Origin of the sequence: Asticcacaulis sp. AC460 (assembly GCF_000495795.1) — a bacterium.
Classification (GTDB): Bacteria; Pseudomonadota; Alphaproteobacteria; order Caulobacterales; family Caulobacteraceae; genus Asticcacaulis.
This window is the reverse complement of the sequence record NZ_AWGD01000015.1, coordinates 1-113825: the sequence shown is the minus strand read 5'-3', so window position 1 is coordinate 113825 and position 113825 is coordinate 1. Positions and strand designations below refer to the sequence as shown.

General features: G+C 61.8%; 108 protein-coding genes and 1 tRNA gene (1 of these 109 running past the window's edge). 60 read left to right on the top strand and 49 right to left on the bottom strand.

Annotated elements, in window-relative coordinates:
• The 14 genes from addA to aroA form a co-directional block, all read right to left on the bottom strand.
• Positions 1-2634, bottom strand: the 5' portion of a protein-coding gene (addA, locus tag ABAC460_RS33275; RefSeq protein WP_023452988.1) for a double-strand break repair helicase AddA. 867 nt of this gene lie to the left of the window's left edge; 2634 of the gene's 3501 nt are visible here — the first part of the coding sequence; the start codon lies at positions 2632-2634; the stop codon falls past the left edge of the window.
• On the bottom strand, positions 2631-5618 hold the full coding sequence (gene addB / locus ABAC460_RS33270) for a double-strand break repair protein AddB (protein WP_031236639.1): 2988 nt from the start codon (positions 5616-5618) through the stop codon (positions 2631-2633). The genes addA and addB overlap by 4 nt, the downstream gene beginning before the upstream one ends.
• Before the next feature lie 187 nt (positions 5619-5805).
• On the bottom strand, positions 5806-6219 hold the full coding sequence (mscL, locus tag ABAC460_RS33265) for a large-conductance mechanosensitive channel protein MscL (protein WP_023452986.1): 414 nt from the start codon (positions 6217-6219) through the stop codon (positions 5806-5808).
• A gap of 20 nt (positions 6220-6239) precedes the next feature.
• Positions 6240-6539, bottom strand: coding sequence for an integration host factor subunit beta (locus tag ABAC460_RS33260; RefSeq protein WP_006270967.1), 300 nt, complete (start codon positions 6537-6539; stop codon positions 6240-6242).
• 292 nt (positions 6540-6831) lie between these two features.
• Positions 6832-7431: a hypothetical protein gene (locus tag ABAC460_RS33255; RefSeq protein ID WP_023452985.1), complete on the bottom strand. Its 600-nt coding sequence runs from the start codon at positions 7429-7431 to the stop codon at positions 6832-6834.
• Positions 7432-7493: 62 nt separating this feature from the next.
• Positions 7494-7907: a VOC family protein gene (locus ABAC460_RS33250; RefSeq protein WP_023452984.1), complete on the bottom strand. Its 414-nt coding sequence runs from the start codon at positions 7905-7907 to the stop codon at positions 7494-7496.
• Between the two features lie 57 nt (positions 7908-7964).
• Positions 7965-9239: an RNA polymerase sigma factor gene (locus ABAC460_RS33245; protein WP_023452983.1), complete on the bottom strand. Its 1275-nt coding sequence runs from the start codon at positions 9237-9239 to the stop codon at positions 7965-7967.
• Complete coding sequence (locus tag ABAC460_RS33240) at positions 9236-9607, bottom strand: YciI family protein (protein ID WP_023452982.1); 372 nt, start codon at positions 9605-9607, stop codon at positions 9236-9238. Before ABAC460_RS33240 ends, ABAC460_RS33245 begins: the two co-directional genes overlap by 4 nt.
• Before the next feature lie 166 nt (positions 9608-9773).
• A complete protein-coding gene (rpsA, locus tag ABAC460_RS33235; RefSeq protein ID WP_023452981.1) occupies positions 9774-11462 on the bottom strand; it encodes a 30S ribosomal protein S1 in 1689 nt (562 codons plus the stop codon).
• A 222-nt stretch (positions 11463-11684) separates the two neighbouring features.
• Positions 11685-12308 (bottom strand): (d)CMP kinase, encoded by a 624-nt coding sequence (cmk, locus tag ABAC460_RS33230; RefSeq protein ID WP_023452980.1) that lies wholly within the window; start codon positions 12306-12308, stop codon positions 11685-11687.
• Positions 12309-12350: 42 nt separating this feature from the next.
• The gene (locus ABAC460_RS33225; protein ID WP_023452979.1) at positions 12351-12767 is read right to left on the bottom strand and encodes a type II toxin-antitoxin system VapC family toxin; all 417 of its coding nucleotides are present in this window, start codon (positions 12765-12767) and stop codon (positions 12351-12353) included.
• On the bottom strand, positions 12764-13003 hold the full coding sequence (locus tag ABAC460_RS33220; protein WP_235075787.1) for a type II toxin-antitoxin system Phd/YefM family antitoxin: 240 nt from the start codon (positions 13001-13003) through the stop codon (positions 12764-12766). Before ABAC460_RS33220 ends, ABAC460_RS33225 begins: the two co-directional genes overlap by 4 nt.
• Positions 13004-13058: 55 nt before the next feature.
• Positions 13059-13421, bottom strand: a complete 363-nt coding sequence (locus ABAC460_RS33215) for a VOC family protein (RefSeq protein WP_023452977.1) — start codon at positions 13419-13421, stop codon at positions 13059-13061.
• A 44-nt stretch (positions 13422-13465) separates the two neighbouring features.
• A complete protein-coding gene (gene aroA / locus ABAC460_RS33210; protein ID WP_023452976.1) occupies positions 13466-14731 on the bottom strand; it encodes a 3-phosphoshikimate 1-carboxyvinyltransferase in 1266 nt (421 codons plus the stop codon).
• A gap of 153 nt (positions 14732-14884) precedes the next feature.
• Between aroA and ABAC460_RS33205 the strand changes: the two genes are divergently transcribed.
• Positions 14885-15376, top strand: coding sequence for a TIGR02300 family protein (locus ABAC460_RS33205; RefSeq protein ID WP_023452975.1), 492 nt, complete (start codon positions 14885-14887; stop codon positions 15374-15376).
• Between the two features lie 35 nt (positions 15377-15411).
• Here the strand turns inward: ABAC460_RS33205 and ABAC460_RS33200 are convergent, their stop codons facing one another.
• Positions 15412-16179, bottom strand: coding sequence for an arylamine N-acetyltransferase family protein (locus tag ABAC460_RS33200; RefSeq protein ID WP_023452974.1), 768 nt, complete (start codon positions 16177-16179; stop codon positions 15412-15414).
• 156 nt (positions 16180-16335) lie between these two features.
• Between ABAC460_RS33200 and ABAC460_RS33195 the strand changes: the two genes are divergently transcribed.
• Positions 16336-16411 (top strand) — tRNA-Ala (locus ABAC460_RS33195).
• Between the two features lie 53 nt (positions 16412-16464).
• On the opposite strand, the gene ABAC460_RS33190 is transcribed toward ABAC460_RS33195, so the two are convergent.
• Genes ABAC460_RS33190 through ABAC460_RS0124390 form a run of 3 tightly spaced genes read right to left on the bottom strand, consistent with a single transcriptional unit; the run spans position 16465 to position 17944 of the window.
• On the bottom strand, positions 16465-17346 hold the full coding sequence (locus tag ABAC460_RS33190; protein ID WP_023452973.1) for an alpha/beta fold hydrolase: 882 nt from the start codon (positions 17344-17346) through the stop codon (positions 16465-16467).
• Complete coding sequence (locus tag ABAC460_RS33185; protein WP_023452972.1) at positions 17343-17555, bottom strand: helix-turn-helix transcriptional regulator; 213 nt, start codon at positions 17553-17555, stop codon at positions 17343-17345. Before ABAC460_RS33185 ends, ABAC460_RS33190 begins: the two co-directional genes overlap by 4 nt.
• On the bottom strand, positions 17552-17944 hold the full coding sequence (locus ABAC460_RS0124390; RefSeq protein ID WP_023452971.1) for a hypothetical protein: 393 nt from the start codon (positions 17942-17944) through the stop codon (positions 17552-17554). Before ABAC460_RS0124390 ends, ABAC460_RS33185 begins: the two co-directional genes overlap by 4 nt.
• Before the next feature lie 175 nt (positions 17945-18119).
• Between ABAC460_RS0124390 and ABAC460_RS33180 the strand changes: the two genes are divergently transcribed.
• The 12 genes from ABAC460_RS33180 to ptsN all read left to right on the top strand — a co-directional run bounded on the left by ABAC460_RS33180 (position 18120) and on the right by ptsN (position 30268).
• The gene (locus tag ABAC460_RS33180; protein WP_023452970.1) at positions 18120-19736 is read left to right on the top strand and encodes a tetratricopeptide repeat-containing sulfotransferase family protein; all 1617 of its coding nucleotides are present in this window, start codon (positions 18120-18122) and stop codon (positions 19734-19736) included.
• 147 nt (positions 19737-19883) lie between these two features.
• Complete coding sequence (locus tag ABAC460_RS33175) at positions 19884-22328, top strand: TonB-dependent receptor (protein WP_023452969.1); 2445 nt, start codon at positions 19884-19886, stop codon at positions 22326-22328.
• Between the two features lie 186 nt (positions 22329-22514).
• Positions 22515-22655, top strand: a complete 141-nt coding sequence (locus tag ABAC460_RS50100; protein ID WP_162150305.1) for a hypothetical protein — start codon at positions 22515-22517, stop codon at positions 22653-22655.
• A 44-nt stretch (positions 22656-22699) separates the two neighbouring features.
• Positions 22700-23278, top strand: a complete 579-nt coding sequence (locus tag ABAC460_RS33170) for an HD domain-containing protein (protein ID WP_023452967.1) — start codon at positions 22700-22702, stop codon at positions 23276-23278.
• Positions 23279-23484: 206 nt separating this feature from the next.
• Positions 23485-24147: a dienelactone hydrolase family protein gene (locus ABAC460_RS33165; protein WP_023452966.1), complete on the top strand. Its 663-nt coding sequence runs from the start codon at positions 23485-23487 to the stop codon at positions 24145-24147.
• Between the two features lie 77 nt (positions 24148-24224).
• Entirely contained in the window at positions 24225-24845 is a 621-nt protein-coding gene (locus tag ABAC460_RS33160; RefSeq protein WP_023452965.1) for a ribonuclease D, read from the top strand.
• Between the two features lie 20 nt (positions 24846-24865).
• Positions 24866-25534: an LPS export ABC transporter periplasmic protein LptC gene (lptC, locus tag ABAC460_RS33155; RefSeq protein WP_023452964.1), complete on the top strand. Its 669-nt coding sequence runs from the start codon at positions 24866-24868 to the stop codon at positions 25532-25534.
• 12 nt (positions 25535-25546) lie between these two features.
• Positions 25547-26092, top strand: coding sequence for an LptA/OstA family protein (locus tag ABAC460_RS33150; RefSeq protein WP_023452963.1), 546 nt, complete (start codon positions 25547-25549; stop codon positions 26090-26092).
• Positions 26093-26096: 4 nt separating this feature from the next.
• Positions 26097-26864 (top strand): LPS export ABC transporter ATP-binding protein, encoded by a 768-nt coding sequence (gene lptB / locus ABAC460_RS33145; RefSeq protein WP_023452962.1) that lies wholly within the window; start codon positions 26097-26099, stop codon positions 26862-26864.
• Positions 26865-27409: 545 nt separating this feature from the next.
• Entirely contained in the window at positions 27410-28924 is a 1515-nt protein-coding gene (gene rpoN / locus ABAC460_RS33140; RefSeq protein WP_031236633.1) for an RNA polymerase factor sigma-54, read from the top strand.
• Positions 28925-29076: 152 nt separating this feature from the next.
• On the top strand, positions 29077-29694 hold the full coding sequence (hpf, locus tag ABAC460_RS33135) for a ribosome hibernation-promoting factor, HPF/YfiA family (RefSeq protein WP_023452960.1): 618 nt from the start codon (positions 29077-29079) through the stop codon (positions 29692-29694).
• Between the two features lie 109 nt (positions 29695-29803).
• Entirely contained in the window at positions 29804-30268 is a 465-nt protein-coding gene (gene ptsN / locus ABAC460_RS33130; RefSeq protein WP_023452959.1) for a PTS IIA-like nitrogen regulatory protein PtsN, read from the top strand.
• A 242-nt stretch (positions 30269-30510) separates the two neighbouring features.
• On the opposite strand, the gene ABAC460_RS33125 is transcribed toward ptsN, so the two are convergent.
• The 4 genes from ABAC460_RS33125 to rimO form a co-directional block, all read right to left on the bottom strand.
• Positions 30511-30924 carry an Hsp20 family protein gene (locus ABAC460_RS33125; RefSeq protein ID WP_023452958.1) on the bottom strand — a complete coding sequence of 138 codons (414 nt, stop codon included), beginning with the start codon at positions 30922-30924 and terminating at the stop codon, positions 30511-30513.
• Positions 30925-30956: 32 nt separating this feature from the next.
• Positions 30957-31928 (bottom strand): alpha/beta fold hydrolase, encoded by a 972-nt coding sequence (locus tag ABAC460_RS33120; protein ID WP_235075786.1) that lies wholly within the window; start codon positions 31926-31928, stop codon positions 30957-30959.
• A 127-nt stretch (positions 31929-32055) separates the two neighbouring features.
• The gene (locus ABAC460_RS33115; RefSeq protein WP_023452956.1) at positions 32056-33261 is read right to left on the bottom strand and encodes an SGNH/GDSL hydrolase family protein; all 1206 of its coding nucleotides are present in this window, start codon (positions 33259-33261) and stop codon (positions 32056-32058) included.
• Positions 33258-34676: a 30S ribosomal protein S12 methylthiotransferase RimO gene (rimO, locus tag ABAC460_RS33110; protein WP_052012734.1), complete on the bottom strand. Its 1419-nt coding sequence runs from the start codon at positions 34674-34676 to the stop codon at positions 33258-33260. Before rimO ends, ABAC460_RS33115 begins: the two co-directional genes overlap by 4 nt.
• Before the next feature lie 101 nt (positions 34677-34777).
• Here rimO and fsa point away from each other — a divergent pair, with 101 nt between their 5' ends.
• Both fsa and ABAC460_RS33100 read left to right on the top strand, forming a co-directional pair.
• Positions 34778-35431 carry a fructose-6-phosphate aldolase gene (gene fsa, locus ABAC460_RS33105; protein ID WP_023452954.1) on the top strand — a complete coding sequence of 218 codons (654 nt, stop codon included), beginning with the start codon at positions 34778-34780 and terminating at the stop codon, positions 35429-35431.
• A 267-nt stretch (positions 35432-35698) separates the two neighbouring features.
• On the top strand, positions 35699-36859 hold the full coding sequence (locus ABAC460_RS33100; RefSeq protein WP_023452953.1) for a DUF1624 domain-containing protein: 1161 nt from the start codon (positions 35699-35701) through the stop codon (positions 36857-36859).
• 1 nt (position 36860) lies between these two features.
• On the opposite strand, the gene ABAC460_RS33095 is transcribed toward ABAC460_RS33100, so the two are convergent.
• Together ABAC460_RS33095 and glmM are read right to left on the bottom strand one after the other, a co-directional pair.
• On the bottom strand, positions 36861-37106 hold the full coding sequence (locus tag ABAC460_RS33095) for a hypothetical protein (RefSeq protein WP_023452952.1): 246 nt from the start codon (positions 37104-37106) through the stop codon (positions 36861-36863).
• On the bottom strand, positions 37103-38446 hold the full coding sequence (glmM, locus tag ABAC460_RS33090) for a phosphoglucosamine mutase (RefSeq protein ID WP_023452951.1): 1344 nt from the start codon (positions 38444-38446) through the stop codon (positions 37103-37105). Before glmM ends, ABAC460_RS33095 begins: the two co-directional genes overlap by 4 nt.
• Before the next feature lie 227 nt (positions 38447-38673).
• Between glmM and glmS the strand changes: the two genes are divergently transcribed.
• Entirely contained in the window at positions 38674-40509 is a 1836-nt protein-coding gene (gene glmS / locus ABAC460_RS33085; protein ID WP_031236629.1) for a glutamine--fructose-6-phosphate transaminase (isomerizing), read from the top strand.
• A gap of 23 nt (positions 40510-40532) precedes the next feature.
• Entirely contained in the window at positions 40533-41378 is an 846-nt protein-coding gene (locus tag ABAC460_RS33080) for a hypothetical protein (protein WP_155914610.1), read from the top strand.
• A gap of 16 nt (positions 41379-41394) precedes the next feature.
• On the opposite strand, the gene ABAC460_RS33075 is transcribed toward ABAC460_RS33080, so the two are convergent.
• Together ABAC460_RS33075 and ABAC460_RS33070 are read right to left on the bottom strand one after the other, a co-directional pair.
• The gene (locus ABAC460_RS33075) at positions 41395-41865 is read right to left on the bottom strand and encodes a CYTH domain-containing protein (protein ID WP_023452948.1); all 471 of its coding nucleotides are present in this window, start codon (positions 41863-41865) and stop codon (positions 41395-41397) included.
• 4 nt (positions 41866-41869) lie between these two features.
• Entirely contained in the window at positions 41870-42280 is a 411-nt protein-coding gene (locus ABAC460_RS33070; protein ID WP_023452947.1) for a PaaI family thioesterase, read from the bottom strand.
• Between the two features lie 397 nt (positions 42281-42677).
• On the opposite strand from ABAC460_RS33070, the gene ABAC460_RS33065 reads away from it, so the two are divergent.
• The 4 genes from ABAC460_RS33065 to ABAC460_RS33050 all read left to right on the top strand — a co-directional run bounded on the left by ABAC460_RS33065 (position 42678) and on the right by ABAC460_RS33050 (position 48128).
• A complete protein-coding gene (locus ABAC460_RS33065; protein ID WP_031236628.1) occupies positions 42678-43211 on the top strand; it encodes a hypothetical protein in 534 nt (177 codons plus the stop codon).
• A 26-nt stretch (positions 43212-43237) separates the two neighbouring features.
• Positions 43238-45223 carry a TonB-dependent receptor plug domain-containing protein gene (locus ABAC460_RS33060; RefSeq protein ID WP_081716498.1) on the top strand — a complete coding sequence of 662 codons (1986 nt, stop codon included), beginning with the start codon at positions 43238-43240 and terminating at the stop codon, positions 45221-45223.
• Positions 45224-45289: 66 nt separating this feature from the next.
• Positions 45290-47026: a methyl-accepting chemotaxis protein gene (locus ABAC460_RS33055; protein ID WP_023452944.1), complete on the top strand. Its 1737-nt coding sequence runs from the start codon at positions 45290-45292 to the stop codon at positions 47024-47026.
• A gap of 58 nt (positions 47027-47084) precedes the next feature.
• A complete protein-coding gene (locus tag ABAC460_RS33050) occupies positions 47085-48128 on the top strand; it encodes a glycosyltransferase family 61 protein (RefSeq protein WP_023452943.1) in 1044 nt (347 codons plus the stop codon).
• On the opposite strand, the gene ABAC460_RS33045 is transcribed toward ABAC460_RS33050, so the two are convergent.
• Positions 48125-49033, bottom strand: coding sequence for a metallophosphoesterase (locus ABAC460_RS33045; protein ID WP_023452942.1), 909 nt, complete (start codon positions 49031-49033; stop codon positions 48125-48127). The two genes, ABAC460_RS33050 and ABAC460_RS33045, sit on opposite strands and share 4 nt — an antisense overlap.
• An 83-nt stretch (positions 49034-49116) precedes the next feature.
• Here ABAC460_RS33045 and ABAC460_RS33040 point away from each other — a divergent pair, with 83 nt between their 5' ends.
• From ABAC460_RS33040 to ABAC460_RS33020, 5 genes are all read left to right on the top strand, one after another.
• Positions 49117-49605 (top strand): SRPBCC family protein, encoded by a 489-nt coding sequence (locus ABAC460_RS33040; RefSeq protein WP_023452941.1) that lies wholly within the window; start codon positions 49117-49119, stop codon positions 49603-49605.
• Positions 49595-49906, top strand: a complete 312-nt coding sequence (locus ABAC460_RS33035; RefSeq protein WP_023452940.1) for an ArsR/SmtB family transcription factor — start codon at positions 49595-49597, stop codon at positions 49904-49906. Before ABAC460_RS33040 ends, ABAC460_RS33035 begins: the two co-directional genes overlap by 11 nt.
• Positions 49907-50223: 317 nt before the next feature.
• Positions 50224-51441, top strand: a complete 1218-nt coding sequence (locus tag ABAC460_RS33030; RefSeq protein ID WP_023452939.1) for an LL-diaminopimelate aminotransferase — start codon at positions 50224-50226, stop codon at positions 51439-51441.
• A 264-nt stretch (positions 51442-51705) separates the two neighbouring features.
• The gene (locus ABAC460_RS33025; protein WP_023452938.1) at positions 51706-51912 is read left to right on the top strand and encodes a hypothetical protein; all 207 of its coding nucleotides are present in this window, start codon (positions 51706-51708) and stop codon (positions 51910-51912) included.
• A 59-nt stretch (positions 51913-51971) separates the two neighbouring features.
• A complete protein-coding gene (locus tag ABAC460_RS33020) occupies positions 51972-53234 on the top strand; it encodes a glycosyltransferase (RefSeq protein WP_023452937.1) in 1263 nt (420 codons plus the stop codon).
• Between the two features lie 157 nt (positions 53235-53391).
• On the opposite strand, the gene ABAC460_RS33015 is transcribed toward ABAC460_RS33020, so the two are convergent.
• Positions 53392-55245, bottom strand: a complete 1854-nt coding sequence (locus ABAC460_RS33015) for a methyl-accepting chemotaxis protein (RefSeq protein WP_023452936.1) — start codon at positions 55243-55245, stop codon at positions 53392-53394.
• Between the two features lie 282 nt (positions 55246-55527).
• Between ABAC460_RS33015 and ffh the strand changes: the two genes are divergently transcribed.
• The 3 genes from ffh to rimM all read left to right on the top strand — a co-directional run bounded on the left by ffh (position 55528) and on the right by rimM (position 58130).
• Positions 55528-57090: a signal recognition particle protein gene (ffh, locus tag ABAC460_RS33010; RefSeq protein WP_023452935.1), complete on the top strand. Its 1563-nt coding sequence runs from the start codon at positions 55528-55530 to the stop codon at positions 57088-57090.
• 23 nt (positions 57091-57113) lie between these two features.
• The gene (gene rpsP, locus ABAC460_RS33005) at positions 57114-57563 is read left to right on the top strand and encodes a 30S ribosomal protein S16 (protein WP_023452934.1); all 450 of its coding nucleotides are present in this window, start codon (positions 57114-57116) and stop codon (positions 57561-57563) included.
• A gap of 66 nt (positions 57564-57629) precedes the next feature.
• The gene (gene rimM / locus ABAC460_RS33000) at positions 57630-58130 is read left to right on the top strand and encodes a ribosome maturation factor RimM (RefSeq protein WP_023452933.1); all 501 of its coding nucleotides are present in this window, start codon (positions 57630-57632) and stop codon (positions 58128-58130) included.
• Positions 58131-58241: 111 nt separating this feature from the next.
• Here rimM and ABAC460_RS32995 read toward each other — a convergent pair whose 3' ends face one another.
• Positions 58242-58994 carry an SDR family NAD(P)-dependent oxidoreductase gene (locus tag ABAC460_RS32995; protein ID WP_023452932.1) on the bottom strand — a complete coding sequence of 251 codons (753 nt, stop codon included), beginning with the start codon at positions 58992-58994 and terminating at the stop codon, positions 58242-58244.
• A gap of 92 nt (positions 58995-59086) precedes the next feature.
• Here ABAC460_RS32995 and ABAC460_RS32990 point away from each other — a divergent pair, with 92 nt between their 5' ends.
• From ABAC460_RS32990 to ABAC460_RS32975, 5 genes are all read left to right on the top strand, one after another.
• Positions 59087-59992 carry a LysR family transcriptional regulator gene (locus tag ABAC460_RS32990; RefSeq protein ID WP_023452931.1) on the top strand — a complete coding sequence of 302 codons (906 nt, stop codon included), beginning with the start codon at positions 59087-59089 and terminating at the stop codon, positions 59990-59992.
• A gap of 30 nt (positions 59993-60022) precedes the next feature.
• Positions 60023-61048, top strand: coding sequence for a LacI family DNA-binding transcriptional regulator (locus ABAC460_RS32985; protein WP_031236626.1), 1026 nt, complete (start codon positions 60023-60025; stop codon positions 61046-61048).
• Between the two features lie 274 nt (positions 61049-61322).
• Entirely contained in the window at positions 61323-62501 is a 1179-nt protein-coding gene (locus tag ABAC460_RS32980) for a serine hydrolase domain-containing protein (RefSeq protein WP_023452929.1), read from the top strand.
• On the top strand, positions 62488-63558 hold the full coding sequence (locus tag ABAC460_RS48215) for a sensor histidine kinase (RefSeq protein ID WP_023452928.1): 1071 nt from the start codon (positions 62488-62490) through the stop codon (positions 63556-63558). Before ABAC460_RS32980 ends, ABAC460_RS48215 begins: the two co-directional genes overlap by 14 nt.
• Positions 63555-64154 carry a response regulator transcription factor gene (locus ABAC460_RS32975; RefSeq protein WP_023452927.1) on the top strand — a complete coding sequence of 200 codons (600 nt, stop codon included), beginning with the start codon at positions 63555-63557 and terminating at the stop codon, positions 64152-64154. The genes ABAC460_RS48215 and ABAC460_RS32975 overlap by 4 nt, the downstream gene beginning before the upstream one ends.
• Positions 64155-64241: 87 nt before the next feature.
• On the opposite strand, the gene ABAC460_RS32970 is transcribed toward ABAC460_RS32975, so the two are convergent.
• Entirely contained in the window at positions 64242-66701 is a 2460-nt protein-coding gene (locus ABAC460_RS32970) for a glucan 1,4-alpha-glucosidase (protein WP_023452926.1), read from the bottom strand.
• 811 nt (positions 66702-67512) lie between these two features.
• Between ABAC460_RS32970 and ABAC460_RS32965 the strand changes: the two genes are divergently transcribed.
• The 4 genes from ABAC460_RS32965 (at position 67513) to ABAC460_RS32950 (ending at position 74448) form a co-directional block, all read left to right on the top strand.
• Complete coding sequence (locus ABAC460_RS32965; RefSeq protein ID WP_023452925.1) at positions 67513-68415, top strand: alpha/beta hydrolase; 903 nt, start codon at positions 67513-67515, stop codon at positions 68413-68415.
• 85 nt (positions 68416-68500) lie between these two features.
• Positions 68501-69520, top strand: a complete 1020-nt coding sequence (locus tag ABAC460_RS32960) for a LacI family DNA-binding transcriptional regulator (RefSeq protein ID WP_023452924.1) — start codon at positions 68501-68503, stop codon at positions 69518-69520.
• A 482-nt stretch (positions 69521-70002) separates the two neighbouring features.
• The gene (locus tag ABAC460_RS32955) at positions 70003-72774 is read left to right on the top strand and encodes a TonB-dependent receptor (RefSeq protein WP_023452923.1); all 2772 of its coding nucleotides are present in this window, start codon (positions 70003-70005) and stop codon (positions 72772-72774) included.
• Between the two features lie 168 nt (positions 72775-72942).
• Complete coding sequence (locus tag ABAC460_RS32950; RefSeq protein WP_023452922.1) at positions 72943-74448, top strand: tryptophan halogenase family protein; 1506 nt, start codon at positions 72943-72945, stop codon at positions 74446-74448.
• A 129-nt stretch (positions 74449-74577) separates the two neighbouring features.
• Here ABAC460_RS32950 and ABAC460_RS32945 read toward each other — a convergent pair whose 3' ends face one another.
• The 3 genes from ABAC460_RS32945 to ABAC460_RS32935 all read right to left on the bottom strand — a co-directional run bounded on the left by ABAC460_RS32945 (position 74578) and on the right by ABAC460_RS32935 (position 77587).
• Positions 74578-74928: a DUF1428 domain-containing protein gene (locus tag ABAC460_RS32945; protein WP_023452921.1), complete on the bottom strand. Its 351-nt coding sequence runs from the start codon at positions 74926-74928 to the stop codon at positions 74578-74580.
• Between the two features lie 95 nt (positions 74929-75023).
• The gene (locus ABAC460_RS32940; RefSeq protein WP_023452920.1) at positions 75024-76295 is read right to left on the bottom strand and encodes a type III PLP-dependent enzyme; all 1272 of its coding nucleotides are present in this window, start codon (positions 76293-76295) and stop codon (positions 75024-75026) included.
• Positions 76296-76549: 254 nt separating this feature from the next.
• A complete protein-coding gene (locus ABAC460_RS32935; protein ID WP_023452919.1) occupies positions 76550-77587 on the bottom strand; it encodes a glycoside hydrolase family 43 protein in 1038 nt (345 codons plus the stop codon).
• Between the two features lie 82 nt (positions 77588-77669).
• Between ABAC460_RS32935 and ABAC460_RS32930 the strand changes: the two genes are divergently transcribed.
• From ABAC460_RS32930 to phnE, 4 genes are all read left to right on the top strand, one after another.
• Complete coding sequence (locus ABAC460_RS32930) at positions 77670-78791, top strand: cellulase family glycosylhydrolase (RefSeq protein WP_023452918.1); 1122 nt, start codon at positions 77670-77672, stop codon at positions 78789-78791.
• 328 nt (positions 78792-79119) lie between these two features.
• Positions 79120-79941, top strand: a complete 822-nt coding sequence (locus tag ABAC460_RS32925; RefSeq protein WP_023452917.1) for a phosphonate ABC transporter ATP-binding protein — start codon at positions 79120-79122, stop codon at positions 79939-79941.
• Complete coding sequence (gene phnD, locus ABAC460_RS32920) at positions 79938-80981, top strand: phosphate/phosphite/phosphonate ABC transporter substrate-binding protein (RefSeq protein WP_023452916.1); 1044 nt, start codon at positions 79938-79940, stop codon at positions 80979-80981. Before ABAC460_RS32925 ends, phnD begins: the two co-directional genes overlap by 4 nt.
• Positions 80978-81784: a phosphonate ABC transporter, permease protein PhnE gene (phnE, locus tag ABAC460_RS32915; RefSeq protein WP_023452915.1), complete on the top strand. Its 807-nt coding sequence runs from the start codon at positions 80978-80980 to the stop codon at positions 81782-81784. Before phnD ends, phnE begins: the two co-directional genes overlap by 4 nt.
• A 170-nt stretch (positions 81785-81954) precedes the next feature.
• On the opposite strand, the gene ABAC460_RS32910 is transcribed toward phnE, so the two are convergent.
• A complete protein-coding gene (locus ABAC460_RS32910) occupies positions 81955-83025 on the bottom strand; it encodes a glycosyltransferase family 4 protein (RefSeq protein ID WP_023452914.1) in 1071 nt (356 codons plus the stop codon).
• Positions 83026-83259: 234 nt separating this feature from the next.
• Between ABAC460_RS32910 and ABAC460_RS32905 the strand changes: the two genes are divergently transcribed.
• The 8 genes from ABAC460_RS32905 (at position 83260) to ABAC460_RS32870 (ending at position 90716) form a co-directional block, all read left to right on the top strand.
• Positions 83260-83928 carry a TetR/AcrR family transcriptional regulator gene (locus ABAC460_RS32905; RefSeq protein ID WP_023452913.1) on the top strand — a complete coding sequence of 223 codons (669 nt, stop codon included), beginning with the start codon at positions 83260-83262 and terminating at the stop codon, positions 83926-83928.
• A 105-nt stretch (positions 83929-84033) separates the two neighbouring features.
• The gene (locus tag ABAC460_RS32900; protein ID WP_023452912.1) at positions 84034-84342 is read left to right on the top strand and encodes a DUF883 family protein; all 309 of its coding nucleotides are present in this window, start codon (positions 84034-84036) and stop codon (positions 84340-84342) included.
• Positions 84343-84352: 10 nt separating this feature from the next.
• Positions 84353-84865: a GxxExxY protein gene (locus tag ABAC460_RS32895; protein ID WP_235075785.1), complete on the top strand. Its 513-nt coding sequence runs from the start codon at positions 84353-84355 to the stop codon at positions 84863-84865.
• A gap of 88 nt (positions 84866-84953) precedes the next feature.
• Positions 84954-85322, top strand: a complete 369-nt coding sequence (gene panD / locus ABAC460_RS32890; RefSeq protein ID WP_023452910.1) for an aspartate 1-decarboxylase — start codon at positions 84954-84956, stop codon at positions 85320-85322.
• Between the two features lie 298 nt (positions 85323-85620).
• Positions 85621-87438, top strand: coding sequence for a ribonucleoside-diphosphate reductase subunit alpha (locus tag ABAC460_RS32885; protein ID WP_023452909.1), 1818 nt, complete (start codon positions 85621-85623; stop codon positions 87436-87438).
• 286 nt (positions 87439-87724) lie between these two features.
• Positions 87725-88903, top strand: coding sequence for a Gfo/Idh/MocA family protein (locus tag ABAC460_RS32880; RefSeq protein ID WP_023452908.1), 1179 nt, complete (start codon positions 87725-87727; stop codon positions 88901-88903).
• An 11-nt stretch (positions 88904-88914) separates the two neighbouring features.
• On the top strand, positions 88915-90279 hold the full coding sequence (locus tag ABAC460_RS32875; RefSeq protein ID WP_023452907.1) for a Gfo/Idh/MocA family protein: 1365 nt from the start codon (positions 88915-88917) through the stop codon (positions 90277-90279).
• Positions 90280-90287: 8 nt separating this feature from the next.
• On the top strand, positions 90288-90716 hold the full coding sequence (locus ABAC460_RS32870) for a cupin domain-containing protein (RefSeq protein WP_023452906.1): 429 nt from the start codon (positions 90288-90290) through the stop codon (positions 90714-90716).
• A 181-nt stretch (positions 90717-90897) separates the two neighbouring features.
• Here the strand turns inward: ABAC460_RS32870 and ABAC460_RS32865 are convergent, their stop codons facing one another.
• The 10 genes from ABAC460_RS32865 to ABAC460_RS32820 form a co-directional block, all read right to left on the bottom strand.
• Positions 90898-91929, bottom strand: coding sequence for a type II secretion system F family protein (locus tag ABAC460_RS32865; protein ID WP_023452905.1), 1032 nt, complete (start codon positions 91927-91929; stop codon positions 90898-90900).
• A gap of 16 nt (positions 91930-91945) precedes the next feature.
• On the bottom strand, positions 91946-92956 hold the full coding sequence (locus tag ABAC460_RS32860; protein WP_023452904.1) for a type II secretion system F family protein: 1011 nt from the start codon (positions 92954-92956) through the stop codon (positions 91946-91948).
• Between the two features lie 9 nt (positions 92957-92965).
• A complete protein-coding gene (locus ABAC460_RS32855) occupies positions 92966-94600 on the bottom strand; it encodes a CpaF family protein (protein ID WP_031236619.1) in 1635 nt (544 codons plus the stop codon).
• A 10-nt stretch (positions 94601-94610) separates the two neighbouring features.
• Positions 94611-96104 carry a pilus assembly protein CpaE gene (locus tag ABAC460_RS32850; RefSeq protein WP_023452902.1) on the bottom strand — a complete coding sequence of 498 codons (1494 nt, stop codon included), beginning with the start codon at positions 96102-96104 and terminating at the stop codon, positions 94611-94613.
• A 23-nt stretch (positions 96105-96127) separates the two neighbouring features.
• Positions 96128-96844, bottom strand: coding sequence for a CpaD family pilus assembly protein (locus tag ABAC460_RS32845; RefSeq protein ID WP_023452901.1), 717 nt, complete (start codon positions 96842-96844; stop codon positions 96128-96130).
• A gap of 10 nt (positions 96845-96854) precedes the next feature.
• Positions 96855-98558, bottom strand: a complete 1704-nt coding sequence (locus tag ABAC460_RS32840) for a type II and III secretion system protein family protein (RefSeq protein ID WP_023452900.1) — start codon at positions 98556-98558, stop codon at positions 96855-96857.
• Positions 98555-99496, bottom strand: a complete 942-nt coding sequence (gene cpaB / locus ABAC460_RS32835) for a Flp pilus assembly protein CpaB (protein ID WP_031236617.1) — start codon at positions 99494-99496, stop codon at positions 98555-98557. Before cpaB ends, ABAC460_RS32840 begins: the two co-directional genes overlap by 4 nt.
• A gap of 218 nt (positions 99497-99714) precedes the next feature.
• On the bottom strand, positions 99715-100248 hold the full coding sequence (locus ABAC460_RS32830) for an A24 family peptidase (protein WP_023452898.1): 534 nt from the start codon (positions 100246-100248) through the stop codon (positions 99715-99717).
• A gap of 84 nt (positions 100249-100332) precedes the next feature.
• Positions 100333-100506: a Flp family type IVb pilin gene (locus ABAC460_RS32825; protein ID WP_023452897.1), complete on the bottom strand. Its 174-nt coding sequence runs from the start codon at positions 100504-100506 to the stop codon at positions 100333-100335.
• Positions 100507-100605: 99 nt separating this feature from the next.
• Positions 100606-100785, bottom strand: a complete 180-nt coding sequence (locus ABAC460_RS32820; RefSeq protein WP_023452896.1) for a Flp family type IVb pilin — start codon at positions 100783-100785, stop codon at positions 100606-100608.
• Positions 100786-101174: 389 nt separating this feature from the next.
• On the opposite strand from ABAC460_RS32820, the gene ABAC460_RS32815 reads away from it, so the two are divergent.
• The 3 genes from ABAC460_RS32815 to ABAC460_RS32805 all read left to right on the top strand — a co-directional run bounded on the left by ABAC460_RS32815 (position 101175) and on the right by ABAC460_RS32805 (position 103020).
• Entirely contained in the window at positions 101175-101645 is a 471-nt protein-coding gene (locus ABAC460_RS32815) for a pilus assembly protein N-terminal domain-containing protein (RefSeq protein ID WP_031236616.1), read from the top strand.
• Positions 101646-101926: 281 nt separating this feature from the next.
• Positions 101927-102460 (top strand): TadE/TadG family type IV pilus assembly protein, encoded by a 534-nt coding sequence (locus ABAC460_RS32810; RefSeq protein WP_023452894.1) that lies wholly within the window; start codon positions 101927-101929, stop codon positions 102458-102460.
• Positions 102460-103020 carry a TadE/TadG family type IV pilus assembly protein gene (locus ABAC460_RS32805; RefSeq protein ID WP_023452893.1) on the top strand — a complete coding sequence of 187 codons (561 nt, stop codon included), beginning with the start codon at positions 102460-102462 and terminating at the stop codon, positions 103018-103020. Before ABAC460_RS32810 ends, ABAC460_RS32805 begins: the two co-directional genes overlap by 1 nt.
• Here the strand turns inward: ABAC460_RS32805 and ABAC460_RS32800 are convergent.
• A complete protein-coding gene (locus ABAC460_RS32800; RefSeq protein WP_235075783.1) occupies positions 103017-104366 on the bottom strand; it encodes an anthranilate synthase component I family protein in 1350 nt (449 codons plus the stop codon). The two genes, ABAC460_RS32805 and ABAC460_RS32800, sit on opposite strands and share 4 nt — an antisense overlap.
• 282 nt (positions 104367-104648) lie before the next feature.
• Positions 104649-106160 carry an AMP nucleosidase gene (locus tag ABAC460_RS32795; protein WP_023452891.1) on the bottom strand — a complete coding sequence of 504 codons (1512 nt, stop codon included), beginning with the start codon at positions 106158-106160 and terminating at the stop codon, positions 104649-104651.
• Between the two features lie 207 nt (positions 106161-106367).
• Here ABAC460_RS32795 and ABAC460_RS32790 point away from each other — a divergent pair, with 207 nt between their 5' ends.
• Together ABAC460_RS32790 and ABAC460_RS32785 are read left to right on the top strand one after the other, a co-directional pair.
• Positions 106368-107195, top strand: a complete 828-nt coding sequence (locus tag ABAC460_RS32790; protein ID WP_023452890.1) for an AraC family transcriptional regulator — start codon at positions 106368-106370, stop codon at positions 107193-107195.
• 57 nt (positions 107196-107252) lie between these two features.
• Positions 107253-108065: a class I SAM-dependent methyltransferase gene (locus tag ABAC460_RS32785; protein ID WP_023452889.1), complete on the top strand. Its 813-nt coding sequence runs from the start codon at positions 107253-107255 to the stop codon at positions 108063-108065.
• Here ABAC460_RS32785 and ABAC460_RS32780 read toward each other — a convergent pair.
• Positions 108062-108628, bottom strand: a complete 567-nt coding sequence (locus tag ABAC460_RS32780) for a DUF924 family protein (RefSeq protein ID WP_023452888.1) — start codon at positions 108626-108628, stop codon at positions 108062-108064. The genes ABAC460_RS32785 and ABAC460_RS32780 overlap by 4 nt on opposite strands.
• Positions 108629-108713: 85 nt before the next feature.
• Here ABAC460_RS32780 and ABAC460_RS32775 point away from each other — a divergent pair, with 85 nt between their 5' ends.
• From ABAC460_RS32775 to ABAC460_RS48210, 4 genes are all read left to right on the top strand, one after another.
• Entirely contained in the window at positions 108714-109940 is a 1227-nt protein-coding gene (locus ABAC460_RS32775; RefSeq protein WP_023452887.1) for a putative DNA modification/repair radical SAM protein, read from the top strand.
• A gap of 9 nt (positions 109941-109949) precedes the next feature.
• Entirely contained in the window at positions 109950-110765 is an 816-nt protein-coding gene (locus tag ABAC460_RS32770; protein WP_023452886.1) for a TIGR03915 family putative DNA repair protein, read from the top strand.
• A 63-nt stretch (positions 110766-110828) separates the two neighbouring features.
• Positions 110829-111263: a DUF3597 domain-containing protein gene (locus ABAC460_RS32765; protein WP_023452885.1), complete on the top strand. Its 435-nt coding sequence runs from the start codon at positions 110829-110831 to the stop codon at positions 111261-111263.
• Between the two features lie 2 nt (positions 111264-111265).
• On the top strand, positions 111266-111682 hold the full coding sequence (locus ABAC460_RS48210; protein ID WP_023452884.1) for a DUF3597 family protein: 417 nt from the start codon (positions 111266-111268) through the stop codon (positions 111680-111682).
• Here ABAC460_RS48210 and ABAC460_RS32760 read toward each other — a convergent pair whose 3' ends face one another.
• Positions 111683-112141 (bottom strand): hypothetical protein, encoded by a 459-nt coding sequence (locus tag ABAC460_RS32760; protein WP_023452883.1) that lies wholly within the window; start codon positions 112139-112141, stop codon positions 111683-111685.
• Between the two features lie 155 nt (positions 112142-112296).
• A complete protein-coding gene (ahcY, locus tag ABAC460_RS32755) occupies positions 112297-113697 on the bottom strand; it encodes an adenosylhomocysteinase (RefSeq protein WP_023452882.1) in 1401 nt (466 codons plus the stop codon).
• Positions 113698-113825: the final 128 nt, after the last annotated feature.

Below are 113825 nucleotides of genomic sequence, written 5' to 3'. Positions count from 1 at the left end.
GGTGCCCGTATAGGCGCACACCGTCAGACGGTCGCGTGCCCGGGTCAGGGCGACATAGAACAGCCGCAGGGATTCCTGCTCGTCGCGCAAAGCGCGTTGGTCGCGGATATCGCCGGTCACTGCCGTATCGGCCTTTTTGCCGCCGGCGCAAAGATACATCTGGCCGTCTTCGCCGGTCAGGATCAGATCCTCCTTGCGCGCTCCGTATTGCGGCCCGACCGGCACGATAACCCATGGCGCCTCCAGTCCTTTGGAGCCGTGCACCGTCATCACTCGGACGGCGTGGCCGCCCTCCTCCTGTTCGCGCTTGATCTGCGACGCCTGGAATTCGAACAGGTCGAGACAGGCGCTCAGACCCGCCGCTCCGGCGCCTTCACCTTTCAGCGCCAGGGCCAGGGTCTCGTCGAGCACGTCTTCGCATTCGTCGCCCAAGCGCGTCAGGAAACGCTGGCGGAAGCTGCGGCCGGCGAAGTCGCGCCGGTTCAGCACGCGCGCCAGAAAGTCGAAGGCGGTTAGTCGCCACGCCGTTTCCTGCGCCCACAGCAGGAAGACGCGGGCGGCGTCGATCGGACCTTCGGTCGCCGGATGTTTCAGCAAAGCCGACCACAGGTTGCCTTCGCGGTGATGGGCCAGTTCGAACAAGTCGCTTTCCGACAGGTCGCACAGGGGCGACCGCAGCACGCAGGCCAGCGACAGGGCATCCATTGGCTGCAGGCACACCCGCAGCAGGGCGCGCAGGTCCTGAAAGGCGATATGGTCGCCCAGCTTAAGCCGGTCGGCGCCGGAAACGGCAACGCCAGCGATCTTCAGTTCACGGATGATGTGCTCGAACAGGTGGTCGCGTTTGCGCACCAGGATCAGGACGTCACCGGCATGAACCGTGCGGCGGCGCTTCAGGGCCTTGTCGTAGATGGTGCGGCCTGCGGCAATCTCCGATCGGATGGTGGCGGCGATCTGTTTGGCTAGGCGCTTGGATGGCGGATTGCGGCCGGGATCGTCCAACGCGGCCTGTTCATCGTCATCGTCCGCCGTGGTCTCGACCGCCGCCATCGGCCGGACCATGGGCCACAGCTCGACCACGCCGGAAGCATCGCCACGCCGGGCGATATGGTGGATGGCGCCGGATGAAAAGTTCAGCGCGTGCTGGACATCGCCGTCCGCGAACACCGCATCGACAAAGCCCAGGATTTCCGGCAGTGAACGCCACGAATCGATCAGTTCCGGCTCGACCAGATTGGCGCCGCCGTCATGGGCGCGCTGGCTGATCTGGGCGCGGGCCTTGAGGAATTCGCGCGGGTCGGCGCCCTGGAAGCCGTAGATCGACTGTTTCTCGTCACCAACCGCAAACAAGGTGCGGATCGTTCGGGTGACGCCTTCGCCGGAGAAAAAGTCCGACGACAGGGCATCGACAATGATCCACTGTTCTTCCGACGTGTCCTGGGCTTCGTCGACCAGGATGTGATCCAGCCCGCCGTCCAGCTTGTACAGAACCCACGCCGCCTGGACGGGGTCGCGCAGCAGGTCCTTGGTGCGGTTGATCAGGTCGGTGAAATCGAGCGCGCCTTCACCGGCTTTTTCGCGCTGGTAGACGGCGCTGAAAATCTGGAACAGCCGCAGGGCGTCCAGCGTGTTGCCGGCGATGTCCACGGCCCTCAGCCGGTCGGCCAGGGCGATGACCTCTTCGGCCATGCGGTCGAGATAGCGTGCATCTGCCGGCGCGGTGCCCTTGGTGTAGACGTTCTTACGCGGCGATCCGTCCTTGGTCAGGAAGATGCCTTTGATCTCTTCGAAATCGAACGGCCGGCCGGAAATCTTGCTTTCATACAGGTCCAGAAAGGCCTGACCGGCCTTCTGGTTTGTGGCGGTGGTGCCGTTCAGCAGCGTCTGACCCAGATCCTCCAGAAGATGCCATTCCAGCGTGTCGGCATAGGCGTCGAGACACTCTTGCGAAGTGCAGACGCCATCTAGACCCAAGCTGTGAAACAGGCCAGTCTGCCAGTCTTCGGAGCGATGGACGAGATGTTCGAAACGCTCCTGCAGGGCGTCGTGCTGGTGGATGAATTGACCCAGCAGCTTCTCGAAGCCCATGACCTTCAGCTTACGGATCAAACGGTCGCGCGCCTCGGCGACAGCTTCGAGACCGGGCGCGTCCAGGGTCAGGACGGCGGTGGTGGCGGCTTCCGCCAGGTCTTCGCCGACGAGGTCGTCCAGAACCTTGAAGGCCGGAGACAGGCGGGCTTCCAGAGGAAACCGCCGCAACAGCTTTTCGCAGAAGGCGTGGATGGTCTGGATCTTCAGCCCGCCGGGTGTCTCCAGCGCCTTGGCGAACAGGGCACGGGCGCGCGGCAAATCGTGGGTCGCCTCACCGATCCGTTCCAGGTCGGCGATAAGTTGGTCGTCATCGGCAACGGCCCAACCGCCCAGTTGCTGGAACAGACGGTCCTGCATTTCGGCGGCGGCGGCCTTGGTGTAGGTGACGCACAGAATGTGTTCCGGGTCGGCGCGGCTGAGCAGCAGGCGCGCCACACGGTTGACCAGGGTGGAGGTCTTGCCTGATCCGGCATTGGCGGTCAGAAAACATGACGCCTTGGGGTCGGCGGCGATGTTTTGAGGATTTTGCGGACGGGCGTTCATGCTTCTTCCTCCGCCGTGTCTTCGGCGTCTTCCGTACCCAGAACATACCATTCATATAGTCGCGCCAGCTGGTCGTAATCGCCGGCGCGGGTCTTGAGGAACTGCGGTGCTATCCACGACAGGTAGCCCTTGTCGGCCTCGGCATAGGCAAAGATCCGGCGGCGCAGGCTGTTGAGCGCCGTATCAGCCAGGTCGTGGGCGAACAGCCCCTTCTGCACGGCGGACTGCGGCCTGGTGACGTCCGGCGAGACCCGCACATAGAGCAGGTCACCCAGCGGCCTATCGGCGCGGATATCGGCGAATCCGCCCTGTTTCAGAATGGCCGCCGTCAGGGTCAGCTGTGGATAGAAGCCGGCCGCCACGGCCTTGGCCGAAGGTGCGGCGCCGGTCTTGAAGTCGAGGATATCGACGCCATCATCGCGCAGTTCTATGCGGTCCGCCTTGGCGACCAGAGTGAAGTCGCCGATCTTCAGTTCACCGCGTTGTTCGATGTGCAGCTTCGGGCGGTGGGCGCGGCGATCGGCTTCGAACCGGATGAAGTCGGCCGCCATGCCGGGCAGCAACGGTTTTTGCATTGCCATCTGGGCTGGCGACAGGCGTGTCGCGGCCAGCTCCTCGTGCAGCAGGTCGCATAACCGGTCGATACCGGCCTTGCCGAGCGGGGTGTCCTCGGTGACGAAGCGCTCCAGGCTCTTGTGGATGGCGGTGCCGCGCTGGCGGCCTTCGACGGGCTCGTTCGGTCGGTCCAGCGGGCGCAGTCGCAGGACGTGCTTGGCATAGATGGCGTAGGGGTCGCGGACGAAGACTTCGACCTCCGTGACCGACAACTGCTTCGGCCGGGCCGCGACTGGCGGCTTCGGGTTGGGGCGGACAGCAGGTTTCAATGCCGGCGGCTTGTCGCTCAGGCCGCGATCCAGCGCGCGGGCCCAATCCAGCCACTTGCCGTCCCTGGGGATATCGACCTTGGCGCCGGCGCACAGGGTCTGCAACCGCCACAGCCAGCGCGACTGCACCTGGGGTTCGCCTTCACGGCGATGGCGGGTGACCAGGAAGGTTTCCGGCGCCGAGGCCGCCTGGACGAAGTCATGCGCCGACAAACCGGTGCGCCGCTCCGGCGACGGCAGGCCCAGCGCCGCGCGCATCGGCCGCGACAGGAAGGGGTCGAGATCGGGCGCCTGGGGCCACACGCCTTCTTCCAGCCCGGCCAGGATCAGCCGGTCGGCGGTGACCATGCGGGCTTCGATGGCCCCCAGGATCAGCAGGCGCGGATGGGTATTGCCGCCGGTGCGGACCTTGCAGTTGCGGATCAGCTGACCGAGGATGTCGGCGACATCGCGTAAGGATTCGACCGTGTAGCCGGCACCTTCGCGGATCAGCCCGGCCAGAAGCTCGGCGGCGCTGCCACCGGTAGCCCCCGTCCACAAGGCCTGGCCATCATCAAGACTCAAGGCCTCGGCCAGGCGGGTGATGCGGGTGGCGGCCTCGCCCAGGTCGGATACGGGCATCTCGGCGACCGGCAGGATGGCCGCGGCGTAGCGGTCCCACAGGTCCGTGTCCTTGTCGCGCTCCACCAGGGCGGCGCGCACTGACGCCATGTCGTTGGGCTTGGCCCCGCGCAGGCCGTACAGTTCGACGGCTGTGCGGCCGGGGTCTTCGGCATAGAGGCAGGCCGGATGACCCCACAGCGACAGGATGGCGACCGGGTCGCACGGGGTCTGCAACAGGGTCAGCAGGTCCAGCAGGAAGCGGCCGGTCTGACTGTTGGCCAGCGGTTCGCCGGCCGATGAGTCGGCCTGCAGGCCCCATCGTGTCAGCCGCGCCGATACCCGCCGCGCCAGGGTCTGGTCGGGCGTGACCAGGGCGACGGTCTTGCCGGGGGTTTCCAGGGTTTCGCGCATCAACAGGGCGATGACGGTGGCGGCCTCCTCGTCGCGGGCGGCGCTGATCTCGGTCAGCCCATCCAGGCCGTCGTTGATGGCGTCGTCGTCTTCGGCGCGCAGGGCGGCGATCTGCTCGCGCCAGTCCTTGGTGGCTTCGGCCGGACGCAGGGCTTCGTTGAGCAACCGGCGGCGGGCATTGGCCTTGCGGCGATCCTCCTCCAGCGACACCGGCCAAACACGGACGGTGGCGCGAGCGACATGATGGCGGTCCAGCATGCGTTTCATGGTGGCCTGGGGGTGGGAATCCTCTATCTGGTCCCAAGCGTCGTCGGCCAGGGACAGGTCGAGGCCGGGCAGAACCACGGCGCCTATGGAGGCCGCAGCGACGACCTTGGCCAGGTCGGCCGTGGATGGCGCCGAACCGGTGGTGCCGGCCAGAATCAGGGGCGTTTTGGGCGGATGCTCCGTCCACTGATCAATCAGCCGTCGAATCAGGGTCACCTGGCGCTGGGACGGGTCCATCATGCCCAGTTCGTCAAGGCGCTTGGGCCAGGCATTGACGGCGATGGCCAGGAATTGCGCCGACACCTGCCAGTGCTGCGCCCAGCTACCCAGGCTGTACTGGTCTGCGCCCTGGCCGGTGACCAGGCTATGGAGGCGGTCGGTGGCATCTACCTCTTCCAGGGCGAGGGAGTCGAAAAACTTGGCGAGGCTGTCGGCCAGTTCCAGCGCGGTCTTGCCGGAGATATCGCTCTTGTAGTGGTCGGTGATCAGGCGGGCCAGTTCGAAGCGGCGGCGCAGGGACGAGATGGCGGAGGGCAAATCCAGCCCCAGGGCTTCCAGGTCGAAGGGTGGTTCGCCTTCGTCGAGGTCGCCGATAGCGCGGATCTGGGGCAAGAGGAGCGCGCCGCCGCGGGTCTGGGCGGAAAAGGCGCGGGCCATGGCGCGGGCGCCGCGGCGGGTGGGGGTAAGGATCTGGGCTTCGGGGAGGGATTTGCCCAGGGCTCGGCACAGGCCACGCGCCAGGTCGTCGAGGAACGGACGTCCCGACGGAATGGTGAACCAGCGCGGGTCCGGTGACGGTGCGAAGAGATCATCGCTCATGGCGACAAAATGGGGTGAGTCGGGCGCGGGATGCACCCCTTTTTCCCTCTCCCCTCCCTGAGGGGAGAGGACGAGAGCCAAACGAAGTGAAGGCGATCGGGTGAGGGGCTTGTAGGATGATGTCGAGACACGGAAAGGTCCGTATGCCCCTCACCCTAACCTCTCCCCGCACGCGGGGAGAGGGGTTTTACCCCGCGTTCTTTTTCTTCAGTTCGGCCAGAATCTGGGCCAGCAGTTCTTCCTGCGACGGGCCGGCAGGGGCGGGGTCGGCCGCAGGCGGCGGGGGCATCAGCTTGTTGATCGCCTTGACCACCAGGAAGATGGCCGTGCCGACGATCAGGAACTGGATCAGGGTATTGATAAACAGGCCGTAGGAGATGGCCGCTTCGGCCGCGCCCGTGGCGGCATTGGCCGGGACCATGACCCATTTCAGGTCGGAAAAGTCGACCCCGCCGGTGACCACGCCGATCGGCGGCATGATGATGTTTTCGACCAGGGAGGTCACGATCTTGCCGAAGGCCGCGCCGATGACAACACCGACCGCCAGGTCGATGACATTGCCGCGAAGCATGAAGGTCTTGAATTCGGAAACGATGCTCATGGCCGCCGCCTTTCTAAAGATTAGTCCTCGTTATCGTCGCCGCCGAGGTTGAGGCGTTCGCGCAGCTCCTTGCCGCTCTTGAAGAACGGCACATGCTTGGCCGGGACATTGACGGCCTCGCCGGTGCGCGGATTGCGGCCGGCGCGGGCGGGGCGTGAACGGACCGACAGGGCGCCGAAACCGCGCAATTCAACGCGGCCACCTTTTTCGAGGGTGGAAATCATCGATTCGAGGATGAGATTGACCGCCCGCTCGACGTCTTTTTGCGTCAGATGCGGGTATTCGGAAGCCAAGCGTTCAATCAATTCCGACTTCAGCATTGGTCTCTCCCCCAATAAGTGAACCTGGAAATTCGAGCATGATCGAAAATGAAAGCATGTTCAAGGGGTTGTCGCAAAATTAACGCCTTGATACCGGTAACAAACTGAAGTTTTTTTCAACTTTTGGGAGGTTTTACCGCGATTTGCCCCCCGACAAACCATGACGCATATCATCTAACTTTCGCATCTGCAAACATTTCGAAAAAACCTTTTGATTGTGCGACTTAAACGAAACAGCCGGAACCCCACAGGGGAACCGGCTGCGAAAAATGGACAAGGCAGCAAGATGCCATCAGACGCCTGTAATCTCGGCGATGTCCTCAGTCAGATCCGCATAGACGAGGTCCGGGGCAAGCTGGAAGGCCTGATCGCGGGTAAGGGTTCCTGAGTGGTAGACCTCAAGGACTGTGTCCAGATCGATGCTGCGTTCGTAATAGGCCTCCGCCCATGCGTGGTAATAGTCCGGGCCGTCCACGATAAAGCGAAGAAGGTGGTAGTCATTTGCGGCGGTGGGCTGGCCCGCCCATGACGCATCGTTCTTACCCCGCCAAAAATAGAAGGTGGCAAATTGAACAGAGAAGGCCGGCTCATTGCGGAATCCTGAAAATATCTCCGGAATAAGGTCTGGGTTATCCGTTTCATCCGCCGCATCAGTGGAATAGACCTTACCCGCGACTCCAACTTCATCGAAGAGAACAAAATACTCGCTGCCACAGCCATCTCGCATCGAGGCCATGGCCTCTGAGCCGTCTTGGACCCAACGGGCATTGTAGGAAAAGTAACGGTAATCCCATTCGGGCGAGAGCACGGCGTCGAGCAATGCCAGTCCCTTCAGAATGGTCCTCACCTGCTCGATAGACGGTAACTGATCGAGAGATTGTATAGCATGCATGTCTGATCCTCCCCGCGACCCTGTCTATGTCACGGGGAGGCATGATCGGCAATACTGAGGCCCTATGCCTTCTTTTGAGGCTCATTGAACGCCCAGTGGACGCCGTAGGGGTCCTTCATGCTGCCGAAGCGGTCGCCCCAGAATTCAACTTTCAGCTCGGAGACCACGTTGCAACCGGCTTCGACGGCGCGGTTCCACCACGGATCGATCGCGTCGTCGACAATCATCATGGTGAAGCTGTGCGACGGCTGGTGCGGATAGCCGAATTCCGGGAAGGCGTCGGCCAGCATCAGCGAGCCGCCATGGATTTTGAGGTGGCAGTGCATCAGGCGGCCATCCCCACCCGGCATGCGCGCGATTTCCTCGGCACCGAAGGCCTTCTTGTAGAATTCGGCGGCGTCGGCGGCGCCGACGACATTAAGATAGGGGATGACGCCGTTGTACAGGGCGGGATCGATAACGGGGGTGTCGGTCATGGGAAGCTCCTCTGGGTTGGGTGGTACGCATTAATGACGAACGCGACGGGGGCGACCCTACACATCCCGCGCAATTTTTTTGTCAGCAGGAAATTCGGCCTCCAACTGGTCGAGCTGACGGCGGATATGGGTGGCTTCGGACAGGGTTTTACTGCAGGCGATGGCGCGGGTAAACGCCTCGCGTGCGGCGACGGCATCGCCCTTCTGGCGCGAGAACACGCCCACGGCGCCATGATAATAGTAGTAGCCGTCCAAGGCCTCGGCCAGGGGTGCGATCAGGTCCAGCGCGGCTTGCGGCCCGTCGATCCTGGCCACGGCGACGGCGCGGTTGAGCGTAATCACCGGCGACGGCTGCATCTGCTCCAGGGTACGGTACAGGCGTTCGATCTGGACCCAGTCGGTTTCCTCGACGCCGGAGGCGCGGGCATGCAAGGCGGAGATAGCGGCCTGGACCTGGAAAGGGCCGGGTTGGCGGTGGCGCAGCGCCTTGTCGATCAGGGCAATGCCTTCGGCGATGGCGCGGTGATCCCAAAGGCGGCGATTCTGTTGTTCCATCAGGATGGCCTCGCCGTTATCGTCAAACCGGGCGGCGGCGCGCGAATGCTGGATCAGCAGCAAGGCAGTCAACCCCATCAGTTCGGGCTCAGCCGGGAACAGCCGCATCAGCAGCCGCGCCAGGCGGATGGCTTCATCGCATAGCGGGGCCCGGGCTTCGGTTTCTTTGGCGTTGCCGGTATAGCCTTCGTTGAACACCAGATAGATCATGGTCGCGACGGCATAGACGCGATCGGCGCGTTCGGCTGGGCTGGGCACGCCATAGGGGACGTCGCTTTCGGCGACGCGGGCCTTGGCACGCGTGATCCGCTGTTCCATGGCCTTTTCGCCGGTAAAGAAGGCGCGGGCGATCTGGGGCACGGTCAGGCCGCAGACGATGCGCAGGGCCAGGGTCACCTGGTGCACCGGCGGCAGGTCGGGGTGCGAGCAGATGAACAGAAGACGCAGGACATCGTCGCGATAGTCGCTGTCGTCCAGCCGTTCGGCGATGTCGGCTTCGGCGTCGCCCAGGTCGGACAGGGTCTCTTCGGGCGGAAGTTCGGTCTGTTTCGACCGGCGGCGGACATGGTCCAGGGCGGCGTTGCGGCCGACCATGATCAGCCAGGCGGTCGGATCGCGCGGCGGACCCTTGACCGGCCAGGTTTTCAGCGCGCGCAGGGCCGCGTCCTGGAAGGCGTCTTCCGCCAGGTCGAGGCTGCGAAAATAGCGCAGCAGGGCAGCGACGGCTTGGGGCCGGGCGGCGGCAATGGCGGTGCCTGTCCAGTCGGGATCGATCATGGTGTGCGTCTGTCGGGAATAAAGATCATCATGGGCCGGATTTCGAAACAGCCAGCCGAGCCGGAAGCGGCGGCCAGGTCCTTGGCGGCTTCGATGGCCTCGTCCAGCGTGTCGCATTCGACGGTGTAGAAGCCCAGGAGCTGTTCCTTGGTTTCGGCGAAGGGGCCGTCAAGGACCAGGGTGTCGCGGCCTTTGCGTAAAGACACCGCGGCGGTGGTCGGCATCAGCCGGGCGACGGGACCCATCTTCTTCTCGGCTACGAGACGTTCCTGAACGGCGCCGAGATCGTGCATGACCTGGGCGTCCTTGTCCTTCGACCAGGCGGAGATGACCTCTTCGGAATCGTAGCAGAGAATGGCGTAATGCATGGTGGCGTCCCGGTGCTTGGTTAAAAGACGGGTGACTTTGCCTGTTCCCTACATTGACGCAATAAAAAAGCCGGAACCTTGCGGCTCCGGCTTCTTATCTGGTGACCGTCATCGTTAGGGTGCGTTCACACCGTCGCGATTCCGGGTGCAGGGGCTGAGCCCCTGCTTACGACCCTGCCTTATCACGCAGGGCGGCGCCCAGGATGTCGCCCAGCGAAGCGCCGGAGTCCTGCGAGCCGTACTGTTCGATGGCTTCCTTTTCGGCCGCCATTTCCAGGGCCTTGATCGAGACGGAGACCTTGCGGGCCGCCTTGTCGACGTTGGTGACCTGGGCGTCGATGCGGTCGCCGACGGCGAAGCGTTCAACGCGCTGTTCGTTGCGGTCGCGCGACAGGTCCGACTTGCGGACGAAGGCCGACATCGGCGCGTCGTCTTCGCCGAAGCGGACTTCGATCCCGCCCGACGTGACTTCGGTGACGGTCACGGTGACGGTCTGGCCCTTCTTGAAGGTGTCGCCGGTCATCGGATCGTTGCCGAGCTGCTTGATGCCCAGCGAGATGCGTTCCTTGTCGACGTCGACGTCCAGGACCTTCGACTTGACGCTGTCGCCCTTCTTGTACTTGCCGATGGCTTCTTCGCCCGGGACGTTCCAGTCCAGGTCGGAGAGGTGAACCATGCCGTCGATGTCGTTTTCGAAGCCGATGAACAGGCCGAACTCGGTGGCGTTCTTGACTTCGCCTTCGATGGTCGAACCGATCGGGTGCTGACGCAGGAACTGATCCCACGGATTTTCCTGAGCCTGCTTCAGGCCCAGCGAAACGCGGCGCTTCGAAGCGTCGACTTCCAGGACGACAACCTCAACCTCTTGAGAGGTGGAGACGATCTTGCCCGGATGGACGTTCTTCTTGGTCCAGGACATTTCCGACACGTGGACCAGGCCTTCGACGCCCGATTCCAGCTCCACGAAGGCGCCGTAGTCGGTGATGTTGGTGATACGGCCCGAGAACTTGCCGCCGACCGGATACTTGGTGTCGACGTTTTCCCACGGGTCGTTCTGCAGTTGCTTCATGCCCAGCGAGATACGTTGCGTGTCCGGATTGATCTTGATGATCTGGACGCGGACCGCGTCGCCGACGTTGAGGACTTGCGACGGGTGCGAAACGCGCTTCCACGACATGTCGGTGACGTGCAGCAGGCCATCGATGCCGCCCAGGTCGACGAACGCACCGTAGTCGGTGATGTTCTTGACGACGCCGTCGCGGATCTCGCCCTCGGCCAGCTGGCCGACCAGTTCGGTGCGCTGTTCGGCGCGGGCTTCTTCCAGGATGGCGCGACGCGACACGACGATATTGCCGCGCGGACGGTCCATCTTCAGGATGGCGAAGGGTTGTTCCTTGCCCATCAGCGGGGCGACGTCGCGCACCGGACGGATATCGACCTGCGAACCGGGCAGGAAGCCCGAAGCGCCGTCCATATCGACGGTGAAGCCGCCCTTGACGCGGCCGACGATGGTACCCAGGACCGGCTCGCCACGGTTGAAGATGGCTTCCAGACGGGTCCAGGCTTCTTCACGGCGGGCCTTCTCGCGCGAGATGACGGCTTCGCCCATGGCGTTTTCGACGCGCTCGAGATAGACTTCGACAGTGTTACCGACCTTCAGGCCGGCAGCATCGGTGCCGAATTCCTTCAGCGAGACGCGGCCTTCGGTCTTCAGACCGACGTCGACCGTGACAAAATCCTTGTCGACAGCGACGATAAGGCCGTGAATGACCTGGCCTTCGAGCATGTCGCGGCCGTGCATCGATTCGTCGAGCAGGGCGGCAAAATCTTCACGCGAGGGGTTGTATTCGCTCATGTAAACTCTTGGTGTGTGGGCGCGTGTCCGGCAAACGGGAGTCCCTCCGGTCCTTATGAGGCAAGGCCAGGAGAGCGTTCGCACGGGGTGCGGCTTTGGATTGTTTAAAAGCTGTTTGGGAGGCAGGCTCGTGCCGGGCCCCAAGGGGTTGACTGCGGGCCTAAAAAGCCCCGATGACGTCCCTGTGTGGATGCCTCAAGCAACCGGCGTTGGAATTTGGCGTCAGATGTCGCCACACCGGTCTTTCACAAGGGATCGCGCAGCCGCGATGGCGGCTTCTATACCCAAGTCGGAGGTATCCAGCAAGAGGGCATCTTCCGCTTTTTCAAGGGGTGCGTCGGCGCGGCCGGAGTCGCGGGCGTCCCGGATGCGGATATCGTTCAGCACCTCGTCGAAGGTCAGGGCCGGATTGAGCTTGACCAGTTGCTTCCAGCGGCGCCCGGCGCGGATTTCCGGGGTGGCGGTGACGAAGAGCTTGACCGTGGCGTCGGGGGCGATGACCGTGCCGATATCGCGGCCATCCAGTACCGCACCGGCGGGTTGATGAGCGAAGTCGATCTGGAACTGCTTCAACGCGGCGCGCACGGCCGGAATGGCGGCGACCTGGCTGGCGCGCTCGCCGGCTTCACGGCCGCGCAAGGCTTCGTCATTGAGCCGTTCGGGCGTGATGCGGGTGGCTGCCTGCGCGGGATCGATATTGAGGACATGCGCCAGATGGCCGGCGGCGCGATACAGCAGGCCGGTATCCAGGAAGGGCAGGCCGTAGTCGGCGGCGATCACCGAGGCCAGGGTGCCCTTGCCCGAAGCGGCCGGGCCGTCGAAGGCGATGATAAGCGGTTGGGTCATGGCGCGGCTGTAGCGCGGCGGCGGCGGGGCTGCAAGAGCGCCTTAGCTGGCAGACACGGCCTGGACATGTCCTGCATCGGCATAGGCGAGAATGGCGGTGTCTTCGGTCACCAGAAGAGCGTTCAGATGGCGGGCGGAGGCAACGATCATGCGGTCAGCAGGATCGGCGTGGAAATCGCCAGGCAAACGGTTACTGGCGACCGAAATTTCAGGTGACAGTGGCACGACTACAATGCCAAAGCCATGCACGGCCGCGTCGATCCACTCACCAACATCCATCGGCAGGGCCAGGCGGCCTTTGGCCGTCAGCATGGCAATCTCCCACGGCGTTATGGCCGCAATGCCAAGTTCGTTGCGATTTGCGGCCTGTTGAATGCGTTCGCGTTTCGCAGGGGAAAGGCGATCAACCCCTTGCATCAGCCAGACCAGAACTTGGGTGTCCAGCAGCACAAAGCTCACTTCGCTGCATCCCATTCAACGTCGATAGGCGAAATAATGTCACCCTCGTAGTAGACGCTACCTTTTAACGCACCGAACAATGAGCGCTTCGGCTCGATAGGAACCAGACGTGCAACCGGCTTGCCGTGTTTGGTAATCGTAAGCGGCTGACGCGTTTCGGCGACCTGATCCAGTAGCTTCAGGCACTTGGCCTTAAAATCCCCGGCGCCGATCGAAGTTAAGTCGTCCATTTTCATGTCCATAGTCACTTACTATGGTCATAATAGCATATTGGCCTTTAAAAAAATAGCCCTAAGCCGCGGCCGGGTCGGGTTCCCACAGTTCGATCGGGTTATTTTCCGGATCATGAATGCGCGCAAACCGGCCGACGCCCGGCATATCCCATTCGGGTTTGGTGATCACCTCGATGCCGGCCTCGCGCAGGCTCGCCAACAGAGCATCCAGATCGTCGACGCGCAGGTTCAGCATCCACTGGTGGTCGGCGGCGAAATAATCCGTGTCGGCCTTGAACGGTGCGAACACACTGGGTCCCGCCTGGGTCTGCCAGACGCCATATTCACCGGCGCCGACGCCGAGATGCTTGGCGTACCAATCGCTGAGGGCCTTCGTGTCCTTGGCCCGAAAGAAAAACCCACCGATACCCGTCACTGCCATGTTCGCCTCCAGCTAATAAGCGAATCCTACCAGAGTCGGGCAGTTCAGTCGAAGGCCATTTCTACGCCGACGCTGTGCAGGTCGCGCCAGTAGCCGGGATAGGTCTTGGCCGTGCAGCCGGGATCGAGGATGCGCAGGCCATCGATCACCAGCGCGGCCTGGGCGAAGGCCATCGCGATGCGGTGATCGTGGTAGGTTTCGATATCGGCTTGCACCGTTCGGCCGATCAGGCTGCGGTCCGGCGTGATCAACAGGTCGTCGCCGATTTCCTCAGCCAGGCCTGGCTGGATGCGGTTCAACTCGGTGGCGACGGCATTGATGCGGTCGCATTCCTTGACGCGCAGATTGGCGATGCCGACGAAGCGAACCGGATGATTGTTGAAGGCGGCCAGCACGGCGATGGTCGGGATGGCGTCCTGCATCTGGCTGCCGTCGATCACCGGCGGCAGGTCCGGAAACTGGCTGATAAAATCATAGGCCTTGGCGTCCGGCTGCATCATGGCTTCCGGCGCGATGCCGATATCGAGGTCGGAGCCGGTCAGGGCGTTGATGCCCCAGACATAGGTGGCCGCGCTGGCGTCCGGTTCGACCCAGTAGTCGCGCGCCTGGTACGGCTGGTTGGCGATGTCCCAGCTTAAGGGGCCGGTCTGGGTGATCTCCGCGCCGAAGTCGCGCATGCAGGTCAGCGTAATGTCGATATAGCCGCGCGCGCCGATATCGCCGTCCTTGACCTTCAAGCTGAAGGGGGCGTCGCCGGCGGTGCCGGCCATCATCAGGGCCGAGACATACTGACTGGACAGGCTGGCGTCGACCTCGATGGCGCGGGTCCCGAAGCCGCCCTTGCCTTCGACCGTAACCGGCGGGCATCCCGTCGGAGCGGTGGCCACGACACCGGCCGCGTTCAAGGCTTCGACCAAGGGAGCGATCGGGCGCTTCTGCATATGGGCGTCGCCGGTCAGGACGGTGGTGCCGGCGACATTGGCGGCCGCCGCGGTGAGAAAGCGCACGGCGGTACCGGCATTGCCCAGAAACAGCGGCGCTTGCGACGGCGTCAGCGTGCCGGTGCTGTCGACCCGAAATTCGGTCTCGCCGGTATCGCTGACCGCGACGCCCAGTTGTTCCAGGGCACATGCCATATATTGTGTGTCATCGCTTTTCAACGCGCCGGTGATACGGCTCGTCCCCTGGGCCAGGGCGGCGATCAGCAACGCCCGGTTGGTGATCGATTTGGAGCCCGGTAGGGCGATCCGTCCGCTGAGCTTTTGACGAACGGGAACAAGTCGGACGGCGGTGGCTTTATCGGGTATCATGGAACTCTGGCTTGGTCGGCTTAAGGACCGCAAAAAAACCAGCCAAGAAAAATTGAAGCCGGCTGGGATTTATCCTTTTGACAGGAGGGCTATCTAGTGGCAAGGGGGCCAATCGCAAACGCTTTTTTCTATCCTGACTGATAAGGACGACCCGTGGCTGACCCCGCCTTAGGCACCAAACAGCTTTGCCCCAATTGTACCGCCAAGTTCTACGACCTTGGCAAACGCCCGGCGCATTGCCCGCGCTGCGCGTTCGAGTTCGATCCGGAAGAAGCCATCCGCACGCGCCGTTCGCGCGTCCGCACGACTGCACCTGACTATGAAGATACGGACGAGGAAGCCGAAGATCAGGTGAAGGCCAAGACCCCGAACGAAGACGAAGACGAAGAGCCCGAAGTCATCACGCCGGAAATCGACCAAGTGGTGGCCGACGATACCCTGCTGGTCGATGAAGACGAAGACCTCGACCCGGCCGATCCGGCCCGTGTCGGCGCCGGTGCTGATGCCGTCGACATGGATATCGAAGACGCCGACCTCGCTGATGACGGCGATGATGACGACGTACCGTTCCTGGAAGACGACGATGACGCCGACTTCGACGAGGAAATCGACGGCCTGCCGGGCGCAGACGACGAAGACCGATAAGACTGAAAAGGCCGCCGGATCATCCGGCGGCCTTTTTACATGCTGAGGCCAAACAGGTCGCGAACCGTGCGGGGTATGTCCTGAGGCGCCAAGGTGCGTTGGGTCAGTCGGCCGTTGTCGTAGGTCTTCAGGTTGTCGCCGAACAGGACATGCCGCCCGGTTTGCGTGTGGCGGCATAAGAACAGGCTCTTGATGAAGATCGCCTCCGGGTTCGTCGAGTTGTAATAGTTGGCTGGGATGAAGTCAGCCGTCTCGAACGGGCTTAGGTTGAAGGTGTAGAGACCGTTCCACTCATCGGACTCGTCACCGCCCAGCCGGCATTCGATGCGGTATTCGTCGTTCGCGCTGACGACGCGGTAGGTGTCGAAGTCCTGGACTTGAGGCCCACCGGCCAGATTGAAGGGTTGCCGCAGGCCGAAGCGGCCATATCCGGTGTCGCAGATCCACTCGCCGCCTTCAACAAAGGCCAGGACGATCATATGGCTGCGCGGCCGGCGGGTGTCGCCGACGATCGGCCGGGCGCCCAGGATACGGTGTGGAATGCCGATGGCGATACAGGCCATGGCGAACAGGCTGTTGACCTCATAACAATAGCCACCGCGCTCCGTCCCGAGAATCTTGGCGGCGACGTCATCGGGCTCGATCGAGATGCGCCGGCCCGCCTGGACGTCGAGATTTTCGAACGGCACGGCGCGAACCTGGCGCTGCATCATTTGCCGTAAGGTGGCCAGGTCAGGCGCGGGCCTACCCTCAAAGCCGATGCGTTCCAGGTAGGCGGGCAGCGAAAAACGGGCGGGGTGCATGACGGTCTCCGGGGTTGAGCGGGTGCTAACCGGCGGGGATGCAGGCTTCAACAAAAAATCGAAAATTGTTTGAAAAAGGGGCTTGCATGGCGCCGAACCATGACATAGAAGTCGCCGCCTCAACGGGGGCGACCCCGGAGAGACCATCCTTAAGATGGGGCTATAGCTCAGTTGGTAGAGCGCTTGAATGGCATTCAAGAGGTCAGCGGTTCGACTCCGCTTAGCTCCACCATTAAAAAAGCCCGCCGGTAACGGTGGGCTTTTTAGTTTGCAGGCTTCGCCGGATTACTTCAGCAAAATCCTTAGTTCCTCCGCGAACACCGCCGGCTGGTCGTACATGATGAAGTGGTAGCTGTCCGTCACCTGGCGGAGCGACACGTTCGGCGCCTTGGCGAAAGACATCTGGTAGAAGCCCGCCATCTGCTCCGCGGTCACCGGCGCGTTCGGCGGCAGCACCCACAGCACCCGCATCGGCACCTTGATATTCGCCAGCTCCGGCATCAGGTCGGTGGTGATCAGGTCATACATGGCCTGGCCCGACACCTTTGAATCGCTGTCCATGGCGTGCTTGATGACCGGCGCGCGAAACGACTCCGTCTTGATCATGCCGGCGATCGTGCCCTGGGTCATGCTCAGGCGCTGGTCGGCCGGGCTGTTGGCGATGCCGTCGCGGATCTGGGCGGCGATGGGCTCGACTGAAGCCGGCGTGGCGCCCGGCGCGCCGAACATGGCGCCCATGAAGGGCAGCATGTCGATCACCATTACATCCGACACATTCTCCGGATGACGGGCGGCGACCATCATGGCCAGGGTTCCGCCCAGCGAATGCCCGACCAGAGCGGTGTCCTTCAGGCCGGCTTCGCGGATATAGCGGGCGATGTCCTCGGCTACCGGGGCCACGACCGGGCCCTCGGCATTGGCGCCGGACGGGGCGCCGGCGAACCCGCCGACCTGGATGCGGTGGTAGCGATAGCCCGGCAAGGCGGCGACAGTGGTGTCCCAGACCTGCGCCGACGAACTGAGGCCGGGGATCAGAACGACGTCGCGGCCTTCGCCTTCGACGGTGACCGAGATGCGCTCCGATTGCCAAGCGGGGGCGGCGAAGGCGGTCGTTGCGGCGACCAACAGCGGCACAGCGAGGGCCAGGGCGGATTTCAACAGGTTCATGTTTGCGGATCTTTCAGGTACGGATTGGGGAAGACGTCCTCGACGCGGGCGCCGAAGGCGGCGGCGATGCGGTAGGCGAGGTCGAGCGAGGGGTCGTGCCGTTCGGTCTCCAACGCATTGATGGCGTAGCGGGAGACGCCGACGACGGCCGACAATTGTTCCTGCGTCATATCGCGTTCGGCGCGCAGGACTTTCAGACGGCTTTTCACGAGACGGCACCTCCCTTGACCAGCGGCGTAACCATGCCGAAGACGGCCCAGAACAGCGGATAGACCAGCCACATCGGCACGTCGGGCAGCGGGGCGAAGATGCCGACGCAGCTCCAGGCGACGACGGCCATGATGGTCAGGCCGGTGGCGACGATGATGCGCTTGGCGGTGATCGCGCGGATAAACTCGTCCTGCCGGGCGATGTGGTTGTAGGCGTAGAGCGTCTGGATCAGAACCGTCGCCGCGGGCGTCAGCGCCAACAGCCATAGGGCGGGCTCGGGCCAGCCGGCGGCCCGGCCATAATGCAGGCCGAAAACGGCGGCCAGGAAGACGACCCACAGAAAGATCGAGGTCAGGGTGTAGGCGGGCGTGTTGGGCCATGAAAACATTTTGTTGTGGTCTCCTCTCAATATGTTGTGCGAACCTAACATCTCGCGCCTTAAAATGTCAAGTAGACACAACATTATGTTGGCGATGCGCACAAAATGTTGGAATCGCTGCGATTTTTGCCGCCGGCGCATGAGCCCCTAGGCACGGCGGCGAAAAAAAGTTTAGATCATTCCCATGCCGGTTTCGAAACCCATCTCACACCAAGCCATCGCCTCGGGGCTGCGCAATCCGCAGCTTATGCAGGCGGCCCTGGCCCTGCACGACAACCGCCTGGCCGAGGCCGAGCCCATCCTGAAACGCCACCTGCACGACTATCCGCTGGATGTGGCGGCGATCCGTATGCTGGCTGAGCTGGCGGCGCGCATCGGCCGGATGAAGGATTCCGAAGGTCTGCTGCGCCGGGCACTGGAGATCGCGCCGGAATTCGGCGCCGCCCGCGCCAACCTGGCCACGGTCCTGTATCGCCAGAACCGGCCGGGTGAGGCCATCGCTGAGCTGAACCATCTGATCGTCGATGATCCTGACCACGTCGGCTACAGCAACCTCAAGGCCGCAGCACTCGGCCGTATCGGCGAGTTTGATGAGGCCCTCATCCTGTACGAAGCGGTGCTCAAGGGCTGGCCGAAACAGCCCAAGGTGTGGATGAGCTACGGCCATATGCTGAAGACCGTCGGCCGCACCGCTGACGGCGTCACCGCCTACCGCCGGGCGCTGGAGCTGTCGCAACACCTGGGCGAGGTCTGGTGGAGCCTGGCCAATCTGAAGACGGTGAAATTCACTCCCGATGATGTCGCCGCCATGCAGGCGGCCCTGGAAACACCCGGCCTCAGCGACGAAGACCGTTTCCATCTCGACTTTGCCCTGGGCAAGGCGTTCGAGGACGCCAAACAACCTCAGGAGGCCTTTACCCACTATGCTGCGGGCAATGCCCTGCGCAAGAAGGGCCTGGACTACGACGCCGGCGACATGGAGCGCCTGGTCACGGCGGGCCGCACCCTGTTCACGCAGCCGTTTTTTGCTGACCGGGCGGGGCAGGGCTGCGCGGCGCCGGACGTCATCTTCGTGGTCGGCATGCCGCGCGCCGGCTCGACCCTGGTCGAACAGATCCTGTCCAGCCACAGCCTGGTCGAAGGCACCTCGGAACTGGCCGACATTCCCAACCTGGCCAAGCGCTGGAGCGACTATCCCCGCCGCCTGGCCTCGCTCACACCCGATGAGTTGCGCGAACTGGGCGAGGATTATCTCGAACGCACCCGTATCCAACGCAAGACTGACCGGCCGTTCTTTATCGACAAGCTACCCAACAACTGGCTGCACGCGCCCTTCATCCACCTGATCCTGCCCAATGCGAAGATCATCGACGCCCGCCGTCACCCGCTGTCGTGCTGCTTCTCCAACTTCAAGCAGCACTTCGCCCGCGGCCAGTCCTTTACCTACGACCTGACGGATCTCGGCCGCTACTATGCCGACTATGTCCGCCACATGACCCATGTCGACGCCGCCCTGCCGGGCCGGGTCCACCGCGTCATCTACGAACGCATGGTCGAGGATACCGAAACCGAGGTGCGCGCCCTGCTGGCCGCCTGCGGGCTGGACTTCGAGGACGCCTGCCTGCGCTTCCACGAAAACGACCGCGCCGTCCGCACCCCTTCGTCGGAACAGGTGCGCCAGCCGATTTTCAAGGAGGGTACTGAGGCCTGGCGGGCCTTCGAGCCGTGGCTGGAGCCGTTGAAAGCCGCGCTCGGTCCCGTACTGCACCATTACCCGGATACCGCGCCGGAAACCATGTAACGTAAGGGAAACCTTACGGTTCTGTAATCAAATTCGTGACAAATCCGTCACGCTGGCATGGCCTTTTTCCGCACTGCACATATGGCGATTGACGTGTGATCACATCAGTCACAATCATGTCACATTCCATCTTACCGGGAGACGGATATGAACAAGCGGATACTGTCGGCAACCCTGCTGACCACGACCATGTTGACGGCACTGCCCGTCCTCGCCCAGGCCCAGGATTCGGCGCCTGTCACTGAATCAGGCGAAGTTATCGTTACGGCGCAAAAGCGTAGCGAGCGCCTGTCCAACGTGCCCATCGCCATCACGGCGCTGACCACGAAGAAGCTGGACCAACTGAACATCGGCAACTTCAACGACTACGCCCTGCAACTGCCCAGCGTGTCGTTCCAGACCTCGACGCCGGGTTCGACCAATGTCTATATGCGCGGCGTCGCTTCTGGCGGCGACGGCAACCACTCGGGCTCCCTGCCCAGCGTCGGCGTCTATCTCGACGAACAGCCGGTGACCACCATCGGCGGCGCTCTGGATGTCCACATCTACGACGTCTCGCGGATCGAATCGCTGGCAGGTCCGCAAGGCACCCTGTACGGCGCTTCGTCCCAGGCCGGCACCATCCGCATCATCACCAACAAGCCGGACCAGTCGGGCTTCTATGGCCGTTTTGATGCCGAAGCCAACACCATCACCGGTGGCGAGACCGGCGGCAAGCTGGAAGGCATGCTGAACATCCCGCTCAGCCCCGGCGTCGCTCTGCGTGTCGTCGGCTGGACCGAAAAGGTCGGCGGCTATATCGATAACGTTCCGGGCTCGCGCGCCTTCCTGCCAGAGGTCGAGGGCATCGTCGTCGACAATGACGACTTCGTCGAAGAAGACTTCAACGACATTGCCATTTCGGGCGCCCGCGCAGCGCTGAAGATCGACTTCTCGGAAAACTGGACGGCCACCGCCTCGCTGATGGGCCAGACCCAGAAGACGACGGGCGTGTTCGGCATGGACGCAAGCGTCGGCGACCTGGAGGTCCAGCGCTTCTATCCCGATAACGGCAAGGATCGCTTCGTCCAGGCGGCGTTGACGGTCGAAGGCAAGATCGGCAATTTCGACCTGACCTACGCCACGGCCCATATGGACCGTAAATCGTCGGGCACGTCGGACTATACCGACTACGCCGAAGCCTATGACGCCATGTATGCCGATTACGGCGGTCTGGCCGGCTATTTCTATCTCTACGACTCCAACGGCGACACCGTCGATCCGCGTCAGTACATCGAAGGCTCCTACCACTACGGCAAGACCAGCCATGAACTGCGGATCGCCTCGCCGACCGACGGAAAGTTCCGCTGGGTCGGTGGTCTTTTCTACCAGGAACAGACCAACCACATCTATCAGAACTACATCATTCCCAACCTGGCGCCGGAAATGTCGGTCAATGGCTGGCCGGAAACCCTGTGGCTGACCCTGCAGGACCGCGAGGACATCGACAAGGCCATCTTTGGCGAGGCGACCTATGATTTTACGCCGACCCTCAGCCTGACGGCTGGTATGCGCTTCTATGAGTATGAAAACTCGCTGGTCGGCTTCTTCGGCTTTGGCCGCAATCCGAACGGTCCGCCGTGGAATGGCGCCGGCTCGTCGCGCACCGGGGTGGCCGGGTGTTTCACCGCCAACGGCAAGACCGTGCGTGAAAACTATACCGACGGCACGTCGGCGGCTTTGCTGCCCGGCGTCGTGGAGGGTACGCCCTGTACGAACCTCGGCGTTCTGGATGGCAATACGGTCGTGCCCAAGGTCGCCAAGGGTGACGGCTCGACCTATAAGCTGAACCTGAGCTGGAAGCCGAAGGCCGGCCGGCTCTATTACGCGACCTTGTCGACCGGCTTCCGTCCGGGCGGCATCAACCGCCGCGGCGACTACGCCTATCAGCCCGACTATCTGCAGAACATGGAAGCCGGTTGGAAGGTCACCCTGGCGGACGGCACCCTGCGGTGGAACGGCGCGGTCTATCACCAGAAATGGGAAGACTTCCAGTTCTCCTTCCTGGGCCTGAACAGCTTCACGGAAATCCGCAACGGGCCGGATGCCACGATCAACGGTATCGAAACCGATGTGACCTGGTCACCGACCTCACAGCTGACCCTGACGGCCAGCGGCGCCTATACCGACGCCAAGGCCGATGAGGCGCTGTGCCCCACGGCGACCAATTCCTGCGCCGGTTCCGAAGAAGCGCCGGAAGGCACCCGTCTGCCGATCACGCCGAAGGTCAAGGTTGCCGGCAGCGCCCGCTACACCTGGACGGCCAGCGAATATCGTCCGTATGTTCAGGGTGTCTTCGCCTATCAGAGCGACGCCACCTCCGACCTGCGGGTTGATGATGCCGCTTTGGTCGGGGACCTGCCCAGCTTTACCACCATCAACCTGTCCGGCGGGTTTGAGTGGTCGACCTGGACCCTGGAAGCCTATGTCAGCAACCTGACTGATGAACGCGGCCAGTTATCGCGCTACGTCGCCTGTTCGGTCTGTACGCGTCCCTATGCTGTGGTCATCCAGCCGCAGACCTTCGGGATCCGTGTGGGATCGAAGTTCTAACCTGATCCGTCAGGGTCAAAAGAATGCCGCGTGTCTTCGGAGACGCGGCATTTTCTTTAACTACTTGATAACGGTGTTCTTAAACAATTCCTCATCGAATTTTGATATTATGGACGGGTACAGGAATTGTATGGCCGGGCTGGTGGGTTCGGCGGTTCAGAAACAACCATGATGATGGGTGTGCCCGTGTTGAACAAAGTTATTGCCGCAAACTGGATTGCCGCAGCCCGGCAATTTGCGCCTCAGGTCTTCGTGCCGCAGCCGTCGCCGGCCTTCGCCCATCCGGTGATGCCCAAACCGCGCAGCCTGCCCAAGGGGCTCGCCTGAGCGGCCTCGAAATCCGCTGGCGCTTTCTGAGCGCGGACCTCGGTTTGGCCGACGGCGGTGCCTTGTGGCGTGATATCGCCGCGGCCTACAGCGAACCGCACCGTTATTACCACAGCCTCAGCCATATCGCGGCGGTGGCTGCGCAGTTCGATTCCGTCCAGGACGGGTTCGAAGATCCCGACCAGGCGCTATTGGCGCTGTTTTTCCATGACATTGTCTACGACCCCGCCCGGCGCGACAACGAAGCCGTGAGCGCCCAACGCCTGCGTGACGCACTTCCCGGTATCGATGTCGACCGCGCCTGCCGCCATATCCTGGCCACCCAGGCCCACCTGCCGTCGGACGATCCGGATACCAACCTGGTGCTCGACATCGACATGTCGGTGCTGGGCGCAGAATGGCCGGACTATCTCGCCTATGCCCGCGGCGTCTATCGCGAATATGTGCCGGTTTATGGACCCGAAGCCTATGCCGCCGGCCGCGTGGCGCTGTTCCTCAACCCGACCCTTGAACGCGACCACATCTTCCTGACGTCGGCCTTTGCCGACCGCGACGCCCAGGCGAAACAGAACCTGATCGCTGAACGAGAGCTGTGGCAGACCGGGCAATTCGAGCCTATATAGCTTCTTATCCTCCACCGCTTGCGGGGGAGGTGTCGAGCAAGCGAGCCCTCTTGGGGGCGAAGCGCGTCGAGACGGAGGGGGCGACGCTAGCTCTGAGCTCCCGGTTCCCCCTCCGCCGCCATGCGGCGGCACCTCCCCCGCAAGCGGTGGAGGATAAGAACGGTCAATCCCGATGACCGCATCTATTTAGATATCAGGAGGCGCCCATGGGCCAGATGATCACCTTGCAACGTCCGGACGGCAGCGGTCTGGACGCTTACCAGTCCGACATCGACCCGGCCCGCCCCAACGTCATCGTCCTGCAGGAATGGTGGGGCCTCAACGACAACATCAAGTCGATCGTCGAGCGTTTCGCCGACGAAGGCTTCAACGCCATCGCGCCCGACCTGTATCACGGCCGGATCACCCAGGACGCCGACGAAGCCTCGCACATGATGAACGGGCTGGATTTTCCCGGTGCCGTGCACCAGGACATCGCGGCGACCGTCGAGTACCTCAAGGGCATCAACGACCGGGTGGCGGTGATGGGCTTCTGCATGGGCGGCGCCCTGGCCCTGGCCTCGGCGGCCCGCCTGGATGGCTTGACGGCGGCCGTTTGCTTCTACGGCGTCCCACCCAAGGCCTTTGCCGATCCGGCCGACATCAAAATCCCGTTCCAGGGCCATTTCGGCACGCTGGACGACTGGGTAACGCCGGCGGTGGTGGCCGACATGGAAGCCGCGATGACGGCGGCCGGGAATGCCCCGGATTTTCACAGCTACGAAGCCGACCACGCCTTCTTCAACCGGACCCGCCCGGAAGTCTACAACCCCGAAGCCGCCGAGCTGGCTTGGAAGCGGATGATGGTCTTTCTGCGGGCGAAGCTATAGTGCGGGCCCGAAGATTGACCTTTGCGTCATTCGGGGGTAGCGAGTGCCGGGGCACATAACATCAGGGTACCGACAACTTGACCGTATTTTACCACGAAGGCGACCTGCCGGCTGGCCTGGACCTGGGCAAGAGCGTCGCCATCGATTCCGAAACCATGGGGCTGCGCTTCGGCCGTGACGACCTGTGTGTCGTTCAGCTCTCCGCCGGCGACGGTCATGCCCACGTCGTGCGCCTGAACCGTCCCGCCTATGACTGCCCCAACCTGAAGGCTTTGCTGGTCGACCCGTCGGTGCTGAAACTGTTCCACTACGGCCGCTTCGACATCGGCATGTTTGCCCTGCACCTGGGTGTCTCGACCACGCCGGTCTACTGCACCAAGATCGCTTCGAAACTGGCGCGTACCTATACCGATCGCCACGGCCTGAAGGACCTGTCGCGTGAACTTCTGGGCGTCGACATGTCCAAGGCGCAGCAAAGCTCGGACTGGGGCGCGGCGAACCTGACGCCGGAACAACTGGCCTATGCGGCTTCCGATGTGCTGCACCTGCACGCCCTGAAGGACAGGCTGGACGCCATGCTGGCGCGCGAAGGCCGTGCCGAACTGGCCCAGGCCTGCTTCGACTTTTTGCCGCAGCGCGTCAAACTGGATTTGGCAGGTTGGGAAGATTGCGATATCTTCGCCCACAGCTGGATCTGAACCAGTTTGGAAAACCTTAAATGGATCTGACGGACCTCCCCGAACGGCACGCGCAGGACGCGGCCACCGAGGTTGATGAACGCAACCAGCGCCTGGGCAAGCAGGTCGCCGCGGTGCGCCGCCGGTCGCGCCTGATCCAAAGCCTGCGGACCTTCCTGCCCGGAGCGATCATCGGACTGGTGGTGCTCAATTTCGGCTGGATCATCGTGACCAGCATACTGAATTCGATGAACGTCTACGGCGGCAATTCCAACGAAATCCGCATGACCAATCCGCGCTACCACGGCCAGACCGGCAAGGGCGAGCACTACACGATCAGTGGGCTGGAGGCCGTGCGCCGGGGCAAGGACGCCACCACAGTTAGCCTGAAGTCGCCGGTGATGGAGTTCAAGGGCGATGAGGATGGCACGACGCGCCTGGCCGCGGTGAACGGTGTCTTCGATCAGGATACCCGAAAATTCACCATGACCGGCAATGTTGTGCTGATCACCGGCGGCGCCGACTTCACCTTCAAGACCGAAGAAGCCATTGTCGATCTGAACAATTCGACCATCTATGGCGACAAACACGTTGAAGGAAGCAGCTCGGTCGGTCATATAGTGGGCGAATCCTTTGTAATTTCCGACAATGGCAATTCGGTGCGTTTCAACGGCCGCGGTGAATCCCAGGTCAAGGCAGAGATGAAGTAGAGGGTGAACGGGATGACGACGAAAACTTTCCTGGCGGCTGTCTTCGCCGTCGGCTTGGGTTCCCTGGCCCTGACGGGCTCCGTCGGCGCCCAGGTGGCGCAGGAAGGCGGACCGGTCATGGTCGGCGGCGACAGCTGGCATGCTGACGAAAATGCCCTGACCCAGGTTTGGGACGGCCGGGTCGAGGTCGTCCAGGCCAATTCCCGCCTGCGCGCCGATCACGTTGTCATCAGCCACGCGCCAGGCGGCGAGGGCGAGAACAAGGGCTGGGGCGAGGTCATCAAGATCGAAGCTACCGGCAATGTCTATTACGTCACGCCGGAAAACACGGTGAAGGGCAACACCGCTGTCTACACCAAGTCGAGCGACACCATGGTCATTTCGGGCGACGTCGTGCTCAAGCAGGGCAAGAACGTCATGACCGGCACCCGTCTGGTCGCCGAGGTTGGCGCCGGCGTCACCACCATGGACGCAGCGCCCGGTTCGACCAATAATGGCCGTGTCCGCGCCGTCCTGTTCCCCGACGAAAAGCAGGCCAACCAGGCCGCCGGTAACTGATCTCATGAGCGTAGACGAAGACGTCATCACCACCGCGCCGAAACCGGCCGCGACCGACGGTATCGTCGTCGAAGGCATCGGCAAGTCCTATAAGGACCGCGCCGTCGTCAAGAGCGTGTCGCTGCAACTGGGCCGCGGCGAAGTGGTGGGACTGCTGGGGCCAAATGGCGCCGGCAAGACGACCTGTTTCTACATGATCACCGGCCTGATTGAGGCCGATTACGGCACCATCCTGCTGGATGGCCAGGACATTACCCGCCAGCCGATGTATCAGCGCGCCCGCATGGGTATCGGCTATCTGCCCCAGGAAGCCTCGATCTTCCGCGGCATGTCGGTGGAGCAGAACCTGCTGGCTGTGCTGGAACTGAACGAGAAGAACCCGGCCAAGATCCAGGAGGACGCGACCAAGCTCCTCGAGGACCTGCGCATCACCCATATCCGCCACTCGCCGGCGACGGCCTTGTCGGGCGGTGAGCGCCGCCGTGTGGAAATCGCCCGCGCCCTGGCCGGCAAGCCGTCCTTTATCCTGCTGGACGAACCGTTTGCCGGTATCGACCCGCTGGCCATTTCGGACATCCGCGAGGTCATCATCTATCTGAAGAGCCGCGGCATCGGCATCCTGATCACCGACCACAATGTCCGGGAGACTCTGGAGATCGTGGACCGGGCGTCGATCATCCACTCGGGCGAAGTGCTGTTCGAAGGCACGGCGCAGCAGATCACCCACGATCCGGAAGTGAAGCGCGTCTATCTGGGCGAGTCGTTCAACTAGGTGATGTCCGGTTGAAATGAGGAGGCTGGGAATTTCGTTCGCAGCACCTCCGGCGCGAAGCGCCTTTCTATCCTTGACGCCACCCATAGGTTCTCGTTGTCCGGAATTCCGTGTTTTCAGTGTGCCGCGCAGCGGCCTCCGTGTATTCCGTGTTCCCACTTCTTTGCCTCAGAATACTCTCAGCCAGCCAGCTTACCTCAGATATTTAAGAGGAACACGGAAAACACTGAAGCGCCGCCGTTGGCGGCGTACACGGAAGTCACGGAATTCTGGATAGTGGAACGCAAGTGCGCAACCGGAATAGTCAAATCACTAAGGGCGCTTCGCGCGGAGATGCCGTCACCGTAATTCCATGCTCTTCACAATTTATCCACAGGGCATTTTTTGCCGTGTTAACCTTTTCCAAGCAGTTGCTCCCGCAATCTGATCGCCGGTGTATCACGTGCCCTCAGACGGGCCGGCCGCGGTAAAAATTATCCGTGGCTACGAAATAGTGACGATTTTCGCGCAGTATGTCGCGCAATTCGGATGCAGGCACAAACGGCATGGCGCTCGGTCAAAGACTGGAACTCAAACAAGGGCAGGGGCTCGTTATCACGCCCCAGCTGCAGCAGGCCATCAAGCTGCTGCAGCTGTCCAATCTTGAGCTCGAGGCCGTCATCGAGCAGGAGCTGGAACGCAATCCGCTGCTGCAGCGCGACGATTCCGATCCGGTCAGCGAGTCAGACTCCGACGCCCCCGCCGAAAGCCGTGAGGAACGCGGTGAACTGACCCTCGGCGACTCCGACACCGCTGCCGCCAATAACGACATGGACGTCTCCCGCGCCGATACCTATGGCGACGACGAACCGGTCGTGCGTGAAAAGGAAAGCGCCATGGCGGCCGACTCAGACGGCCCGATGGTCGACTGGAGCAAGGCCGGCAAGGGTGGCAGCGGTTTCGATGGCGACGAGGACGGCCTGGAACGGTCGCTGACACGCGAGAAGTCCCTGGCCGAACATCTGACCGACCAGGCTCTGATCGCCCATTTCAGCGCCCCGGAAATGGCCATCGCCCAGATCCTGATCGATGCCGTCGACGACGCCGGTTATATGCGCGCCTCGCTGTATGAAATCGCCGACCGCCTAGGCTGCAGCTTGGCCCTGGTCGAAAGCGTGCTGAAAACCTGCCAGGGCTTCGAACCGACCGGCATCATGGCGACCTCGGTGCCGGAATGCCTGAAGCTGCAATTGATCGAACGCAACCGTTTCGACCCGGCCATGGCGGCCCTGATCGACAATCTCGAACTATTGGCCAAACGCGACCTCAGCGCCCTGCGCAAGGTGTGCGGCGTCGACGACGAAGACATGGCCGAGATGATTTCAGAGCTGAAGTCGTTGAACCCGCGTCCGGGCGCCCAGTTCGGCGCCGAAATGTCCCAGACCGTGGTGCCCGACGTCTTCGTCCGCCCCGACCCGTCGGGCGGCTGGCGCATCGACCTGAACTCCGACACCCTGCCGCGCGTCCTGGTCGACCAGAAATACCACGCCAAGGTGGCCACTGGCGCCCGCTCGGAAGCCGAGAAATCCTACCTGTCGGAATGCCTGAACCAGGCCAACTGGCTGATCAAGAGCCTGGACCAGCGCGCCCGCACCATCCTGAAGGTGTCGGCGGAAATCGTCCGCCAGCAGGACGCCTTCTTTGTCTATGGCGTCGAATACCTCAAGCCGCTGAACCTGAAGACGGTGGCCGAAGCCGTCGGCATGCACGAATCGACAATTTCGCGTGTCACCTCGAACAAATATATCGCCACGCCGCGCGGTGTCTTCGAGCTGAAATTCTTCTTTACGTCGTCGATCGCTTCGTCCGACGGGACGGCGGCGCACTCGGCCGAATCCGTCCGTCACAAGATCAAAACCCTGATCGATGCGGAGAAGAGTTCGGGTGAAATCCTCAGCGATGACCGCATCGTAGAACTGCTCAAAGAGGCCGGAGTCGACATCGCCCGGCGCACGGTCGCCAAGTATCGTGAGGCTCTGCGCATCCCTTCGTCCGTAGAACGTAAACGTTTGATTAAATAAGGCAATTTGCGGGCAATCTCTACACGGATAAGTGACTTTTCACCCCGTCAGAAGAGCGTAGAGTTTTCCTTGGGCCCCGTGGGTTCAACCGGCGTCCGTTATGCAGCGGACACCAGGGTTCTTGTTTTTTAAGAACGGAGCGACATATCGCTATGCATATTCAAGTCAGCGGAAAACAGTGCGAAGTCGGTGACGCCCTGCGTCAGCGGATCGAAACGGAATTGGCACAGGGGATCGAAAAGTTCTTCGATCGCGGCGGCGCGGCCGACGTGACCCTTTCCAAGCAGGGTCACATGTTCAGGGCGGACTGCGTCGTCCGACTGGCCTCGGGACAGACCCTTGTCTCCCACGCCTTTGGCGGGGACGCGCACTCGGCCTTCAACGGTACGCTCGACAATATCGAAAAGCGCGTCCGCCGCTATAAGGGCAAGCTGAAGCAGCACCATTTCGGCACGCCGCAAAAGGAAGAAACCGCCAATGTCACCGTGCTTCGCGCGGCCGACCTGAACGGCGAAGACGTTGACGGCGGCGACCTGGACGACGGCATGGATCATGCCTCGCCACCGCATTCGATGATCATTGCCGAAACCGAGACGGCGCTGCGCACCATGACCGTTTCGGCGGCGGTGGAAGAGCTTGAACTCAGCAACTATCCGGCCATGATGTTCCGCAATGCCGCCCATGGCGGCCTGTCGATGATCTACCGTCGTCCGGACGGAAATATCGGCTGGGTTGACCCTGAACGCACCAGTTTGCGCAAGGCATCCTGACTTACCAATCACCACCGTAGAGGGGCGGGTTGACGGGCAGAGCTTGTCCCTCTATGTGATCGCGCGATCGTGCCGGTCGTTACGACCGGCACCCGCCCACGGATGTCTTATGTACCTCAACACCCTGCTCGACAGACGCGCCATCCTGGGCACTGTCAGCGTCAATTCCAAGCGTCAGGCGCTGCAGTTGGTTTCCGACGTGGCATCGCGGCTGTTGGAACAGGATGCTTCCGTGGTTCAGCACGCCTTGCTGGAGCGCGAGAAGCAGGGTTCGACGGGCGTAGGCCTGGGTGTGGCTGTGCCGCACGCCGCCCTGCCCGGGCTTGGCCGTATGCACGGCGTGTTTGTGCGCCTGGAAACGCCGGTCGCCTATGACGCTATCGACGACCTGCCGGTGGATCTGATCTTTGCGCTTTTGGCCCCGGAAAACGCCGGCACCGAGCACCTGCGTGCCCTGGCTAAGGTGTCACGCCTGCTGCGTCAGAGGGAACTGCGTGAGCAACTGCGCCGGGTCGAAAGCGCCGACGCAATCTATGCCCTCTTAACAGGCTACGCGGACTCAAACGCCGCATAGGCCTTTGCGGCTGAACCTCGGCAAGAAGGTGGTCCACAGATAAGCCAGATAAGCCAGATGAACAGCGCTTACCCGGAATCCGCGCAGCGGCATTTCTTAATGTTTTAAGGCCGCTACGCGGCGTCAGAACTTACTGCCGGCAATGTTCCGGACGCCATCCATCTGGCTTATCTGGCTTATCTGTGGACCACCTTCTTGCGGAGATTCAGTCGCGATTCACCTCGAAACCCTGGCGACAACGGTCACGCCACCTGAATCGGTATCCGCCGCACATCTTCGCTGGCGGGCGGCTTGGTCAGGTCGATATGCAGCAGGCCATAGGCCAGGGTCGCCTTGGCCACTTCCCAGCCTTCGCCCAGCACAAAAGCCCGGTTGAAGTTGCGCAATCCAATGCCACGATGCAGGAACTCCCGCGGCGTCTCTTCGCCGCGTTCCTTGCTGGCTATGACGGTCAGGTGAGCGCCCTTGACCTCGACGGCCAGCTGATCGGCGGTAAAGCCCGCGACCGCAATCGAAATGCGGATTTCCGCCGGCCCTAGCGCTTCGACATTGTAGGGCGGGTAGTTGTCGTGACCGCGGCCGACGCGCTCAATCAACGCGCGCATATCATCGAAGCCGAGCAGGAAGGGGCTGTCGAAAACTACGGTGCGCGTCATGTCGGAAATATGGGCGGCAGACGGCTCTACGTCTAGGCCTGGCCTTCGAGAAAATCGCAGACTGCGGCGAAGGCCTGGGGTTCGGTCAGTTGCGGCGCATGGCCGACATAGTCGATATCGACGCGGATAAAGTTGCGGCTTCGCGCCGCCATGGTCTTGACCTCATCGGGGCCCAGCACATCCGACAGGGCGCCACGCACCAACAGAATGCGCCGGTCCTGGGCCAGGCTGGCATAGCACGGATCGAGATCGTGGTTGGCCGAGGCGACCGTCAGGCTGCGGAAGGTTTCGGTGATGCGCGGATCATAGGCCAGGCGCAGCAGGCCGTCCTTGTTCTTGATAAAGGCGCGCCGCGCCAGTTTCAGCCATTCCGCCTGGGTATAGTTGGGGAAGATCAGCTTGTTCTGTTCGGCGACGAAGACCGAGGCGTCGTGCCAGTTGCGGAAGGCGACGGGCTTCATTGCGGCATAGGTGTTCAGCCGCGCCAGGCCCTTGGGTGACAGAACCGGACCGACATCGTTGAGTACGGCCGACACCACCAGGTTGGGCCGCAAGGTTGACAGCACCATGGTGACCAGTCCGCCCATCGACGAGCCGACGAAGATGGCCCGGCCGATGCCCAGCGCATCGCACAGGCTCAGCACATCCTTGGCGTAGGTCCACAGGTGATAGTTGGCCGGATTGGCGTCATACTCGGACAGGCCGCGGCCGCGCAGGTCGGGCACGATGACGCGGCGGTCGAGGCGCGAAATATAGGGCGCGACCTCTTCAAAGTCGGCGGAATTGCGCGTTACGCCATGCAGGCAGATGACAGGCAAACGCACCCGGCCGGCGGAAGCGGCATAGTCGCGGGCATACAGGCGCAGGCCATCCTCGGTAAACCACCACCGGTCGGCATAGGCAGGCGCTTTCCGCGTTATGGCGGTGCGATCGGCCTGATCCGTATCCACGGCCTCGTGACTGAAACTGGCCGGCTGCTGCATGGTATCCTTGAGACGTATCAAGCGAGTGCCTTGAAAACGTGGCGCGAAACCGGGAAATTAACCCTGTTCGCTGATTCCTCTACAACAAATCGTCCGCTTTGGGAAAAAAATTGCACCTGCGAACAGGGTGGCGGGTTTTGTCGCCGGCTTAAGGCAGGCGGCCGTCCGGCATCAGGTCGTAAAGCAGCGGCCGCGCCCTTTGCGACAGGTGCAGGACGTCGCAGAACCAGTCACGGATGGGACGGCCGGCATCATCGTGTACGAGGTCGAACAGCGACAGGAACGGCATGTTCCGCTGGCGGCAAAAGTCTTCCATGCGCTGGTTGAAGCGTCGGATGGCGAAGTGTCGCTGTTCGAACGTGCCATGAATCGGATTGTTCGGATCCAGGGTTTCTTCATGCCATGTGGCAAGCGGCGGGGCCCATACGCCGACGCGATAACCGAAAGCCGCGATGCGATCGAGGAAGATGCCGTACTGTTCGGTGACCTGATCGACAATCTCGGGGATTGGCCGGCCTTGTGCCTCAGCCTGGCGGCAGACGTGATAGCGGCAGTCGATCTCACCGAACGAAAACAGGATTTCGGCGCCTTTGGGAATGTCGCCATCCCTCAGCAGGCCTTCAATCTTTTCTTTCGAGGCGTTTTTGGAATTGGCGCTGTTCAGGTTGAAGGCAAGGCCTGGCCCCAGATGCAGGCCGGTGAACCGCGCGCTGTAGCCTTCGAAGGCGATGGCGTGCTTGCCGGCGGGCCAGTCATAAATGCCTTCGTCACGACCGGCCAGGAAGCGGACATGACTGTCACCAACCGCGTAAATCTTGTCGGTATAGCCACCGGGGCCGGTACCTTCTGAGACCTTGATGCCGTCGACGATCAGGGAAGAAAACTTCAGGTCCGGATCGGCGGCGCGGCTGTCGGTTCGCGATGACCGCCGGGTCTGTCCGTAAAGGTCGAAATGCGCCGGGAAGGCATGCTGGTGCCGTGCGTCATCACAGAACTCAACCGGCGCCGGCGCCAGGTTGACCGACTGCAGCAGGTCGATCAGGCTGGACACGGTGAACTTCTGCTTCGGATTGAAGTGCTGAGCCCAGTCGAGATACGCCCCGGACGGGTGGTTCCAGTCGGTTTCGACAATGCGGAAGCGCCCACCCGGCTTGAGCGCTCGCGCAGCCGCCAGCAGAATATCGCGCGCCTCGTGATCGCTGACGTAAGACAGGATGCGATCACCAATGAGGGTCGCCACCTGCCCGGCCTTCAGATACCAGTGGTGGCGTGGCGGCAGGTCGCCGCCGGACACAAAGCCCGGTTGGCCGTCGCCCAGGTCCCAGCGGATTTCTCCCCCCTCTGCTACGGTCATACCCTTGAAATCAGCCGGTGCATGGGCCGGCGGGCGGCGCCGGGGACGCGGTTCAGCTTCATCAGGCTTTCCGGCTCACCCCACAAATCGTAGGCATCGGCGCGGGTGACCCGGGCCTTGGCGAAGTCGCCAGCCTTCAGTCCGGTAAAGCCCTTCAGGAAGATATGGCCGTCGATTTCCGGCGCGTCGCCACGGGTCCGCGCCACGGCGACTCCGTCGGCGCGGATATCATCGACCAGGACGTCCTCGATGCGGCCGACCTTGGCGGCCAGCTTCTGGGCCGAGATGCGCGACGCCACGGCCATGAAGCGCGCCAGGCGCTCCTGCTTGACCTCTTCCGGCACGTGATCGGGCAGCAGCTTGGCCGGTGCGCCTTCGACGTTTTCATAGGCAAAGGCGCCGACTCGGTCGATCTGGGCGGCTTCCATCCAGTCGAGCAGCAGGTTGAAATCGGCTTCGGTTTCGCCGGGGAAGCCGACCACGAAGGTCGAACGCAGGGTCAGGTCCGGGCAGATTTCACGCCAGGATTCGATGCGTTGCAGGGTCTTGTCCTGATTGCCCGGACGCTTCATGGCCTTGAGGATCTTCGGACTGGCATGCTGGAACGGTATGTCCAGGTAGGGCAGGATCTTGCCCTCGGCCATTAACGGCAAGACACCGCTGACGTGGGGATAGGGATAGACATAGTGCATCCGTACCCAGATGCCGAGCTCGCCCAGGCCGCGCGACAGGTCTTCGAACGAGGCGGCCCAGTTCTGGCCGCGCCATTCCGACTGGGCGTAGCGGATATCGAGGCCGTAGGCGGAGGTGTCCTGGCTAACGACCAGCAGTTCCTTGACGCCGGCCTTGGCCAGGGTCTCGGCTTCGCGCAGGACTTCGGCGACGGGACGCGAGGCCAGGTCGCCGCGCAAGGTCGGAATGATACAGAAGGAACAGCGGTGGTCGCAGCCTTCGGAGATTTTCAGATAGGCGTAGTGTTTCGGCGTCAGGCGCACGCCTTCGTCGGGGACCAGCGACTTGAACGGATCGGGCCTGGGCGGGACGATATTATGGACGGCGTCGAGGACCGCATCGTACTGGTGCGCGCCGGTGACGGCGGCGACATTGGGGAAGCGGGCGCGGATCATGTCTTCTTCGCCACCCATGCAGCCGGTGACGATGACCTTACCGTTTTCGGCCAAGGCTTCGCCGATGGCGTTGAGGCTTTCTTCCTTGGCGGAATCCAGGAAGCCGCAGGTGTTGACGACGATGACGTCGGCGCCGGCATAGGAGGCGGAGGTGTCATAGCCTTCGCCCTTGAGGCGGGTCAGGATCCGTTCGGAATCGACCAGGGCCTTGGGGCAGCCCAGGGAGACGAAGCCCACCTTTGGGGCTTCGGACGTTTGGGGCACGGCGGTGGCTACAGGTTCACGCATAAATAAAAAAACTTGAATTGGGGGGGAGATCGCGATTTAAGCCGTCCTACTCGAAATTCAAGCCGGTTGGAAGCCCCGGCCCCGCCCTCAAGGACATTGCTATGCTGATCTTCGCCGATACCGCCGACACGAAACTCCTGGCCGAACTGGTCGAAACCGGTCTGATCGACGGCTGCACGACCAATCCGACTCTGATCGCCAAGTCGGGCCGCAACATGTTCGAAGTCATTAAAGAGATCTGCGACCTGGTCGACGGTCCGGTCTCGGCCGAGGTCGCCGCGGTGGACGCGCCGACCATGATCAAGGAAGGCGAGAAGCTGGCCAAGATCTCGACGAATGTCGTGATCAAGGTGCCGCTGACCCTGGAAGGTCTTAAGGCGACCAAGGAGTTTTCCTCGCAAGGCCTGATGACCAATGTGACCCTGTGTTTCTCGGTGAACCAGGCTTTGCTGGCCGCCAAGGCCGGCGCGACCTTCGTGTCGCCGTTCGTCGGCCGCCTGGACGACCAGGGCGCGGACGGGATGCAGCTGATCCACGACATCCGCACGGTGTACGACAACTACGATTTCGACACGGACATCCTGGCGGCATCTTTGCGGACCCCGGCCCATGTGCAGCAGGCGGCTCTGGCGGGGGCGGACTGTGCGACCCTGCCGGCGCAGACCTTCAAGGATATGTTCAAGCATCCGCTGACGGATAAGGGTCTGGAGACCTTCCTGGCGGATTGGGCGAAGACCGGCCAGTCGATCCTGTAAAATCATGGGGTGTGGGGGTGAGAAGCGAAGGTTTGCCGCATGGCAAACCTTATGAAAATCGACCCGGTGGGTCGATTTCCGCGCCGAACGCCCAGAGCCATGCGGCGGGCGACCCCACAAAACCTTCTTTTCACTAAAAAAGCCTTCGCCCCCTTTGAGGGCGAGGGCTTTTTTAGTGAAGGGAAAGATTGGGGCCGCAGGCCCCAAACCCCATAACTTTACAGAAGCGGCGGACAGGCCTACGCTCCACTCACCGGGGAGCGGCTTATGACCGATATACAAAAACGTCTCGACTTCATCGACCTGCTGCGCGGGTTGGTCATCTGCCTGATGGTCCTGGACCACACGCGTGACTTCGTCCACTACGGCGCCCTGGGCGCCGATCCGCTGGACCTGAAAAGCGGCGGACCCGTCCTCTACATGACCCGGTGGATCACCCACCTGTGCGCCCCGACCTTTGTGTTCCTGTCGGGCCTGTCGATCTTCCTGCAGAAACAGAACGGCAAGACCGGCTGGCCGCTGAGCCGCTTCCTGCTGACGCGCGGCCTGTGGCTGGTCTTCCTGGAACTGACAGTCGTTAATTTCGGCTTCGACCTGAAACCCGGCATCTTCCTCCAGGTCATCTGGGCCATCGGCGTCAGCATGATCTTCATGGCCGCCCTGGTGCACCTGCCGCGCCTGGCCGTCCTCGCTGTCGGCGCTATCATTGTCGGCGGCCATGTCCTGCTGGCGCCGATCGACGCGCCGAATCTTCCCGCCGCGCTCCAGCTACCCTGGAGCCTGCTCATGGAGCCGGCCTTCAACCTGCCGCTCGGTGGATTCAATGTCTATCCGGCAATTCCCTGGCTGGGCATCATGTGCCTGGGCTACGGCGTGGCGCCTGTGATCACCGATCCCGGCCCCAACCGCAGCCGTAACATCGCCCTTATGGCCGTCGCATCGATTGCCCTGTTCCTCTGCCTGCGTATCCCGAACCTGTACGGCAACCCAGTCCCGTGGACCATGCCGGCCAACCCTTCGGAAGCGCCGTTCGCCGTTCTCAATGTCTTCAAATACCCGCCGTCACTGCACTATGCGCTGATCACCCTGGGCATTGCCATGCTGCTGATGCTGGCCTTGCCGAAACTGCCGGCCCTGGCGCAAAAGCCCCTGCTGGCTTTCGGGCGCACGCCGATGCTGACCTATCTGCTGCACATCTATGTCGCGCACGGTTTGGCGGTCCTGATCGGACTGATCCAGGGCGTACCGATCGGAGCCTTCTGGGGCCATATGAGCGATCCGTCACGAACCCTGGCGGCTCATGCCGGGGTGCCGCTGTGGGCAACCTACCTGGTGTGGCTGGCGGTCCTGGTGATCCTGTATCCGATGTCCAGTGCCTGGGCGAAATACCGCGCGACGCACAAACACTGGTGGACGAGTTACCTCTGACCTAGTTGGTGCCTTCGTCGTACAGATAAAGCGTTACCGGGCACACAAACCCGTGCGCCCATGAGATGGCCTCGCTGACGGAAATGCCATCGCGGGCGTCATAGAGGATGTATTCACCATCCTCGGTTCCTACGTCCGCCTGGTCGGAGTCGGCGCAAGCATTGTCATGCCAGACAGCTTCGATAATCGCCTGAATACGTTTCCAGCGATAGGGCCGGGTGCGCTTGTCAATGATATTGGCGATCACGCCTTGATCGCGTCGGCAATCATATTGACCGCGGCCTTTACCTGTTTTTCGTCATCGCCTTCGGCCATGACCCGGATCAAGGGCTCAGTTCCCGAAGGCCGTACCAATACCCGGCCCGAACCCTTCAGCATCTCCTCGCCCTCACGGATGGCCTGCTTCACGGCTTCCGAATTCAAAGGCGAAACACCGGTAAACCGGACATTCTTCAAGATCTGCGGCACAGTCTCGAACTGCCGCCCCAGCTTCGACATCGGCTTGCCGCGTTCGACCAGAACCGCCAACACCTGCAAAGCCGCCATCAACCCATCGCCGGTTGTGGCATGGTCCGACAGGATCACATGGCCTGACTGCTCGCCGCCCAGGTTGAATCCGCCCTCGCGCATACGCTCCATGACGTAACGGTCGCCGACCTTTGTGCGCTCCAGCTTCAGACCCTTGCCCTCAAGGAACCGTTCCAGGCCCAGGTTCGACATGACCGTCGCGACCACGCCGCCGCCCTTCAACAGGCCCTTGTCGGCCAGATGCCCGGCGACGATGGCCATGATCTGGTCGCCGTCGACGACCTTGCCGTTTTCGTCGCAGATCACCACCCGGTCGGCGTCGCCGTCCAGGGCGATCCCCAAATCGGCGCGCATCTCTTTGACCTTGACGGCCATGGCATCCGTATGGGTCGAGCCGCACTTTTCGTTGATGTTCAGACCGTCCGGCGATACGCCGATACAGATGACCTCGGCGCCCAGCTCATACAGGGCCAGGGGCGCGACCTTGTAGGCGGCGCCGTGGGCGCAGTCGATGACGATGCGAAGGCCATTCAAGGTCAGGTTCCGCGGGAAGGACGCCTTAACGATTTCGATATAGCGCGCCTGGGCGTCGTCGAGACGCTGAACCCGGCCCAGCTTGTGCGGCTCGGCCACACCCTGCAGGATGTCGCCATCCATGCGGGCTTCGATTTCCAGCTCGACCTCGTCCGACAGCTTGTAACCGTCCGGGCCGAACAGTTTGATCCCGTTGTCCATGAAGGCATTATGCGACGCCGAGATCATCACGCCCAGATCTGCCCGCATCGACCGCGTCATCAACGCCACGCCCGGCGTCGGCAGCGGCCCGAACAGGCGCACGTCCATGCCGACGCTGGTGAAGCCTGCCACCAGGGCCGGCTCGATCATATAACCCGACAGGCGCGTATCCTTGCCGATGACGACCAGATGGCGGCGGTCGGCATTGGACATGAACATCTTGCCCGCAGCCATGCCGACGCGATAGGCGACTTCGGCAGTCATCGGAAAAGTGTTGGCGCGGCCGCGGATACCGTCGGTGCCGAAATACTTACGTGTGCTCATGAGATTGGTACTGTCGTCGGAAGGGGCAGGGAGACGCTCTTATAGTCGGAACTTTAGCCATCAAGCGTAAACTCTTTGTGCCCGAATGTTACCAACGCCAGGTTAATGGCTGATTTTGCTTAGGTTTTCACGGCATTGTGTAACTTTATGTCACGGCAGTTTACGTATTGTTTGAAACCGTTCTGATAAACAGCCGCAAGCGCCCCCAGTCGAAGGAACAGGACCACATGTGCGGCATCATCGGCATCATCGGCAACGAACCCGTCGCCCCGCGTTTGCTGGAGTCGCTGCGGCGGCTGGAATACCGCGGCTATGATTCCGCGGGCATCGCGGTCCAGACGGACAACGGCCCCGACCGCCGCCGCGCCGAAGGCAAGATTCGCAACCTGGAAGCCGTCATTGCCGCCGACCCGATCGAAGGCGTCACCGGTATCGGCCACACCCGGTGGGCCACCCACGGCGCGCCGGAAGTGCGCAACGCCCACCCCCATGTCGCGGGTAAGGTGACCCTGGTTCACAACGGCATCATCGAAAACTTCGCCGAGCTGAAGACCGAACTGCAGGCCAAGGGCCACGTCTTCACCTCGGACACCGATACCGAAGTCATCGCCCACCTTTTCGATGACACCCTGAAAACCCTGCCGATCCAGGAGGCCTTCAAGGCCGTGCTGGACCGGCTGCATGGCGCCTATGCCCTGGCCATCCTGATCGCCGGCGAAACCGAAACCTTGCTGGGCGCCCGCCGTGGTTCGCCGCTGGTCGTCGGTTGGGGCCATGACGAAATGTATCTCGGCTCCGACGCCCTGGCGGTCGGGCCATTTACGCAACGGGTCACCTATCTCGAAGAAGGTGACTGGGTCGTCCTGACACGTCACGGCGCCGAAATCTTCAATGCCCGCGGCCTTCTGGTCAACCGGCCGGTGACGGTGGTGTCGGCCTCGGCCGCCCTGGTCGAAAAGGGCTCGTTCCGCCACTTCATGGAAAAGGAAGTCCATGAACAGCCGGAATCCTGTCAACGCACGCTGTCGGCCTATCTCGATCCGGTCGCCTGTGCAGTGCGCGAGGATATCAAGGCCAATATCGACTTCAGCCAGATCGTCCGCCTACAGATCATCGCCTGTGGCACCGCCTATTATGCTGGTTCGATCGCGCGCTATGCCTTTGAAAAACTGGCCGGTTTACCGGTCGATGTCGAGGTCGCCTCGGAATTCCGCTACCGTACCCCGGCCATTACCCCGGGCACCTTGGCGGTCGCCGTGTCGCAATCGGGCGAAACCGCCGATACCTTGGCGGCTCTGCGCTGGTGCAAGGAGCAGGGGCTGAAGACGGCCGCCGTGGTCAATGTCCATTCGTCGACCATGGCCCGCGAAGCCGACCTGATGTGGCCGACCCATGCCGGTCCGGAAATCGGTGTGGCTTCGACCAAGGCCTTTACCGCCCAGCTTTCGGCGCTGCTCAGCCTGGCCGTCTGCGCCGCCCGTCAGCGCGGCAAGATCACGACGCACGAAGAAGCCCACCTGGTTCAGGTATTGCTCGGTGCGCCGGGGTTGATCGCCGAAGCCATGGCCATGGATGCCGAAATCACCCGCATGACCTACGACCTGTCGAAGGCGCGCGACGTCATCTATCTCGGCCGCGGCGACATGTATCCGCTGGCCCTGGAAGGCGCGCTGAAACTTAAGGAAATCAGCTATATCCATGCCGAAGGCTATGCCGCCGGCGAGCTGAAGCACGGACCGATCGCCCTGATCGACGAGAATACGCCGGTGGTGGTCATCGCCCCGGACGATGCCCTGTTCGAAAAGACGGCTTCGAACGTGCAGGAAGTCGCCGCGCGCGGCGGCCGGGTGATCATGATCACCAACGCGCCGCAAAAGGTCCCGGCCCTGTCAGGCGATGCGGCCAAGTCGTTGAAGGTGATCACCGCGCCGTCGTGCGACGCCTTTATTGCGCCGCTGGTTTATTCAGTGCCGATCCAGCTTCTGGCCTACCATACGGCGGTCCACAAAGGCACCGACGTCGACCAGCCGCGTAACCTCGCCAAGTCGGTAACGGTGGAGTAGATTCCAACTAGGGGGCAAACACGATGGTTTGGAGACGAAAATACTGGGATATTGTAGACCAGCTGTATTGGTCTCCCAAATATTTAGGACTCAAATCCATTCCAAAGAAAGACTGGACACGTTCAGAAGGAAGAATTTCCGTTCCGGCTGAATTGGTGGGTCAAACTTTGTACTCCCGAAAGGTGCAATCCGACCATAATGAGGCCTGGCTTCACACCCAGGAGGAAATCTTAAATCATTTCTTTGATCTTACGTTTGCAATTGCTCCAGATGATCTTGTTGAGCGGATTTTACTCAAACCATTCGAGTTCATCGACCTGGGTCACTTTGAATCACTTGGACGAGAAGTTCGTGATAGATACAATTGGGGATACAACGAAAATGTCACGCAACAAGATGGTCTATTTGTAAGCAACAAAACTGCTCTTGCGGTCGAACTTAAACTTGGTTCAAAAAGTTCGCGGTCGCAGATCATTAAGTACGCAGCCCTTCTAGCCTGGGAAGAAAGAACCAACGGCACCAAAGATCAATTGGGATTGCTGTATATCGTGCCTGAAAATGCCCGAATGGATCACTGGAAAAAGTGTGGTGTAGCAGATCCTGACAATATCCGTTTTTTGTTGGAAAACGTGGACTTCATATTGCCGCCGAAAATCTCTGCCTTCTTAGCAGAAGAACCCCAGCTAATCAGGAGCGTTTGTGACAGAATGAAGCTTGAGGTAATAACCTGGCATGATTTACGTTTCTCGTTAGAAACTTATCGGCAACAGCTGAACTTGCAACACCGAGGAGATCAGACCCTCGACAAACTGATTGCGGGCTTTCTCGATCAGCTGAGCAAACATCAGGAGACCGGTCTCAAGTCGTAGCAAGGCAGGGCAATCGTCACGACCAACACGTGTAGGGTTGGGTAAGAAGCTGCGAATTATAGTACCGGGGTGCCCCGGTGACCTCTTCACCCACCCATTCCGGCCGTTCAAACGCCTCGTCACGGCTGCCGAGTTCGATCTCGGCCATGACCAGGCCCTGATTGGCGCCTTCGAAGACATCGACCTCCCAAGTATGCCCGCCGATCGGCACCTTGAACCGCACCTTGGCCAGGGACTGGATACCCGGAAGCTGCAACATGGCTTCGGCATCGGCAACCGGGATCGGATATTCCCACTCCGCGCGTTCCAGCCCATCCTCCGAGCTCTTACCCTTGATGGTCAGGAAGGCCTTGTCGTCCATCACCCTGACCCGCACCGTGCAGTCCCGGTTCGTTGTCAGATAGCCCTGGACGATCCGGTGCTGGCTGGCCGCAAACGGCCGGAAGTCGCCGGTGACCAGGAATTTGCGTTCGATCTCGGTGCCCATGGTCCTATTTCGGATAGATCAGCATCTGGGTGCAGCGGAACAGGGCGACCGTCTTGCCGGTATCGCGATGCGTCACGGTCACGTCCCAGACCTGGGTGGTGCGGCCCATGTGCACCGCCTTACCCACGGCTTCCAGGGTTCCGTCACGCGCCGTGGCCAGATGATTGGACTTCAGCTCCACAGTCGTGAAGTTGACCGCGCCTTCCGGCAGGGAATGGATACAGCCATAACCCGCTGCCGTGTCGGCCAGGCTGACCACGGTGCCGGCATGGAGGTAGCCGTTGGGCGCCATGACCTGCGGCTGGATGGGCAGTTCGGCATGTAGTTCGCCGTGCGTTACATGGGTAATGCGAATTCCGAGGTGGCCGGGCAGGGTGCCCTGGCCCCAGGCATTGATCTCTTCGAGCGTTCTCATAATTTTTCCGATCGGCCTATGACGGGCGGACATCCATGCCGTTTTTTCCGGAAAATGTCATGAGAAGATTGTGCGTGAAGCGAAATTCATTTAAAATATTGCAATATAGAGAAAGTAATACTTTAGTATACTCAAAAGACTCTATAACGTGTTGATTTATATGTTATAAATTTTTGTCCTCGCGACCTGGTCAGGCCGGCGCTACCGTTTGCCATACCGACGTAATACCCTATAATTCAACGTATTTTCGATCTCCACCTCACGCGCACGCCCGCGCGCATGCATCTCGCATTCCTGGCATAACTTCCTTTGTGGCAAACGGTTGCAAAGTCTTCATTTGTGATTAACCAATAAAGATTACATGCTGAACTACGAGTATAGTTAGTGAGGCTTAACCATGACAAAACGTCATTTGCGTTCCGGGGCCCTGCTCGCCGCGACCGGAGCGCTTTTTTTATCGCCGATGGCAGCCCATGCCGACGGTGCCCGTGAGATCCAGGTAGCAGGACGTACCCTGACCTTCCTGGAAAACGGACCGGCCGGAAAGGTCGTCTTCGCCATCGTCTACGATGCTTCCAAGCCCGCCTCCGTCGCCGAGAAGGATGAGGTCATGGCCGCGCTGGGTTCCGGCATGGCCGCCGGTTCCGCCACCGTGGTCGGCAAACCGGTCGAAGCCGGCGCCGCCGCATCCGCCGGCGATGTCGCCGCCTTCTACATCACGCGGGGTGTCAACTTCTCTGCTGTCGGCGCCGTCGCCAAGAGCAAGAAGGCGCTGAGCATCAGCTCCGATATGGCCTGCGTCAAGGCCGGCGCCTGCGTCATGGGCGTGGCCGCCACGCCCAAGGTCGAAATCGTCGTCAACTCGGCCGCTGCCGCCGCCGTCGGCGCCAAGTTCAAGGCCGCCTTCAAAATGATGATCAAGGAAATTTAAGCGCCGCGCGCGCCGGAGTTCGTACCATGCGTAAATTCGCCCCCCTTCTTATGGCTGTCGCGGCCCTGCCGCTGATCGCCGCCGGCGCCGCCTCGGCGCAATCCATCGACTACGGTTCGCTGCAGGATCTGTTCGGCGAGCCCGTCACCACCTCTGCCACCGGCTCGCCGCAGCGTTCCACCGAAGTGCCGGTCGACATGACCATCATCTCGGCCGAGGATATCGAACGCTCGGGCGCCCATGACCTGCCGACCCTGCTGGGCCGCGTACCGGGCCTGGACGTGCTGAACTGGTCGACCTACGGCGCCGATGTCGGTGTCCGCGGTTATAACCAGGCCATGTCGCCGCGCCTGCTGGTGCTGGTCAACGGCCGTCAGGTCTATCTCGACCACTATGGCTACACCGCCTGGCAGACCATCCCCGTGCAACTGTCGGAAATCCGCCAGATCGAGGTCGTGAAGGGCCCCAACTCGGCCCTGTTCGGCTTCAACGCCGTGTCGGGCGTGGTCAACATCATCACTTACAACCCCAAATACGACACGGTCAGCGGCGGTTCGGTCTCGGGCGGTTCGCGTGGCCGTGCCGAAGCCTCCCTGGTCCAGTCCTTCCGCCTGTCGCCGAAGATCGCCGCCCGCCTTTCGGCCGGCGCGTCGAAAGCCGACGAGTGGGACAATTCGGTTGGCACCCCCAGCTACCGTCAGGAAGTCTCGCGTGCCAATGTCAATCTCGACACCGTCGTGTCCCTGACCGAAAAGACTGAGCTGCGCTTCGAAACCTCGTTCTCCAACACCCAGTCCAATGACGCGGTGTCCAACTACGACCTGTCTGAAACCAAGTACCGCACGGGATCGGTGAAGTTAAGCCTGACCTCGGACACGCCGGTCGGCCTGGTCACCGCCACCGCCTACCGCAACAGCCTGCATAGCAGCACCTACGTGGCCGGCCGCTTCCCGCTGGAAAACACCATTTCCGTGGTCAGCCTCCAGGACCTGTTCAAGACCGGCAAGCATACCTTCCGTCTCGGCGCTGAATTCCGCCAGAACGAAATGCCCACCACCCCGATCACCGGCGGAAAGGTCAGCTATACGGTCTTCGCGCCGTCGGCCATGTGGAACTGGGCCATTTCTGATAACCTGTCGACGGCCGTTGCCATCCGTTCGGACAATGTCAAGCTCAAGCGCGAAGGCAGCTTCCCGGCGGGCGTCCCCCTGGCCAGCAACGCCAACTGGGACCGCGACATCAGCGAGATCAGCTACAATGTCGGCGCCGTCTGGCGGGTGAGCGACAAGGACACGGTGCGTCTCATGACCGCCAAGGGCGTCCAGGCGCCGACACTGATCGAACTGGGCGGTTTCCAGCTGGTTCAGTACCCGATCGCCGTCATCGGCAATCCGACCATCGAACCCAGCATCGTCAAGAACAATGAGATCTCCTACGACCACAGCTTCACCAGCGTAAAGGTCGGCATCAAGCTGTTCACCCAGACCACGGACAATGTGAAGGGCCAGCCGTCGGCGACTGCCTTCTTCCAGTATCCCACTCTGACGACCCTGCCGGCCCTGAGCTGGCTGAACGTCGCCGATTCCGAAATGTCCGGCTTCGAACTGTCGGCTTCGGGCAAATATGCCAGCGGCTTCCACTGGAGCGCCGACTACACGGCCACTGATATCGAGGATGAAGCTTTCCCGGGCCGCAGCCTGGTCGACCTGCGCGCCGCCTTCGGCCGCATGTCGCCGGAAAGCCGCGCCAACCTGAACCTGGGTTGGTCCGGCGGTAAATGGACGGTCGATACCTTCTTCCATCACACGGACGATTTCGACAGCTTCCGCCCCCTGACTTACCAGGTAGTAACCATTCCGGCACACACTACGGTTGCAGCCAATGTCAACTACAGCATCACCGACAGCATGACCGTTTCGCTCAGCGGCCAGAACCTGGGCAATGCCAAGGTCCAGACCGCCGCCTATGAAGTCCCGTCCACCGTGTTCCTCCGCCTGACCAAGCGCTGGTAAGGCCACTGGCCGCTGGGATAGGCGTCCCGGCGGCCATATTTTGATTTTCACAAGGTCCCCCTCCCCATGACCTCTGCTCCTGACAAGATTTCCGGTAAAAAACCCGGCTGGGCCCGTCCGTCCGACTGGCCGTTCATCTGGAAATTCCTGGTGCCTTCGCTGATGGCGGTGGCATTGATCATCGTCCTGGCGGCCAGCGCCACCCTGGCGTTGCAGGCCCAGACCCGGCGCATGGACACGGTGGTCAACGGGGTCATGGACAATGCCCTGTTCCTGGGTGAGGTTCGCGCCGATTTGCGCGGCGATGCCCGCGACCTGTACAATGCCCTGGCGGCCCGTGCCGGCGGCGATACCGTCATCGGTTCCGCCGCCAACACCGCCAAGATCGCCGAAAACCTGAAGGCCCTGCAGGACAAGGTCAAGGCGCGCGCCGCCAAGGTGACCGACTCCGAGGACAAGAAGGCCTTCGAAGAGCTGATCACCGAGATCGAAACCCAGAAGGGCGCGATCGAATTCGTCTCGTCCATGCTGGAAATCGACCTGAACGCCGCCATCTCCTTCCTGCCGCCCTATGCCGCCTCGGAGCAAAATACCGACGCCATCGTGCAGAAGGTGCTGAAACGCACCGAAGCCCGCGCCAAGGCCGTCGCCGCCGAGAGCGTCAAGACGGCGCAGCAGGACACCCTGGTCATCGCCTTGATCGCCGCCTGTGCCGCCATCGCTGCCGGTGGTCTGGGTATCATTATCGGCCGCAGCACCTCGACCTCGATCAAGAAAATTGCCGATGCCACCCACCGCCTGGCAGATGCCGACATGACGGTCGAGCCATCGAAGCTTCAGCGCGGCGACGAACTGGGTCAGGTCGTCCAGGCGCTTCAGGTCTTCAAGGACGTCACCCAACAAAGCCGCGCGATGGCGGCGGAGCAGGAAGAGGCTTCCCGCGCCCGCCTGGCCCGCGCCTCGGAGATGGAACAGCTGATCGCCGGCTTCAATCGCGATTTCAGCGGTTTGATCCGCGGCGTTGAAAAGGCGTCCAGCCACCTGGAGCAGTCAGCCTCGATCCTGACCTCGGCCTCGTCCGAAAACGCCAGCCGCGCCCACTCGGCGGTGAACTCGATCTTCTCGGTACGCGATTCGATGAGTGCCGTCGCCGCCGCTTCGGAAGAACTGGGCGCCACCATTTCGGAAGTCGACCGCCAGGCCGCTGCCTCGGCCAACGTCGCCCGCGACGCCACTGACCGTGCCGAACACACTCAGACCGCCGTGGCGGAACTGACCCAGGCCGTCGGCCGCATCAACGAAATCGTCGATCTGATCTCGTCGGTGGCCAAACAGACCAATCTGCTGGCGCTGAACGCGACCATCGAAGCCGCACGTGCCGGTGACGCCGGCAGGGGCTTTGCCGTGGTGGCGCACGAGGTCAAGAGCCTGGCCGACCAGACTTCCAAGGCAACCGAAGAAATCCGCGGCCGTATCGGTGACGTGCGCCGCGCCGCCGACCGGACGACATCGGAAATCGGCAATATCGCCGGGGTCATCGTCCAGATGCAGGGCATTTCGGAGAACACCTCCGAATCGGTGCGCCAGCAGGTCCAGGCGACGCGCGAGATCACCATCAGCCTGTCGACGGCCGTCCAGGGCGCCGGTGAGGCTTCGGCGACGATCGAGGACCTCAACCGCGCCGCCGAAGAGACCGGTACGGTCTCCGGAGCGGTGACCGAAGCGTCGCTGAGCCTGTCGCAACAGGCGGACCAGATGAAGACGGTGGTGGAAACCTTCCTGAAACGTGCCGCGACCTTGTAGTAAAGTCTTGCCTTTGACGTCCTGCCATGTAGCTTGACGGGCAGGGATAGGGGGCTGAATGCTGAGGGAATGCAACTACTTCTGGGGTGGTACGGATATCTTCCCGGATGCGCCGGCGGTCGAGAAACACTACGACCTCACCCTCTTCCCGCTGAAGAGAACGGTCTGGTACGACAACGATCCGGACTGGGGGCTCTATGGCGCCGACGGCCACCTTGTCGATGCCGCGGCTTTGCGGCGCGGCAACAAGACGCCGCCCCGACTGTGCGGTCAGAGCCCGATCCATGCGCAGCCCTTCCCGACGGATCATCCGTGGGCGGACGATGTCGAATATATCTATATGGGATGCTTTATCGCCCATTACGGCCACTATCTGTGTTCGAGCCTGGCCCGGTTGTGGCCATTGCTGCGCGAAGGCCTGAACGGCCGTAAGATCCTGGTGCACGCCACCAACGGACCGGCGCACGAGTTTCAGATCCCCTATGCGGCGGCGACCCTGGCCGGCCTGGGTTTGACGGTGGACGACATTGTCATCTTCCAGGAACCCCGCCGCATCCGGCGTGTGATCATTCCCCGCCCCAGCTTCGTCGAACAGGTCTTCGCCCATAAGGTCCATCGCGACGTCTGCCACCGAATCGGCGAACAGTTTTTCGACGGCCTCGACATGACCACGGCCCAGCCGCCGGTTTACCTCAGCAAGACCAAAATGCAGCGCGGGGTCGGGCGGATCGGCAACGAAACGGTCATCGAAGCCTACATGGCCGCCAATGGCGTCGCTATCGTCTATCCGGAACAACTCAGCCTGCGCGACCAGGTCCGGCTGTTCGCCCAGAACCGCGTCATCGCCGGCACCGGCGGAACGCAATTCCACACCGGCATCATGGCGCCGCCGGTCGCCAGGGCTCTGGCCCTGTCGGCGACCCATTCGGTCAATTCCAACCTGGTCCTGTTCGACCGCCTCAACGAACGCACCGCCGGTTATGTCTATGATGACCGCGGTTATCAGGAGATCAAGGATCAGGACGGGTTCCTGACCTCGGACTACCTCGCCGATCCCGAAGCGACGGCCCGCGACCTGCTGGCCGTCATGCGTGAACTTTAGGGTTTGTGGGGCGTCACCCGGGCTTTGGTGCCCGGACGAATGTTCAGCACCATGATCTGCGGCGGTGCCCCGAAGCGCACCGGCATGCCGCTCTCGCCCAAACCGCGCGTCACGATCAGGATGCGGTTGTCGATGACCTCATAGCCGTCGGCCGTGTCTTCGGTGTGCCGCACCACGCGCACCGGCGCGCCGATCAGCGGCAGCCGGACCTGGCCGGCATGGCTGTGCCCCGACAACTGGATCGGCGCATGATTGGACTCCCAGTCGAACAGGCCGGGATTGTGCGTCAGGGTCAGGGTGGCGGCGCCGGCCGGCGCCTGGGCCGCGGTTGCCGGGAAGTCCGGCGTCTGGGTCTGGCCGTCCTCGACCCCCAAAATCCAGATATCGCCACCGGGACGTTCAACGCGAAACGCCTGATTCTCCAGGAATTTCACCTGGGTTTCAGCGAAGATCTCGCGCACGCGGTCACAATCCCACCAGCAGTCGTGATTACCCATGACCGCATAGGTACCCAGCGGCGCCTTGAAGCTGTCGAGCGCCCGCAACCCCTCTTCATCCAGGGCGATCATCTCGGGTGACCGCATCGGCCGGGCGCCGAATTCCTTGCGACCCTTGAAGACATCGCCGCCGATATAATCGCCGGCCAGCAGGATGATGTCGGGCTTCAATCCGGCGACCTGTTGCGCGATCTTTCGAACCCGCGCCGGCGGCATATGGACGTCATCGACATGGATGTCGGACAGCAGAACCACCCGCAGCGGCGCTGTATCCTTCGGCCAGGCGGGAACTTCGACATCGAATTCGGAAACGACGGTGCTGCGCGGTTCGAACCAGAAGGCGTCGGCGGCCATGGCCACCAGGCCAACCGCAATAACCCCCCAGATAATCCGCCCCCACTTGCGCATGATGCGTCCTTAGCACGATCACAAATCCGCGAAAAGGCAACTAAAAGGTTGCATATTTTAACGATCTAGGCCCACATACGGCCATGACCGAAACGCCCGATGCCATCATCAAGACCACCACCCTGAAAGCCCCGCTGAACAGGGTCTGGAACGCCATCGCCAATGCCGACGAATTCGGTATCTGGTTCGGAGTCCGCTTCGAAGGCCCATTTGTGGCCGGGGAACGGCTGAAGGGCGTCATCGCCGCGACCCAGGTCAATGACGAGATCGCCGCAGCCCAGAAACCGTGGGAAGGCACGCCGTTCGAGATCGTGGTGGAAACCATCGAACCCAAGACGCGTTTTGCCTTTCGCTGGCATCCGTATGCGGCCGACACGGACTACGACTACAGCCGCGATTCCATGACTTTGGTGACTTTCGAACTGACGGAGGTCGACGGCGGCGTCAACCTGACCATTACCGAGTCCGGCTTCAGCCAACTTCCGCCACACCGTCGCGCCGAAGCCTTCACCATGAACGAAGGCGGCTGGCAGGCTCAGGCCGGGTTGATCGAGGCCTATCTTGCGCGATGAAGCCGCGCTGTTCGCGGCCCTGGGCGACGATACCCGGCTGGGTCTGTTGACGCGCCTGGGTGAGGAGCCGTCGTCGATCGCCGGTCTGACCCGCGGCGGAGTTTTGACCCGCCAGGCGGTAACCAAGCATCTCTATATTCTTGAAAAAGCCGGGTTGGTGACCTGCGCCCGCCTGGGCCGCGAGAGCCTGTGGGAACTGCGCCGCCAGCGTCTGGAAGACGCGCGGGCCTTCCTGGATCTGATGTCGCGCCGCTGGGACGACCGGATCGAACGCTTGAGAGCCCACGTAGAAATCTCTTAGGACTCTTTTCCCAGCTGAGGCAGGACTGTCGCGGGGGAAGTTTCAAGCTCCCTCCTCTCCACGAAGTGGGGAGGGGGACCGCGAAGCGGTGGAGGGGTATAGGTAGAAGCAATGATCACCCGGCCTCACCGTGGTGAGGAGCGGAATCATGTAGTATTCGCCACTAACCGAACGCATATATTTTTCACTTGACGCAAGAATTTCCGAATAATCTCCACTTCACCGCTAAAATTTCGCACTTCATGGCGTGACAAACCCACTCGGATACGCCATACGGAAAACCGGTTATCCACCCGTTTTCCAGGCTCCACCCCGTCATGCGCGACTTTTACCGTATCCGCCGTCTGCCCCCTTATGTCTTCGAAGAAGTCAACAAGGTGAAGGCACGGCTGCGCGCAGAGGGCGTCGACGTCATCGACTTTGGCATGGGCAATCCCGACATGCCGACGGCCCCGCACATCGTCGACAAGCTGATCGAAACGGTCAAAAAACCCAAGACCCACGGCTATTCGGTCTCGAAAGGTGTCCACGGCCTGCGCAAGGCCATGGCCGGCTATTACGACCGTCGCTATGGCGTCAAGCTGAACCCCGACAACGAAGTCGTCGCCACCTTAGGGTCCAAGGAAGGCTTCGCCAACCTGGCCATGGCCATCACCGCACCGGGCGATACCGTCATTTGTCCGAACCCGGCCTATCCCATCCACGCCTTCGGATTTTTGATGGCGGGCGGGGTGATCCGTCACGTCCCCGCCCTGTCGCCGGAGCAATACCTGTCGGGCATCGACAAGGCCGTCAAGCACTCCGTACCGACGCCGTCGGTGATGATCGTCTCCTATCCGTCCAACCCGACGGCGCAATGGGTTGATCTCGACTTCTACAAGGAGGTCATCAAGATCGCCCAGAAGCACGACCTGATCGTGCTGAGCGACATCGCCTATTCCGAAATCTATTTCGACGACAACCCGCCGCCCTCCATCCTTCAGGTCAACGGCGCCAAGGAACGCTCGGTCGAGATCAATTCGCTGTCGAAAACCTATGCCATGGCCGGCTGGCGCATCGGTATGGTGGTCGGCAATTCCGAGATCTGCGCCGCCCTGTCGCGGGTGAAATCCTATCTCGACTACGGCGGTTTCGCCCCGATCCAGGTGGCCGCCGCCGCGGCCCTTAACGGCCCGCAGGAGAATGTCGCCGAGATCCGCGCCACCTACAAATCGCGCCGCGACGTTCTGGTCGAATCGATGAAGCGCGCCGGCTGGGACGTTCCGGCCCCGCCGGCGTCGATGTTCGCCTGGGCCAAGATCCCGCCCAAGTTCGAGCACCTGGGTTCGATCGAATTCGCCAAGCTGCTGATCGAAGAAGCCCATGTCGCTGTGGCGCCGGGCCTAGGCTTCGGCGAATACGGCGAAGGCTATGTCCGTATCGGGTTAGTCGAAAACGAGCACCGTATCCGCCAGGCTGCCCGAAACATCAAAAAGCTGCTCCAGCCCGCCGGTCGCAACACCACGGACGACGACCTGCCGCTCGACGCCGCCTGACAAAAAATGTAATGACAGCCTTGTCATCGTGATAGGGCGCGGCTTTGCGATCACACTTGGCCGCGCTCGTCATTAAACCTTCATTTATTCTTTTTGACTCTTTCCACGATTTGGGTTTTGATGCTTTTCATTGTGCAGTGCACAGTTTTTGCAAATTCTTGACATTTTCAGGAAGGTAACTGCATCGACGTGAGGCACGGTTCCGGGCTTTAGATAGCTGGCGTCGTTTTATGAGGTGAGGGCGTGGTCAGTCTTGAGTTTGATATGAGTACGGAATCGGAAAGCGACGCCTTTTTCGGTGCCTTTTTCAAATTTGTCGAAGCCGCTTCCATTCAAGATACTGACGCGATTTCCGTGCGGTCCGATCCGGCCGGCGATCACCTGACCAAGGTTGTCACCTTCGAAGACGAAATGCAGGCCGATCAGTTCAAGACCTACTGGACGCAACGCCGCCGCTGGCTGGGGCTGTAGCTTGGGCTGAGCCCTTAGGCTAAGCTGACGGCTGATTCTGGCCACCCTTTGAAAAATTCATGCCTGGACTGCGCTACCTGCCGCTGCGTTATCGCCTGCCGTTAATCCACGGCGGGCTCGATCTGCTGGCCCATAGCCGCTCCAATCGCTGGAAAAAGGCCGGCGCCGTGACGCCCAAGCCGGGCCCCCTGGTGGTTTCCGGTTTCCTGAGCGAAACCCTCGGGATCGGCCGCGCCGGGCGTATGACGGCGCAGGCTCTCAAGGCCGCAGGTTACGCCGTGACCGAACACGATCTGCGGCCAGCGTTCAAACATCTGCTGTTTCAGGGCGCCAAACTGCCCGGTGACGGCGGGGTCTGGCTGATCCACGCCAATGCGCCGGAATGCCTGGTCGCCTTCATGGCCCATTCGCCGGAAACCTGGGCGCATCGTTACCGTATCGGCTACTGGGCGTGGGAAACACCCCGGGCGCCGGCCGATTGGGTCTGGCTGGCCGACTATGTGCATGAGGTCTGGGTGCCGTCGCGCTTCGTCCATGACGCCATGGTCAACGCCTTTCGTAAGGCCGGCCGTGACGACCTGACACCGCGCCTGAGGATCATGCCGCATCCGGCGCCGCAGCCTGTCGCCATCCGCTATTCGGATGCCCAACAGAAGTTTGGCCTCGACCCGGATCTGTGTGAAGTGCTGTGCCTGTTCGACACCAAGTCAGGTGCGGTGCGCAAGAACCCGTGGAGCGTGCTCGACGCCTGGTGTGAAGCCTTCCCTGAACCGGCGGAACATGCACGCCTGACCTTGAAGGTCAGCGACATGTCCGGCGACCGGGAAAGTGAACAGCGGCTGACACGAGCCCTGGCGATGCGACCGGACATTCGGGTGCTGACCGATCGCCTGTCGGATGCCGACATGGATGCCTTGATGGCGGCCAGCGATGTACTGATCTCGCTGCACCGGTCGGAAGGGTTTGGCCTGACCCTGGCCGAGGCCATGGCGTCGGGCGTCGGGGTGATTGCCACCCGTTGGTCAGGCAATATCGACTTCATGAATGACCGGAATTCGCGTTTGATCCCGGCACGGACGATTGCCGTTGATGACCCGGATGGTCCCTATTGCCGTGTGGACCGCGATGCTGACCAGGTCTGGGCCGAACCGGATATTTCGGCGGCAGCGGCCGCCTTGCGCGAGCTGACGAGGGACGATGTTTTGCGCCGTGACCTGATCCTGGCTGCCCAACGTGACGTCCGTGCTTTGGACAAGCCATGGCAGACCGAGGCGCTGAAAATTCTGGCTTTCAACCTGTACCTGGGCGCAGGGAAGCCCTGAAAAACCCCTCTCCCCGTTCTTCACGGGGAGAGGTTAGGGTGAGGGGCGGGGCGCCTTCAAAGCGCTCCGTCCTCTACAAGCCCCTCACCCGATCGCGTTCACTTCGCTCCGCTCTCGTCCTCTCCCCGCAGGCGGGGAGAGGTAATATTAAGCTACCCTAAGCCGCTCTCACACTCGCCAGGAACGCCGTCGCGGTCGACTTCAGCGCCTCCGTCTGGGCTTGCAGATGCTCGACATCCGCCAGGGCGCTGTTGGCCTGGGTGCCGGTGCGTTCGGCCGTGTCATTGACCTCGCCGATCGCGCCCCCGACCTCGGCCGTCGACATGGCCACATCCGCCGTCGAGCGCGAAATCTCACCGACCGCTGCCGACTGTTGACGCACCGATTCCGAAATCGCGTGGGCCAGGTCGCGCAGGTCGATGACCATATCGGCGATCGCCACCATGGCGCTGGACGCTTCCGCCGTGGCCGACTGCACGCCCTTGACCTGGGTGGCGATCTCGTCGGTGACCTTGGCGGTCTGCTGCGCCAAAGCCTTGACCTCGGTGGCCACGACGCTGAAACCGCGGCCGGCTTCGCCCGCCCGCGCTGCTTCGATCGTCGCGTTCAAAGCCAGCAGATTGGTCTGCGACGTGATCTGGCTGATCATGTCGATGCTGCTGCCGATGCTGTGGGCGGCCTCATTCATCACCGCCACCTTGGCGGTGGCGTCATTGGCCAGGCCCGCCGCCGACTGGGCAGCATGGGCGGCGCGATCGGCCTGGTCGGCAATGCTCTGCGACGACGCCGACATCTCCTCGGTCGCCCCGGCCACCGACTGGACGTTGCCGCTGGCCATATCCATGGCCACGGCAGCGCTCTGGCTGCGGGCGCGGGTCTGCTCGGCATTGACGCTCAGCTCTGCGGCAGTCTGGCCTAGATTCTGGCTCGCCGCACTCAGCCGTTCGACAATGCTCAGCACCGACGACTCGAACCGGTCGGCCATATCGCGCATGGTGACGTCACGCATCGAGCGGGCTTCAAGTTCAATATGCTCTTGAGAGACACGCATGCGCGCCGCGTCTTCGACGGCATCGCGGAAACTCGTCAGAGTATGGACAATGACGCCGGTCTCATGCCCGTCGCTCTGGAAAGGAATATCGCCCACGACTTCATTGCGCGCCAGTTTCTGCATCAGGCCCGACAGAATACCCAGCCGGTTCGACAGGCCAGAAGCGATCACCCAGGTCAGGCCCAGCGCCAGGGCCAGGACAAACGCCGTCAGGCCCAGTTCCATATACATCTTACCGGATTCGGCGTTCCCACGGTCGGCCTGCATCTTGGCCAGGTCACGATTGCCGGGCTTGAACAGGGCGTCGGCGGCACTCAGGAAGCCGTCATACTGTGACGGGTCGTTACGGAAGGTCTTGGCGGCCACCATAAAGCTGTCGAGCGCCACCTGGGTATCGGCCGCCAGCTTGCCACCGTCGCTGTACTCGCCCGACTTGATGAAGGAATCGTGCAGCGCGGTCACGGCATTGTCGAAGGTGACAGCGGCGATCGGATCGGATGGCGCACCGTTGAAGTCGTGTCCGGCCAGGATGACGACCGGCATCTTGGTCGTTACGGCATCCATCATGTAGTAGCTGTCGAGCTCCGGATCGAGGATCAGCTTGGACTTGTCGGTGATCTCGACGAATAGCGCCGCCGACGCCTTCAGCAAATCGGCGCCGGACTGACCTTTCAACGCCTCGGCCTTGGCCGGGTCGACCATCTTCGCGTTGTCGCCGGCGACCTTGCCCAGATCCGCGCCCGCATCCTTCCCCGCTGCGCCGGCCATCAGGTCCGGCCATACGGCGTCGAGATAGCGCGCTCCGGCCAGTTCGCTGTTGGCGAAGTCGACGGCGACCATATGCGACTGATACAGCAGCCAGCCGGTCATGGCGACGGGCAGAGCCATCAGTACGCCCAGGATACGCATACGCCCGGAAATACTGGTGCGCGCATTGATGGCGTCGAAAAGCTTGGTCATCAAGTATCCCCGGGACGTCTATTGTCGTTGTGTCCGCCGACGCTAAACCACCCGGCTTAAGAGTTTGCTAACTGTGTTCTCGGGCTCGCCTTGACTCAGGCTTCCTTTTCCGCCATAGACCCCGCCACATCGCGCGCCTGTTGCGCTCCATACCAGAACCCTTCGTCATCACGACCCCGGCACTGCGCCCGGACGGGGATGGGAAGGCTCCCCGATAGCGCGTCGCGCCCTCGGGGATTTTCTGTTTGGGTGCAAACGGGACGCGAACGGAGATTTGAAGTCATGTTCGACAGCTTGAACGAGCGCCTATCCGGTCTTTTCGACCGTCTCTCAGGCCGCGGCGTCCTTTCGGAAAAGGATGTCGACGAAGCCCTGCGTGAAGTGCGCGTCGCCCTGCTGGAAGCCGATGTCGCCCTGCCGGTGGTGCGTCAGTTCATGACCAAGGCCAAGGAACTGGCCACCGGCGAAGAGATCATCAAGGCGGTCAAGCCCGCCGACCAGGTGGTCAAGATCGTCTATGACGGCCTGATCGACATGCTGGGCGGCGAAGAGCCGGAACCGCTCAACCTCAACGCCGTGCCGCCCGCCGTCATCCTGATGGCCGGTCTGCAGGGTTCGGGTAAGACCACCACCTCCGCCAAGCTGGCCCTGCGCCTCTCTAAGTTCGACCGCAAGAAGGTCATGATGGCCTCGCTGGACACCCGCCGTCCGGCTGCCATGGAGCAGCTCAAGCTGCTCGCCGAACAGGTCGGCGTCGACTTCCTGCCGATCGTGGCGGGCCAGAGCGCCACCGACATCGCCCGCCGCGCCCTGCAATCGGCCAGGATCCAGGGCTTCGACGTCCTGATCCTCGACACGGCCGGCCGCACCACGCTCGACGAAGCACTGATGAGCGAAGCCGCCGAGATCGCGCGCATCGCTAATCCGGTCGAAACCTTCCTGGTCGCCGACAGCCTGACCGGCCAGGACGCCGTGCGCACGGCGACCGCCTTCCACGAACGCCTGCCGCTGACCGGCCTGATCCTGACCCGCGCCGACGGCGATGCCCGTGGCGGCGCCATGCTGTCGATGCGCGCCGTTACCGGCCTGCCGATCAAATTCCTCGGCGCCGGCGAAAAGGTCGAGGCGCTGGACGTCTTCGATGCCCGCCGCGTTGCCGGCCGCATCCTGGGTCAGGGCGATATCGTCGCCCTGGTCGAAAAGGCCGCCACCGAACTGGACCAGGCGAAAGCCGCCGCCATGGCCAAGAAGATGGCCAAGGGTCAGTTCGACCTGGACGACCTGGCCGAACAGCTGCGCCAGATGAAGCGCATGGGCGGGATGAGCGGCATTATGGGCCTGCTGCCCGGCGTGCAAAAGGTCAAGAAGCAGATCGACGAGGCGAATATCTCGGACAAGACCTTCGACCGCCAGGTGGCCATCATCACCTCGATGACCAAGGTGGAGCGCAAGAAGCCGGACTTGCTGAACGCCTCGCGCAAGCGCCGCATCGCCGCCGGCGCCGGCGTCGAAGTCATGGAAATCAACCGCCTGCTGAAGCAGCACCGCCAGATGGCCGATACCTTCAAGGCGATGTCGCGGTCCAACGGCCGCGGCGCCATGGGCCAGATGGCTAAGATGTTCGGTATGGGTGGCGGTATGCCCAATCCGTCCCAGATCGCCGACATGGCCAAGAGCCTGAACGCGCCCGGCGGCCCGTCCCAGGCCGATCTGGAAAAAGTGCAGCAGATGGCTGGCAATGCCGGCATCAAGCTTCCCGGCCTCGGCGGTCCCGCCGGCGGCTCACCCTTCTCCGGCCTCCCCGGTCTTCCGGGCGCCAAGCCTTTTAACCCGACCAAGAAATAAGCGATCAAACCAAGGAACTGAACATGCTTAAGATTCGTCTCTCCCGCGGTGGCTCTAAGAAGCGCCCCTACTACACCATCGTCGTCGCCGAAAGCACCGCGCCGCGCGACGGCAAGTTCATCGAAAAGGTGGGCACCTATAACCCGATGCTGCCGAAGGATGCCGTCCGCGTCACCCTGAAGTCGGAGCGCATCGCCGAATGGCTGAAGAAGGGCGCCCAACCGACCGACCGCGTCGCGCGCTTCCTGTCGCAAGAAGGCCTGGTCACCTGGACCGCCAGCAACAACCCCAAGAAGGGCACCCCGGGCAAGAAGGCCCAGGAACGCGCCGCTGAACGCGCCCAGCGCGAGCAGGACCGTCTCGACGCCGAGGCCGCTGCCCGTGAAGAAGCCGCCGCCGCTGCCGCCGCTCCGGCTCCGGTTGAAGAACCGGCTGCTGAAGAGGTTGCCGCCGAAGAAACCGCTCCGGAATAAGCTTCGCTGCGGACTCCCATGCGAAAGGGCCGGAGCGATCCGGCCCTTTTATTTTGAGATGTTGTGATGACAAAACCCAATCTGGTTCTGGTCGCTCAGGTCGGCGCCCCCCATGGTGTCCAGGGCGAGTTCAAGCTGCTGAGCTTTATGGACGACCCCTTGAGCGTGCTGGAACATTCGCCGCTGCTGGACGTCGCCGGCAAACCCGCTTTGGTCCTGACCAAGGCGAGGGCACACAAGGGTGCGCTGCTGGTTTTCGCCGAACAGGCGCCGGACCGGACGGCGGCAGAAAAGCTGAAGGGCCTGAAGCTCTATGTCGATCGTGCCGATCTTCCGGACACGGACGAAGAGGAATATTACGTCACCGACCTGATCGGCATGGATGTGGTCGACACGTCCGGTAACGCGGTGGGTAAGGTGGTCAATGTCGACAATTTCGGCGCCGGCGATCTGCTGGACGTGAAGCCGCTCGAAGGTGTCAGCTTCTACGTCCCCTTCACCCTGGCCCACGTCCCGGAAGTCCACCCGGCTGAAGGCCGCATCGTGGTCGACCTGACCGGACTATAACCGAGTAGCGCTGTAGAATCCCCTCTCCCCGCGAGCGGGGAGAGGTTAGGCGCGGGGCGGCGAGCCTGAGGGGCGGGGCGTCTTCAGAGCGCTCCGGCTTCTTCCGCAAAATCAGGCGTGAATCCCGCCCGACACCTCGATCCGCTGGCCGTTGATCCAGCCGGCCTCGTCCGACAGCAGCAGCGACACAGCCCCGCCTATATCGTCCGGCAAACCGACCCGCCCCAAAGGCGTCCGCGACGCGATCATGGCGTTCAATCCGGCATCGTCCCGCACCCTTCCGCCGCCGAAATCGGTTTCAATCGCCCCAGGCGCCAGCACATTGACCGCGATCCGCCGCGGCCCCAGCTCCACCGCCAGATAGCGCGTCAACACCTCGACAGCCCCCTTGGCTGCGGCATAGGTCGACGATCCTGGATAGCTGAACCGCGCCAGCCCCGACGACAGGTTCACAATCCGCCCACCGTCACGGATCATCGGCAACAAAGCCTGGGTCAAAAAGAAAACCCCTTTGAAGTGAACATTCATCACCTCGTCGAACTGCGCTTCGGTGGTCTCGGCGAACGGCGCATACAGCCCCATGCCGGCATTGTTGATCAGGTAGTCGAAATCGTCGCGGCCCCACACGTCCTTCAACGCCGACCCTACCGCCGCTTTAAAACCGGCGAACTGGCCGATGACGCCGGTGTCCAATTGGATCGCGACCGCCTTACGGCCGATCAGCCTCAGTTCCTCGATCAGGCTCTCGGCCTCATCGCGGCGTGAGCGGTAGGTGAACAGGATGTCGACGCCGCGCGCCGCCAGATGATGGGCCATATTGCGGCCCAGGCCGCGCGAACCGCCGGTAATCAAAGCTATGGTCATGAGAAATCTCCTTCTGATGCCACCACTTTACTGTTTGCCTTTGACACGATAAATAACGCTAATTACCACATTCTGTTCGAAATATCAGAACAATGAACCGCCTCGATACCTATGCCGCCTTTGTTCGCGTCGCCGAACTGAGCAGCTTCACCCAGGCCGCAGCCTCCCTGGGTCTGCCGAAATCCGCCGTGTCCTCGGCCGTCGCGGCGCTGGAATCGCGGCTGAAAACTCAGCTCCTCTACCGCACCACCCGCAAGGTCCAGCTGACCCACGACGGCCATGCCCTGTACGAACGCGCCCGCGACCTGCTGTCCGATGCCGAAGACATGGACGCCATGTTCCAGTCCCAGCCCCAGGCCCTGACCGGCACTCTGCGGGTCGACATGCCGGTGGCCATGGCGCGTAACTTCATCGTCCCGCGGCTGCCAGACTTCTTCGACCGCCATCCCGGCCTGCAACTCGAACTGAGCTGCACCGACCGCCGCGTCGATGTGGTGGCCGAAGGCTTCGACTGCGTCATCCGCGTCGGCGCCCGGCCCGATTCCGGCCTGATGGCGCGGCAACTGGGCGTCATGACCATGGTCAATGTCGCCTCGCCGGCCTATCTCGAGCGCCACGGCACGCCGCTGACTCTGGACGATCTCGACCACCACTTCATGGTCCACTATGTCGGCCAACTCGGGGCAAAACCATGGGGCTTCGAATACCGCGACGGCGGCGATTACCAAACGCGTGATGTCCCCGGACGGATGTTCGTCAACAGCACCGAATCCTTCCAGGCGGCGGCCGTGGCAGGCCTGGGCATCATCCAATCGCCCATTGCCGGAGCGGCGCCGCTGCTGGCTGAAGGCCGGCTGGTGCAAATCCTGCCGGACTACGAAGCCGAGCCCCTGCCGGTGGCCCTGATCTATCCGCGCCGCCGTCACCAGGCGCGACGGGTGCGCGCCTTCATGGATTGGGTGGCGGCCATCATGGGCGACTACTTGTCTAAATCGTAAGGGGGTGTCATGGTCCAAGATAATAAAAACATGCAGGTAAGACGCCCGACATCGATCGACATTGCCGCCCTGGCCGGGGTTTCCCAGGCCACGGTGTCGCGTGCCCTGTCGCGGCCGGCCTCGGTCAGCGAAGGCGTACGCCAGCGCGTGTTCGACGCGGCGGCCAAGCTCAACTACACGGTCGACATCAACGCCCGCAAACTGCGGTCGAAGAAGATCAACACCATCGCCGTCCTGGTGTCGGAAGACATCGACCAGGGCGACAACCCGATCAATCCCTTCTTCTTGCCGCTGATCGGCCAGATCATGAACTATGCCGGCGAAAAGGGCGTCGACGTCCTGATGTCGCTGCAAAAGCAAAGCGCCGACTGGGGGGCCGACTACGGCTTCTCGCGCCGCGCCGACGGCATCATCTTCCTGGGCTATCGCGATTTCGAGACCTATCTGCGCAAGATCGACGCTCTGCGTCAGGTCGGCGAGCCTTGGGTGGTGTTCGGTCCGGTCATGCCGGAAACGCCGAACGTCTTTATCGGCTCCGACAACGAAGGCGGCGCGCACTCGGCGGTGGCGCACCTGCTGAAACTGGGCCGCAAGCGCACAGTCTTCCTGGGCGAAGCCTCGGAACGCCATTCGGAATTCTTCGAACGCTACAAGGGCTACCGCCGCGCCCACCACGAAGCCGGGGTGAAACCCGACGACGGGCTGGCGGTTGATTGCTTTATCTCGCGCGAAGAAGGTGCGGCGGCGATCGATCGGTTGCTGGACGACGGCGTGGAATTCGACGCGGTGTTCGCGGTCACCGACCTGCTGGCCATTGGCGCCATCCAGAGCCTGCAAAAGCGCGGCCTGCATGTGCCGAAGGACGTGTCGGTGATGGGCTTCGACGATCTGTGGGCCTGCACCTGCACCAACCCGGCTGTGAGCACGGTCCGCCAGGACACCAAGAAGGCCGCCCAGGTCCTGGTTGATACCCTCAGTGCCCTGATCGACGGCGAGCCGGTCGAGATGACCCGAATTCCGACGCAACTCGTCATTCGCGAAAGCTGCGGCGGATAGAACCTCCTTATCCTCCACCGCTTGCGGGGGAGGTGCTGAGCAAGCAAGCCTTCTTCAGGCGAAGCGCGTCGAAGCGGAGGGGGAGCCGGAAGCTCGGAGCGTGTCACACCCCCTCCGTCTCGACGCGTTTCGCCAATGGCCTTCGGCCTGGCTCACTTGCTCGCCACCTCCCCCGCAAGCGGTGGAGGATAGTAGTCCATCCATGACATCTGTCACTTCCCGCGGACAGTTTCATCGCTATCCCTGTCATCCAATCATCAAAGGGTGACAACCGATGCGTAAAATCTTCTGGGCGGCTTTAGGGATCACGATCTGCTTCGCCGCCTACCTTCTCTTCAGGCCCCTGATCGTCTGGCCGTTCGGTTGGCAGGCTTTGCCGGAAAAAGCCGCCTCTGCGCCCACCCAATCCCATCCGGCGACCGCCTTTCTGAACAACCAATACGCCACCGGACGTTACCCCAGCCTGTCGGCCGCCATCAGCATCGATGGCAAGATCGTCTGGTCACATACCCAGGGCTATGCCGACCTGAAAACCCGGACGCTTGCCACGCCGCAAAGCCAGTACCGCATCGGTTCCAGCAGCAAGGCGGTCAACGCCACCCTGGCCGCGATCCTGGTTTCGCAAAACAAGCTCGACCTCGACAAACCCATCACCAGCTATATCAACTATTTCCCGGACAAGGGTCACCCGATCACAACACGGCAACTGCTGTCGCACACCGCCGGCATCCGCCACTACGGTATGTGTTTCTGCGCCCCTATCTGGGACTATGAAAACACCCGCCATTTCGACACCGTCCGCGACGCCGTGGGTACCTTTTCGGATTCGCCCCTGTTGTTCGACCCCGGCACCGGCTTCTCCTATTCCAGCTATGGCATCGTCCTGGCCAGCGGCGTCATGGAAGGCGCCGGCGGCGACACCTATCTCAATCTGATTCAAGAACATGTCGCCGCGCCCCTGGACTTGGCCGGCCTCAAACCCGACGACCGCACGATCGCCAACGATCATCGCGCCCGCTTCTACGAAGTCAAGAACGGCAACTATCGCGATGCTCTGCCTACGGACGATAGTATCAAATGGGCCGGCGGCGGCTTTGTCGCCACGCCGCAGGACCTGGCCAAACTTGGCGGCGCCTGGATCGGCAACGAATTCCTCCCGGCAAATGTGCGCGACACCTTCTGGACGCCGCAACCCCTTAAAGACGGCACCATCAATCCGCAAAACTATGCCCTGGGCTGGCGGGTCGGCGAGATCGACCTCGACGGCAAGAAGATCCGAGTCATCCATCACAACGGCACCGCCAAAGGCTCATCGTCCAGTTTCATGCTGTTCCCGGACTATGGTATGGCTGTCTCCGTGATGACCAACCGGGGAATCCAGGGCCGCGAACCGTTCCAGGATTTCGCCAAAGAACTCGGTCTCCTTATGCTGAAGGCCGATGGCGCAGATTAAACGCAGACGATTCTTAGGCCTGGCGCTGGATGGACCAACCATCTGGCTGTCCTACCTGATCATGTATGTCTGGCCGTGGTTCCTCGAAAAGCCCAGGCATCTGGACTGGCAGGCCTCGCTCGCCGCGCTGCCGGTCTTCCTGATCGCCTATTACGGTTCGTTCGACCTGCGCGGGCGCGCCGCCTGGCCCGGCATCGCCGTCATCGCCGCCATCTCCCTCGGTCTGGGCCAACTGACCGCAGCGGCCAGCATCATCATGCTGTTCGCCGTCATGATTACGGTCCAGAGCCAGCGCGGCCGGCCGCGTTATCTCTGGCTGGGCGGGATGGTGGCCGCCACGGTCGTGGCGGTCGCCATAGGCTGGGTGTCGTGGATATTCGGTTTCGGCGCTATCTTCTTCGGCGGATTGGCCGCGGCGGCCACAGCGGCCAACAGCCTGCTTCAGGACCAGACTGAAGAACTGATCCGCGCCCGGGCCCAGGCCGAAGCCCTGGCCGTCATGGGTGAACGCGAGCGCATCTCGCGCGACCTGCACGACATTGTCGGCCATGCTTTTTCGACCGTCGTGCTGAAATCTGACCTGGCCTCCCGGGTCATCGACAGCGAACCAGAACGGGCGCGGTCGGAACTGGACGCCATCAACACCGTCGGGCGCGAAGCCTTGCAGGAGATCCGCTCGGCCATCCGTGGCCTGAACCAGTCGACTTTGATCGCCGCCACCGGCCATGTCCGCGCCCTGCTCGAAGCTGCCGATATCCGGCTGACGTTTTCGAACACGGCCGGGCCTTTGCCGGCCTCTGTAGAGCACGAAGTCGCCATGGTCATGCGCGAAGCCGTCACGAATGTCGTCCGCCACGCCCAGGCTACGACCTGCACCATCGACATCCGCCGTGAAGGTCCGACCCTCTTCCTCGACATCGCAGACGATGGCCGTGGCGGACCGATCGTCTTCGGCAACGGACTGGAGGGCATCCGCCGCCGCGCCGCTGCGCTGGAGGTTGATTCCGCGGACGGCGTGAAAATACACGCCCGCTTTCCGCTGGAGCCCCAACCATGATCCGGATTCTGGTGGTGGAAGATCAGGCCTTGGTCCTGGGCGCGATCGCCAGCCTGCTGGCTCTGGAGAACGACTTCACCGTCGTGGGGACAGCGCCCAACGGCCGCGCGGCCCTTGAGATGATGGCGGACTGCCGGCCCGACCTGGTCGTCAGCGACATCGAGATGGCGGAAATGGGCGGGATCGACCTGGCCCAGCATCTGAAACACGATGCCCCAGGTGTTGCCGTGGTGATGGTGACGACCTTTGCCCGGCCGGGTTACCTGCAACGCGCCCTGGCAGCCGGAGTCCGCGGTTATTTGCTGAAGGATACGCCGTCCCGCGAACTGGCGCAGATCATCCGCCGGGTGATGGCGGGCGAAAGGGTCATCGACCCTCAACTGGGCGACCTGACGCAAACGGATGACCCGCTCAACGACCGCGACCGCGAGCTTTTGCGCCTGGCCGAGCAGGGCCACAGCAACAAGACCATCGCCCGTCTGCTGGACAAGGCGCCGGGGACGATCCGCAACCACCTGTCCGAAATCCTGCAGAAACTCAATGCGGTCAACCGCATCGACGCCTGCCGGATCGCCCGCCAAATGGGGTGGCTGTAAAAAATAAGCCCCCGGCGCTTGCACTCGCCGAGGGCCAAGTTTGGGTCAAAGGGTTGAGACTTGGAACTTTGACCGATCTTGAAAAACCTATTGCTTACCGGCGAACCGGTCGAAAGCGGCGGGACTCCTGTCCCACACCTGCTTGTCGCGCAACGACCGCAACAGCTTGACATATTCGGCATGCGACCAGGCCAGCGGCGTGGCGCCGTCGATGCCTTCACCCAGCACATAGTTGTGCGGCTGATTGGTGCCGACGCCGTCAAACACCTGCTCCGGGATCATCAGCCCATCATTGGCGAAGAGCTCCATGCCCTTGACATAGACGCTGCGGATGGCGTCGACATCGGCCTGGCTGGCGCCGCCCGGCTTCATTGCGGCAACCGCCAGATCGTAGTGCCCGCGCTCGCCGGTGAAGATGGGCCACACCCGGCCGCGCTGGCTGGGGTGCATTTGTCCGTTCACGGAGTAATTACCGCCTTCCGTGCGGTCGCCGTAGCCGTCATTGCCGTAGCGGCGGAAGCCCGGCACGGTGACGTCCGAACCTGCGAACCTGAAATCGTAACGCACGCGCAGGTTTTCCGGCAGGTTCTGGTCGTCGATAATGGTCAGCGACTGGACGATATGCGGATCGTTCGCCTTGCGCACGCCATAGCGCACCAGCTCGATAAAGCCCTGGTCCACCATCAGGTCCGAAGCCAGGCCGGCGCGGCCGTTGCGCTCGTCCTGGACGCCGGGATTGTTGGCGTCGTCCGAACGCGAAATGCGCAGGTAGTAGCTGGCCGGCTTGTCGGCGCCGCGGATCTTGCCAGAGGTCGTGTACAACCGCTGTTCCAGCTTGGCCGAATAGTCGGCCGCCTTGGCCGAGAATTCCGCCGCGCCGGCCGTATCGCCGGCCTTGGTGGCGATGTCGGCCGCCGCCGCCAGCCCGGCGATCACCGCCGCGGTGGTCGAGGGCGAATGACCTTCCTGCTCTTCCCAGCGTTCCTGCTGGGCATAGGGTGGGGTGATGGTGGCGTGGTTCCAGTCCAGCCCGATCGTGCCGCCGCGCGACAGGAACTCGGCTGCCGGTTTCAGCATCGAACCATAGGACGACAGCAGCTCGTCCTGCGAAATCAGCTTCATATCGGCCAGGCGCGCACCCAGCAGGATCGGCATGGCGGTCTGGTCCAGCTGGATGCCGACCCATTCCGGCGTGCCGTCAACATGCGACTTTTGCAGGAACCATCCCGTGGCGCCGGTATTGCCCGGCGTGTCCTTCGTCACCTGGACGGTCGGCAGATAGCGATAGGCTGCGACGGGGGTCTCGCGGTCGCCCAGGGCGGCGAGGGCCATGGCGACCTGGTAGAAGTCGCGCGGCCACACGCCCTTGTAACCCGTCGCCGAAACGTCGGTATAGACGGTGTCGCCCCACGGATTGCTGAGCGAGGCGATCAGCCCGCCGGCCTTGGTTTTGTCTTCCTGAGCCTTCAGCATCAGGGCCGAGGCGTAGAGCAGCTTGCCATTGTCTTCCGAAACAGGGACCAGGCTCTTCAACTCGGACAGCGAACCGAGATAGTCTTCCCAACCGATGGCGGCGCCTTGGCCGTTATAGTTGGCCAGAACCTTGGCATAACCGGTTTTCAGCGTCGCCTGGGCTTCGGCGGCGGCGGCGTCCGGATTGGCGCCGAAGCCGACGGCCAGGTCGAAGGTCGCGCTGTTCGCCACGGCCGGCAGTTGCCCGACCAGGACGATATTGCCGCGCGTGGTGGTCGCTGTGTGCTGGGCGAAGATCTGCTGGTGGTCGCTGAGATCCTTCAATCCATCGGTCACGCCGGCATAGCCGACATTGTAACCCTTGAACGGCACGCTGGCCTTCAGCGCCAGCGCGACATCGCCCTGCCACGCCGTGAGCACCGAGGCCGAAGCCTGGCCTTCATCGTCGCCCGAGGTGTTGGCGGCGGAAGGGTCCAGGATGACATAGGGCGTCACCGGGCCTTTCAGCGCCTTGACCGTGACACGGGTCACCAGGGTCTGTTGGTCCGGATCGGTAAAGATGTCTTTGATGATGACAAAGCGGCCCTGCCTGTCGCTATTGGTGATGCGATAGGCCGGCGACAGCGGGCGGCCGTCCTTGTCGGTATGGATATAGGCGATCTGCGAGGTGGTGTCGGTCTTTTCGAAGGCGGTCCAGCCGTCGCCGGTGACGGCGATCTGCATCTCGCGGATCTGGGCGTGGTGGATCAGCCCGTACATCGTCTCGGTCAGGATGCCGTCGGCCAGGGAGAACCAAACCTTGGACACCTTGCCGGTGGCGGCCTTATCAGAGAATTGAAAATCGCTATAGGCTTCGTAGGACGTGCCGATGCCGGTCTTGGCGGAATAGGACCAGGGCGAGGGCAGGCCGGGGCCATCGGTCGCCCTGCCGCCTTCATTGAGCGTCGGATTGTGGTTCGGAACAACTTCGTCTTCGGCGGCAAAGCCCGGCGTGGCAAGGCCAGCCACCATCAGGGCAGCCAGGCTGACGGCCGTGGCCCGCCACGTCGCGCGGCTCGAAATCCTTGTAAACATACGCCTCTCCTGCACCCTTTTTCATCGCGGCCTTGCCGGCCGTCCGCTTATATCGGGTCTGTATCTGTTGAGCCGCCAGGTCCGGATAAACCGGCCCGCGCCATTTTTTGCGACAGTATGCAAATTTCACGACGGAGTCGCGATGCATACGTATTCACGCCGTTAAATTTTTATGAAGACGTCCCTGAAGGGAATTCGCAGAAATACAAGATTTTGATTATAGAGGTTTTTTTGCAGAACGACCGCATGCGAAGAAGCAGAGCTCCCTCCTCTCCACGAATGCCTGCCGGCGAGGCTGGGGAGGTGCCGGCGAAGCCGGCGGAGGGGTATCTTACGTAGATATCGCCGCCGCCTGGTTTCAGGCAAACGCAGATAGAGCGCGCCCAAAAAAGCACAAAAAAATCCCCTCGCCCGAAACCGGACAAGGGGAAGTTTGTGTTGAGAAGATACCACTTACAAAGTCTGCACCCTGTAATTGGCGTATTCCGGTTGCGTCACAACAACCGGAATGTCGGACAGGTGCGACTTGCGACGCTCGAACAGCCGAAAACCGCACCTGAAACTCACTGTAAACGTTTACAGCCGGACCCCAAAACTAAAGAAGCGCCTGTGGGACGCTTCTGAAAAGGCCAATTGGCGAAAAAGCTTACAAATTCATTCACACATTTGCATGGATCAGGGTGCAATGCAATGTCAAAGAGTCACGATTTTTCAGAATCTTGGGCTGAATACGTATGCAACTGGACAGCCAAACCCTTTGCGGATTTGGTTAATCCGAACCCGGCGCACCAGACCGGTTGGAGGAGGCATTATGCGTTGGACAAGTATCATTGCGGCCGTGCTGCTGTTGGCGGCGGGCACGGCCCAGGCTGAAATCCGGCTGGATCACTATCCGAAAATGTCGTCGCCGGGTGTCGAGCCGCGCGACATCACAGTTTGGGTGCCGGAGGCCTGCCAGGGCGTGATCCGCTGTTCGGTCCTCTATATGATGGACGGCCAGAATGTCTTCACACCGTCGCCCTATAGCGGCGCTGATTGGGGCGTGGCCGACGCCCTGCCGAAACTGATGGCAGATCATAAGGTGCCGCCGACCATCGTGGTGGCGGTCAACAATATCGAGGCGCGGACGCGCGAATATATGCCGCAAAGGGTCTACGACCTGATGCCGGCGGACTATCAGGCCCGTATCCGGGCGTTCGAAGACAACGAGCCGCCCAATTCCGACGCCTTCCTCAAATTCCTGGTCACCGAACTCAAACCCTTCATCGACAAAGCCTATCCGACGGTGACCGGTCCGGAAGGGACGGCCATCATGGGCTCGTCAATGGGCGGCCATATCGCCCTCTACGCCCAGGGCGAATATCCGGAGGTTTTCGGCGCCTCGGCCTCCTTGTCCATGCCGTGGCTGATGGCCAGCTGGGCTAAGGATCCAGCCGGCGTGGCCGCCGACCGTAAGACGGTGACCGATGGCTGGCGCGCCTGGCTGAAATCAAGCCGGCTGCAACCCGGACGCAACCGTATCTACAGCGATCAGGGGACGTTGGGGTTGGACCGCGAATTCACGCCCTATATGGAAAGCGTCACGACCATGTTCCTGAACAACGGCTGGGATGCTGCGGTTTTCCAGAGCCGGGTCTTCCCCGGCACCGAACACAGCGAAAAGGACTGGCGCAAGCGCATCGACATCCCTCTGGTCTTCATCCTGAATCGATGAAAATTTTTTCATAAATAGGAAAGCACTTGCTTGCAAAGGGGAAATCAGGCTTCCTTGCGCCTGATACAGGGCAGGGTGGCGTAAGATGGACGCGAACAAGGGCAAGATCCGGCTGGAAGACCTGGCGAAGATCGCCGGCGTGTCGGTGGCGACCGTGTCGCGCGCCCTCAATGACTCGCCGGCCGTCAATCGCGTCACCAAGCGCCGTGTCTGGAAGATCGCCCGCGACCACAATTACGTCCTGAACCAGGACATGCCGATGTCGATGTCGGGCTCCCAGGCCACCATCGCCATCGTCATCCCGCCGCCCCACGGCCGCGAAGGCCGCTTTTCCGACCCCTTCTATCTCGAAATGATCTCCGGCGTCGGCGAAGCCGCGCGCGACATGGGCTGCGATCTGCTGCTGTCGCACCTGACACCGCGGTCGCAGAACGACCTCGTCACCCTGATGCAGAACATCAAGGCCGACGGCGTCATCTTCCTGGGCCAGAGCTACCTCCACGACCGCTTCAACCACCTGGCCGGCTCGACCAACAAGTTCATCGTCTGGGGCCAGGAACTGCCGGGCCAGAAATATTGCACGGTCGGATCGAACAACCTGCAGGGCGGGACCCGGGCGACGGCGCATCTGGCGCGGCTGGGGCGGACCCGCATCGCCTATTTTGGTGAAACCGAAGGCATCGAGATGAAGCTGCGCTTCCAGGGCTATCTCAATGTCCTGGCCGAATCCGGCATCGAATACGATCCACGCCTGGTGGTGCCGACCCATTTCGAAATGGCCTCGGCCGAAGCTGCCGTGCTGAACCTGCTGAACAAGGGCGTCAGCTTCGACGGCTTGTTTGCCTGTTCCGACATCATCGCGTTTGGCGCCATTCGCGGCCTGATGCGCGCCGGCCTGCAGGTGCCCAAGGACGTGTCGGTGGTCGGTTACGACAATATCCAGCTGGCCAGCCTGACCCACCCGTCCCTGACCACCATCTCCCAGGACCTGGCCCGCGCCGGCAAATTGATGGTGTCCAAGCTGATCGGTTCGATCTCCAACGACGAAACCCACTCCGAAATCGTTGCCACCGAGTTGGTCGTCCGGGAGTCGTGTGGGGGCTAAGCGCCTTTCAGGCCTCGAATCATCCAAGGGTTACCGTATGCTGTTTTGCGCGTTTTCGGCTCGCGCAAAAGGGTAGCGCTAACATGGACCCCATCCACCTCAGGTAAGCGCTGTCAAAGTAAAAACAGCCCCAAAAATCACAAAATTTGCATAAAATTACAATTTTTTGCATTTTGTGTCAAAAAATTCCAAGCAAGCCCTTTTCGTGCAAGGCGTGCACGAACTTAAGGGTTAGCGCGGTAAAACTCGGACAATAGCGCCCAAATGCTTCAAATGCGTCACCTGAAAGTCACAACATTACGATTTGTTTAAACAAAAGACTGCAAAATTTTGCAAAGCCTTGCAAAAAGAACTGTGTTGTAGTGATAGTCCGCCAACAGCGCCGTAAGAGTGCTTTTTAGGGTTGAGATACATGCGTAACGCCGCGGCTGATAAGCCGGCGAACGCCGATATCGTCGAAACGACACCAGGAGGAAGTTCAAATGAAACATTCTAAGGGTCAAACCGGGGCGCTGCGTGCACGTCTCCTGACCTGCGGCGCGACGGCAGCCATATTGACCGCCTGCGTCTTCACGGCTCCGGCCATGGCCCAGGACGCTCCGGCGGCCGCCCCCGACGACGGCCAGGCCATCGTCATCAGCGGCATCCGCCGCGGTATCCAGGACGCCATCTCGGTCAAGAAGCGCTCGTCCCAGATCGTCGAGGCCGTCTCGGCCGAAGACATCGGCAAGCTGCCCGACGCCTCGATCGCCGAATCGATCGCCCGCCTGCCCGGCATCGCAGCCCAGCGCACCAACGGCCGCGCCCAGTCGCTGTCGATCCGCGGCCTGGGGCCTGACTACACCGTCACCACCTTGAACGGCCGTGAGCAGGTCTCGACCTCCGACAACCGCTCGGTCGAATTCGACCAGTATCCGTCGGAACTGATCTCGCAGGTTCTGGTCTATAAGACCCCGAACGCCGGCATGGTCAGCCAGGGCCTCGCCGGCACCGCCGACCTGCTGACCGTCCGCCCGCTGGCCTATGGCAAGCGTGCCGCCGCCATCAACCTGCGCGGTGAACTGAACAGCGAAGAGGCTGCTATCGGCGGCATGAAGAACAGCGGCAACCGCTTCTCGGCCATGTATATCGACCAGTTCATGGACGGTAAGGTCGGCCTGGCCTTGGGCTATGCGCACACCGACTCGCCTTACCAGGTCCAGAAGAAGGAGCCCTGGGGTGACGGCGGCTATCCGACCCACCAGGGCAAGATGATCCTGGGCGGCGAGAAGGACGGCATCATCTCGTCCAACCTGACGCGTGACGGCTATATGGGCGTGCTGGAGTTCAAGCCGAACGACCAGCTGCACATCACGATCGACGCCTATCACTCGGACTTCCGCGAACTGCAGAAGATCGCCCGCCTGGAATATCCGCTGTACTGGAGCTCGGCGACCCTGCAGCCCGGCTACACGGTCGGCAACAACTTCATCACGCATGGCGTGTTCACCGGCGTCAAGGCCGTGGTCGAAAACTACACCAACGAACGCGAAGCCAAGCTCGACTCGCTGGGCTTCAATGTCGGCTACGACCTGAACGACCACTGGAACCTGCTCGCCGACGTCGCCGTATCCAAGGTCGAACGTGACGACCTGATCCTGGAATCGACGGCCGGTACCGGCCCGGGCGGCCAGGGCGCGACCGACACCATCACCTTTGACACACCGGACAATTACGGCCTCTCGACCCTGAAGGGTGTGATCGACTATTCCAACTTCAACACCATCTTCCTGACCGATCCGGGTGGCTGGGGTGGTCCCGCCAACCGTGCCGGCTACGTCAAAGCGCCGCATATCGAGGACGAACTGACGACCATCAAGCTGGCCGCCAGGCGTCGTATCGATGACGGCTTCTTCTCCAGCGTCGCTTTCGGTGTCAACCAGAGCAGCCGCACCAAGGACAAGAAGGGCGTCGAAGGCTTCATCATGCTGAAAACGGCCCCGGCCGTTGTGGTTCCGGAAAAGTACCGCATGGGTGTGACCGACGCCTCCTTCCTGGGCGGTGTTTCCGGCATGATCTCCTATGACGGCCTGGCCATGTGGAAGGACGGCTTCTTCAACTTCCAGCAGGACGTCAGCCAGGACGCGGTCAAGAAGACGTGGAACGTCGACGAAACCGTCACCACCCTGTTCGTCAAGGCGGACATCGACAGCGAAGTGTTTGGTATCCCGCTGACCGGCAATATCGGCCTGATGCATCAGGCGGCCGAACAGACGGCAACGTCGGCTTTCACCGATGGCACCGCCTCCGGAACCAAGATACGTTCGGAAAGCGCCAAGTATGACGACCTGCTGCCGTCCGTCTCGCTGAACTTTGCTGTGGCTGACGACATGACCCTGCGTCTCGGCGCCGGGACCACCATCGTCCGTCCGCGGATGGACGACATGGCGGCGGGCATTGGTTATGGACCGACCTCGGACAATGGCCAACCGGTCATCTTCAACGGCCAGCAGTACTACTGGTCGGGCGGCGGCGGTAACCCGGGTCTGAAGCCCTGGAAGGCCAACGCCTTCGACATGTCGCTGGAAAAATATTTCGGCCGTAAGGGCTATGTCTCGGCGGCGATCTTCCACAAGGACATGACCTCCTACATCTTCAATCAGACGATCCTGCGCGACTACTCCGGCGTGCCGCTGACCAACGCGAACTGCTTCAATAACAATGTGTTTGTCTGTACCCAGGCCGACGCCAAGCGGACCGGCACGGTCTCGGTGATGCAGAACGGCTCGGGTGGCTGGATCAAGGGTCTGGAACTGTCGGCCTCCATCCCGGGTGAAATGATCTGGGAACCGCTGAACGGCTTTGGTCTGGTGGTTTCGGCGGCCTTCAACGATAGCGAGATCAACCCGTCGGGTAGCAACCCGATTCAGTTGCCGGGCCTGTCGAAGAAGGTGGTCAACACCACCATCTACTACGAAAACCATGGCTTCTCGGCCCGGATCTCGAACCGTTACCGCGGCGAGTTCCTCGGCGAAGTGCCGGACTACACCAACAGCCTGCAAAGCCGCTATGTGGCCGCAGAATCGCTCATCGACGCCCAGGTCAGCTACGAGTTCCAGGAAGGCACGCTGAAGGGTCTGACCCTGTCCTTCTCGGGCACCAACCTGACCAACGAGCCGTTTAAGCTCTACACCCAGGGCAATCCGGCCAACGTCATGCGTCATGAAGTCTATGGATCGACCTACCTGTTCGGCGTGAACTACAAGTTCTTCTAAGCCGATCCGGATTTGATAATGACACCTGCCGGTTTGCGACCGGCAGGTGTTTTTTTGTGCGAGATCCATCAAGTAATCGTATTCACGGCCAGAATCCTGCAGAGGCTCTGGCTTTTTGCAACACCTCGTGAAAAGTGACCTTCCACCTTTTGAGGCCCGGGCTGTCTTATGAGTGAACATCTGATCAAAAAGGTTGTCATCCTGGGCGGCGGCACCGCCGGCTGGTTGAGCGCGGCCATGCTGGCCAAGACCTGGGGCCGCAACATCGCCATCACCGTGGTTGAATCCGACGAGATCGGCACCGTCGGCGTCGGCGAGGCGACCATCCCGCCGCTCACCAAGCTGTTGACCTTTCTCGGCATCGACGAGAACCAGTTCCTGTCGCGGGTCCACGGCACGTTCAAGCTGGGCATCGAATTCATCGACTGGTACGCCAAAGATCACAGCTATATCCACGCCTTCGGCGCGCCGGGCCAGCCCCTGGGCATCCTGCCCTTTTACCAGTACTGGCTGGCACAGCGCCTGCGCGGCCATAACGTCCATCTGTGGGATTATTCCCTGACGGCGCTGGCGGCAAAGCAAAACCGTTTCGGCCGTCTCAAGCAGGTGCCCAACACCTCGATGGATGGGATGGACTACGCCTTCCATTTCGACGCCGGCCTGATGGCGCAGTTCCTGCGTATCGGTTGCGAAAATTCCGGCGTCACGCGCATCGAAGGCAAGGTCTCGGGCGTCAACCTGCGCGCCGAGGACGGGTTTATCGAATCCCTGACCCTGCAAAGCGGCCAGGTGGTTGAAGGCGAGATGTTCATCGACTGCTCGGGCTTCCGCGGCGTGCTGATCGAGGACGCCCTGAAGGCCGGTTACAACAACTGGCAGCACTGGCTACCTTGCGACCGGGCGGTGGCCCTGCCGACGACCTCGGTCGGGCCGCTGAAACCCTATACCCAGGCGCGCGCCCACAGCGCCGGCTGGCAGTGGCGCATCCCGTTGCAGCATCGCGTCGGTAACGGCCATGTCTTCTGCAGCCAGTATATGAGCGACGATGAGGCGACGCAGATCCTTCTGGCGAACGTCACCGGTGAGAATCTGGCGGAACCTCGGATTCTGAAGTTCGTCACCGGCCGGCGCAAGGAATCGTGGGTCAAGAACTGCCTCTCCCTGGGCCTGGCGTCAGGCTTTATGGAGCCGCTGGAATCGACCAGCATCCACCTGGTGCAGTCGGGCATGACCCGGTTCCTGCGGCTATTCCCGGACAAGCGCTTCAATCCGCTGGAAATCGCTGAATATAACCGTCAGACGGCGCATGAATATGAGCTGATCCGCGACTTCCTGGTGCTGCATTACAAGGCGACGACCCGCAGCGACACGCCGTTCTGGGAGTATTGCCGGACGATGGATATTCCCGACACCCTGGCGCACAAGATAGACTATTTCCGCCAGCACGGCCGGCTGCTGATCGAGGAAGACGACCTGTTCAGGGACACCAACTGGGCCCAGGTCCTGATCGGCCAGGGGATCATGCCGGGTGCCGCGGCGCCCCTGGCCCATGCCATCGGCGAGGATGACCTGACCGATTTCATGAAGAACCTGCGCGTCATCCTGGATCGGACGGTTGCCGGATTGCCGGACCACGCCGCCTTCGTACAGCAGAACTGCCCGGCAGTGGCTTAATCAAATGATACCTCCCCGCGCTCTTCGCGTGGGGAGGGGGACCGCTCGAGCGAGCCAGACCGCAGGTCGCCAGCGAGTGAGGTGCGGTGGTGGGGCGACTTTCTTCCGGCGCTCCCTCAGCTTCGATGTTTAGTACTCAGCCAGGACTTCGAAGCCGCCCATGATCAGGCGCTTGCCGTCGAAGGGCATCTCCATGCTGGCCATGGCCGGGTCTTCCATCATCTTCTTGTTGCCGGCGTCGCGGGTGGCCTTGTCGGGCCATTCGACCCAGGAAAACAAAACCGTCTCGCCGGGTTCCAGCTTCACGGCCATCGGGAATGAGGTCACCTTGCCGTCGGGCACCTCGTCGCCCCAGCATTCGACGATGCGCAGGGCGCCATTGGCCTTGGCAAGGTCGTTATAGACCTTCGAACCGGCCTTGTACTTTTCCTTGTTGGCGGTGGGGATGGGGATCAGAAAGCCGTCGATATAGGTGGTCATTGCCGCGTCTCCTTCGGTCAGGTTGCGGCCTGTCTTAGGCCACCCCTCCCACCAGAAACAGTCAGCAACCCTACACAAGGCCGTGAGGCAAAACCTCAGGCTTTCGCCTTGACCCGCTTCTTGCCGCGCTTGCCGCCCTTGGGACGGTTCAGGCGCACCACCTTGTTCTCCTCGACGGCATCGAAGGCGCGCGGATAATTGACGCTGCGCGGCCCCAGGCCGAACAGCGACGCCATCGGCGCGTCATCCAGGAACACTGTTTCGGTCTCGCCATAGCCGTTGAAGCGCGTGCCCATGGTCACGCCATAGGCGCCCAGCATGCCGATTTCGACATAGTCGCCTTCGTTGACGTCATCCGGCAGCCAGAACGGCCCCGGCATGGAGTCGATCGAGTCGCAGGTCGGGCCGTAGAAGCGGAACGGCTTCAGCGTATCCGTCTCAGCCTCGTCCTGACGATGCAGGCGCACCGGGAAAGGCCATTTCGCATGAGTCGCGTCGAACAGGTTGCCGTAGGAACCGTCGTTCAGGTACAGGGCGTCACCCTTGCGCAGCTCGACCTTGGTCAGCACTGAGGTCGACTCGGCGACCAGAGCGCGGCCGGGTTCGGCCCACAGCTGGGTTTCCTCGTGCACCTTCATTTCGTCGAAGGCGCGGTTGATGACGTCCATATATTCCGACAGGGCCGGAGGCACCATGCCGGGATAGACCGACGGGAAGCCACCGCCGACATCGACGACATCGGCAAACACGCCGGCGCGGACCAGGGCGCGCGACGCGGCGGCCATGGCGGCGGCATAGGCCGTCGGGCGCATGCACTGCGAACCGACGTGGAAGCTGACACCCATCAGGTCCTGGGTCGCCTGGCGCGCCGCCATCAGCAGCGACGGGGCATCGTGGGCCTGAACGCCGAACTTGTTGGTCAGCGGCAGGTTGGACCCTTCGCCCGAGGTCGCCAGGCGAACAATCAGGTTGAGGTCCTTGGCGCCGCCGGTGGCGTCGAGGATCTTGCGCAGTTCCTCGTGCGTATCCAGGCTGAAGGTGCGGACGCCGAAATCGAAATAGGCCTGGGCGATCGACACGCGGCTCTTGACCGGGTGCATGAAGGCCAGGCGCGCGGTCGGCAGGGTCGAACGGACCAGCTCGACCTCGTTCAGCGAAGCGACATCGAACGAACGCACACCGGCGGCCCACAGGGTTTCGAGCACCCAGGGCGACGGATTGGCTTTGACGGCGTAGAAGACGTCGCCTTTGAAGTTTTGCTGGAACCAATGCGCGGCAGTTGTAACGGGACGACGGCGCACGAGGGCGACGGGTCGTTCCGGTGGCTGCTTGCGGACCAGGTCCAGGGCGGAAGTGATGTGATCCACTTCGGTTCCCCGATTTTCGTGTTGAAACCCAGACCGGCGTTAGCAGCGTTACAATGAACTCTAGGGGTCCGCCGGAAGAACGGGGAACATAGTGATATAGGTCCGTATGTAAAGAGTTATTTGGGATTTTTTGTGACCGCGGCGATCACGATTTTACGCCGTCTCCCGGCTATCGCCTATAGAAGTTCCAAGCGCCCTCCTCTCCACGAAGTGGGGAGGGGGACCGCGAAGCGGTGGAGGGGTATCTTTCTTGCTTACTTCAACGGCCGCGCCGCCACACCTTCATCGGTCATCACGACCGGCCGGATCGTCCCGTCCTCATTGAAGTACATGTGCTCGATTGCCACTTCGCGCTGATTGCCGTCCTGCGTATCCAAAGGCCTGCGATGATAGGCGAGATACCAATCGTCCGTGCCCGGAATATTCACAACCGAGTGGTGCCCGGCGCCGCGCGCGATATGTGTATCCTGTTCCAGGACCGTACCGATCCGCTTGAACGGACCGAACGGTGAGGTGCTCATGGCATAGGCGACGCGGTAATCCGGACCGGTCCATTCGCCTTCGGACCACATCAGATAGTAGACGCCCTTGCGCTTGACCATGAACGAACCCTCGACATAGGCGGGATCGGGCGTGATCTCCTTATACAGCTCCTCATCGGGAAACGGCACGACGCTGAGCAGGTCGTTGGACAGCTTGACCACATTGCAGTGCTTCCAGCCGCCGTAATACATGTAAAACTGACCGTCATCGTCGCGGAAGACCATCTGGTCGATCGGCTGGGCGCCATTATGAATCTGACCGATCAGCGGCCGGCCCAGCGCATCCCTGAACGGACCTTCTGGGCGATCGGAAACCGCCACGCCGATCCCGCCCATCTGGTTGTTGGTCTTGATGTCGTTGGCGCCGAAGAAGAGATAATATTTGCCGTTATGCTCGACGGCCGAGGGGGCCCACACCGCATAGGCCGCCCACGCCACATTCTTGACGTCCAAAGCATGCGAATGCTTCTTCCAGTGAACCAGATCATCAGAAGAAAAGACGTTCAAAAACGTCTGCGCCAGGAAGGGCGACCAGATGCCGGGCTGTTCACGCTGCCACGTTTGGCCGGCCGTCAGACTCTTCGACGTATCGGGTTCGCCGAAGTGGCTGGAATAGGTCGGATAGATCCAGTACTTGCCGTCGAAGATGCGGATCTCGGGATCGGCATACCATCCTGGCACGATGGGGTTACCGGCCTGCGCAGCACCGGCCGCGAACGCAAACACCAGTGGAATAAGCAGTTTGCGCATGGTCGCCTCATATGATGGACAGCATCTGTCGGCGATTGTAGGATAAATAAAAACCCCAAGTCAAAACATCATGGGTGGAAACATGCGTCTAATCTCTCTGGTCGCCATCGGCCTGCTGCTCTGCCCCACGCTGGCGCAAGCCCGGCCGCAATGGACGCCGGCCCAGGCCAATACCTGGTACGCCAGCGAACCGTGGCGCGCCGGCGCCAACTACATCCCGCGCGACGCCATCAACCAGCTGGAAATGTGGCAGGCCGATACCTTCAACCCCCAAATGATCGACCAGGAACTGGGCTGGGCGGAAAGCGCCGGCATGACCACCATGCGCGTCTATCTCCACGACATGCTGTGGGCGGCCGATCCGGACGGCTTCAAACAGCGCATCGAAACCTACCTGGCCATCGCCGACCGCCACCATATCAAGACCATCTTCGTCCTGTTCGATTCCTGCTGGGATCCGCACCCGAAGCTGGGGAAGCAACCGGCGCCGAAACCCGGCCTGCACAATTCCGGCTGGCTGCAAAGCCCGGGCATCGACCGGCTGAAGGATCCGGCGGTCTATCCGCAGTTCGAAGCCTATGTGAAGGGCGTGGTCGGCGCCTTTGCCAACGACAAACGCATCCTGGCCTGGGATGTGTGGAACGAACCGCACGAAGACGGCGGCGCCGATACCATGCACCATGCCGGGGCGGGCGCCCTGGTCACCAACCTCCTGCCCAAGGTCTTCGACTGGGCGCGTTCGGCCGATCCGACCCAGCCCCTGACCAGCGGCGTCTATGATGGCGGCGACTGGGCGCCGGGCGGTCTGACGAAACTGAACGCGATCCAGCAGACCCAACTCACCCAGTCCGACATCATCAGTTTCCACAGCTATAGCTGGCCGGAAGAGGTCGAAAACCGCATAACCCAGCTCAAGGCCTATGGCCGGCCGGTCTTCTGTACGGAATACCTGGCCCGCAGCGCTGGTTCGACCCTCGACGGCGTCCTGCCGGTGGGCCATCGCGAGAAGGTCGTCATGGTCAATTGGGGTCTGGTCGATGGCAAGACCCAGACGCGTTTCCCGTGGGATTCCTATGCCCATCCGTACACGGATCGCGAGCCGGTGGTGTGGTTCCACGACCTGTTCCGCGCCGACGGCACCCCTTACCGGCAAAGGGAAATCGACCTGCTGCGCGCCTTGACCGATGCTACCAGCGGCAATTAGGCTTGACCTTCCTTTGCCCACCCCGTTTAAGGCTAAAAAAAATGAGCAATCTAAACAACTTAATCCCTCCCCGTTATACGGGGAGGTGGATCATTTGCTGGAAGCAAATGAGACGGTGGGGGATTTCTTGGCGCAGGTCATGCAGCGCAACGGCCACCCAAGCCGGGAATTATTACAGGCCAAATCAGCTCCTGCGCCGCAACAAAATTGCCGTGCGCGGCACTTTCCCCCATTGCCCTGCGGCCAAATCGTTAATATGACTGTCATTAGGTCCGTGTATGCGGATGAGTGGTATGCGTGCCGCCAGCAACGGCCAAGGGTAGAGTGGATGACGGCGCCTCTCGTCGAAGTGACATCGGTCAGCAAGACCTTCACCCGCAAGGCAGCCGCCGCGGGCGGCAAAACGACTTTCAAAGCCCTCGACAATGTTTCCTTCGTCATGACCAAGCCTGAGCGCGTGGCGCTGATCGGACCGTCGGGTTCGGGCAAGTCGACCCTGCTGCGCTCGATTTCCGGCCTGCACACCATTGACCGGGGCCATGGCACCGTCTCCGTCCTGGGCAAGGTGGTGCAAAAGAATGGTTCTCTGGCTTCCGATGTCCGTGCGACCCGCTCGCGCATGGGCATGATTGCCCAGCAGTTCAACCTGGTCGGCCGGCTGTCGCTGTTTACCAATGCGGCGCTCGGTTTCCTGGGCAAGGTGTCGGGCCTGCGCGGCCTGTTCGGAATGTGGACTCCGGAAGAAAAACAGACCGTCATGCGCGCACTGGACCATGTCGGTGTCGCCCAGTTCGCCGGCCAGCGCGCCAACACCCTTTCGGGCGGCCAGCAGCAACGCGGCGCCATCGCCCGCGCCATCGTGCAGGGGGCGGATATCGTTCTGGCCGACGAACCCGTAGCTTCGCTGGACCCCGTAACGGCGCGCAAGGTTATGAAGCTTCTGGTCGATCTGAATAAAGACAATGGAGTGGGCGTAATCGTCACCCTGCATCAGGTTGACTACGCCAAACTCTATTGCGACCGCATTCTGGCGCTCAAGGACGGCAAGGTCGTCTATGACGGGCCGGCATCGGGACTGGACGACGAAACTCTGAAAAACATTTACGGCGCCGAGTTCGAGGACGCCTTCTGGGGAGAGGCCAAGGCATGACCCAATTTACGCGCCAATCCGTCCTGACTGGACTGTTCGCCGCCGCGGGCGCCACGCTTGCGGCCTGCGACAAGCCCGCTGCCGGCGGCAAGCAGGTCGTCAATTTCTCGGTCCTGTCGGTCGAAAAGTCGCAGACCCTGAACGATCTGTGGACTCCGTTCTTCGACGACATGCGCAAGCAGACCGGCCTGGAGATCAACCCGTATTTCGCGCCGGACTATACGGCGCTGATCGAAGGCATGCGTTTCAAGAAGGTCCAGGCGGGCTGGTTCTCGAACGTGCCGGGTCTGGACGCCATCCGCATCGCCGATGGCGAGGTCTTTGCCGAAACCATCTACCCGGAGGGTTTTGCGGGCTATTATTCGATCATCATCGCTAAGGCGGACTCGAAACTGACGGTCGACGACGTGTTGAAGTGCGACAAGAGCCTGAATTTCGGCATGGGCGACGCCAAGTCGACCTCCGGCACCCAGGCGCCCCTGTACTACCTGTTCGTGCCGAAGAAGATCGAGCCCAAGAGCTGCTTCAAGACCGTGCTGACCCAGGGCCACGGCCAGAACATCCAGGCCGTCGCCAACGGCGTTCTGGATGCGGCCACCAACAACACCACGGCCCTGGTCGATCTCGAAAGCCGTGACCCGGTCCTGCGCAAGAAGGTCAAGGTGATCTGGCAATCGCCGGAGCCGCTACCTAACGACGTGATCATCTACCGCAAAGACCTGGACCCTGTGGTCAAGGAAAAGCTCCGTTCCTTCTTCCTGTCCTACGGCCGGGCGCCGGGCGCCGAAGGCGAGCGCCAGCGCAACGTGTTGAAGCCACTGGTCCTGGGCGGTTTCATTCCGGGTGACAACAGCCACTTTATCCCGGTGCGCCTGATGGAGGCCTCCACCAAACTGATGATCGCCCAGCAGTCCGGCGACGCGGCCGAAATCAAAAAGGCCCAGGACGAGTTCGCCGCGATTGAGAAGGAAAAGGCCGCGCATGACGCCCTGACCCCGATGCAGGCGCCGGCCGACCCCAGCTCGTCGTCCGCATCATGAGTCAGGCGCAACCATCTGCCCTGACCCCGCCGTCGCCCTCCCTGGGCACACGTGCGACCAATTGGGGCCTGACGCTTGTCGTTGTCCTGTTGCTGTTGCTGGCGTTCCAGCCGGCCAAGATATCGGACCTGGGGCAGCTGATCGACAACTGGCCCAATACGGTCGAGTACTCCAGAGGCTATCTGAAGCCGAACTTCAAGGATCTGTTCCGCGTCTATCTGCCCGAAATGTGGGTCACCATCGCGATTGCGGTGTGGGGCACGGTACTGTCGGTGTTCCTGGCGATTCCGCTCGCCTTGCTGGGTTCGTCGAACATCGCGCCGCAATGGATCGTCCAGCCGGTGCGTCGCTTCATGGACCTGCTGCGGGCCATGAACGAGATCGTGCTGGCCACGGCCTTCTTCGTCGCGGTCGGTCCGGGCCCGCTGGCGGGCGTGCTGGCCATGGCGCTGCATAATGCCGGGGTGCTGGCCAAGCTGTTCTCGGAAGCGGTCGAAGCCATCGACAAGGCGCCGGTCGAAGGCGTGCGCGCCACGGGCGGATCGCGGTTGCATGAGATCATCTGGGGCGTCATCCCGCAGGTGGCGCCCTTGTGGACCTCGTTTGCCCTCTACCGGTTCGAATCCAACGTGCGCTCGTCGACCGTGCTGGGCCTGATCGGCGCCGGCGGTATCGGCTTCGTGCTGTTCGAAAACATCAAGAGCTTCGACTATCCGGTCACCGCCGCCATCGTCATCGTGATCGTCGTGACCGTCATGATCATCGACATGGTCTCGGCGCAGATCCGCAAGCGGTTGCTGTAAAAGGATTTAAGACCAGGGGCCGCAGGCCCCTGGACCCCGTAACTCGTTCAGGGTTGGGCTTCTGAAAAGCCAAATAAAAAAGGGCTCCGAAGTGGCCCTTTTTTATTTGGCTATGTAGAAATCTCAAGCTCGGACAAGTTATGGGGTCGAGGGGTCCGCGACCCCTCGCCTTAACCCTTCTTACTGCCACGCTTCCGCGTCAGGTGCCGCAGCTTGTTCCACAGCTTGGTCTTGGCGGGTTCCGGGTAGGGTTCCAGGTTGCGGATGAATTCGGCGGCGCATTCCGGCCATGAGAACTTTTCGGCATAGGCGCGGACGTCTTTGCGGTCGATCTTGAGCGCTTCGGCGATGGCCACCGCCAGGTCGTCATTGATCGCGCCGGCGCCGGAGCCCGGGATGATATCGATCGGGCCGTGGGCCGGGAAGGCGGCGACAGGCGTGCCGGCAGCCATGGCTTCGGTGATGACCAGCCCGAAGGTATCGGTCAGCGACGGGAACACGAACACGTCCGAGTCGGCATAGGACCTGGCCAGTTCGTCGCCGAAGCGCGGACCGGTGAACACGACATCCGGATACTTCGTCCGCAGCTCTTCCAGTTGCGGCCCCTTGCCAACAATGACCTTGGTGCCCGGCAGATCCAGCTTCAGGAAGGCCTCGATGTTCTTTTCGACCGCCACCCGGCCGACATAGGTCATGATCGGCCGCTGCAACCCTTCGAAAATGGGCTCCAGCCCCGGCCGGAAGGTTTCGGTATCGACCCCGCGCGTCCATGGCGAGATATTGATGAAGCCTCGCGATTCCAGGTCGCGCGCCAGGGTCGCGGTGGCCACCATGACGCGGCCGGACGGCTTATGGAACCAGCGCATGAAGGCATAGCCCCACGACAGCGGTATCGGCAGGCGCGCCGAGACATATTCCGGGAACTTGGTATGATAGCTGGTGGTGAAGGGCAGCTTCCATTCCTGGCACACCCGCCGCGCCGCCAGGCCGACAAAGCCCTCCGTTGCGATATGGATGGCGTCGGGCTCGTAATCCTGGATGATTTCGCGGACTTCTTCGTAACAGCCCAGGGCCAGCTTGACCTCGGGATAGTCGGGCCAGGACACGGTCTTGAACTGGTTGTATTCGATGACCTTGAATTCGTGGCCCAGCTTTTCGCATTCCGCCATGGTCCGCCGAAGCGTCGTCACCACTCCATTGACCTGGGGTTCCCACGCATCGGTGGCCAGCAAGATACGCACGTTTTTTGTCCCACAAAGGCCGTCGTTAATTTCCCTTTGCCCGCTTCACGAACGCTTGGCAAGCCACCCCATTTCAACGCCTGTTGCATTTTGCTGCGCACAAAACGCGGAAGTGGCTGAAACTTGCGAAGAATTCGCACGGTTGTGGCTTGCTTAACGGCCAAAATGCCTTATTTTTAAAGACGGGGAGCGACCGATTTTACCGTCGGCGTATAGTGACGGCGAAAGAGTGTAATGAACGAGCGTGAAAAACCAGCGCAGATGCGGGATAACTCGGCGAAGGATTCTCCTGCGCGCGACACCCCGAAGTCGCGTCGCACGCGGGTTCAGATTCTCGACACGGCGATGCGCCTGTTTGCGGAACTTGGCTATTTCCGCGCCGGCAATGCCGCCATTGCCGAAGCCTGTGGCCTGACCCGCGGCGCCATGCTCTATCACTTCCCGACACGCGAAGATCTGGTCGAAGCCGCCGCCTGGCATATCCACGCCGCTCGCGAAGTTGCCTTCGAGGCCGAGGCCAAGAAGCTGAAGCCCGGCCAGGATGCCCTGGATGGCGCCATCGACGCCTACTGGCGCCTGCTGAGCTCAATTCCGTTCTCTGCCTTTCTGGCGCTGGAGCGTGCCGGTCGTCAGGACGCTGAGGTTGCCAAGGCCATCGCACCGGCCCAGGAAGCCTTCGACAAGGCGGCGATGGGGCGGGCGACGCCAGGCTTCATCATGGCCGGCAACGACGCGCGGTTCCAGGCATCGCGCGACCTGGCGCGATTTGCGCTGGACGGTATGCACCGGGCGGCCTTGACCTACGAGAGCGAGGCGCGGATCGAAAACGTACTCACGGTCATCAAGAAGGCGATTCACATGCTGAACCGCAAGGGCGATATCACCGATCTGTGGTCGGAATAAACATACGGAAAAATTACTGCGCCGCGCGTAAAATGTGACGGTGGGCCTGCGCTGTTTTGGCGTAGGCTGAAGTCTGCTTTACGTCCTGCACGGAAGGAGTTTGTCATGTTGTCCCCAAAAGCCAAGGCCGCCGCCGACAAGATCAAGTCGTTCAGTGAGGAGGATATCAGCTCGCTGGCCGAGACCATCAAGCACGAGGTCGAGCACGTCTATGGCCAACTGGCCAAGAAGGCCCGGGTGGCCGAAGCGCGTATCAAACAGTTTACCGACATGGCGACGGAGGAGCTGGAGACGGCCGGTAAACGTGCGGTGAGCGCGGTGGACGACCATCCGCTGTCGTCAACGGCGGTGGCGCTGGCCGTCGGTGTGGTGCTGGGCTTTATCCTGACCCACCGCAGCGAACGGGTGTATTGAGCCTGTCTTCATGTTTATCGGCCCGGGGATGTCCCGGGCCTTTTTGCGTTGGCAAGCCTTGGCGCTTTTCCATGAAGCGTTTAAGAGGAACACGGAAAACACTGAAGGATGTTCGCTCCGCGAACCTCAACACGGAAAACACGGAATGGCGGAACTGCTGTTTGAAGACGAAGTCTTTCGCATTCGCGGTGCCGTGTTTGAGGTCTATCGCGAGATGGGCTCTGGATTTCTCGAGGCAGTTTATCAAGAGTGTCTGGAGCGGGAGTTTCAGAAACTTGGTATCGATTACGTCGCTCACCGCGCTCTCAACCTGACCTACAAGGGCGAAGCCCTTAATCAGTTCTATCGCGCTGACTTCGTCTGCTTCGATAAAATCATTCTCGAATTGAAGGCGATGCAAAGCATCGCCCCGGAGCATAGGCTGCAACTGCTTCATTACCTTAAAGCCACAGGTCTACGTCTGGGTCTTGTCATCAATTTTGGGGCGCCGGCGAAGGTACAGATTGAGCGGGTTGTTCTCTGACTTCCGTGTTTTCCGTGTCGACGCTCGCTCGCGAGCGTCTTTCAGTGTTTTCCGTGTTCCCCTTCAAAAGTGTCAAAAGAACCCCTCTATGCGTCACTGTCTCCGTTCCAAGATCCACAACGCCTATGTCACCGAAGCCAACCTGGCCTATATCGGTTCTATCACCATCGATGAGAACCTGATGGACGCCGTCGGTCTGTGGGAAGGCGAGCGAGTCCTGGTTGTCTCCAACACCTCCGGCGCCCGGCTCGAAACCTACGTCATCAAGGGCGACCGCGATTCGGGCATTATCGCCATGAACGGTGCCGCGGCGCACCTGATCGGCGAGGGCGAGCAGATCATCATCATGGGTTTCGAGCTGACGCCGGCCCCGATTGTCCCCAGAGTCGTGCTGGTTGACCGGCACAATCGACTTGACCGCTACCTGTCGGAAACCGAACGCCAAATCGTCGTCTGATTCGTTCACAGAAATCGTGATCTTGGTTAATTTGTGTAAAGATCGTCCAAACCCTTGAGGCTCTTGAAAAAAGAAAAAAATTTACGTCTCATTAACGAAAAAGTTCGCCTGAACAGGGTGTTGGCCGCTTGACGGACTCACCGGATTAAGCCCCATATATCGACGAACGGGGCCGCTCAGGCACTACATGTAGTTTTAGCGTCGCTTCGCACGGTTTAGTTTTCTACCAAGGGTCAAGGCGAATATGTCAGCGAGTGAAGCGGTCAAGCGTGAGGTTTCTGTACCCTTTAAGGCGAACATGGTTGTTCGCCCGAAGGTCCGTCCTGAGTTCAAGCTGCATAAGCATGTGGTTACCGACCCTTCGCGCGATGCCCTCCTGACCGACTTCGGCAAGACCACCCTGGACGACCGGTATCTGATGCCGGGTGAGTCCTATCAGGACATGTTTGCCCGCGTAGCCACCACCTATGCCGACGACAGCGACCACGCTCAGCGCATCTACGACTATATTTCCCGACTGTGGTTCATGCCGGCGACCCCGGTCCTGAGCAATGGCGGCGCCTCACGCGGCCTGCCGATCTCGTGCTTCCTGAACGCCGTGCCCGACAGCCTGGAAGGCATTGTCGGCACCTGGAACGAAAACGTCGCCCTGGCCAGCAATGGCGGCGGCATCGGCACGTACTGGGGCCGCGTCCGCTCGATCGGTGAAAAGGTCAAAGGCGCTGGCCAGACCTCGGGTATCATTCCCTTCATCCGCGTGATGGATTCGCTGACCCTGGCGATTTCGCAAGGTTCTCTGCGCCGCGGTTCGGCTGCCGTTTATCTCGACGTCTTCCACCCGGAAATCGAAGAATTCCTCGAAATCCGCAAGCCGTCGGGCGACTTCAACCGCAAGAGCCTGAACCTGCACCACGGCATCGGCATCACCGACGAGTTCATGGAAGCCGTCCGCGACGGCACGCCGTTCGGCCTGCGTTCGCCCAAGAATGACGAGATCGTCCGCTATATTGACGCCCGCAGCCTGTGGCAGAAGATCCTCGAGATCCGACTGCAGACCGGCGAGCCCTACCTGATCTTCAACGACACCATCAACCGCGCCATGCCTGCGCACCAGCGCGACCTGGGCCTGAAGGTGACGCAATCGAACCTGTGTTCGGAAATCATGCTGCACACTGGTCCGGATCACCGTGGCCAGGACCGCACCGCCGTGTGCTGCCTGTCGTCGGTCAATGCCGAGACCTTCCTGGAATGGCGCGACGCCCCGGGCTTCATCGAGGACGTCATGCGTTTCCTCGACAACGTCCTGGAAGACTTCATCCAGTGCGCCCCGGGTTCGATGGACTCGGCTGTCTATTCCGCCCTCTGCGAACGTTCGGTCGGCTTAGGGTTGATGGGCTTCCACTCCTTCCTGCAGGCTCAGGGCGTGGCGTTCGAATCCGCCATGGCCAAGTCGTGGAACATGCGCCTGTTCAAGCACCTGCGCCGCGAAGCCGACAAGGCCTCGATCAAGCTGGGTCAGGAGCGCGGGCCGTGCCGCGACGCCGAAGAGCGCGGCGTCATGGAGCGCTTCTCGCACAAGCTGGCCATCGCCCCGACCGCCTCGATCTCGATCATCTGCGGCGGCACCTCGGCCGGCATCGAGCCGATCCCGGCCAACATCTATACCCACAAAACCCTGTCGGGCTCGTTCGCGGTGAAGAACCCGTACCTGGAAAAGCTGCTGGAAGCCAAGGGCATCAACACGGCCGAAGTGTGGGACAATATCGTCCAGCACGAAGGCTCGGTGCAGCATCTCGACGAACTGAACGAAGACGAAAAGTTCGTGTTCAAAACGGCCTTCGAAATCGACCAGCGCTGGGTGGTGGAACTGGCGGCGGATCGTACGCCGGAAATCTGCCAGTCGCAGTCGCTGAACATCTTCCTGCCGGGCGATGTCGACAAGTGGGACCTGCACATGCTGCACTGGACGGCGTGGGAACAGGGCCTGAAGTCGATGTACTACCTGCGCTCCAAGTCGGTCCAACGCGCCTCCCACGCCGGCAGCGAAACCAAGGAAATCGTCGAGAAGATGCAGACGCCGAAGACGGACTACGAGGAATGTCTGGCGTGTCAGTAAGGCCAGGGGTCGCGGACCCCTGGACCCCGAAACTCGTCAGAGTTTGAGATTTCTACATATCTAAATAAAAAAGGGCTCCGAAGTGGGCCCTTTTTTATTTAGCTTTTCAGAAGCCCAATCCTGAACGAGTTTCGGGGTCCAGGGGCCCGAGGCCCCTGGTCTTAATTCTACTTCCTACCGCCGGAAATACCGTTATGCTCCGATAAACCTATTGCCAATCGGCGAATGATCAGGCCATCATGGCCTCAAAGGTCAGACCAATGACCGTGCCACACAGGAGGATCCCATGCAGCGTACCGGACGACGTGAGTTTCTGATGGCGGCGGGTCTGACACCGGTGGCGATGATGGGCGCGGGCGTCTCCGAAGCCGCCCTGGCGGCCGGCCAGGCGGCGATCGAGACCCTGCCAGTCCTCCCCGAAGAGCAGCCCAAACACAAGATCCGCTTCGGCGTCGTCGGGATGAGTCACGACCACATCTACGGCATGGCCGCAGCGGTCATGCGCGGCGGCGGCGAGCTGGTCTCGGCCTGGGGCTCCGAGCCCGACAAGCTTGCCAACTTCAAGACGCGCTTCCCCAACGTTCCTATCAAGGAAACCCAGGACGAGATCATCAACGATCCGTCCATCCAGGTCATCCTGACCTCCCAGGTGCCGAACGAGCGCACCCAGATCGGCCTGCGCGCCATGAAGGCCGGCAAGGACGTCCTGGCGGACAAGCCCGGTATCATCACCTTGAAAGACCTGGCCGAGGTCCGCAAAACCATCAAATCGACAGGCAAGATGTACAAGATCCAGTACTCCGAACGCCTGGACGTGCGCGCTGCGGTCCATGCCGGCGAGCTGATCAAGCAGGGCGCTATCGGCACGGTGATCCAGACCATCAACCTGGCGCCGCACCAGATCTTCCAGAACGGCGGCGACGCCGGCGGTGGTGGCGGCCGGCCCGATTGGTTCTGGGACGATGCCCGCTTCGGCGGCATCCTGGCGGACATCGGCTCGCACCAGGTCGACCAGTTCCTCTACTACACCGGCTCAACCAAGGCCGAGGTCGTCACCTCCCAGGTCGCCAACCTCAAACACCCCGATCGCCCGAAGTTCCAGGACTTCGGCGACATGATGCTCCGCAGCGACAAGGGCTTCGGCTATATCCGCCTCGACTGGTTCACACCGAAGGGCCTGGGCACCTGGGGCGACGGCCGTCTGTTCATCCTGGGCACTGATGGCTACATCGAAGCCCGCAAATACATCAATGTCGGCGTCGAAAAGAAGGGTAACCTCCTGATCGTCGTCAACCAGCAGGGCACGCGGGTCATCGACTGCACCAACGGCCCGCTGCCGTTCGGTCCGCAGTTCGTCGACGACGTCGTCAACCGCACCCATACGGCCCAGGACCAGGACCAGGCCCTGCTGGCCGCCGAACTGTCCATAAGAGCGCAAAAGAACGCCAAACGCATCATAAGATAAGAGGAAACGCCATGACCAAGCTGACGAAACGCGGGTTCCTGAAGGCCGGGCTGGCGACGGCCGTGGCCGCAGGCTTCCCCGCCATAGTGCCATCGTCCGTGTTCGGACAATATGCCCCATCGAAGCGGATCAATGTCGCTGCCATCGGCACCGGCCGCATCTCACGCGGCCACGACATGCCCGAAGTGATGAAATATGACCGCGCCCGCATCACGGCCGTCTGCGACATCGACCCTCACCGCGTCGAAGAAGCCAAGCTCCTGGTCAACGACTTCTACACCAAAAAGACCGGCAAGCCCTATGACGGCGTAAAAACCTATGCCGACTACCACGACGTCCTGGCCAATCCGGACATTGACGCGGTCATCATCTCGACGCCGGACCACTGGCACGCCATCCAGGCCATCCACTCGGTCCGCGCCGGCAAGGACGTCTACGTCCAGAAGCCGGCCTCGCTGACCATCGCCGAAGGCCGCGCCATGAGCAACGCCGTCCTGGCGTCGGGCCGCATCCTGCAGATCGGCAGCCAGCAGCGCACCAACATGCCCCAGTTCCGCACCGCCGCCGAGCTGGTCCGCAATGGCCGCATCGGCGACCTGCAACGCGTCGAGATCGGCCTGCCGGGTGATCCGGCCGGCGGTGATCCCACGCCCATGCCGGTGCCGGACGGTTTCAACTACGATGCCTGGCTGGGCTCGACGCCCTATGTGCCCTATACGCTCGACCGCGTGCATCCCCGCGTCGGCTACGACCGGCCGGGCTGGCTGCGCCTGCGTCAGTTCGGCGCCGGCATGATCACCGGCTGGGGCTCGCACCATATCGACAGCGCCCACTGGGGCATGGACACTGAACATACCGGCCCGGTCGAGGTTTGGTGCGACCACGTCGAATACCCGACCTCCGGCCTGTGGGACGTCCACGGCAAGTTCCGTACCGAAGCCCTCTACGCCAACGGTGTGCGCATGAGCGTGTCGGGCGACTACCCCAACGGTATCAAATATATCGGCTCCAAGGGCTGGCTGTTCGTGTCGCGTGGCGACTCGGCGGCCACCGCCAGTGATCCAAAGTCGGCGCCATCGCCGAAGCTGTCTGCCTCGGACCCGAAGATCCTGACCTCGGTGATCGGCCCGGATGAGGTCCACCTCTATAAGGCCGATGAACAGCACGGCAACTGGCTGGATTGCGTCATCAGCCGCGAAACGCCGATCTCGCCGGCCGAACTGGGTCACCGCGGTTGCTCGACCTGCCTGGTCCACGACATTGCCATGATGCTCAAGCGCAAGGTCTACTGGAACCCGGTCCAGGAGCGCTTCAAGAACGACGACGAAGCCAATGCCATGCTGTCGCGCCCGATGCGCGCGCCTTACGGGATCTGAAGTTCGCCATGATCACCAAACGCGATATCTGCATAGCGGCGGGCGCTATCGTCCTGACCCTGGGCGCGGTCGGGTTCGCCCATGCCGACAAGGCGATCCTGGGCCCGGCTGTCTTTGATTGGGAGAAGCTCGAAGCCAAGCCGACCGATGTCGGATCGTACCGTCACGTGGTGCGTCAGCCGACGGCCACCCTGGACGAGCTGGAGATGCACGTCACCACGCTCAATCCCGGCCTCAGCTCCCATGCGCCGCATACCCACGTGAACGAGGAACTGGTCATTATCAAAGAAGGCACGGTTGAGGTGCTGTCGGATGGCAAATGGGTGCGCATCGGCCCGGGCTCGGTGGTGTTCAACGCGTCCAACAGCCCGCATGCGCTACGCAATGTCGGCACGACGCCGGCCGTGTATCACGTGATCAACTGGAGCCCGGAATAGGAAGATTTAAGACCAGGGGTCGCGGACCCCTGGACCCCGTAACCCTTCAAGGTTGGACTTCCTTTTTAGCCAAAATAAAAGGGGCTCCGAAGTGGGCCCCTTTTATTTTGGCTACAGAGAAATTTCAAACTCGAACGCGTTTCGGGGTCCGCCGACGGCCCGAGGCCCCTTGCCTTAAACCTTACAGGTCTCCCTTCCGGGCTTCCTTTTGCACCTCGGCTTCACCGCCCTTGGCGTTGGCCGATTGCAGGTCGATGACCTTGAGGGCCGCGGGGCCCAGGATGACCACGAACAGCACGGGCAGGAAGAAGACGATCATCGGCACGGTCAGCTGAGCGGGCAGGGCTGCCGCCTTCTTCTCCGCTGCCGACAGGCGCAGTTCCCGGTTTTCCTTGGCCATCACGCGCAGCGCGGTGCCCAGCGGCGTACCGTATTTTTCCGCCTGGATCATGGCCGTACAGACGGCCTTGATACCTGGGTGGTTGGTGCGCTTGGAAAACCCTTCATAGGCCTGCCGCCGTTCGGGCAGGTAGGAAAGTTCCGCCACCAGCAGCGACATTTCTTCGGCCAACGCGATCGAGGTACCGCCGATTTCCTGCGACACCTTGTGCAGCGCCGTTTCGATCGACATACCCGCCTCGACGCAGATCAGCAGCAGGTCCAGCGCGTCGGGGAAGGCGGCGACGATCGACTGACGGCGCTTGGAAGCGGTGTTAGAGATATAGATGTTCGGCGCGTAATAGCCGGCGACGAACATGGCCACGCAGATCAGGACCTTCATGTTCATCTTCTGGCCGAAGTCGTTGACCACGAAGATGTAAAAGGTCGCCAGCGCCCCCAGCACGAAGGGCATCAGGAAGCGAAAGAAATAGAAGGTCGAGATCGGCTTGGGGCCGCGGAAGCCGGCCATGGCCAGGTTTTCAGCGACCTTGGGATCTTCCAGCAGTTTGCGCAGGTTGAACTTGTCGACAAAGCCGCGCGCCATGCCGTCGTCCTTATGGCGCAGCCCGCCGGACTGTTCCTTGACGATCTGCTGGCGCGACTGGCGGCGCAGCTCTTCGCGGCGCTGAGCGACCGCCTTCAGGCGTTTGTCCAGCTGCTCGCCGGACGTCATGCTTTTGCCCAGCGTAATGATCGTAAAGAACACCATCCCTGCCACCGCAAGGGCGATCAGATTGTTCGGCTGCATGATCATGGAAGCGAATTCGGTCATGGAAAAGGCCTCCCGGTCAGAATTTGAAGTTGATCATCTTGCGCATCATGAAGATGCCCATGGCCATCCAGAACGCGCCGCCCAGCAGCATGATCTGGCCGCGCGGATCGGTGAACATGCCGCCGATATATTCCGGACGTGTCATGGCAATCATGGCGCCAACGCCGGGCGGCAGGACGCCGATGATCGAGGCTGACGCAATGGCTTCCGACGACAGCGCCTTGATCTTTTCGCGCATCATTTTCCGCGCACGAAGAACACCCGAAAGATTGTTCAGAGCTTCGGCCAGGTTCCCGCCGGTCTTCGCCTGGATGGCGATGACGATGGTAAAGAAACGCAGTTCCGGCGACGGCACGCGCTCGGACATCTTTTCCAGCGCACCTTCGACCGACATACCGACGCCGACGTTTTCGACAAGGCGCAGAAATTCCGGTCCCAGCGGCGCGGGGCTTTCCTTAGCAATAATCTTCAGGCCGTCATGGACCGGAAGTCCGGACTTGATGCCGCGCACCAGGATGTCCATGGCGTTGGGAAATTCTTCGGTGAACTTTTTGAGGCGGCCGGTCGCCATCACACCCAGAACCCACCGCGGCGCGCCGTAGGAAAACGCAAAGCCCGCGCCCAGCGCCACCAGAAGACGCAGCATGAAATCCATCTTGCTCAGCAGGACCAGCGGCACGACCAAGGCGATGGCGCCGATGATACCGCTGATGATCCAGAACTGGGTGACGTTGGGCGTCAGCCCGGCATGCAGCATCCGCGACCGCAGGGTCAGGCGGGCCTTGCGTTCCCGCTTTTCGGCTTCCTTGAGCTGCTCGGTGATCTGCTTGCGACGCTCTTCCGGCGTTTTGGCGGCCGATTTGCCGCCGCGTTTGCCGCGCGAATTCGTCCCCAGCCCGATGGTCTGGGTGCGCTTGGTCAGGGCCGCGCCGCCGCCACTGCTGCCGCTGCCGCCGCCGATGAAGGCAAAGCCGACGCTCGCGATAACCACGAAGCCGAGAAAGGCGATGAGGAGCGTCATCAACATGGGTTCAACCTATTCCGAAGCGTCCAGCGCTTCAGCGAGCTCGCGCTCGAGTCCGTAGTACTTGGCGCGGTCCCAGAACCGCGGCCGGCCGATGCCGGTGGAACGGTGGCGGCCGATGATCTTGCCCTGCTTGTCCTCGCCCTCGATCTCGTAGAGGAACAGGTCCTGGGTGACGATGACATCGCCTTCCAGGCCCAGCACTTCGGTGACGTGGGTGATGCGGCGCGAGCCGTCGCGCAGGCGGGCGGCCTGGATGATCAGGTCGATCGAGCCGACGATCATTTCGCGGATGGTTCGCGATGGCAGGCCGTAGCCACCCATGGTGATCATCGATTCCAGACGCGAAACGGCTTCCCGCGGGCTGTTGGCGTGCAGCGTGCCCATCGAGCCGTCGTGGCCGGTGTTCATGGCCTGCAACAGGTCGAAGGCCTCGGGTCCGCGGACTTCGCCGACGATGATGCGTTCGGGACGCATACGCAGACAGTTCTTGACCAGGTCGCGCATGGTGATCGTGCCCTGGCCTTCCAGGTTCGGCGGCCGGGTTTCCAGACGCACCACGTGCGGCTGCTGAAGTTGCAGTTCGGCGGCGTCTTCGCAGGTCACGACGCGTTCGGTCGGATCGATGAAGGCCGTCATGGTGTTGAGCAGGGTCGTCTTGCCCGAACCGGTACCGCCGGAGATCAGGACGTTGCAGCGCGAGGCGCCGATGACGCCCAGGACCCGCGCGCCTTCCGGACTGATGGAGTTGAACTCCACCAGGTTGCGCATGGTCAGCTTGTCTTTTTTGAACTTCCGGATGGTGAGCGTCGGACCGTCCAGCGCCAGCGGCGGCGCGATGACGTTGACGCGGGAACCGTCGGGGAGACGGGCGTCGCAGATCGGTGAACTTTCGTCGACGCGGCGACCGACCTGGGACACGATACGCTGACAGATGTTCATCAGCTGCTGATTGTCGCGGAAACGGACATTGGTCAGCTGGACCTTGCCGCCGACTTCGATGAAGACGCGCTGGGCGCCGTTGACCATGATGTCGGCGATGTCGTCGCGGGCCAGCAGAGGCTCCAGCGGGCCGTAACCCAGAACATCGTTGATGATGTCCTGGACCAGGTTGTCCTGTTCGGCCACCGACATGGAGACGTTCTTGATCGCCACCAGTTCGGCGACGATGTCGCGGATTTCCTCGGACGCGGCCTTGTGATCCAGCTGGGCCAGCTGGCTCAGGTCGATGGTGTTCAGCAGGGCGTTGAAGATCGCCGTCTTGGTGGCGTGGTAATAGTCGGACTGCTCGCGGACGATCTCGGTGACCGCTTGCGCCTTGTGCATCTGATCCAGGCCGGCGGCCAGCTTGGATTTGGCGGCGGCGGCGTTCTTGTCGACGCGCTTTTCCTGGCTCAGTTCGGGCAAGGGCATGCCGCCACCGGCCGGCGCTTCCTTGCGCGGGCGGGCATCGGCCTGTTGTGGACGCGTGGCGATGTCCGATGTGGCGGCAGCGGGTGGCGGCGCGCCATTGACCTTACTTAGGGCCTGAGGACGCGCTTCACCGGGCGCGGGTGCGGCTGGTGCCCCCTTCGGAGCGCCGCCGAAGCCTGCCCGGCCGGCGCTTGCGGGGGCTGCTCCCCCATCTGTCGGACGTTTACCAAACACGTGAGGCGGCTCACTTCTTGAAGAGGTTGCTCAGGAAAGACGAAGAGCTGGCCTTCTTGGCCTTGGTCGGTTCCGGGGTGCGCCCGGTGATGGCGGCGGTCAGGTGACCCAGCGATTCGGCAGCCTTGGACGTGGGGCCGACTTCGACGATCATCTGGCCGTTGTTGGCGGCGCTGCCGAACAGCTTGGCATCGAAGGGGATCAACGCGCAGGGTTCGATGCCGAGGGCAGCCGTGAAATCCTTGACCGGAATTTCGGGACGGCCCGGGGTCTCCATCTGGTTCAGCACCAGGCGCGGCGGCGCATCGTTCGGCCGGCTGTGCTTCAGCAGGTCGATGATGTTCTTGGCGTTGCGTAAGGAGGCGAGATCCGGGGTGGCGACGATAACCACATCATCGGCGGCGACCAGGTTGTGGCGCAGCCAGGTCGTCCAGACGTGCGGCAGGTCCATGACGATGAACGGCGCAGCCGAACGGATCTTGCGGGTGACCTCGTCAAAGGCCTCCGGATCGGCGGTATAGTCCTGGTCCAGGGCGGCCGGCGACGAAAACAGCGACAGGCGCTCCGTGCACTTGGTCAGCATGCGGTCCAACAGCACCGAGTCGAGACGGTCGGGCTCGTTCAAAGCGTCAGCCAGGCCGTGCGGCGGATCCTGGTTGAAGTCCAGGCCGGCGGTGCCGAAGGGCAGGTCGTAGTCGACGATGACGGTATTGGACGACATCGCTTCGGACAGGTTGAAGGCGAAGTTGTGGGCGATCGACGACGAACCGGCGCCGCCGCGCGCCCCAACAAACGCGATGGTGCGGCCGACGAAGGGCGTTTCCGGGTCATTGAACAGGCCGGCGATGGTCTTGATCAGCGACAGCGGCTGCAGCGGAGAGACGACATATTCCGACACGCCCTGGCGGATCAGTTCGCGGTACAGCGAAATATCGTTGTGGGCGCCGACGACGACGACCTTGGTATTGCCGTCACAAACCTCGGCCAACTGGCCCAGTTGGTCCAGCAGGTCGCGGCCGCGGGCACCGCTTTCGACGACGACCAGAGACGGGGTCGGCTCGTGGCGGTAGGTGTCGATGGCTTCGAAGATGCCGCCGCGCTTGACCGTGCACTGGGCGCGGCTCATCCGGCGGTCCAGGGCGGCGGTGTCGCAGGCCTGCAGCGACGCTTCCGAATCCGGGAAAAAGTGGATGTTGATGCGCGGGATCGAGATGGCGCCGATATCGTCGTCGCCCAAGCCGCCACCCGAAGCCGGCGGTTCGCGCAGGCCCAGGTCGCGCTTGGCCAGCGACGTTGGCTGGCCCAGGGGCTGGGCCAGGGCCTGCTGCCGCACGGGGCCGCGTTGCTGCGGCGAATAGTCGTCATCGAACGGATCGGCGTCCGGCGCATAGGCGGCCGGCTGGTCCAGTTCGAATTCGTCAGCCGCGTCCAGCTTGGCGCGGAAATCGACGAACTCGTCATCGAGATCGTCGTCGAACGGATCGGAATGTTTCGCCTGGGGCATGGTCGTCTCTCTAATCCGATGAGTTACTTAATGGCCTGGGAAATGGCGCCGGTGGCTTGTTCGTCCTTAGCCGCCGATGTCACTTCACCCTTGCGGTACTTGTCCAGGATCACCGACTTCCGGGCGGCGTCGCTGGGGGTCGCGGTGGCGGGGTCGACCAGGTCCCGCGGATCGGCCACCTGGGCTGCCAGGTTGGCGGTCACGGCGCAGCCGAAATTGGCGTGCGGCTTGTTCTTGCGCGTCGCCGCCAGGTTTTCCCAGTGCTGGCCGCAGGCCGGAACGCTGGCGCGGTAGCTGACGACATTGACGGTCACAATCTCGACCGGCTGGCTCTGGACGCTGTACTGGCTGACAGTGTCACGCGATACGTCGCGCCCCATCAGGTAGCCGGCGATGGCGTTGCCGGCGGCCATGGAGCCGGGATCGGGGCTGGTTATGATCTGGACATCGACCGGTTGACCCGCCGTCCATGCCGCCTGGCTGGCGACCTGGTCGAGGGCGCGTGCCTGATTGGCCGAAATTCCGGTCGGATTGATGCGCAGGTGGATCGGCTCGACGCGCGATTCCGCGGTCAGGGCGTATTGATCGGTCGGGGTCGCCGACGGCGGCGGTGCGAGTTCCGCCTGCTTGGTCGAGGCGCAACCGCTCAGTGCACCGGCGGCCAGCACGGCGGCCAGGGCCAGAATCGGAACCGAAATCGGGGCCAGAATCGGATTATGGGATGCGAAACGCAGGGTCATGATCGCTGTCCTATTCAATTACGTAGCCGATGGGCGCCACATAGGGCCCGGCCGGCCCGGCGACGGTGGCACCGGTCGAAGCGTCTCCGTCGACAACCTTGTTCAGGCGGCCCATGAAGACGGTGGTCATGTCGTCGGCGAATTCCAGGTTGTCGGCCGGGGTCTGCAGGTTACCCGGGTTGGTCGGATCGACGATGTACGGCGTGACCAGGACGACCAGTTCGGTGTCTTCGTTGAGGAAGTCGCGCGACCGGAACAGGCTGCCCAGGATCGGCAGGGAGGTGAGGCCGGGCAGGCTGTCGATCGACTGCTTGTACTTGGATTGCAACAGGCCGGCGATCATCAGCGAGCCGCCGGACTGCATCTCGACCGTGGTTTCGGCGCGGCGCACCGAAAGGCCGGGGATGGACAGGTTGCTGCCGCTGCTGGTGAAGGCGCCGACATTGGTGACTTCGGACACTTCGGTCGAAATCCGCATCGAAATGCGTCCCTCGGCCAAAACGACCGGGGTGAAGCCGAGGCCGACACCGAACGGTTTGAATTCGACAGTGATGCGGCCGGAGTCGTCCTCGGCCACGGGAACCGGGAACTCGCCGCCGGCCAGGAACTTGGCCGACTCGCCCGATACGGCGGTCAGGTTGGGCTCGGCCAGGGTGCGGATCAGGCCGACCCGCTCGAAAGCCTGCAGACAGGTCGCGTTGGACGTGCCGGTCAAGGTCTTCCAGGTCGTGGTGGCCGCCGCGGCCAGCGTGCTGGTCAGCGTGTTGGTATTTCCGTTCGTCACGCTGTCATTGGCCGTGATCGTCTCGCGCGGCGAACCGTCGAGATTGTAGGACTGTACATCGTTCAGGACGCGTCCGTCGGTATTGGTAAAGCCGTTGACGATGCTCGTCGTATCGTCGGAGCTTGTGCCGCTCGAATGGTCTGTCGTGCGCACGCTGTTCTGACCGTAGCACAGGCCGCGGCCGCCATAGTTGGTGCCGTTGGTGCCGTAGCTGTTGCCACGGCCGTAGGAATAGGACTGCGAGCCGTTGTTGTAGACGATGTCCGAGGACATGCCCAACTGCTTGATGGCCGAACGCTGGACCTCGATCACCCGGACCTTCAGCGTGACCTGATCCTTGCCGGCGATGGCCATCAGGTTGATGACGTCCTCGGGCTTGGTGACATAGCTGGCGGCCAGGCGGGCGATCTGGTCGGCCTGGGCGTTGTTCTGGGCCAGGCCCGACAGGACGACGCGGCCGTTCAGCGACTGTACCTCGACCTTGCTGGTCGGAAACAGGCGGTGGACGGTGTCGGCCAGTTCGTCGGTGGCGGCCTCGACGCGGATCGACAGGTTCAGGATCTGGCGGCCGTTGGCGTCAAAAAAGATGGCGTCGCTCTGGCCGCCCTCGACACCCAGAACGAAAATGCGCCGCGGCGTGCGCAGCACGGCGTCGGCGACGTTGGGGTTCGAGACGAAGACGTCGGCGGCGTCGGTCGGCAGGTCGACCACGGCCGAACGTCCCTTGGGCAGGCGCAGCACCTGGACCTGCGCAGGACTGGTCTGGGTATGGACGGCCATATTGCCGCCGCCGCTGCCCCCGGGCTTGAGGCTGTAATAGGGCTTGGGCTCGCCGGCGGCATGGGCGCCGCTGGCCAGGACGGTCACCAGGGCTGCCAGGGCGGTGGCCCTGCCAGAGAACTTGGAAGAGGATTTCAGGAAAGAGCTCATCGGGATACCATCACCTCAGTGGCCTGGCCGTTACGATAGACACGCACCGGCTGATCTTCTTCGGCGCCGCCGGTCGGCGCCGCAGTCACCGCGCCGGAAGGTCCCTGGGCGTCGGCGTAGGACCGCAGCATCAGCGACAGGGTGCCGGATGCCTTGGCCAGCGTCACGACCTGGCCGTCGCCGGGGGAAACTTCCAGCGTGGCCGTGGCGCCGATGACGCTTTGCTTGTCTTTGTCGGTAGAAACCGCCTGGTCGATGGCCAGGACGCGGATATTGCGCAGGACCGGCTGAACGCTGTCGATCGTGCCGCGTCCCGTGGACGACGGCAACTGGTGGGTAACCAGGATGTCAACGCGGTCGCCCGGCAGGATGAAGCCGCCGGCCGTGTTGTCGACGCTGACCGGAACGGCCAGGGCGCGCATGCCGGGCTGGAGCATGACGGCCATGAAGCCGCCCTCGTCGGCGCGGACGATCTTGGCGTCGATGATCGGTTCGTTGGCCAGGATGTCTTCGCGGGCGACGCCGCCGACATAGGCTTCCTTGGTGGGGGAGGGGGCGATCTTGTCGGCGACGGCCTGGGCGGCGTCCGCGACCTTTTCCTCGACTTCACCCTTTGCGCCGCCCTCGGCCTTTTCGGCAGGCTTGGCGGCTTCAGTTCCCGGAGCGCCGGCCGGCATGCCGCCGTCGACGATATAGGCGGCGTTGAGCGAGTTGACGGGCCATTCCTGCCAGGTCAGATCGGCTTCGCTGATGCGGGTGCCGGCCTTCAGCTCGCGGGCGGCAATCAGGACACGCGCGGTCTGGACGGCGGGCGCCTTCTCGACGGTGGCCTTGGCTTCCTGGGCGCCGTTGCCGGCCAGCATGCCGCGGACCAGAAAGGCCAGCAGTATGGCGGCGATGGCCGCGACTCCCATTACGACGTAGCGTGACGCCTTCATGACCGAAATCTTCCCTCGTTGTGACCGGCGCGCCAAAAAACTTTTCTGGGTCTGGTGCGGCTGCTGCCGGGTCGGCGTGGATATAACTCCGGAAATTCTTGGCTTAAGGTTAGTTAACGTTCACCTAAGAAACCGGGGCGTGTGTCGTTTTCGGGCAGTTCGGGGGTGTTTTTTCTCGAATTGTGCCAGAAACGTGGATGAAACGACCGGACGTCGCTTCAGCCGAAGTGAAACATCACGACTATGTGGGGGGCGAGGCGGGCCCACAGGTCGCTGTGCGGAATGGCCAGGAGGCCGCCGGCGCAGATGGCGATGCCGTACGGTATTCCTGTCCTGGCTTCGAGGTGTTGGCCCAGCCATTTTGGCAGTTTGGGCGCCAGGGCCCAGAAGAACTTGCGCGTGACGATAATGAACAGGGTCAGTGCGCCGCCGGCGATCGCTGTGTAGATGAGCAGGGCGATAAACCCGTCCAGACCAAGCCACAGGCCGGTTGCCGCGATCAGCTTGGCGTCGCCGCCACCCATGAAGCCCAGGGCAAACAATACCATACCCAGGACCAGGGCGCCGGCGCCGATAGCGGCATGGATGCCGATGTCGGGAAGGCTCAGGCCCAGCAATAGGGCCGCGGGAAAGAAGGCGCCCGCCAGGATCAGGTTCAGCCGGTTGGAGATGGTCATCCTGACCAGGTCGCTGACGGCGGCCCATAACAGGTAGGCCGGATAGGTCAGGGCGAAAATCAGCGGGATGGTCACGGTGCGCGGCCCTCGATGGCTGTAAGAACAGATTGTTCTCAGAATAACCCGGCAGACTTAAAATCTGCTTACGAGGCTGCTGAACTAGCCACCATTTGTCGCGGCTTCGGTCGAGTCGCGGATCTTCTCGTACATGTCGGTGAAGGATTCGCCATAGGCCGTAATGGCCCCGACGACACCGAGGAACAGAAGGCTTGCCACCAGCCCGTATTCAATGGCTGTGGCCCCCCGTTCATCAAGTAGAAACCGTCGTAACATGGCTATCGACTTCTTTCAGAAAGTAAAAAGGCCGCAGATAACTGCTTATCTGCGGCCCGGGTTCCGGTCTTTCGATCGGTACGCTTTACGTTTCGGCGATTAGCCGGCGTTGGCGGTATCCAGTTCGTCGGAAACCTTCGTGAAGGTGTCGGTCAGCGAGCCGGACAGGGTGCCGAGGATCGAGATCAGAGCGACGGCGATCAGAGCCGCGATCAGGCCATATTCAATGGCAGTCGCGCCCGATTCGTCCTTGGCAAAGCGATTGAAGAACTTGGTCATGGTATTTCTCCTGGATAGATCAAAGTAAAAGCAGTTGAGACATTCATTGTATCGGGGGGTACCGGCTAGAACGGCTCAAATGCTCCCGAACACGAGATCAATTTAGCGATCCTTGATTAAAACGAAGTAAACAATCGAATTAAGTTGCGAATTTTCTATGGTTAATTCTATTTTACTATGAATTTGAATTAACCTTAATTGATATTTACCTTGATGGATATTGAATTAAAAGGGGATATTTTTTGTTAGTATTGTGTTTAGCAAATTTAAACATTTCTTTTATACCTTCCTTCCTAACGTGACCCTCATGCCTGGGTCGTAAGATTAGGCAAGAACCGGGCGCCTGAGGCCCTTCTATATATAGAGCGTGGACCTGCACGATGACAAAGATGACGACATTCGCGATCCAGACCGTGATGGGCCTTGCGGCTTTCGGCCTGATGGCCGCGCCGGCTTTCGCCGGTCAACCGGTGACGGTGGAAAAGAACCATACGATGCGCGTCACCCTGGTGGCGCCGGCGGGTACGGTGGTGGTCGGCAATCCGGATATCGCCGATGTGACGGTGGTGGATTCGCGCACCCTCTATATAGTGGGCAAGGGTTTCGGCAGCAGCGCGGTCAATGTCACCGGGCGTGACGGCCGTTCCCTGTTCGACGGTGAGGTTACGGTGACGGCGCCGCAGCGTGGCGCGATCACCGTTTATAAGGGACTGAAGCCGTCCCTGATGGTGTGCAGCAATGTCTGTATTGCCGAGGAAGCGACGCCGACGACGGCCGCGGCTTCGGGCTCGACGCCGGTGGTGATGTCGCCGGGGCCCGTGGCTTCGGCGCCAGCCCCGACGGCGATGGTCGCCCAGTAAGACCGAGTGTGTTTGGAATCTTACTTTCTTCTCCTCCCCATCTTGATGGGGAGGTGGCGAGCAAGTGAGGCCCTCTATGGGCCGAAACGCGTCGAGGCGGAGGGGTCCTCTTAGCGGCCACCCCAATGTTGTTGGTACAAGATCGTCCGAATTTGAAACTTTTGCAGCCCGTGCCGTGTCTTTACGGCACGGGTTTTGCATTTTCGGGCGTGGCTTAACGGACTGTTGACCCAGCCTGTGTAAGAGTTCTCTTCGAATTGAGAAAGCGAATGACCTCGTCTATGGCCTTTTTTACTGTTCGCAAGCGTCTTCAAAGCCTTAGCCGTAACCAGGAAGGTGCGGCCGCGGTGGAATTCGCCCTGATCGCGGGGCCGCTGGTTTTCCTGATCTGCGCCTGTATCGAATTGGCCCTGGTGATCCTGTTATCGGTCAGCCTGGACAATGCCACGGATGTGGCGTCGCGTCAGATTCGTACGGGGGCTGCGACTTCGGGCAACACGTCCCTGGGTCAGTTCAAGCAGAAGGTCTGCGACAATATGGGCTGGTTGTCGGGTAGCTGCATGAGCAGTCTGAAGGTCGACGTGACCACCTATAACAATTTCTCGGAAATTCCGACAGCCGACCTCATCAAGAACGGCGAATTCGATGACACCAAGTTCAAGTTCAATATCGGGGGCGCGTCCAAGATCCAGTTGGTGCGCGCCTATTATGAGTGGCCGTTGATTACGCCGTTCCTGAATGCCGGTCTGACGACCTTAAGCAACAAGGATGCCGTGATTACGTCCAAGGTCGTCTTCCGCAACGAGCCCTTTTGATGTTAAGCCGTCTGAACCGTCTGTTTTCGTTAAAGGCCTTCCTGCAGGACAAGCGGGGGGTGTCGGCTATCGAGTTCGCCATGGTGGCGCCGCTGCTTATCATGGCCTATCTGGGCCTGGCCGAGCTGACCCTCGGCATGATGGCCTCGCGCAGGACGTCGCACCTGGCGGCGACGGTTGGCGACCTGGCGGCACAATCGGAGACCCTGTCGAATGCCAATGTCACCGACCTGTGGACGATCGGCACCTCGATGCTGCAGCCGTTCTCGACGGGATCGAATCTGAAGATGCGGCTGACCTGCGTGACGATGAATTCCTCGAACCAGGCCATCGTGCAGTGGAGCAAGGACAACGGCAAGGGGATGGCGGCCTATACCAAAGGCAATCCGCTGGCGGCAGTGACAACGGCGCAGATCTCGGCCAATGAGAGCCTTATCGTGACCGAGGTCGAGTATGACTATGACTCGCCGATCGGAAACTTCCTGCCGGGCGAGACGAAGTTCAAGGATACCTTCTTCCATCACCCCCGCAACGGTGCGGCGGTGACTGGCCCGACCTAGGTCGTCAAGACCTTCATTATCAACGACATTTTTGTCTCCGTCTCCACCCGCTCGGCCACGGGTTCGCTGTCGGCGACGATCCCCCCGCCAGCTGCCGCCCGGATGTGCCACTGGCCGGCATCATCGTGCTCACAGGCCAGGGTCCGGATCAAAACGTTCGAATCCATCGCCCCGCCGGCGTCGATAAAGAACAGCGACCCGCAGTAAGGCCCCCGCGCTGCCTCCATCTCGCTGATCACCTTCATCGCCTGAACCTTGGGCGCCCCGGAAATCGAGCCCGGCGGAAAGGTTGCGCACAATACATCTGCTGCCGTCTTGCCCGCCTCTAGTTGTGCCGTCACCGCCGACACCAGATGATGGACATTGGGATAGCTCTCCAACCCATGCAAAGCCGTCACCTGGACACTTCCGACCTGGGCCACCTTTGACAGGTCGTGCCGCATCAGGTCGACGATCATCAGGTTTTCGGCCCGGTCCTTGGGGCTGGCCAGCAATTCCCGTCCCAAGGCCTTGTCTTTCTCAGCCGTCGCCCCGCGTGGCCGGGTGCCCTTGATCGGCCGCGTCTCCAGGACGCCGTCGTGACCAAGCCGGATAAATCGCTCCGGGCTGTTCGACACGATCGCGCGGTCGCCCATCCGTAAAAATCCGCCGAAGGGTGCCGGACCTGCCGCCTGCAGAGCCTGCATGACATCACCGGGCTCGACACCGGCGCGCAAACGTCCCGTCCACCCTCTCGCCAGGTTTGCCTGGAACAGATCGCCGGCATGAATTTGTCGGACCAGGGCGGCGACCTTGTCCTCATGGACCTCATCGGCCGTCTCCAGCCGCAGCGACACATCCAGTAAATGCGAAGTGTAATCGGATACCGGTGTCGCCTGCCACGCCGCCACCACGGCGGAAACGGCCGCCTCCGCTTCCGCCCGATTTCCGCCCCGCCCGATCGCGGTCAGGGTCCCGGCATGATGATCGAACGCCAATACAGCCGGGAACCGCATAACCACCAGCTCGGGCCACGTACTGCGGCCTTCAATGCGGAACGGCCGGCGCTTCATGCGCTCCAGCCTCAACCCCAGTTCGAACGACGCCATGCCGACCAGTCCGCCGGTAAATGGCGGCAAATCTTCACGGGCATCCTCCGGGTTCACAAACGCCGTGGCGTCGGCCAAAAACGCCGCTACGTCGCGCGTATCATCATAATTCACGACGGCGACCGCTTCAGGGGCGGTCATCAAATAGGAATATCGCCCCAATCGTCCACCATCGGAAACAAATCCGGCCGCGGCGGGCTGCGCCATCCATCCGGCCAGCCGTTCACGGATGCTCTCGAAAGGGAGAGCAACCGTCACGATCTCTTGAAGGCGAGGCGAAAACCGCAACATTCACAGCAACTTGATTCGATTGCAGGGGTTATGGGGGTATGCTGATATCAGGATTTGACCCGATGTTTCAAGGCGGCCGACGGTCGATTGAAGCTTAGGCCTAAACCCTATGGATGGAGGTCCATTGATCGCACTGGAGCGGAAGGCCATGGGTTCGAGCAGACCCCGCCGGCCTTCCGCTCCATTTTTTTGATACTCCCCCATTCACAATGGGGGAGGTGGCGCGAAGCGCCGGAGGGGGCGACTTTCTTACCGGAAAGGGGGTTCGTCAAACGCCCGCAGCTTGCGGCTATGCAGCTTGGTGCCGTAGTCGCGCAGGATATTGGCCGCCTCGATACCGATATCGATGTGCTCGCGAATGGCGCGCTCATAGAAGTGATTGGCCTGGCCCGGTAGCTTCAGTTCACCATGCAAAGGCTTGTCCGACACGCATAACAGCGTCCCGTACGGCACCCGGAAACGATAGCCCTGGGCGGCCAGGGTCGCTGACTCCATATCGATCGCCACCGCGCGCGACTGCGAGAAACGTCGGGCACTTAAGGTGTAGCGCAGTTCCCAGTTCCGGTCGTCGGTAGTGACCACGGTACCGGTACGCAAGCGTCGCTTCAAGGCATCGCCGTCTTCGCCGGTCACCCGAACCGCCGATTCATGCAGGGCCTGCTGCACTTCGGCGATGGGCGGGATCGGAATTTCGCGCGGCAGCACATCATCCATGATGTGGTCGTCGCGCAGATAGGCGTGCGCCAGAACATAGTCGCCGATACTCTGCGACGGCCGTAACCCCCCGCAGTGGCCAATCATCAGCCAGACATGCGGGCGCATGACGGCCAGGTGGTCGGTGATGTTCTTGGCATTGGACGGACCGACGCCGATATTGACCAGGGTGATGCCCTGGCGGCCTTCGCGCATCAGGTGATAGGCCGGCATCTGGTGCTTGCGCCACGTTGAATTGGCGATCAGCTCCTCGGCATTGGGCGTGTCCTTGGTCACGGTAAAGTAACCGCAGCACGACAACGCCGTATACGGGCTGTCGGGCTTCTTGAGCTGTTCCAGCGCCCAGGCGACGAACACATCGACATAGCGATTGTAGTTCGTCATCAGGATGTAGCTCTGGGTATGCTCGGCCTGGGTGCCGGTATAGTGGCGCAGCCGGGCCAGCGAAAAGTCGGTGCGCAGCCCGTCGAACAGGGCCAGCGGACGGTGACCGTTTTCGTCGACCTGCTCCAGCCCGTCGGCGACTTCATTGCCGATCAGGGCTAGTTCCGTCGCCGGAAAATGCCGCATCAAATCCAGGGCGGACACGCTGTTGAGGTCCAGGCCGGCACCGTCCAGCACGTACGGATAAGGGATTTCCTGGTCGGACAGGCTGACCGAACATTCGGCGCCGTAGTCGCGGATCAGCAGGTCGAGTTGCTCTTCGATATGGCTGCCGAACAGGTCGGGCCGGGTGATCGAGGACGAATAGGTGCCGGGCCGCGAGAAGCGGGCGAAGGCGCGGTTCACCTGGGGGTGGCGATTGTTCAGGATGGCCAGTTCGTCGGCTTCGTCGAGATGGGTGCCCTTCCAGGTCACGGTCAGCTTCGGATAGCAATAGCGCCCGGATTTTCGCAGGCCCTTCGAAGGGATCTGGCGGTGTTCGAGATAGGCTTGCAAATCCTGTTGCAGGGCGGTGACGGCCTGGATGTAGAGGGTTTTCAGTTGCCCGACGATGGTGGATGCGGAATTCGACGTCGCACCCTTGTTTTTCACATGCTTGTTCATGGAGCGAACGTAACAGCGTCCGCGGATTCCGCCAAGAGCGGCAGGGTCACTTTTTGCAACCGAATCCTTGACCTTGCGGGGAAGGCGGAGGATTTTCTGATGAAGTCATCAGAAGGCGACTTTTCACGGCGGCACCGCAAGTTCGGTCAAATATCGCTTTTGGGACTTGTCTAGGCTATCCGTCGACGCAAGTGTCAAGGAGGCGCTGTGAGCCTGATCCGTAAGATCCTGTGGTATGTCGAACGCCATCTCGACCAGGCCCTCAGCCTGTCGGACATCGCCCGCCATGCCGGAGTCGGACGGTTTCACGCCACCCGCCTGTTCGCCTACGCTACCGGCTGGCCGCTCATGGCCTATGTCCGGGCGCGGCGGTTGAGCACAGCGGCGAAGGCGCTGACCACGGTCCCCGACATCCTGACGGTGGCGGTGGCTTCCGGCTACGGCTCCCACGAAGCCTTCTCGCGTGCTTTCCGCGCCGAGTTCGGCCTGCAGCCTAAGGCGCTGCGTCAATCGGGCAATCTCGCCCAAATGACCCTGACGGAGCCCCTGATCGTGACCGAAGTTCAACCCCTGCCTGTCCAGACCCCGCGCCATGTCAAGGCGTCCGCCATGACCTTTGCCGGGCTCAACGAACACTACAACAAGGATAATCTCACCGGCATTCCCGCCCTGTGGCAGAGATTTCATCCCTATTACGGCCAGATCGACGGCCAGAAGGGCGGCCTGGCCTATGGCATTTCCCACAACTTCTCGGACCTCAACGCGTTCGACTACCTGGCGGCCGTCGAGGTCGAAGGCGACGCCGACCTGCCGAAGGGGTTCACCCGCCTGAAGGTTGCCGCCCACGCCTATGCCGTATTCGAACATCGCGGCCATGTTTCCGGCATCACCAACACCTGGCGGCATATTTACGAACACTGGATTCCCGCCTCCGGAATCCGTCCCATCCAAGCGCCCTGTTTCGAGCGCATGGATGAACGTTTCGACGGCCGCACTGGAAACGGCATTATCGAAATCTGGATTCCGGTTGCCTAAGGACCGGCGGGACCGGTAATCTGGTGCGTATAACCAAAAACCAGAGAGGGTCCCGTCATGTCCATCGTCCGCCGTCGTGTGCTTACCGCCTTTGCTGCTCTTGCCTTGATCGCAGCGCCCGCCCTGGCTGGAACGCCGGGTAAGGCGCTCGACGACGCCGTCGCCGGTTCGTGGCGTTCGGCCGAGAACAGGGCCCGCGACCAGTACCGCCACCCCGTCGAGGCCCTGGCCTTCTGGGGTCTGAAGCCCGGCATGACCATCATCGAGGTCAATCCGGGCGCCAAAGGGTGGTGGACCGAAATCCTGGCGCCTTATGCGAAGGCAACCGGCGGTGTCTATGCTGCCGCCATGCCGAAGACGGACGATCCCGCCTTCTGGGCCGAGGTGGCCGACAAAACCATCTATGGCGAGGTTAAGGCCTATCCGTTGAGCGGCGATAATTACGCCAGCCTGCCGGCCAATTCCGCCGACATGGTCCTGGTGGCGCGCGCCTACCACAACTGGGCGCGCCAGGGTGAGACCACGGACAACTTCATGAAGGCCTTCTATGGCGCCCTGAAGCCCGGCGGCATCCTGGCGGTGGAACAGCACCGCGCGCCGGAAGGCTCCGATCCGCAGGCCGGCACCGGCTACGTGCCGGAATCCTATGTTATCGAAGCGGCGAAGAAGGCCGGTTTCGTGCTGGAGGGTAGGTCGGAAATCAACGCTAACCCCAAGGATACCCGCGATTACCCGTTCGGCGTCTGGACCCTGAAGCCCATCCGCAGCAGCAAGAACGACAGCCGCACCCTGACGCCGGAAGAACGCGCCGCCTATGATGCCATCGGCGAGAGCGACCGCATGACCCTGCGTTTCCGCAAACCGGCCTAACCGCCGGCGGAGCGGGTATCTTCGGTTGCCAGGTACAGCTGTTCCTCCGCGGTCGATACCCGCCCCATAACAGCATTGCGATGGGGAAAGCGGCCGAAGCGCGTAACGACCGCGGCATGGCCCTCGGCAAAGGCCAGGAGCCCTTCCGCCTCGGCTTTCAGGGCTGTGAAGTGCGCCACGCACTGGGATTGCCGGGCGGGATTTTCCGCGTGCATCAGCGGCATGTAGAAAAACTGGCGTTCGTCGAAGGTCAGCCCCTTGTCCATGCCCAGTTCGACGCCTTCTATCGTCAGGGTTTGCGCTTTTCCGTCGCCCGCAAAGGCGTCCGGTGAGCCGCGGTGGAGGTTGCGCGAAAACTGATCCAGCACCAGAATCAGGGCCAGCCGCCCGCGCGGCGTCGCGGCCCAGGCGTCGAGTTTGCCTTCGCGGGCATCGTTCAGCAGGGCGCTGAAACGGTTATGAATCAAGGCGTCGATGGCCGCGCCGCCTTGGAACCAGTCGTCCGGCGTCAGCTCCCGGAACCAGAAATCGATAACCGAAATAGAGTCGTCTTGCTGTGTCATATGGCTAGTCTTTCACGGCGAGCCCGGCAGGACAACAGCCATGGGTCGATTGACTCATCTGAAAAAGAACATATCATGAACAATTATGAAAAAGACCCTGAAACAAAGGTTGGCCATACTGTCCGACGCAGCCAAGTACGATGCGTCCTGCGCCTCGTCGGGCACGTCAAAGCGAGATTCCACAAAGGGTGGCATAGGTTCGACCGAAGGTTCGGGGATCTGTCATGCCTATGCGCCGGACGGGCGGTGCATCTCGCTGCTCAAAATCCTGATGACCAACTTCTGCATCTATGACTGCGCCTACTGCATCAACCGGTCGTCGTCCAATGTCGAGCGGGCCCGGTTCTCGCCCGAGGAGGTGGTGTGGCTGACCCTGGAATTCTATCGGCGGAATTATATCGAGGGGCTGTTTCTGTCGTCCGGAATTATCCGCAACTCCGACTACACCATGGAACAGATGGTGCGTATCGCCCGTGATTTGCGGGTAAAGCATGGATTTAACGGCTATATTCATCTCAAAACCATTCCGGAGGCGTCGGCAAAACTCATCGAGGAGGCGGGGCTGTTCGCCGACCGGCTGTCGATTAATATCGAGCTGCCGACCGACGCTGGGGTTGAAAAATTCGCCCCCCAGAAGCACCCGAAGAACATCCGCCGGTCGATGGGAGAACTGAAAACCGCCATCGATGAAGCCTCGGAGCCGACCCGGACCGGGCGGAAGAAGCACTTCGTGCCGGCGGGTCAGAGCACCCAGATGATCATCGGGGCGGACGCTGCGTCGGACGCCACCGTCCTGGGGACCAGTGCCGGCCTGTATGACAGCTACCGGCTGAGAAGAGTGTATTATTCGGCCTTTTCACCGATTCCGGATTCCTCGAAAAATCTGCCGCTGATCAAGCCGCCATTGATGCGTGAGCACCGGCTGTACCAGGCCGATTGGCTGTACCGGTTTTACGGGTTCGAGATCGGTGAAATTACCGCCGGGCGGCCTGGTGGGATGCTGGATCTGCAGCTCGATCCGAAACTGGCCTGGGCGCTGGCCAACCGCGAAAGTTTCCCGGTCGATGTCAATCGGGCCGAGCGCGAGATGCTGCTCCGCGTGCCGGGGTTCGGGACCAAGACGGTCGACGCCATCCTGGTCGCGCGGGCCCACCGGCGGCTGGGGTTGGACGACCTGGGGCGGCTTCGGGTGTCGGTAAAAAAGATCAAGCCGTTCGTGGTCGCCAACGGCTGGACGCCGGTGCAACTGATCGACCGGGTCGACCTGCGCGACATGTTCGCGCCGGCGCCGCAACAGATGGAACTTTTATAGGAGAGCAGAATGCGCATCGTATTGAAAGGCCGGGGAGATTTCGAGGAATGGCGCGACGCCGCGCGCGACCTGTTGCGCCATGGCATAGCGCCGCAGCATGTCGACTGGGGTCTGAACCAGGGCCTGTTCGAGGAGACGCCGGCGATGGCGGGGTCGATCGTACCGGGCCGCAGCCTCACCGTGCCCAAGGCGTTTCTGGACCTGGCCCAGGCCATGATCTGTCACAGCGATCCGGCGCGGTTTGCCCTGGCCTATCGGCTGTTGTGGCGGCTGCAGGGGGAGCGCTATCTGCTGGAGGTGCCGACCGATCCGGATGTCGCCCGGGCGCGCAGGATGGAAAAGTCGGTGCGGCGCGACGATCACAAGATGACCGCCTTCGTGCGCTTCAAGGAGGTGGTCCAGGACGGACCACGGCGGGCGTTTGTCGCTTGGTTCGAGCCTGATCATCATATCGTCGCGCGGACGGCACCTTTCTTTCAGCGGCGGTTCACCGACATGGACTGGGTCATCGCCACGCCGATGGGAAGCTGCGCCTGGGACGGGGAGGCGCTGACCTGTGACGATGAACCGGCGGCAAAGCCGGATTTGAGCGACGAAACCGACGAACTGTGGCGGACTTACTTTGCCAACATCTTCAACCCGGCGCGGCTGAAGGTGAAGATGATGCAGACCGAAATGCCCAAGAAGTACTGGAAGAACCTGCCCGAGGCGGAACTGATACCCGGTCTGATCGGTGGCGCCGAACAAAGGGTGCGCGACATGGCCGATCGCATGGCATCGGAGACGGTGCCGCGCTTTCACGAAAGATTGCAGGCGCGTACTTGAGACCCCCATCGTTTTTTTACGATGCGGCCCGGTAGCCTTGGCGGATCAAGATAGGAGGCCGTCATGGGCATTTTCAGTAACATCAAGGATTTCCTGTTCGGCAAGAAATTCATCACCGTCGGCAAGGACAACGGCCAGCCGGCCGCACCTCAGGCACGCCAGAACCCGGCCCAGGCATCGCCCGCCGCGCCGGTGGCCAATCCGGCTTCGGCCAGTATTGTGCTCGACCCGCCGCATGAGGCGGTCGATATCGAAGCCATCCTGGACCGCGAAGCCGCCGAGTCCGGCCAGCAACTGAACTGGCGCCAGTCGATTGTCGACCTGATGAAGCTGTGCGGCATTGATTCCAGCCTGCAGCACCGCAAGGACCTGGCGCGGGAGCTGGGTTATACCGGCGACACGAACGACTCGGCGACCATGAACATCTGGCTGCACAAGCAGGTCATGCGTAAGCTTGCGGAAAGTGGCGGCAAGGTCCCGGCGGAGCTGAAGGACTGATCATGGCTGTTTTCTACGACACGGTCTTCGAGGCTATCGAGGACTTCATCTTCAGCCGGCGCTACCAGGCGCCGACGGTCGAGCAGGAAACTCCGCCGCCGATCATTGCACCAGCCGCCCTGGAGCCGGCCGGCAGCATGGCGCCGCCCTTGGGTTCGCCGCCATTGATTCCGTTGCTGGGCCAGGTCGATATAGAGGCCATCCTGGCGCGCGAGGCCGAAGGCAAGGACCTCGATTGGCAGGGTTCGGTCGCGGATTTGCTGAAGCTGTGCGGGATCAAGCCGACGGTGGAAAACCGCCGGTCCCTGGCTGAGGAGCTTGAGGTTGCCGACGACGGCGACGATGAGACGCTGTACGCGGCGGTGATGCGTGAACTGGAAGACCGCGGTGGTTTGGTGCCGGCGGAATTGAAAACCTGATCAGGTCATCCAGGTCTCATGACAGTGGTATGCCACCCAGGCTCCGTATAGGTTGATGTAGTGGCATGCCCACCCGCCGCCGATTTCGTTTTGCGGAGGTGGCATGGTTCCCCGCCATTCTCCTTCGACCGACGCACGCCGGTGGTTTCGGGAGTAGGTCGGTGACGATATTGTTATGTTGCCCTGGTTCAGGTTCGGAATAAGACGGGAGACATAACCCTTGTCTGTTTTAACGCACTTCGCCGGCTTTCCCTTCAATTTGCCGTTGTCGATATACTGAGCATAGGTCTCCACCCTAAGGATGCAGTCATCATAGGTTTGGGAAATGCCGCCGAAGGCAAGGCCTGGGGGTGAAGAAGACCTTTGCAACGGCCCGTCCATCATGGCCATGACGATGGGGCAAAGCAGAATAACCGCAATACCGCCAATTAAACTGAAGAGAAGGTGTTTGCGTGCCATGAATACAACTATAGCGGCCGTGTCTTAACGGCCAGTAGTCGTGCAGGCGGAGTTGAAGAATTGACCGTGGTTCAAATCTTCCCATCAGCTACGCGCAAAAAAACAGGCACGCCCCGAAGTTCGTGCCTGTTCGTGTCGTTCGTGGTTGAAAAACCCTAGTAGCGGTAGTGTTCCGGCTTGAACGGGCCTTCGATCGCAACGCCGATATAGTCGGCCTGTTCCTGGTTCAGCACGGTCAGCTTGGCGCCCAGCTTTTCCAGGTGCAGCAGAGCGACCTTTTCGTCCAGGCGCTTGGGCAGGGTATAGACCTTGTTCTCGTAAGATTTGCCGTTCACCCACAACTCGATCTGGGCCAGGGTCTGGTTGGTGAAGCTGGCCGACATGACGAACGACGGGTGGCCCGTCGCATTGCCCAGGTTGACCAGCCGGCCTTCCGACAGGACGATGATCTTCTTGCCATCCGAGAACTCGACGTGGTGGACCTGCGGCTTGATTTCGTCCCACTTGAAGTTACGCAAGGACGAAATCTGGATCTCGGAATCGAAGTGGCCGATATTGGCGACGATGGCGTTGTGCTTCATCTCGCGCATATGTTCCAGGCGCAGCACGTCCTTGTTGCCCGTGGCGGTGACGAAGATATCGCCTTGCGACGCCACGTCCTCGATCGTGCGGACCTCATAGCCTTCCATGGCGGCCTGCAGGGCGCAGATCGGGTCGATTTCGGTAACGATGACGCGGGCGCCGCCGTTGCGCAGAGACGCGGCCGAGCCCTTGCCGACATCGCCGTAACCCAGAACGACCGCGACCTTGCCGGCCAGCATGACGTCGGTGGCGCGGCGGATGGCGTCGACCAGGGATTCGCGGCAACCGTACAGGTTGTCGAACTTCGACTTGGTCACCGAGTCGTTGACGTTGATCGCGGGGAAGGGCAGGTCGCCCTTTTGCGCCATGGCGTACAGGCGGTGGACGCCGGTGGTGGTTTCTTCCGACACGCCCTTGATGGAATCGCGGATGGCCGAATAGAAGCCCGGCTTTTCCTGGATATAGCGCTTCATGACCTTATACAGCGCTTCTTCTTCCTCGTTCTGCGGGTTGTCGAGGAGGGTTCCGTCCTGTTCGGCCTTGGGACCCAGCACGCACAGCAGGGTGGCGTCGCCGCCGTCGTCCAGGATCAGGTTCGGATAGCCGCCGTCATGCCATTCGAAGATGCGGTGGGCATAGTCCCAGTATTCTTCCAGGGTTTCGCCCTTGATGGCGAAGACCGGCGTGCCCTTTTCCGCGATGGCCGCGGCGGCGTGGTCCTGGGTCGAGAAGATGTTGCACGACGCCCAGCGGACTTCGGCGCCCAGGGCTTGCAGGGTTTCGATCAGCACGGCCGTCTGGATGGTCATGTGCAGCGAGCCGGCGATACGGGCGCCCTTCAGCGGCTTGTCCTTGCCGAATTCGGCGCGGGTGGCCATCAGGCCCGGCATTTCGCCTTCGGCGATGTCGATTTCCTTGCGGCCCCAGGCAGCGAGGGACAGGTCCTTGACGATGAAATCTTGGGTGGCGGGCATGATAAGAGTCCGTTGCATGAGATATGACCCGGCTTATAGCGGGGGATGTGTGTTCATGCAATAAAGATATAAAGATATCTTTATATGAGTGGTTTTGTGATCATCATGCAGTCGGCTTCCTTCTCCTC

Bases quoted from the DNA above. Each gene is read 5' to 3' on its own strand.
- ABAC460_RS33150 (WP_023452963.1), top strand. From the start codon at position 25,547: ATGACGACGAAAACTTTCCTGGCGGCTGTCTTCGCCGTCGGCTTGGGT.
- lptB (WP_023452962.1), top strand. From the start codon at position 26,097: ATGAGCGTAGACGAAGACGTCATCACCACCGCGCCGAAACCGGCCGCG.
- ABAC460_RS33060 (WP_081716498.1), top strand. From the start codon at position 43,238: ATGCGTAAATTCGCCCCCCTTCTTATGGCTGTCGCGGCCCTGCCGCTG.
- rimM (WP_023452933.1), top strand. From the start codon at position 57,630: ATGACAAAACCCAATCTGGTTCTGGTCGCTCAGGTCGGCGCCCCCCAT.
- ABAC460_RS32865 (WP_023452905.1), bottom strand. From the start codon at position 91,929: ATGACCGAATTCGCTTCCATGATCATGCAGCCGAACAATCTGATCGCC.
- hpf (WP_023452960.1), top strand. From the start codon at position 29,077: ATGCATATTCAAGTCAGCGGAAAACAGTGCGAAGTCGGTGACGCCCTG.
- ABAC460_RS33180 (WP_023452970.1), top strand. From the start codon at position 18,120: ATGCCGGTTTCGAAACCCATCTCACACCAAGCCATCGCCTCGGGGCTG.
- rpsA (WP_023452981.1), bottom strand. From the start codon at position 11,462: ATGAGCGAATACAACCCCTCGCGTGAAGATTTTGCCGCCCTGCTCGAC.
- ABAC460_RS32850 (WP_023452902.1), bottom strand. From the start codon at position 96,104: ATGCCCCAGGCGAAACATTCCGATCCGTTCGACGACGATCTCGATGAC.
- rimO (WP_052012734.1), bottom strand. From the start codon at position 34,676: ATGCGTGAACCTGTAGCCACCGCCGTGCCCCAAACGTCCGAAGCCCCA.
- ABAC460_RS32970 (WP_023452926.1), bottom strand. From the start codon at position 66,701: ATGTTTACAAGGATTTCGAGCCGCGCGACGTGGCGGGCCACGGCCGTC.
- ahcY (WP_023452882.1), bottom strand. From the start codon at position 113,697: ATGCCCGCCACCCAAGATTTCATCGTCAAGGACCTGTCCCTCGCTGCC.
- ABAC460_RS32775 (WP_023452887.1), top strand. From the start codon at position 108,714: ATGAAAAAGACCCTGAAACAAAGGTTGGCCATACTGTCCGACGCAGCC.
- ABAC460_RS33020 (WP_023452937.1), top strand. From the start codon at position 51,972: ATGCCTGGACTGCGCTACCTGCCGCTGCGTTATCGCCTGCCGTTAATC.
- ABAC460_RS33190 (WP_023452973.1), bottom strand. From the start codon at position 17,346: ATGAACCTGTTGAAATCCGCCCTGGCCCTCGCTGTGCCGCTGTTGGTC.
- ABAC460_RS32770 (WP_023452886.1), top strand. From the start codon at position 109,950: ATGCGCATCGTATTGAAAGGCCGGGGAGATTTCGAGGAATGGCGCGAC.
- ABAC460_RS32905 (WP_023452913.1), top strand. From the start codon at position 83,260: ATGAACGAGCGTGAAAAACCAGCGCAGATGCGGGATAACTCGGCGAAG.
- ABAC460_RS33015 (WP_023452936.1), bottom strand. From the start codon at position 55,245: ATGACCAAGCTTTTCGACGCCATCAATGCGCGCACCAGTATTTCCGGG.
- ABAC460_RS32805 (WP_023452893.1), top strand. From the start codon at position 102,460: ATGTTAAGCCGTCTGAACCGTCTGTTTTCGTTAAAGGCCTTCCTGCAG.
- phnE (WP_023452915.1), top strand. From the start codon at position 80,978: ATGAGTCAGGCGCAACCATCTGCCCTGACCCCGCCGTCGCCCTCCCTG.
- ABAC460_RS32975 (WP_023452927.1), top strand. From the start codon at position 63,555: ATGATCCGGATTCTGGTGGTGGAAGATCAGGCCTTGGTCCTGGGCGCG.
- ABAC460_RS33125 (WP_023452958.1), bottom strand. From the start codon at position 30,924: ATGACGCGCACCGTAGTTTTCGACAGCCCCTTCCTGCTCGGCTTCGAT.
- ABAC460_RS33200 (WP_023452974.1), bottom strand. From the start codon at position 16,179: ATGCACCCCGCCCGTTTTTCGCTGCCCGCCTACCTGGAACGCATCGGC.
- lptC (WP_023452964.1), top strand. From the start codon at position 24,866: ATGGATCTGACGGACCTCCCCGAACGGCACGCGCAGGACGCGGCCACC.
- ABAC460_RS32995 (WP_023452932.1), bottom strand. From the start codon at position 58,994: ATGACCATAGCTTTGATTACCGGCGGTTCGCGCGGCCTGGGCCGCAAT.
- ABAC460_RS32880 (WP_023452908.1), top strand. From the start codon at position 87,725: ATGCAGCGTACCGGACGACGTGAGTTTCTGATGGCGGCGGGTCTGACA.
- mscL (WP_023452986.1), bottom strand. From the start codon at position 6,219: ATGAGCATCGTTTCCGAATTCAAGACCTTCATGCTTCGCGGCAATGTC.
- ABAC460_RS32795 (WP_023452891.1), bottom strand. From the start codon at position 106,160: ATGAACAAGCATGTGAAAAACAAGGGTGCGACGTCGAATTCCGCATCC.
- ABAC460_RS33165 (WP_023452966.1), top strand. From the start codon at position 23,485: ATGGGCCAGATGATCACCTTGCAACGTCCGGACGGCAGCGGTCTGGAC.
- aroA (WP_023452976.1), bottom strand. From the start codon at position 14,731: ATGATACCCGATAAAGCCACCGCCGTCCGACTTGTTCCCGTTCGTCAA.
- ABAC460_RS33070 (WP_023452947.1), bottom strand. From the start codon at position 42,280: ATGAGAACGCTCGAAGAGATCAATGCCTGGGGCCAGGGCACCCTGCCC.
- ABAC460_RS33245 (WP_023452983.1), bottom strand. From the start codon at position 9,239: ATGATCGATCCCGACTGGACAGGCACCGCCATTGCCGCCGCCCGGCCC.
- ABAC460_RS33250 (WP_023452984.1), bottom strand. From the start codon at position 7,907: ATGACCGACACCCCCGTTATCGATCCCGCCCTGTACAACGGCGTCATC.
- ABAC460_RS32765 (WP_023452885.1), top strand. From the start codon at position 110,829: ATGGGCATTTTCAGTAACATCAAGGATTTCCTGTTCGGCAAGAAATTC.
- ABAC460_RS32945 (WP_023452921.1), bottom strand. From the start codon at position 74,928: ATGACCACCTATATCGACGGCTTTCTGATCCCCATCCCCACCGCCAAC.
- phnD (WP_023452916.1), top strand. From the start codon at position 79,938: ATGACCCAATTTACGCGCCAATCCGTCCTGACTGGACTGTTCGCCGCC.
- ABAC460_RS33115 (WP_023452956.1), bottom strand. From the start codon at position 33,261: ATGACCGTAGCAGAGGGGGGAGAAATCCGCTGGGACCTGGGCGACGGC.
- ABAC460_RS33025 (WP_023452938.1), top strand. From the start codon at position 51,706: ATGAGTACGGAATCGGAAAGCGACGCCTTTTTCGGTGCCTTTTTCAAA.
- ABAC460_RS33175 (WP_023452969.1), top strand. From the start codon at position 19,884: ATGAACAAGCGGATACTGTCGGCAACCCTGCTGACCACGACCATGTTG.
- ABAC460_RS32810 (WP_023452894.1), top strand. From the start codon at position 101,927: ATGGCCTTTTTTACTGTTCGCAAGCGTCTTCAAAGCCTTAGCCGTAAC.
- ABAC460_RS32825 (WP_023452897.1), bottom strand. From the start codon at position 100,506: ATGTTACGACGGTTTCTACTTGATGAACGGGGGGCCACAGCCATTGAA.
- ptsN (WP_023452959.1), top strand. From the start codon at position 29,804: ATGTACCTCAACACCCTGCTCGACAGACGCGCCATCCTGGGCACTGTC.
- ABAC460_RS32965 (WP_023452925.1), top strand. From the start codon at position 67,513: ATGCGTTGGACAAGTATCATTGCGGCCGTGCTGCTGTTGGCGGCGGGC.
- ABAC460_RS33080 (WP_155914610.1), top strand. From the start codon at position 40,533: ATGGTTTGGAGACGAAAATACTGGGATATTGTAGACCAGCTGTATTGG.
- ABAC460_RS33050 (WP_023452943.1), top strand. From the start codon at position 47,085: ATGCTGAGGGAATGCAACTACTTCTGGGGTGGTACGGATATCTTCCCG.
- ABAC460_RS32815 (WP_031236616.1), top strand. From the start codon at position 101,175: ATGACGACATTCGCGATCCAGACCGTGATGGGCCTTGCGGCTTTCGGC.
- rpsP (WP_023452934.1), top strand. From the start codon at position 57,114: ATGCTTAAGATTCGTCTCTCCCGCGGTGGCTCTAAGAAGCGCCCCTAC.
- ABAC460_RS33240 (WP_023452982.1), bottom strand. From the start codon at position 9,607: ATGCATTACGCCATTCTCTGCTACGATTCCGAAGAGGTCATCTCCGCC.
- ABAC460_RS32955 (WP_023452923.1), top strand. From the start codon at position 70,003: ATGAAACATTCTAAGGGTCAAACCGGGGCGCTGCGTGCACGTCTCCTG.
- ABAC460_RS32980 (WP_023452929.1), top strand. From the start codon at position 61,323: ATGCGTAAAATCTTCTGGGCGGCTTTAGGGATCACGATCTGCTTCGCC.
- ABAC460_RS32845 (WP_023452901.1), bottom strand. From the start codon at position 96,844: ATGACCCTGCGTTTCGCATCCCATAATCCGATTCTGGCCCCGATTTCG.
- ABAC460_RS33255 (WP_023452985.1), bottom strand. From the start codon at position 7,431: ATGCATGCTATACAATCTCTCGATCAGTTACCGTCTATCGAGCAGGTG.
- ABAC460_RS32925 (WP_023452917.1), top strand. From the start codon at position 79,120: ATGACGGCGCCTCTCGTCGAAGTGACATCGGTCAGCAAGACCTTCACC.
- ABAC460_RS33055 (WP_023452944.1), top strand. From the start codon at position 45,290: ATGACCTCTGCTCCTGACAAGATTTCCGGTAAAAAACCCGGCTGGGCC.
- ABAC460_RS32760 (WP_023452883.1), bottom strand. From the start codon at position 112,141: ATGGCACGCAAACACCTTCTCTTCAGTTTAATTGGCGGTATTGCGGTT.
- glmM (WP_023452951.1), bottom strand. From the start codon at position 38,446: ATGAGCACACGTAAGTATTTCGGCACCGACGGTATCCGCGGCCGCGCC.
- ABAC460_RS33220 (WP_235075787.1), bottom strand. From the start codon at position 13,003: ATGAAAATGGACGACTTAACTTCGATCGGCGCCGGGGATTTTAAGGCC.
- fsa (WP_023452954.1), top strand. From the start codon at position 34,778: ATGCTGATCTTCGCCGATACCGCCGACACGAAACTCCTGGCCGAACTG.
- ABAC460_RS33045 (WP_023452942.1), bottom strand. From the start codon at position 49,033: ATGCGCAAGTGGGGGCGGATTATCTGGGGGGTTATTGCGGTTGGCCTG.
- ABAC460_RS48215 (WP_023452928.1), top strand. From the start codon at position 62,488: ATGGCGCAGATTAAACGCAGACGATTCTTAGGCCTGGCGCTGGATGGA.
- ABAC460_RS32900 (WP_023452912.1), top strand. From the start codon at position 84,034: ATGTTGTCCCCAAAAGCCAAGGCCGCCGCCGACAAGATCAAGTCGTTC.
- ABAC460_RS33215 (WP_023452977.1), bottom strand. From the start codon at position 13,421: ATGGCAGTGACGGGTATCGGTGGGTTTTTCTTTCGGGCCAAGGACACG.
- ABAC460_RS32885 (WP_023452909.1), top strand. From the start codon at position 85,621: ATGGTTGTTCGCCCGAAGGTCCGTCCTGAGTTCAAGCTGCATAAGCAT.
- panD (WP_023452910.1), top strand. From the start codon at position 84,954: ATGCGTCACTGTCTCCGTTCCAAGATCCACAACGCCTATGTCACCGAA.
- ABAC460_RS32990 (WP_023452931.1), top strand. From the start codon at position 59,087: ATGAACCGCCTCGATACCTATGCCGCCTTTGTTCGCGTCGCCGAACTG.
- ABAC460_RS32895 (WP_235075785.1), top strand. From the start codon at position 84,353: ATGTTTATCGGCCCGGGGATGTCCCGGGCCTTTTTGCGTTGGCAAGCC.
- ABAC460_RS33260 (WP_006270967.1), bottom strand. From the start codon at position 6,539: ATGCTGAAGTCGGAATTGATTGAACGCTTGGCTTCCGAATACCCGCAT.
- ABAC460_RS32960 (WP_023452924.1), top strand. From the start codon at position 68,501: ATGGACGCGAACAAGGGCAAGATCCGGCTGGAAGACCTGGCGAAGATC.
- ABAC460_RS0124390 (WP_023452971.1), bottom strand. From the start codon at position 17,944: ATGTTTTCATGGCCCAACACGCCCGCCTACACCCTGACCTCGATCTTT.
- addB (WP_031236639.1), bottom strand. From the start codon at position 5,618: ATGAGCGATGATCTCTTCGCACCGTCACCGGACCCGCGCTGGTTCACC.
- ABAC460_RS48210 (WP_023452884.1), top strand. From the start codon at position 111,266: ATGGCTGTTTTCTACGACACGGTCTTCGAGGCTATCGAGGACTTCATC.
- glmS (WP_031236629.1), top strand. From the start codon at position 38,674: ATGTGCGGCATCATCGGCATCATCGGCAACGAACCCGTCGCCCCGCGT.
- ABAC460_RS32780 (WP_023452888.1), bottom strand. From the start codon at position 108,628: ATGACACAGCAAGACGACTCTATTTCGGTTATCGATTTCTGGTTCCGG.
- ABAC460_RS33100 (WP_023452953.1), top strand. From the start codon at position 35,699: ATGACCGATATACAAAAACGTCTCGACTTCATCGACCTGCTGCGCGGG.
- cmk (WP_023452980.1), bottom strand. From the start codon at position 12,308: ATGACCCAACCGCTTATCATCGCCTTCGACGGCCCGGCCGCTTCGGGC.
- ABAC460_RS32840 (WP_023452900.1), bottom strand. From the start codon at position 98,558: ATGAGCTCTTTCCTGAAATCCTCTTCCAAGTTCTCTGGCAGGGCCACC.
- ABAC460_RS33065 (WP_031236628.1), top strand. From the start codon at position 42,678: ATGACAAAACGTCATTTGCGTTCCGGGGCCCTGCTCGCCGCGACCGGA.
- ffh (WP_023452935.1), top strand. From the start codon at position 55,528: ATGTTCGACAGCTTGAACGAGCGCCTATCCGGTCTTTTCGACCGTCTC.
- ABAC460_RS32860 (WP_023452904.1), bottom strand. From the start codon at position 92,956: ATGTTGATGACGCTCCTCATCGCCTTTCTCGGCTTCGTGGTTATCGCG.
- cpaB (WP_031236617.1), bottom strand. From the start codon at position 99,496: ATGAAGGCGTCACGCTACGTCGTAATGGGAGTCGCGGCCATCGCCGCC.
- ABAC460_RS33030 (WP_023452939.1), top strand. From the start codon at position 50,224: ATGCGCGACTTTTACCGTATCCGCCGTCTGCCCCCTTATGTCTTCGAA.
- ABAC460_RS33040 (WP_023452941.1), top strand. From the start codon at position 49,117: ATGACCGAAACGCCCGATGCCATCATCAAGACCACCACCCTGAAAGCC.
- ABAC460_RS33075 (WP_023452948.1), bottom strand. From the start codon at position 41,865: ATGGGCACCGAGATCGAACGCAAATTCCTGGTCACCGGCGACTTCCGG.
- rpoN (WP_031236633.1), top strand. From the start codon at position 27,410: ATGGCGCTCGGTCAAAGACTGGAACTCAAACAAGGGCAGGGGCTCGTT.
- ABAC460_RS32820 (WP_023452896.1), bottom strand. From the start codon at position 100,785: ATGACCAAGTTCTTCAATCGCTTTGCCAAGGACGAATCGGGCGCGACT.
- ABAC460_RS32935 (WP_023452919.1), bottom strand. From the start codon at position 77,587: ATGCGCAAACTGCTTATTCCACTGGTGTTTGCGTTCGCGGCCGGTGCT.
- ABAC460_RS32930 (WP_023452918.1), top strand. From the start codon at position 77,670: ATGCGTCTAATCTCTCTGGTCGCCATCGGCCTGCTGCTCTGCCCCACG.
- ABAC460_RS32950 (WP_023452922.1), top strand. From the start codon at position 72,943: ATGAGTGAACATCTGATCAAAAAGGTTGTCATCCTGGGCGGCGGCACC.
- ABAC460_RS32985 (WP_031236626.1), top strand. From the start codon at position 60,023: ATGCAGGTAAGACGCCCGACATCGATCGACATTGCCGCCCTGGCCGGG.
- ABAC460_RS32785 (WP_023452889.1), top strand. From the start codon at position 107,253: ATGTCCATCGTCCGCCGTCGTGTGCTTACCGCCTTTGCTGCTCTTGCC.
- ABAC460_RS32870 (WP_023452906.1), top strand. From the start codon at position 90,288: ATGATCACCAAACGCGATATCTGCATAGCGGCGGGCGCTATCGTCCTG.
- ABAC460_RS32875 (WP_023452907.1), top strand. From the start codon at position 88,915: ATGACCAAGCTGACGAAACGCGGGTTCCTGAAGGCCGGGCTGGCGACG.